Genomic DNA, 115,343 nt, shown 5'->3' on the forward strand with positions numbered 1-115,343 from the left:
TGCAGGCTTTGTGGTGTCTGTGAGGGTCTCATCGCTGGCAGGCGACGAGCATCTTCGGTTCACCTGAAATTCCATGCGCAAAAAAAGCCCCGCACTTCTTTCGAAGTCGGGGCTTATTAGGTCTTCATTGAAGGCAATCCTTCGTTGGGAAGCGTCCTTCGGGAGTTCGGGACCGTTCCTACATCTATCCCATAACCCCGTTGGTAGGGTGCTCGCCAATGCCGCGTGCACTAACCAGGACGGTTTTGACATCGCGCTTTCACATCCTCTGTGCTTAAGGATAAGCGTATGTTCAAGTCGGCCAATACGGCGCAATTTGCGCTGCACATCCCTGCTGTTCGTAACGATTTCAAGGTGCTCGCCTTTGAGGGTGTCGAGGCGATCAGCGCCTTGTACTCAATAAAGGTCGAGCTGGTCAGCGAAAACCCTGATTTCGATCTGGAGAGCCTGCTCAGCCAACCTGCGTATCTCCAGTTCGGCCTGAACGGCGAAGGTCTTCATGGCCATATCGAAGACGCTTTCGTGGGTGAGCCCGGCAAACGCCTGACCCGTTATCACCTGAAGCTCGTACCGAGGCTGCACTACCTGCAATTCAGCTACGATCAGCGAATTTTCCAGAACCTGACGGCGTCGCAAATCATCGCTCAGGTGCTCAAAGGTCACGGCATTCAGGCCGATGCCTTTGCCTTCCATGTCAGCACCAGCCCCGAGCGCGAATACTGCACTCAATACGGGGAAACCGATTTCGAGTTCGTCCAGCGCCTGTGCGCCGAGGATGGCATCGCGTGGCATCACCAGCATTCGCCGGAAGGGCATGTGCTGGTGTTCACCGACGATCAGACCTGGTTCCCCAAACTGGGCGAAACTCCCTATCTGCAAGAGTCCGGCATGGTGGCAGAGCATCCGGTCGTCAGCCAGTTCTCCATGGGTTTTCGCAACCGAACCAGCACGACCACGCGTCGGTATTACGACTTCGAACGCCCGAGTCTGTTGCTGGAAAGCCGCTTCACTGCCGAGTTCATTCCTGAGCTCGAAGATTATCGCTATCCCGTATTGATCGAGAACGAAAAACTCGGCAAGCAACTCGCTCGTCAGGCCCTGGAGCGTCACCGTGCCGATTACCAGCTGGTCGAGGGCAAAAGCGATCAGCCAACTTTGCGCAGTGGTCATTTTTTTGACCTGACTGAGCATCCGCGCAAAGGCTGCAATGATTTATGGCTGTTGCTCAACGTGACGCATGCTGGAAAACAGCCTCAGGCACTGGAAGAGGCCATCACCAGCAACGTCCAACCTGAGGGCGGCTTTACCCAAGGCTATCGCAACAGCTTCAGCGCCATCCCGTGGGACGTGTTTTACCGTCCGCCCATGCGGAAAAGAAAAACCCTGCTGGTCAGTCAGACCGCCCGCGTGACCGGCCCCGCCGGCGAAGAGATTTACTGCGATGAATACGGTCGCGTGAAAGTCGAATTTCATTGGGACCGGGCCGAACGCAACAGTGAAAAAAGCAGCTGCTGGCTGCGGGTGTCAAGCCACTGGGCGGGCCCGCATTTCGGCGCGGTGACCATTCCGCGTATTGGCATGGAAGTCGTCGTCACCTATCTGGATGGCAATCCCGACAATCCGCTTATAACCGGGTGTGTGCCGAACAAGGTCAATGCGGTGCCATACCTGCTCCCCGAGCACAAAACCAAAACCGTATTGCGCAGCCACAGCTCACCGCATACCGGCGGCTACAACGAGCTGTCGATAGAAGATCGTGCCGGGCAGGAACAAATCTACCTGCGCGCCGAGCGCGACCTCGACCAACTGATCCTCAACGACAGCGACACCAAAATCGGCAACGACCGCCGTGAACAGATCACCCGCGACAGCCACAGCCTGATCAACAACGACCGCTTTGAACAGGTGGACCACAACAGCGCCAGCCTTATCAAGGGCGACGAACTGCATACGACTGAAGGCACGCGACACACAGTGATCGGCGGCAACGAGGTGATCTCGATCACCGGCAACAGCAGCACAACAGCGGATGGCTCGCTGGTGATTCAGGCCGGGCCTCACGCCCATGTCACGGCCGCCAATGTGGTGATCAAGGGTGACCGGAGCTTGACGTGGGAATGTGGCGGTCACTTTATCGTCATCAACGCCAGCGGGATTTTCAGCAGCGTGGCCATTGTCGAGGGAGGTTCACCGCTAACTGGCCTGCCCGGGCAGGCGGCACTGTCAGCAGCTCCCCAAGTCGCCGAAGCTGTGGTTATCGATACCCCTCCCATGGAAGCCCTACTCAAACAGAACATCGTCTTTCGCGAGGCCGATTCCGGCATTTGCCCGGTCTGCGATGCCGCCCTGGAACACCAGACAGCAGAGGGGGATGAAGCATGAGCCCGGACGCCCCAAACAAAGGACTGCTCCTACTAGATGGCACCCAGTACGAAGATGCTATCGATTGGCTTAACGAGCACTACGCCGCAGATTTTCCTCAGTCGCTATTCAAGGGGACTGCCTACGAGCCGATCAGCGCAGCGGGGCCTTTTCTGTTGAATGCCTCGACTGGAAGCGCAGCTTACACCGCGTGGTGGGGCGGCACCGACTTGCAACACGGTGTTTGGCTGGCTTCTCCATTGAGCGCTCAACAATTGCTGCCGATCCTGCAACGTCGCTTGCGCATTTTTGATGAACACCAGCGAGAGCTATGGCTACGGCTGGCGGATGGCTCGGTGCTGCGTCGCACCTGGTTGGCCGGCGTGCAATGGCCAACAGGCTTTTGGTTTGGTGTGGAAGGCATCTGGTTACGCGGTGGCAACGCGCCGGTGTGCGCTTGGGAAAACAAGGCGCCGGAAATCGACGCAGCGCCCGCCAATACAAGCCTGATCGCGCAAATCACTTTGCCTGAGCCGCTTCTGCACGCACTAAGCCTTTCAGCCAACCCGGAGAAAAACGCATGAGTGCCCAGAATAAAGTCCGCGTTGGAACGTGCCCGCTGTTCGCTGCCGTTCTACCCCTGCGATACGCCATCGGTCCAACTGCTGCGGTCGATACCGATGCTCATGAATTGCCAGCACTGAGCGGTTCGTTTCCTGAGTTGGGACCTCGGCATCCGGACTTGACCGGGTATGCACTCAACTACACTTCGCGTTTGTTGCGCGACGGCTGGCTCTACGTTTGGGAGAGCAGTCCACCCAAGTTGGTGGAGTACCAGGTCGAAAAAGCTCAGCTCACCCAAACACCACGTGCTGGCAGGGTTATCGACATCCGGGTCAAACCCCACCTGGTGTTGAGGGCGGGCGACCCTGCCGGACTGGTCTGGTCGCCCGTTCGCTGGAGTGAAGCGCAATACCAGTTTGCCAAAAAAGACCCCGCCGTACGCCAGCGCATCATGCGCAGTTTTGTACCGGGGGTTGCGCCGTTCAGCGGCACGGTTGACGCGGTCGCCCAGCAGATTGGCGAATACAACGATGCGACCCGCTATGGCTGGAGCGCGGAGCCCGAAACGGAACACGTGCCTGATTGGTTGAAAGTGCGAAAGCAGATGAAGGCGTGCGAGCAGCAAACCTACGCGGTCATTGATGACGCCTGGGGCGTTCTGCTCGACCTCGCCGCGTTGATGCGAGTCCGCAAAGAAGCATTCGACAGCTATCAGGAACATCACGCTGAAGAGTGGGCGATGGCGGGTGTCATCAAGTCGCTAAGCGAAGGCGACCGCCAACTCAAAGCGCAGTTGCCGTCCATTACCCGCTACGACGAACTCCAGCGAGCGTGGAAAGATCAGGAGATCCAGAATGATCGGTATAGCGCCGACATGCGGCCTCTGGCCAAACTCTGGGTGGCGTGGTTCAACACCCAGCACGGCACCGGTCCTTCGAGCTTGGATACGGCTTGTGGCCATTTCGACATTACCCAGGCGATTGCCCGCGAGGCATTGGAATTACATTTTGCGGCGGCTTGCCTGGGGCCCGCGAGTACCAGTGTCGGGGCCGAGGCCATTACCCTGAGTCTGGAAGGCGACAAGGCCGGCAAGCCATGGCTGCTTTGGGCCTTGCTCGGGTTGCCGCTACGGTTGGGAGTTGGCGAGATCAAATACCTCGTTGACCTGGGCGATGTGGTCAACGACAACACTGCGCCCCTGCAAGAGGGCGCCAGCCAACTCACCCGTGCCTTTGGATATACAGAGGCGATCAACAAGACCGCCGACAAACTCAAACAACACAACCCTGCATCGAGCGTTGAGGCTTTGTTTCTGGCTATCGCTCCGGTCGCCGGGCTGCAACTGCATCAGGGCGAAAAGGCCACCGGCACCGCGGGGTATTTGTACATGGCGGCGGCGCTTGCCCGCAGCGATCAGCGCATCCAGATCTCGGGCGTCACACCGCGTCAGTTGGGCGAGTGGTACAGCGATTTGATGGGGACGCGCCAGACATTGCCCGCCCATTTAAACGTCGCACCGCTGGCCAGTGGCGTGGCTGACGGTATCCCTTTCATGCATTTGGTCCCGGCCAGCACCAAGCTGCCGCCGTTGCCGGTGAATCTGGCGGCGAGTGTCGAGTTGACCAGTGTGTTTGATTTGAAAGGTGCGCTGAGCAAGGCGCCGATTAAATCGATTGTGACGTTGGTGGCGGGGGTGAATTTCGTATCGTCCGGCAATTCGTTTGTTGATAACAAAACGATCAAAAACGGATTTATCGGAGTGGGCGCTGCGGTTGGCATAGGCGCCGCAGCTGCGGCGGTCGTTCAGCGAGTGGCCGAAGTCAATTGGGCGTCATCCGTCCGCCAAAGCGGCAGTTCTTCAATCTCCTCACGGCTGCTTTTGGTTAACGCGTTAGGGCGTGCCGCCACTACTGCTTTGGCGCAGGGCGTCTTTCTGGCGTTTGACGTCGTACTCTATGGGATAGATGCCTTAGAGGCCTACAAAATGGGAGATTTCGACACCATGACCGCGAACTTGACCGTGGCTGGTGCCTCGCTGGCCAGTATCAAAATCCAGGCCCAGGCCATTCGAGCACTACGAGTCGCACGGGCTGCTGTTATAGCAGGTGACGCTGCGACTATCGCCAGAGGACTCAACGTAGTGCCACACCTGGGGGCCAAACTATTGGGGCTCGCGGTTGTGATTGTGGGCGGGATCGTTGCCCGTCTATATACGGTCGACTCGCCGTTGGAAAAATGGGTGAAAAGCAGCCGCTATGGTATCCGTCCGGACGAGGTTTGGTCCCACAGCTATAGCCTCTCCATGGATAAGCTGTACCCCGTTCTGTTTCCTATCAGCTTTGATGCCAGCCGGCTGGCGGAAATGCACCCCTATCAAGGACAAGTCACCTCTACGTATCTGATCTTGAAACTACCGGGAGAAAATGTACCGCTGAACGATGGCATGATCCATTTCAAGGGCATCGAAGTTTGGGGCGATACACTCGGCTATCACGCCGACCAAATAAAAAAGGTCGAATGGACGGGTAGAGACTTTGTGCGACACAGCGGCACCCGTATTCCTGTTCCTGCTGGGGTCACCCCATACCGTCGTGTTTACCATGAGGATGGTCTACGGGACCTGCGGCGGATTGAGGGTGAGTTGATCTACTCCCCACAAGAAGGACTGACACTGCCAGCGGTAAAAATCATGGAACGAGCATGGATATAGATACGCCAGCAACACCACCTGACAGCGCTGCGCCCACTGTAATTCTCGAAGCGAGTAAGCCCACGGGCGAACAGCCGATGGAGCTGTTTATTACTGATGAACACACGGAAAATTACTTAACGTTGCAAGCAAGTGGCGACTCTGATCGAGGAATGCTAACGGGAGTATTGGGGGGTATGGGCGGGGTCGGGGGGATGGGGCTTGGGCTGCTCAGCTTTATACAAAGTGGAGAGCTTGAAGGGCTGTTTATCATGCTTGCAATATGTGCTCCCTTGTTCCTAGCGCCATTTTTATGGGAAACCCTCCGTCCTCTACCTCTGCCCATTCTCTTTAACCGCCGTACTCGCGAAGTGTACTTCGATCATGAGGGCGATCTATATCACTCTCCATGGGATGGCATAAAAGCCGTAGCCAATGAGTTTCAACTGGTAGGCACCCAAATTGGTGGCATGCAAAACGCTTCACTGGAAATTCGTATGTGGAAATTTGAAGAGCCAGAATCGGCTCTGATGATCAGCCTCGGCGCGCCCTTCGGCAAATCGTTGGCGATGCAAAAAGGCTTTTGGGAATACATCCGTTCCTACATGAACAATGGCCCTTATTTCGACGAAGACGGTAATCACAGTGAGTCGGATGCATTTGTAAAAAGCCAGCTGGCCGTGCGGCCAAAAATGAGCGACAGCTTCAAACAGACACTGGCGCAATTGAAGCAAGCGAAGAAGGACGCTGGCGGCAAAAACTACTTAACCGGTAACGATGTGGCAAAACTGATACTCGAGCCAATACTGTACCCGAACGATCGAATTCAGGAATTCACCTACAACATTGCCAAACGTCGCTCCCGCAATAGGTGGCCTGATATTGTCACTGAGCGCCTTAAGGCGAGCGGTCCCACCACACGACTTGTCGATCTAGAGCGCGGCTAGGGTTTGAACATACCGAAAGCAATTTATCTGCCCAGAGGCGAGAGCGCTGCTGGGGAAAAAAAATTCAAAAACAAGGCATTTCCGAGAAACGTGTAGGACATCTCCGATACGCAAAAACCGGGTTTCGCGTTGCTGGAGGCTCACCTATAGTTTGCTCGTCGCCGAATAATCGGCGATCGACTTTAGCCGGTCGTTACAGATGATGCACAAGCGCCCGTATAATCGTGGCGCTTTTTGCTGCCTGACATGTACATGTTTATGGTGGCTGTGCGTGGGACACCTTCGGGTGTGCCGGGTTCATCTGTCCGGTCGGCTAACCCGCGTACGGCTACCACCCTGATTCGTTTAGCCGCGAATAGGTGGGAGCTTCACCAATCAGATGAGATTCCTACCATGCCCAAATTCCACCCGCTCCAAGGCAACTTCAGCGTCGGCCCCACCCTGTACATCGACACCGAAGCCCGCGCTTCCGATCTCCTCGAAACCGCCGTCCACCGATTCAAAGCCGCGCGTAATCTGCTCAACAGCGTCACCTGCCTGTGCGTCAAAGAAGCCGAAGGACACGACCTGGAGCATTTTGCCAATGCTGCCCACATGTTGGTCCAGGACGGCTGTGATGCCTTGGATGTGTTGGGCTGGACGCTGGAAAAAGCTGCACGCTGAAAATGGAAAAGCCCCGCACTTCTCTCGAAGGCGGGGCTTTTGCATTGCGTTACCCGATCAGAACAAATCGATCGGCGCCGCTTCATCCGCTGGCAGTGGGCTTCCCGGCGCGTTGCCGTTACCCAGCTCATTCACCGAGGGCGGCGTATCTTCGGCCTTGAACAGCTCGAAGTAGGCGCCTGGCGTGCCTGGGGTGGCTGCGCGACCACTGACCGGATCAACCCGCAGGCTCAGAATGCCTTCCGGCTCTGGCTGCGTATGCGGCGGCTTGTCCTTGAGCGCGGCTGCCATGTAATTCATCCAGATCGGCAGCGCCACAGTGCCGCCGAACTCGCGCTTGCCCAGGCTTTCCGGCTGGTCGAAACCGGTCCAGACGGTGGTCACGTAATCAGCGTTGTAGCCCGAGAACCACGCGTCCTTGGATTCGTTGGTGGTACCGGTCTTGCCTGCGATATCGGGGCGACCCATGGCCAGTGCGCGGCGGCCAGTGCCGAGCTTAATCACGTCCTCGAGCATGCTGTTGAGGATGTAAGTGGTACGGCCATCGACAATGCGTTCAGCCACGGCGGGTGCCTGAGGCGCGGGTTGGCCCGGAGCCTCACCCGGCGTCGCGTTGACCGTAAAGGCCTCGGCCGCGGGGGCGGCAATGCCATCCGTTGCGACACCACCTTTCGGCACGCTCGGCGGGTTGGCGACGAACAGCGTGTCGCCATTACGGCTTTCGATCTTGTCGATGATGTACGGGCTGATCTTGTAGCCGCCGTTGGCAAACGTGCTCCAGCCGGTGGCGATTTCCATTGGCGTCAGGGTCGCGGTGCCCAGGGCCAGCGACAGATTGCGCGGCAGGTCCTGCTTGTTGAAGCCGAACTTGCTGATGTAGTCGATGGTGCGATCAATGCCCAGGGCCTGCAACAGACGGATCGACACCAGGTTGCGCGACTTGTAGAGCCCTTCGCGCAGGCGGATAGGGCCGAGGAAAGTGTTGGTGTCGTTCTTCGGGCGCCAGACCTTGTCCAGGTATTCGTCGACGAACACGATCGGTGCGTCGTTCACCAGGCTGGCGGCGGTGTAGCCGTTATCCAGTGCGGCGCTGTAGACGAACGGTTTGAAGCTCGAGCCCGGCTGACGCTTGGCCTGCAGGGCGCGGTTGTAATTGCTCTGCTCGAAGGCGAAGCCGCCGACCAGCGAGCGAATGGCGCCGTTCTGCGGATCAAGAGAAACCAGCGCGCCTTGTGCTTGCGGGATCTGGCTGAACTTCAGCGAATTGTCCGGCTGGCGTTGCACGCGAATCAAGTCGCCGACCTGGGCAACATCCGACGGCTGCTTCGGGTTGGCACCCATGCTGTTGGTGTTCAGGAACGGCCGCGCCCATTTCATGCTGTCCCAGCCAACATGCTCGTCGCCGGTACGGGTCATCACCTGCAGGCCGGTCTTGTCGACCTGAGTGACGATGGCGGGTTCAAGGCTGCTGATCGTGCGTTGCTTGGTCAGTTCGGCGGCCCAGGCTTCACGCGTCTTGCCCGGCAGGCGTGACTCGGGACCGCGATAACCATGGCGCTGATCGTAAGTCATCAAGCCTTCGTGAAGCGCGGTGTTGGCCATTTCCTGCAGGTTGCTCGGCACGGTGGTCGTGACGCGGAAACCTTCGGTGTAGGCATCGCTGCCATAGCGGCCGACCATTTCGGCACGAGCCATTTCAGCGATGTAGGGCGCGTTCACTTCCGGGGTCGGCACGTGATAACTGGCGTTCAGCGGCTCGTTGATCGCCGCGGTGTAATCGGCTTCGGTGATTTTTCCGAGCTTGTACATGCGCCCCAGGATCCAGTCGCGACGCTCCTTGCTGCGCGCCGGGTTGGCCAGCGGGTTGAAGCGCGACGGGGCTTTTGGCAAACCGGCGATCATCGCCATCTGCGCCAAGCTGACGTCACGAATCGACTTGCCGTAATACACTTGCGCCGCCGCCTCGATGCCGTAGGCGCGGTTGCCGAGGTAGATCTTGTTGACGTACAGCTCAAGGATCTCGTCCTTGGTCAGCTGCCGTTCGATCTGCAGCGCCAGGAGGATTTCAGTGGTCTTGCGCGAAAAGCTGCGTTCGCTGGTCAGGAAGAAGTTCTTCGCCACCTGCATGGTGATGGTGCTGCCGCCGGACTGAATGTGGCCGCTTTTGACCAATTGGGTGGCGGCGCGCATCAGGCTGCTGGGATCGACGCCATAATGGTTGGCGAAATTGTCGTCTTCAGCACTTAGTAACGCATTTATGAAATTGGGAGGAATATCGGCGAAACGGATCGGAGTGCGGCGCATTTCGCCAAATTCTGCGATCAACTTGTTATCGCTGCTGTATACCCTTAGAGGAATCTGCAACTGAATGCTTCTCAGCGCCTCCACAGACGGTAATCCGGGGCTAAGGTAAAGAAAAGCGCCGGTCAGACCAAGAAGCAGTCCGCAGAAAACGGCGACGATGGACCAACCGAAAAACTTCAGCAGACGAATCAAGGCTTTGGGATATCCAGGGCAAAGAATGAATGAGGCATCAGGGTTCAGGTAAAAAAGGAGAACGACCCGCGCTTGACGTAAAAAGCGGAAAAAATCGCTGGGCATTATAAGCATTTTTACGTCGAGAGCGTCATTTGCGCTGCTGTCAAGACGGGTGGATGGAACGCAATGGACATTACAGAGTCCGTAACTCACGGATAGTCATAGGGAATTGGTAGTGCTAGGACTCTTCAATAAAAAGGCCAATACGCTTTTGGGGATCGACATCAGCTCTACGTCGGTGAAGCTTCTGGAGTTAAGCCGCCAGGGCGACCGCTACCGGGTCGAAGCCTATGCGGTAGAGCCGTTGCCTGCCAGCGCGGTGGTCGAGAAAAATATCGCCGAGCTCGAAGGCGTGGGTCAGGCACTCACGCGCGTGCTGCTCAAGGCCAGAACCAGTCTCAGGAACGTCGCAGTGGCCGTTGCCGGCTCGGCGGTGATCACCAAGACCATCGAAATGGATGCCGGTCTTTCCGACGACGAGTTGGAAAACCAGCTGAAAATCGAGGCTGATCAATACATCCCTTATCCGCTGGACGAAGTGGCCATCGACTTCGAAGTCCAGGGTGCATCGGCGCGCAACCCCGAACGGGTCAATGTGTTGCTGGCTGCCTGTCGCAAGGAAAACGTCGAAGTCCGTGAGGCGGCGCTCGCACTGGCCGGCCTGACCGCTCGCGTGGTCGATGTCGAGGCCTATGCGCTGGAGCGATCCTTCGGTTTGCTGGCCGGACAGCTGGCAGCCGCTCAGGACCGTCTGACGGTTGCCGTGGTCGACATCGGTGCGACGATGACCACACTCAGCGTCCTGTACAACGGACGCATCATCTACACCCGCGAACAATTGTTCGGTGGTCGTCAACTGACGGAAGAAATCCAGCGACGTTATGGCCTGACCCTCGAGCAAGCAGGGTTGGCAAAGAAGCAGGGCGGTTTGCCGGACGACTACGTCAGCGAGGTGCTGCAGCCATTTCGTGATGCGCTGGTGCAGCAGGTGTCGCGATCGTTGCAGTTTTTCTTCGCCTCCGGGCAGTACAACGCTGTGGATCACATCCTGTTGGCCGGTGGTACCGCTTCGGTGCCGGGGCTGGACCGGTTGATCGAGCAGCGTTTGAGCACGCCGACGCAGGTGGCCAATCCCTTCTCGAACATGACCCTGAGCAGCAAGGTCAACGCTGGCGCCCTGGCCAGCGATGCGCCGGCGCTGATGATCGCTTGCGGGCTGGCCCTCAGGAGTTTCGACTGATGGCGCGGATCAACCTTTTACCCTGGCGCGAAGAACTGCGGGAACAGCGCCGCAAACGCTTCTTGCTGGCGCTGGTGGGTGTGCTGGTGGGCTCAGTGGCAGCGTTGCTGATTGCGGACCAGGCCATCAATGGCGCCATCGATCGACAAGTCGCCCGAAACGATTACATCGGTAAACAGATTACGGTGGTCGACGAGCGGATCAAGCAGATCAGTGATCTGAAGGCCCGTCGCCAGCAGCTCGTCGAGCGCATGCGCATCATCCAGGACCTGCAAGGCAATCGTCCGATCAGCGGGCGGATCTTCGATCAGTTGGCGCGTACGTTGCCGGACGGGGTGTATTTCACCGAGGTGAAAATGGAAGGCAAGACCCTGTCCATTACCGGCGCGGCAGATTCCAATAACCGTGTGTCAGACCTTATGCGCAACCTGGATGCATCGGACTGGTTCGACGCGCCGAACCTGACGGAAGTCAAGGCGACCACCGCCGGCCAGCTGGATCAGGCCAACGTCTTCCAGTTGACCGTGCGCCAGACCCAGCCAGCCGCTACGGAGGCTGTTCAATGAGGCTGGCCGAATGGATTGAAGGCTTGCGCAAGATTGACATCAACGATCTGGACACCAACAACCTGGGTTCCTGGCCGCCTGCCATCAAGACGCTGGCGGGTGCGCTGTTGATGGTTCTGGTGCTGGCGCTGGGCTACAGCTTTTCCATCAGCGACCTTGAGAGCCAGCTGGAACTCAAGCGTGAGGAAGAGTCGACGCTCAAAGAGCAGTTTGCCTCAAAGGCGCACATGGCGGCGAATCTGGAGTTATACATCCAGCAGATGAAGGAAATGGAGAATTCCTTTGGTGTGCTCTTGCGGCAATTGCCCAGCGACACCGAAGTGCCCGGTCTGCTGGAGGACATCACTCGAACCGGCCTGGGCAGTGGCCTGGAGTTCGAAGAAATCAAGCTGCTGCCGGAGGTCACCCAGCCGTTCTACATCGAGCTGCCGATCCAGATCACCGTCACCGGCGCGTATCACGACCTCGCCACGTTCGTCAGTGGCGTGGCGGGGTTGCCGCGCATCGTCACCCTGCATGACTTCGATCTCGCACCGGCCAACCCCGAGGGCGGGACGAAATTGCGCATGAGCATCCTTGCCAAGACTTACCGGTATAACGACAAGGGGCTGCAGAAATGACCCCGATGCGTTTTATCCCGATGATCGGAATACTGGTCGTTCTGGCCGGTTGTGGCGGCGACACTGACTTCCGCGACCTGGACGCGTACATGAACGAAATGCGCCTGCGTGCACCGGGCAGGATTGAACCAACGCCGACATTCCGGTCTTACCCAACGTTCACCTACAACGCCGCTAACCTGCGCAGCCCCTTTTCCCGGCAGGTCAAGGTCGACCTGGCTGGCCAGAAACACGGCTCACGCAACGTCAAGCCTGATCCCAACCGGGTCAAGCAGTACCTCGAAGGTTTCAACATCGAGCAGTTTGAAATGGTCGGCACGATCTCCAATGCGGCTGGCTCCTTTGCGCTGTTGCGCGGGGCAGGCGGTGTGCATCGGTTGAAGGTCGGCGATTACCTGGGACGTAACGATGGCCGGATCGTTGCCATCAGCGGCTCGCAAGTCGATGTGGTCGAAATCGTTCCTGACGGCGAAGGCGCCTGGCTGGAACGGCCGCGGACCATCCCTTTGAAAGAGCACTCATAGTGGAACTCGAATAATGAACAGGATTTTCGCAACCTTCGGAGTTTCGCTATGGATAGCGTTGCTTTCGCCGATGGTACAAGCGGCCAACCTCAAAGCGCTGGATGTCGCTGCGCTGCCGGGAGACCGCGTCGAGTTGAAGCTGTCATTCGATGGCGCGCCCCCAGCGCCCCACGGTTACACGACGGAGCAGCCTGCGCGGATCGCGCTGGACCTGCCTGGTGTGGTCAGCCAGCTAACGAGCAAGACTCGCGACCTGGGCGGTGGCAATGCCCGCAGTGCCACGGTGGTGGAAGCCAAGGACCGCACGCGGCTGATCATCAACCTGACTCAATTGACCCCGTACACCGCTCGTGTCGAAGGCAATAACCTGTTTGTGGTGGTCGGGCGCGGAACCAGTAACGCAGCCTCCGCACCTGCGACCGCACCCAAGCCGCCACGCGTCGCCACGGCAACTCCCGCGCCGGCCAAGGCCTATGCGCCGGTGAGCAAGGCGATCCGCGGCGTGGATTTCCAGCGCGGCACCCAGGGTGAAGGCAATGTGGTCATCGATCTCTCGGATCCGTCCATCGCCCCGGACATTCAGGAGCGCGATGGCAGGATTGTCGTCGGTTTCGCCAGGACCCAATTGCCGGAACCGTTGCGGGTCCGTCTGGACGTCAAGGATTTCGCCACACCCGTGCAATTCGTCAACGCCAGCGCCACGGGAGACCGGGCGACCATCAGCATTGAGCCCAGCGGCGCGTTCGATTACTCGACCTATCAGACCGACAACAAGCTGACCGTCAGCGTCCGCCCGATGACCGTAGACGACTTGCAGAAGCGCAACGCCGAGCGTTTTGCCTACACCGGTGAAAAGCTCTCGCTGAACTTCCAGGACATTGACGTGCGCTCGGTGCTGCAACTGATCGCCGATTTCACCAACCTCAATCTGGTGGCCAGCGACACGGTGCAGGGCGGCATTACCTTGCGCTTGCAGAACGTGCCGTGGGATCAGGCGCTGGACCTGGTGCTGAAAACCAAGGGCCTGGACAAACGAAAGATCGGTAACGTGCTGCTGGTGGCGCCGGCCGATGAGATTGCCGCCCGCGAACGCCAGGAACTGGAGTCGCAGAAGCAGATCGCCGAACTGGCGCCTTTGCGTCGCGAGCTGCTGCAAGTCAATTACGCCAAGGCGGCCGATATCGCCAAGCTGTTCCAGTCAGTGACCAGTGCCGAAGCGAAAGTCGACGAGCGGGGTTCGATCACCGTCGATGAACGAACCAATAACATCATCGCCTACCAGACCCAGGACCGTCTCGACGAGCTGCGCCGTATTGTCGCGCAACTGGATATCCCGGTGCGTCAGGTGATGATCGAGGCTCGGATCGTCGAAGCGAACGTCGACTACGACAAGAGCCTCGGTGTGCGTTGGGGTGGTTCGGTGCAGAACAAGGGCAACTGGAACACATCCGGTGTCAGCAACGGCGCCAATGCGTCGTCGACCATTGGTACGCCGGGCAGCACCAGCACCAACTCACCGTTCGTCGACATGGGCACCGCCGCCAACACTTCGGGGCTCGGCATCGCCTTCATCACCGATAATGTGCTGCTGGATCTTGAGCTGACCGCGATGGAAAAAACCGGTAACGGCGAAATCGTCTCGCAACCCAAGGTGGTTACCTCCGACAAGGAAACCGCAAAAATCCTCAAGGGCACCGAGATCCCGTACCAGGAAGCCAGCTCCAGCGGCGCTACGTCGGTATCGTTCAAGGAGGCCTCGCTGTCGCTGGAAGTGACGCCGCAGATCACCCCGGACAACCGGATCATCATGGAGGTCAAGGTCACCAAGGACGAACCGGACTACCTGAACAAGGTGCAGGATGTACCGCCCATCAAGAAAAACGAGGTCAATGCCAAGGTTCTCGTCAATGACGGCGAGACCATCGTGATCGGTGGGGTTTTCTCAAATACTCAGAGCAAGGTTGTAGATAAGGTGCCATTTCTCGGTGATGTGCCGTATCTTGGCCGCCTTTTCCGGCGTGACGTGGTTTCGGAGAAAAAATCCGAGCTGCTGGTATTTCTCACTCCGCGTATCATGAACAATCAGGCGATTGCTGTGAGTCATTGATTCTGTGCGAAATTTGATTCTTGTTGGACCGATGGGGGCTGGAAAAAGCACCATCGGCCGGTTGCTGGCCAAAGAGCTGCGCCTGCCATTCAAAGATTCCGATAAGGAAATTGAATTGCGCACGGGCGCCAATATCCCATGGATTTTCGATAAGGAAGGCGAACCGGGCTTTCGTGACCGCGAGCAGGCGATGATTGCCGAGCTGTGCGGCTGCGATGGCGTGGTGCTGGCGACCGGCGGCGGCGCGGTCATGCGCGAAGCCAACCGTCGAGCACTGCGCGCCGGTGGTCGGGTGGTTTATCTGCATGCTTCTGTCGAACAGCAGGTTGGCCGTACCGCCCGTGACCGCAATCGACCCCTGTTGCGGACTGCCGATCCGGCCAAGACCCTTCGGGACCTGCTGGAGTTGCGCGATCCGCTGTATCGGGAAATCGCCGACCTGGTGGTGGAAACCGATGAGCGACCGCCGCGAATGGTGGTGCTCGACATTCTTGACCGCCTGCAGCAGCTGCCTCCCCGTTAAAGCACAGCGCGAAATGCGCTATCCTCGGCGTCCTGCCACGACCGCTCAAGGTTGTGGCGCAAGGTTGCCGAACGGCGTCACACCAGCAAATGCCGCGGACATTCGATAACTCAAGGCAGGACGCCTGATTCCATCTTCACTGTGGGGACACATGCAGACACTCAAGGTCGATCTAGGCGAGCGCAGCTACCCGATTCATATTGGCGAAGGTTTGTTGGATCAGCCTGAGCTGCTGGCCCCGCATATTCGCGGGCGGCAAGTGGCGATCATCTCCAACGAAACCGTTGCGCCGCTCTATCTCGAACGTCTGACCCGCAGCCTTGCGCAGTTCTCGGTGATTTCCGTGGTGCTGCCCGACGGCGAAGCCTTCAAGACCTGGGAAACCCTGCAACTGATTTTCGACGGTCTGCTGACCGCACGCCATGATCGCCGCACCACCGTGATCGCCCTCGGCGGCGGTGTGATTGGTGACATGGCCGGTTTTGCTGCTGCCTGCTACCAGCGCGGTGTCGATTTCATCCAGGTTCCGACTACCCTGCTGTCGCAAGTCGACTCCTCGGTCGGCGGCAAGACCGGGATCAATCATCCCCTGGGCAAAAACATGGTCGGCGCCTTCTATCAGCCGAACGTGGTCCTGATCGATACCGCCTCCCTCAATACCCTGCCGGCTCGCGAGTTGTCCGCCGGGCTGGCTGAAGTCATCAAGTACGGGCTGATTTGCGACGAGCCGTTCCTCACCTGGCTCGAAGAAAACGTCGATCGCCTGCGCGCCTTGGACCAGGTTGCCCTGACGTATGCGATCGAACGTTCCTGCGCGGCCAAGGCGGCGGTGGTCGGTGCCGACGAGAAGGAAACCGGCGTTCGTGCCACCCTGAACCTGGGACACACCTTCGGCCATGCCATCGAAACCCACATGGGATATGGTGTGTGGCTACATGGCGAGGCAGTAGCTGCTGGCACCGTAATGGCCCTGGAGATGTCCGCGCGCCTGGGCTGGATCAGCGAGCAGGAGCGTGATCGCGGCATTCGCCTGTTCCAGCGTGCCGGCCTGCCGGTCATCCCGCCCGAAGAGATGACTGAAGCCGATTTTCTCGAACACATGGCAATTGACAAGAAAGTGATCGACGGTCGTTTGCGCCTGGTGCTGCTGCGCCACATGGGCGAAGCGGTGGTGACCGACGATTATCCGAAAGAGGTTCTACAGGCCACGCTGGGAGCGGACTACCGCGCCCTGGCTCAGCTTAAAGGTTAATAAGATCCCGATGACTAGTTTGCACGCCGACGAGGCTTTCCTCGGCCATTACCAGTTAAGCCATGACCCTTTTGCTCCACGGGTGCCTGGCTTCAAATTCTTCCCGGCCCAGCGCAAACCGGTGCTGGGGCAACTGCACCACCTGGCCCGCTACAGCCAGTTGCTGCTGGTGGTTACCGGCCCGCAAGGCAGTGGCAAGACCCTGTTGCGTCAGGCTCTGGTGGCCAGTACCAACAAACAATCCGTTCAGAGTGTGGTGGTTTCCGCTCGTGGCGCGGGCGATGCGGCTGGCGTGCTGCGTCAGGTGGCCCAGGCGTTGAACGTCGCTCAGGCAGAGATCGGCCCGATCCTGTCTCAGGTCGTGCAGCTCGCGCTGACGGGTCAGGAAGTCTATTTGCTGGTGGACGATGCCGAGCAGCTCGACGAGTCCGCACTGGAAGCCTTGATGGAGCTGGCCGCAGGTGCACCGGAAGGTCGTCCGCATGTGTTCCTGTTCGGCGAGTCCTCGCTGATCGCGCAACTCGAGGCGTTGAACCTTGAAGAAGAGCGCTTCCACGTCATCGAACTGCAGCCTTACACCGAAGAAGAAACCCGCGAGTATCTGGACCAGCGGCTAGAAGGTGCAGGTCGCGGTATCGAACTTTTTACCGCGGATCAGATCTCTGATATTCACGAAAGCTCCGACGGCTGGCCTGGCAACATCAATCAGGTTGCCCGCGATGCAATGATCGAAGCCATGATTGCCAGCCGCTCTGCGGTCAAGCGTCCAAGTATGGGGTTCAACATGCCGAAGAAACACGTATTGGCGATTTCCGCCGTTGTCGTGGTCGCGGTGGCCGCCGCCTGGTTGATGCCGGGTCGCAGCAAAGCACCGACCACCGGCGCACCTGCCAACGAACAGGCGCAACTGCCGCTTGGCCAGGGCACGCCACAACCTAACAGCGGCGGCGCACCTGCCGTGGAGTTCGCCGGTAACTCGCAACCGATGCCGTTGCCGCTGGTCGGTAATTCGCAACCGGTCATGCGCGGTCCCCTCGCGGAAGCGGCCGGTGGTATCACCGAAGGCGACGATGGCGTGCCGGTCGAAGGCTCCAGCGATACACCGCCGACCGTGACCACCACCGCGCCTCCTGCAGGCGTTCCGGCCGGTCCTGCACCGACGCCAGCCGCCAAGCCGACGCCTGCGCCGACTCAGGTCGCGACAGCCAAGCCTGTCCCGACTGCCCCTGCGGTGAAGCCGGCTCCAGCGCCAGCCAAGCCAGCCGCGGTCGCTACCGCCAAGCCTGCCGAGAAGCCAGCCGCTGCTGCTGCCAAAGGCGCTGGCGGCACCTGGTACGCCGGGCAGCCGACGAGCAACTACGTGGTGCAGATCCTCGGCACCAGCTCTGAAGCGGCCGCGCAATCCTTCGTGAAGGAGCAGGGCGGCGAGTACCGTTATTTCAAGAAAGTCCTCAACGGCAAGCCGCTTTACGTCATCACTTACGGTAGCTTCGCCAACCGGGATGCAGCCGTTACCGCCATCAAGGCCTTGCCAGCGAAGGTTCAGGCTGGTAAACCTTGGCCTCGCACTGTCGCCAGCGTCCAACAGGAACTGGCAACAACTCGCTGAAGATTCGGCGGCCTTACCCAGGCCGCCTCTCCAAGCACCTCAAAATTTCTGCAAGTGCGCGCCGTCTCTACAGACCGCGTGCCTTGTGGTGTCTGCGTTACAGTAGTCTTTGAGTCGTTGCGGTCAGAATTAAAAAAGTTTTGACTAGCACAGCAGATCGCTTTAAACCTTTCACAAATGCGACATAGATTTGCGACAGTTCGTCGTCAAATTTGTGAGCGTCTGTGTCGCTGTGTACAATGACCACCCTTTTGCCCCCGCTAAGCCGGCGTACGTTCGGCGTGGAATGCAAGTGGTTGAATTGAAAAGAAATTTGCCTTGATAAGAGGCAGCCTGGTGAGAAAGTGTCTATGAAAGCAGGTCTGTACCAACCAGATGAATTCAAGGATAACTGCGGTTTCGGCCTGATAGCCCACATGCAGGGCGAGCCCAGTCATACCCTTTTGCAAACGGCCATCGAGGCCCTGACCTGCATGACCCACCGCGGTGGGATCAACGCCGACGGCAAGACCGGTGACGGTTGCGGTCTGCTGATTCAAAAGCCGGATGTGTTCCTGCGAGCGATCGCCCAGGAAACCTTCGGCGTCGAATTGCCCAAGCAATACGCAGTGGGCATGGTTTTCTTCAACCAGGACCCGGTCAAGGCCGAAGCCGCTCGCGAGAACATGAACCGCGAGATCCTGGCTGAAGGCCTGACCCTGGTCGGCTGGCGCAAAGTGCCGATCGACACCAGTGTCCTCGGCCGCCTGGCCCTCGAGCGCTTGCCGCAGATCGAGCAGGTCTACATCGGTGGTGAAGGCCTGAGCGATCAGGACATGGCGATCAAGCTGTTCAGCGCCCGTCGTCGCTCGTCCGTGGCCAACGCCGCCGACGTCGATCACTACATCTGCAGCTTTTCCCACAAGACCATCATTTATAAAGGCCTGATGATGCCGGCGGATTTGACCGCCTTCTATCCAGACCTCAGCGACCAGCGCCTGCAAACCTCGATTTGCGTGTTCCACCAGCGCTTCTCCACCAACACCCTGCCGAAATGGCCGCTGGCGCAACCGTTCCGCTTCCTCGCCCACAACGGCGAGATCAACACCATTACCGGCAACCGCAACTGGGCCCAGGCCCGTCGCACCAAGTTCACCAACGATCTGATGGATCTGGAAGAACTCGGCCCGCTGGTCAACCGTGTCGGCTCCGACTCCTCCAGCATGGACAACATGCTCGAGCTGATGGTCACCGGTGGCATCGACCTGTTCCGTGGCGTGCGGATGATCATTCCGCCTGCGTGGCAGAACGTCGAAACCATGGACCCGGATCTGCGTGCGTTCTACGAATACAACTCGATGCACATGGAGCCGTGGGACGGCCCGGCCGGCGTGGTCATGACCGACGGTCGCTACGCGGTGTGCCTGCTCGACCGTAACGGTCTGCGCCCGGCGCGCTGGGTCACGACCAAAAACGGTTTCATCACCCTGGCGTCCGAAATCGGTGTCTGGAACTACCAGCCTGAAGACGTGATCGCCAAGGGTCGTGTGGGGCCGGGCCAGATCTTTGCCGTGGACACCGAAACCGGTCAGATCCTCGACACCGACGCCATCGACAACCGCCTGAAGTCCCGTCATCCGTACAAGCAATGGCTGCGCAAGAATGCCCTGCGCATCCAGGCGACCATGGAAGACAACGATCACGGTTCGGCTTTCTACGATGTCGACCAGCTCAAGCAGTACATGAAGATGTACCAGGTCACGTTCGAAGAGCGCGACCAAGTGCTGCGCCCGCTCGGCGAGCAAGGCTACGAGGCCGTTGGCTCGATGGGCGACGATACACCGATGGCCGTGCTGTCCCAGCGCGTGCGCACGCCGTACGACTATTTCCGCCAGCAGTTCGCGCAGGTCACCAACCCGCCGATCGACCCGCTGCGTGAAGCCATCGTCATGTCGCTGGAGATCTGCCTCGGTGCCGAGCGCAACATCTTCCAGGAGTCGCCGGAACATGCTTCGCGTGTGATCCTCAGCTCGCCGGTCATTTCCCCGGCCAAGTGGCGCTCGCTGATGAACCTCGATCGTCCGGGCTTCGAGCGCGCGATCATCGACCTCAACTATGACGAGAGCGTCGGCCTTGAAGTCGCTGTGCGTAATGTCGCCGATCAGGCTGAAGAAGCCGTTCGCGCCGGTCGCACCCAGATCGTCTTGAGTGACCGTCACATTGCCCCGGGCAAGTTGCCGATCCACGCCTCCCTGGCCACCGGCGCGGTGCACCACCGCCTGACCGAAAAAGGCCTGCGTTGCGACTCCAACATCCTCGTGGAAACTGCTACCGCACGCGATCCGCACCACTTTGCCGTGTTGATCGGTTTCGGCGCTTCGGCGGTCTATCCGTTCCTGGCCTACGAAGTGCTGGGTGACCTGATCCGCACCGGTGAAGTGCTGGGCGACCTTTATGAGGTGTTCAAGAACTACCGTAAGGGCATCACCAAAGGCCTGCTGAAGATCCTGTCGAAGATGGGTATTTCGACCATCGCTTCGTACCGCGGTGCGCAGCTGTTCGAAGCCATCGGCCTGTCCGAGGAAGTCTGCGACCTGAGCTTCCGCGGCGTTCCGAGCCGTATCAAGGGCGCACGTTTCGTCGACATCGAAGCCGAGCAGAAAGCCCTGGCCGCCGAAGCCTGGAGTCCGCGCAAGCCGATCCAGCAGGGCGGCCTGCTGAAGTTCGTCCACGGTGGCGAATATCACGCCTACAACCCGGACGTGGTCAACACCTTGCAAGCCGCTGTGCAGCAAGGCGACTACAGCAAGTTCAAGGAATACACGGCGCTGGTGGACAACCGCCCGGTGTCGATGATCCGCGACCTGTTCAAGGTCAAGACTCTGGACAAACCGCTGGACATCAGCGAGATCGAACCGCTGGAATCGGTGCTCAAGCGCTTTGACTCCGCGGGCATCTCGCTTGGCGCTTTGTCGCCGGAAGCTCACGAAGCCCTGGCCGAAGCCATGAACCGCCTCGGTGCGCGTTCCAACTCCGGTGAAGGCGGCGAAGACCCGGCGCGCTACGGCACGATCAAGAGCTCGAAAATCAAGCAAGTCGCGACCGGCCGTTTCGGTGTCACTCCGGAATACCTGGTCAACGCTGAAGTGCTGCAGATCAAGGTCGCCCAGGGCGCCAAGCCCGGCGAAGGCGGTCAGCTGCCAGGCGGCAAGGTCAACGGCCTGATCGCCAAGCTGCGTTACGCAGTGCCGGGCGTGACCCTGATTTCGCCACCGCCGCACCACGACATCTATTCGATCGAAGACTTGTCGCAGCTGATTTTCGACCTGAAACAAGTCAACCCGAAGGCCCTGGTTTCGGTGAAGCTGGTGGCAGAAGCCGGTGTTGGCACCATCGCTGCCGGTGTGGCCAAGGCCTACGCGGACTTGATCACCATCTCCGGTTACGACGGCGGCACTGGCGCATCGCCGCTGACCTCGATCAAATATGCGGGCGCTCCGTGGGAACTCGGCCTGGCCGAAACCCACCAGACCCTGCGCGGTAACGACTTGCGCGGCAAGGTCCGGGTGCAGACCGACGGCGGCCTGAAAACCGGCCTCGACGTGATCAAGGCCGCGATCCTCGGCGCTGAAAGCTTCGGCTTCGGCACCGCGCCAATGATCGCGCTGGGCTGCAAGTACCTGCGTATCTGCCACCTGAACAACTGCGCCACCGGCGTCGCGACTCAGAACGAGAAGCTGCGCAAGGATCACTACATCGGCACCGTCGACATGGTGGTGAACTTCTTCACCTACGTCGCCGAAGAAACCCGTGAGTGGCTGGCCAAACTGGGCGTGCGCTCCCTCGAAGAGCTGATCGGCCGTACCGATCTGCTGGAAATCCTCGAAGGCCAGACCGCCAAGCAGCAACACCTGGACCTGACGCCATTGCTGGGCAGTGATCACATCCCGGCAGACAAGCCTCAGTTCTGCCAGGTCGACCGCAACCCACCGTTCGACAAAGGCTTGCTGGCCGAGAAAATGGTCGACATGGCCACTTCGGCCATCAACGACATGAGCGGCGCCGATTTCGCCCTGGATATCTGCAACTGCGACCGCTCCATCGGCGCGCGGATCTCCGGCGAAATTGCGCGCAAGCACGGCAACCAGGGCATGGCGAACGCGCCGATCACCTTCCGCTTCAAAGGGACGGCCGGTCAGAGCTTCGGTGTGTGGAACGCCGGCGGCTTGAACATGTACCTGGAAGGCGACGCCAACGACTACGTCGGCAAAGGCATGACCGGCGGCAAGCTGGTCATCGTTCCGCCGAAGGGCAGCGCCTACAAGACTCAGGACAGTGCGATCATCGGCAACACCTGCCTGTACGGCGCGACCGGCGGCAAATTGTTCGCGGCCGGCACCGCAGGCGAGCGTTTCGCAGTGCGTAACTCCGGTGCTCACACCGTGGTGGAAGGCACCGGCGATCACTGCTGCGAGTACATGACCGGTGGTTTCGTCTGCGTTTTGGGCAAGACCGGTTACAACTTCGGCTCAGGCATGACCGGCGGTTTCGCCTACGTGCTCGACCAGGACAACACCTTCGTTGACCGGGTCAACCACGAACTGGTGGAAATCCAGCGGATCAGCGGCGAAGCGATGGAAGCCTACCGTAGCCACCTGCAACGCGTGCTGAACGAGTACGTCGAGGAAACCGACAGCGAGTGGGGTCGTGAACTCGCGGAAAACCTCGATGACTACCTGCGCCGTTTCTGGTTGGTCAAGCCGAAGGCTGCCAGCTTGAAAACGTTGCTTTCCAGCACCCGTGCCAACCCGCAGTGATATGCGCCTGAACAGTTTGATGAGGTTTTAACAATGGCTGAACGTCTGAATAACGACTTCCAGTTCATCGACGTCGGGCGCAAAGATCCGAAGAAGAAACTGTTGCGTCAACGCAAGAAAGAGTTCGTGGAGATCTACGAACCCTTCAAACCCCAGCATTCGGCCGATCAGGCCCACCGTTGCCTGGGTTGCGGTAACCCGTATTGCGAATGGAAGTGCCCGGTGCACAACTTCATTCCGAACTGGCTGAAACTGGTGGCCGAGGGCAACATCCTTCAGGCCGCCGAGCTGTCACACCAGACCAACACCCTGCCGGAAGTCTGCGGCCGGGTGTGCCCGCAGGATCGTCTGTGCGAGGGTGCCTGCACCCTTAACGACGGTTTCGGCGCGGTGACCATCGGTTCGGTCGAGAAGTACATCACCGACACCGCGTTCGCCATGGGCTGGCGCCCCGACATGTCCAAGGTCAAGCCGACCGGCAAACGTGTCGCGATCATCGGCGCAGGCCCGGCCGGCCTCGGCTGTGCCGACGTGCTGGTACGCGGCGGCGTGACCCCGGTGGTGTTCGACAGGAACCCGGAAATCGGCGGTCTGCTGACCTTCGGCATTCCCGAGTTCAAACTGGAAAAGACCGTGCTGAGCAATCGTCGCGAAGTCTTCACCGGCATGGGCATCGAGTTCCGCCTGAACATCGAAGTGGGCAAGGACGTGTCCGTCGAGCAACTGCTCGAAGAATACGATGCCGTGTTTATGGGCATGGGCACCTACACCTACATGAAGGGCGGCTTTGCCGGTGAGGATCTGCCGGGCGTGCATGACGCGCTCGACTTCCTGATTGCCAACGTCAACCGCAACCTGGGCTTCGAAAAGTCGCCGGAAGATTTCGTCGACATGAAAGGCAAGAAGGTTGTGGTGCTGGGCGGCGGCGACACGGCGATGGACTGCAACCGTACCTCGATCCGCCAGGGCGCCAAGTCGGTGACCTGTGCGTATCGCCGTGACGAAGCGAACATGCCGGGCTCGCGCAAAGAGGTGAAGAACGCCAAGGAAGAAGGCGTGAAATTCCTCTACAACCGCCAGCCGATCGCCATCGTTGGCGAAGACAAGGTCGAAGGTGTGAAGGTGGTCGAGACCCGTCTCGGCGAACCGGACGCCCGTGGCCGTCGCAGCCCCGAGCCGATCCCGGGTTCCGAAGAGATCATCCCGGCCGACGCTGTGGTTATCGCTTTCGGCTTCCGCCCGAGCCCGGCGCCGTGGTTCGAGCAGTTCAGTATCCAGACCGACAGCCAGGGCCGTGTTGTGGCGCCGGAACAAGGTCAGTACAAGCACCAGACCAGCAATCCGAAAATCTTCGCCGGTGGCGACATGGTTCGCGGCTCTGACCTGGTGGTGACGGCGATCTTCGAAGGCCGCAATGCGGCTGAAGGGATTCTGGATTACCTGGGCGTCTAACCCGACGGTCCAGACCTGACAGGCAGTAACCCTGTGGGAGCTGGCCGGCCAGCGATAGCATCACCTCGGTCTGACTGATCACCGAGGTGGCCGCATCGCTGGCCGGCCAGCTCCCACATTGGTTTGCGGGTGTTGCTGAAATCTGCGTATTTGTTGCGACAAATTGACCCGATAGACAAAAGGCTGACCTGCAACCGTGCCTTTTGCCTCGCGCTCTGAGAAAATGCCCGCACTTTTTTTCCGGATGCCGACATGACTGCCCTGAAGAACGACCGTTTCCTTCGCGCCCTGCTCAAGCAACCCGTAGACGTCACCCCTGTGTGGATGATGCGTCAGGCCGGTCGCTACCTGCCGGAATACCGCGCCAGCCGTGCCAAGGCCGGTGATTTCATGAGCCTGTGCATGAACCCGGAGTTCGCTTGCGAAGTCACCATGCAGCCACTCGACCGCTATCCGCAACTGGACGCGGCGATCCTCTTCTCGGACATCCTCACCATCCCGGACGCCATGGGCCAAGGCCTGTACTTCGAAACCGGCGAAGGCCCGCGCTTCAAGAAAGTTGTCAGCACGATGGCCGATATCGAAGCCCTGCCGATTCCTGACCCGCACAAAGACCTCGGCTACGTGATGGACGCGGTCAGCACCATTCGCCGCGAACTGAACGGCCGTGTGCCGCTGATCGGTTTCTCCGGCAGTCCATGGACATTGGCTACCTACATGGTCGAAGGCGGTTCGTCGAAAGACTTCCGCAAGACCAAAGCCATGCTCTACGACAACCCGCAAGCCATGCACCTGCTGCTGGACAAGCTCGCGCAGTCGGTCACGTCCTACCTCAACGGCCAGATCATGGCCGGCGCGCAAGCGGTACAGATTTTCGACACGTGGGGCGGCAACCTCTCAGCGGCGGCGTATCAGGAATTCTCCCTGGCCTACATGCGCAAAATCGTCAGCGGCCTGATCCGCGAACACGAAGGCCGCAAGGTTCCGGTCATCCTGTTCACCAAGAACGGCGGCCTGTGGCTGGAAAGCATCGCCGACGCGGGTGCTGATGCGCTGGGCCTGGACTGGACGTGCGACATCGGCAACGCCCGCGATCGCGTCGGCAACAAGGTCGCGTTGCAAGGCAACATGGACCCGACGGTCCTCTACGCCAAACCGGAAGCCATTCGCACCGAAGTCGGCCGGATCCTCGCCAGTTATGGCAAGGGCAGCGGTCACGTGTTCAACCTCGGACATGGCATCACCCCGGAGGTCGATCCCGAGCATGCGGGTGCGTTCCTGCGCGCGGTGCATGAGTTGTCGGCGCAGTATCACGAGTAGTCATACCCGCGTTTCATCAAGCCTGTCCGGTCAACGCCGGACAGGCTTTTTTTATGCCTGAAAAACGTATGCCAGCCTGATGCGTTTCCATCTGTAAGAAATTCCTCTCTCTTTGTCAGATGAGTGAAGAGAGAGATCAATCCTCATGTAAGCGAAGACTTGTCCTACATAGAAAACGCGTTCATCCCGGTAAGGTTCCAGCCCTTCGTTTGGTGCCGCACACCGAGCGGCACTACGAACAGTGGCGCCCGCAAGGCGCCTTAATTTTCGATAAGTAGTCTGGAACGCAGTGATGAAAAAAAATTTCCACAAGGGAGGTGCACTAACCGCATGCGCCTCTCCAATGATCCTGTTATCGGCAATGTTGGCGTCTCAAACTGTTGCTGCCCATGGCTATCTTGAAGTGCCACCTTCGCGGGCATTGCTTTGCCAGAAAGGCTTGAACACCCACTGTGGCCCCGCGCAATACGAACCTCAAAGTGTCGGCGAAACGTTCAAAGGCTTTCCGGCGGGTGCAGGTGGTGCTCCTCTGCAAGGGCCGATCGACGGCAAGATTCCGAGTGGCGGTCATCCATCGTTCTCCGCGATGGATGCCCAGTCCGCCACCCGTTGGCATCTGACGGAAATCAAGGACCGCAACATCGATTTCCAATGGCGCTACACCGCGGTTCACCCGGCAACCAAACACGAATACTTCATCACTCGCAACGGCTGGAATCCGAACGAGTCGCTGAAACGGGCCACCTTTGAAAGCACGCCGTTCTGCACCATTGAGGGTGGTAATCAGAAGCCTGGATCGGGTGACAAGCACAACTGCACCATCCCGACAGACAAGTCCGGCCAGCATGTGATTCTGGCGGTCTGGACGGTTGGAGACACCGACGCAGCGTTCTACAACCCGGCCGATGTGAACATTATTGCCGAAGCAGAGTTGCCGGGTGGCTGGTCTTCCGTTGGCGGTATCGCACCGTCGACCGAATTGCTGATCGGCGACAAGGTCAAGGCCCGTGCATTCTCCGCCAATGGCGTTAGCCCGGATTACGACGTGGAAATCGCCATCGCCACTGCCGAAGAAGGCTTGCCAAACAACTGGGCGTTCAAACTGGCAGAAAAGATCAACGCCACTCACACCCTCATCCGCGCCGGTATTCGTGGTGAGAGCGGCAACATCGAACCGGTCCGGGGTAACAACACCCTTTATGCCCAAAAAGAAAGCGGCGTGACCCGTTTCGAAGTTCAACTGGACATGAAGGAAGACGCTGCAGCACGCATGTCGGTAGCTTCTCAGCAAGCTGAATACGTTCTGGAAAAAGGCCTGGCCAAGGTCGGTTTCAGCATGATCTCCAATCGCAAGATGAACGTTGAAGCGACCTTGTTCGATGAGAACAACAAGCCGGTCGGCACCACCTCTGCACAGGTGGACAGCGGCTCGACGACGTTGACCCTGGATGTGCGCAGTAACCCTGGCCAACACACGCTGACACTGGTCGGCACCACCCTGGATGGCCGTACCACTCGCCAGGATACCCAGCCGACCAACATGACCGGTGAAGGCGCTGGCGTCGAGCATGACTTCGTGTTCCCTGAAGGCCTCGGCGAATACACCGCCGGTACCAAAGTGCTGCAACCGAAGACCAACGAAGTCTTCGAATGCAAGCCGTTCCCCGAGTCCGGCTATTGCAAGCAATACAGCCCGACCGCCAATGGTTTTGAACCTGGCGTAGGGGCGCACTGGCACATGGCGTGGGACAAGCTTTAAGCCCGCCGTAACCCTTCAGGCGATCCGCGAATGGATCGCCTGAGGGTTCATCCTCTTGTAGAAAATCGAGTTGAAAAATGACGGTTTTGGGTTATTCCACCCAACGCGTATGGCTGCACTGGTTATCGGTGGCACTCATCGCCTGGACCCTGATTTTCGGCTTTTATGTGGCCCGCGTTCGAAGTGAGCGACTCGAGTGAGCAGGCGCTTGAGCACACTCTGCCTGCTGGTTATGTCCGCAGGTTACGCAACGTTTCTGGCGTGGCAGGAGTGGGGTTTTCGCAAAACTCTCGCCCCGCCGTTGTCGTTCGCTGCGACCTTGCCGGCGCCAACGCCCCGTGCGCCCCTCGATACCACAGCGGTCGCAACGGTGCTCGGTCTGGCGACTGAAACCTCGTTGCTGCCCAGTGCCGAAGCGCTGACCTTGCAGGCCAGTTTTGTCCTCGACACAGGCTTGTCCAGAGCGTTGCTGGCGGACGCTCAAGGCTCACGGATTTACCAGGTGGGGGATCAGTTGCCGGGCGGCAGCGTCCTGCGTCGCGTCGAGGTAAATCAAGCGGTGTTGTGGAACAAGGGTCGAGAAGAGGTGCTGACGTTGCAGAGCTCTTCCGCGAGTTTCCTGCGCCAACTCGACTCGCCATCCCAACCACCGACACCGGTCAGTTCTACGCGTTTTCTACGCCCTCTTTCCGGGCAGTCAGAGTGATCACACCCATGAACAGCTTCATCGGCGCGTATCCCTTGCGCATCCTTCTTTTTCTGGTGGCTTTGGCGACGACGTTCTTTCATGACACGTTGCAAGCCGAGGAAGAAAAATGGCAACTGGCGATGAACAATGCCGAGTTGCGCGACATCGTCGAAGAAATCTCGAACATTCTCGGGACCACAGTGGTGCTCGACCCCAGAGTCTCCGGGCGCATCACCGTCATGTCCCGCCAGGCCCTCGATCGCGAGGGCGTTCGCCGGTTGTTTTATTCGGTACTCGATGCCCATAACTTTACGGTGATCGACGAAGGTGACCGCATTCTGATCACGCCGGTCACCGAAGCGAAAACCCGTGCAGGCCAGAGCACCGGGACAAACGTCACGGCATCGCAGTTTGTCACCCGGGTCATTGAATTGAACACCAGCAGCGCCTCCGATATTGCCGGGCTGGTCCGGCCGCTGGTGTCGGTCAATGGTTACGTCGGCCCGTCGGTGTCGGCGAATGCGCTGGTCGTCACCGATACGGCTGCCAATGTGGGTCGTATTGCCAAGGTTGTGGGTCAGCTGGATGCGGGGCAGAACAACCTGCATGCCGTGGTGCAGATGCATCACGCCCAGGCCGCCGACGTGATGACGATCATTGAGTCTTCACTGGGCAAGCGCACCGCCGATACGTCGATCCAGGTGCTTGCCGACACCAGAACCAATCGACTGATCCTCATTGGTCCACCGTCGGTGCGTCAGCGCCTGATCGACCTCGCACGCAGTCTCGATACGCCCGCCACTGCATCCCTCGACAATGCCCGGGTCATCCGTTTGCGCCACAGCGATGCCAAGCAATTGGCCGACGTTCTGGAAATGATGGGGCAGGGCCGAAAACAGGCATCGAACCTGGGCGCCGTGAAGGATGGCTCGTCCGGCGCGACGTTCATGATCAAGGCCGACGAAAGCCAGAATGCGCTGGTGCTGATCGCCGAGCCCGCGCAAATCCGCACCATCGAAAACATCGTGCGCCAGTTGGACCAGCCCCGGGCCCAAGTGTTGATCCATGCCGCTATCGTCGAAATCTCGGGAGACATCGCCGAAGCCGTAGGCGTGCAGTGGGGCATCAGCAGCGGCGACGCGAAAGGCTTTATCAACTTCCCCGGCACCGATATTCCGATCATTGGCGGGCTGACTTTCGACGAGAAAAAATCGGCGCCGGAAGGCGCGCTCCTGAAACTGGGCAATGACCGTTTTGGCGCGTTGATTTCGGCGTTGGCCAGCAATACCCATAGCAATCTGCTTTCCACGCCGAGCCTGTTGACCCTGGACAATCAGGAAGCGGAAATCATCGTCGGCCAGAACGTACCGTTCAAGACCGGGTCCTACGCCACCAACAGCAACGGGGCGGGCAACCCGTTTACCACCGTCGAGCGCAAGGACGTCGGCATCAGCCTGAAGATCAAGCCGTACATCAACGAAGGTTCGACGTTGCGCCTGGAAGTGGAGCAGGAGGTGTCGGACATTGCGCCGTCGGTGTCAGGAATCGATTCTTCCGACCTGATCACCAACAAGCGTGCACTCAAGAGCACCATTCTCGCCGACGATGGCGAGATCATCGTGATCGGCGGTTTGATCCGCGACAGCGTTCGTACCCAGCAAAGCGGCGTGCCGCTGCTGCGCAATATTCCTTACCTGGGCGCGCTGTTTCGCTGGACCCGGGATACGCAAACCAAAAGCAACCTGATGGTCTTTTTGCGGCCCACCATCGTGCGCAGCAAGGAAGATCTGGCGGATGTAAGCCAACAGCGATACGACGCGCTGCGCAAGCTGAGCCAGCCGGGGGCGCACGGGAACAACTCGTTATTGCTACCGGCAGAATCGCGCCAGTTGTTCGACCCGGCCCCTGATGCGCCGGTGTTTGATTTGCGCAAGCAGACCCCGGTTTCGCCATGAGCGGAAAAATCGAACAGTTGCCCTTCGGTTTCGCCCGGCGTTTCGGTGTTTTGCTGGCGAGCGAGGGGCCCGATTCGAGCCTGGTGCTGCGAGCCGATACGCCGCTGACAGCCCTGTCGGAAGCACGCCGGATGTGCGGGTGGAATCTGCCGATCCAGGTGCTGGATGCAGAGGTCTTCGCAGCACGTCTGGCCGCTGCTTACCGTGACGGTCAAAGCGCGGCGGAGCAGGTGGCCCAGGGCCTGGATGACGAACTGGATCTGCTCAGCCTTGTCGATCAGGTCCCGCAGACCGCCGACTTGCTGGAACAGCAGGGCGACGCGCCGATCATCCGGCTGATCAACGCCCTGCTCAGCGAAGCCGTGCGCGAGCAGGCCTCGGACGTGCACCTTGAAACCTTCGAGCACACTCTGTCGGTGCGCATGCGGGTCGACGGGCAGTTGCGCGAAATGCTCAGGCCGCGGCGTGAATTGGCGACGTTGCTGGTGTCGCGGATCAAGGTCATGGCGCGTCTGGACATCGCTGAAAAACGTATCCCGCAGGACGGTCGAATGGCCCTGCGACTGGCCGGGCACGAAGTCGATGTGCGGGTCTCGACATTGCCGTCGGCGCACGGTGAGCGGGTGGTGCTGCGGTTGCTCGACAAACAGGCCGGGCGCCTGGAGTTGCAGCGACTCGGCATGCCTCCCGACACCCTCGCGGCGTTGCGCCAGTTGCTCGGAAAACCCCACGGCATTCTGCTGGTGACCGGGCCCACCGGCTCCGGCAAGACCACCAGTCTGTATGCCGCGCTGAGCAGCCTGAATGACCAGACGCGCAACATCCTGACGGTCGAAGACCCCATCGAATATCACCTGCCGGGTGTTGGGCAGATGCCGGTCAATCCGAAAGTGGACATGACCTTTGCCCGAGGCTTGCGGGCGATTCTGCGTCAGGATCCGGATGTGGTGATGGTCGGCGAAATCCGTGATCGCGAAACGGCGGAAATCGCCGTCCAGGCCTCGCTGACCGGGCACCTGGTGCTCTCGACGCTGCACACCAACAGCGCGGTGGGCGCAGTGACACGGCTGGTGGACATGGGGGTTGATGCCTACCTGCTCGCGTCGTCGCTGGTGGGCATCCTGGCTCAACGTTTACTGCGTACGTTGTGCCCGCATTGCAAGGCGTCGTTTCGCGCCGATGCGGCCATGTGTCAGCGTCTCGGGCTCGATGTGGCGGCGCCACCGCAGCTCTTCAGCGCCGTGGGGTGTGAGCAGTGCCAGCACGGTTATCGCGGGCGTATCGGGATCTACGAACTGATCAGCGTCACGCCGGCCGTGTCGACGCTGATTCATCAGGGCGCCAGTGAGCAGGCGTTGATCGATGAGACGCGCAAGGTCTCCCGCAGTTTGTTTCAGGACGGTCGGCAACGGGTGCTCGACGGCGTGACCAGCCTTGACGAGTTACTGCGCGTGACTCAGGAGGACTAGCGAGTGCCGACGTTCGAATACCGCGCTGACGATGCCCAGGGCCGACGCTGCAAGGGCCGACTGGAAGCCGACAGCCCGCGTCATGCACGACAGCTGATGCGCGAGCGCGGTTTGTGGCCGCGTGAATTGAATGAGGTCAACACGGGCGGCGCTACCGGTGCGCAACCGCGCAGTGGGCGGCTGGGGGCGGCAGAACTGGCGCTGTTGACGCTGCAGTTGTCCACGCTCGTTCAGGCGGGTCTGCCCCTGGAAGAAGCACTGGAAGCAGTGACCAGACAGAGCGCCAGGCGCAAGGTCGCCGGCCTGTTGTCGGCGGTCCGCAGCCGGGTGATGGAAGGGCATGCCCTTTCAACCGCGCTGGGGCTGTTTCCCAAGGCGTTCCCCGAGTTGTTTCGCGCCACCGTCGCGGCCGGCGAGCGTTCCGGGCACTTGGGTCATGTGCTCGAACAGCTGGCGGCTTACACCCAGGCGCGCCAGGCATCGCGGCAGAAAATCCAGATGGCCTTGGTCTACCCGATGATCCTGATGCTGGCGAGCGTGGCGATCGTGGGTTTCCTGCTCGGTTATGTGGTGCCGGACGTGGTGAAAATCTTCGTCGACAGTGGCCAGCCGTTGCCTTGGCTGACGCAGGCGCTGATCGGGTTGAGCGACGGTCTGCGTAACCATTTCCTGGCATTGATGGGCGTGCTGGCGACGTTGATCGGCCTCTGGCGCTGGAGTTTGCGCCAGCCGCCCTGGCGCCTGCGCTGGCATCGCCTGGCCTTGAAGCTGCCGGTAGCCGGTGAGGTGCTGCGGGCGATGGAAGCCGCGCGGTTTGCCAGCACCCTGGCGATCCTCGGAAAAAGCGCCGTGCCGCTGGTGGACGCGCTGGAAATCGCTGCCGCTGTCATCGGCAATCTGACCATTCGTGCGCGCATGGTCGATGTTGCCCGCTCCGTACGTGAAGGCGGAACCCTGACCCGGGGCCTGGAACTCAGCGGCGATATCCCGCCGATGATGCTGCACATGATCGCCAGCGGCGAGCGCGCGGGCGAACTCGATCACATGCTGGTAAGGGCCGCCGAACAGCAGGAAAACAGCCTGGCGGCGCGCATCGCGCTGGTTGTGAGCCTCTTTGAACCGGCCATGCTGGTGCTGATGGGCGGCGTCGTGCTGCTGATCGTCATGGCCATTCTTCTACCGATACTCAGCCTCAACCAATTGGTGAATTGATCCATGCAACCTCTACGCAGCAACTCGCGCCGCGGGCAACGCGGTTTTACCCTGATCGAAATCATGGTGGTGGTCGTGATCATCGGCGTGCTGGGGGCCATCGTGGTGCCGCAGTTCATGAGCCGGCCCGACCAGGCCAAGGTCACCGCAGCAAAAATTGATATCCAGGCCATTGCCACCGCCCTGGAAATGTACCGCCTCGACAACTTCCACTACCCCTCGACGCAGCAAGGGCTGGAAGCCTTGAGCAAACGTCCTTCGGGCCTGCCGGCGGCGAGGAACTGGAACCCTCAGGGTTACCTGAAAAACCTGCCGGTCGACCCGTGGGGCACGCCCTATCAGTTTCTCAATCCTGGTGTGCAGTCGATCGACGGCAGCTACGACTTGTATTCCCTGGGCTCCGATGGCGTGGTGGGCGGCGAAGGGCATGCGACCGATATCGGCAACTGGGGCGACTGATTCATGCGCCAACGTTGCCGCGGGTTTACCTTGCTCGAGTTGATGATCGTGATCGTTGTGATCGGCGTGCTGCTGTGCATGGTGAGTCTGGTCGGCGGCCCGAATCCGGTGCGTCAGGCGCGGCACGAGGCGCACGGGATGGCAGGCCTGATTCAACAGCTGCGTGAGCGGGCGGTGCTGGATGGCGAGGAATACGGCCTGCGGATCAGTGACAGCGGTTACCGCGCGATGCGCCTCGATTCTCAAGGCTGGGAGCCGGTGGCTGCGTTTTACAAGTGGCCCGACACCTTGCGGTTACACCTTGAACAGGACGGGCATTCCCTGATGCTGGGTGCCGATGAAGGACTGCCGCAATTATTGATGCTCAGCAGCGATGAAACCAGCGCCTTTACGCTGACGTTCGCGACCCGGGACAGCACGCTCCTGAGCCTTTCGAGCGATGGACTGGGTGAGGCAGTGATTGATGGTTAAGGGCCTGTCTCGGGCACGCACGTGTGGATTCACACTGCTGGAAATCATGGTGGCCCTGGCGGTCTTCGCCACACTGGCGGCGGCCGTGCTGTCGGCGAGCCAGTACGTGTTGAAACAGACCGGGGCGGTCGAGGAACGCCTCTTCGCCACCTGGTTGGCCGATAACCATTTGAACGAACTGCGCCTGCAACCGGGGCTGCCCCTCGGTCAACAGCAGCGCGTGGTGCATATGGATCGCCGCGACTGGCTGCTGCGCCAGCACATCAGCGCATCGACTGACCCGCGTCTGCTCAAGGTCGACGTTGACGTCAGCCTTTCCGGTCGCGAACAAACACTGCACCGCGCCAGCGGCTGGATACCTGATCGTCATGAATAGGCAATCCGGTTTCACCTTGCTGGAACTGGTGATCGCCATGGCGATATTCGCTTTGCTCGGCCTGGCCAGTTGGGGCTTGTTCGATGGCGTCGTGCGTGCACAGCAGGGCACGACAGCCCACGAGCGTGAGTTTCGACGCCTGCAACGGGCGGTGGCGGTGATTGAGCGGGACGTGTTGCAGGTTACCGAACAGCCAGTCGTGCTCCAGCCAATGGGGCTGCAGTTGCAGCGCAGCCACTGGCGCAATCCTCTGGACCAGCCCCGCAGCGAGCGCCAGACACTGACGTACCGACTCGAAAACGGTGTGCTGTGGCGTGAAAGCCAAGGCGAGGGCACGCCCCTCATGCAACGGCAACGACTGCTCGACGATGTGCGGGACGTAAGCTGGCGTTTGTTTGATCGTCAAACCGGATGGCGCAGCGAGGGGCCGTCGGGGCGAGACGCGAAGGCACCGATGGCAGTGGAACTGCAAGTGTCGGCAGGCCGTTTCGAGGCGATCCGTCGGGTGTTGCTGTTGCCGGGCGTCTTGCCATGAACGGGCGTCAACGGGGCATCGCGCTGATCAGTGTGTTGCTGGTCATGAGTCTGGCGTTGTTGATCACCAGCGGCATGCTGCGCAGTCATCGACTGTCGTTGCAAGGCAGCGGGCAAGCGATGCATTACGTTCACTTGCGGCAACTGGCGGGTGCCGGTGAAACCTGGGCGCTTTTACAGCTACAGGACGCCGCGCGTGCTTCGCAAAAAAACGTTGACCTGACCCAGGACTGGGCGCGGACGGCGCCCGACTTCGACATCGAGGGCGTGCAGTTGCGCGTCGATATCGAGGACCTCGCCGGGCGATTCAATCTCAATTCATTGTTGACCCAGGGGCAGATAGATCAGGTCACCCTTGATCGTTGGGGACGCTTGCTCGAGCTACTCGATCTTGCGCCGCTGCAATTGAGTCAGGTCGGCGCATTACAAGAACTGAGCCAGCTGCGCCTGCTTCCAGGTGTCGACGGCCAGCTGTTGCGTCAACTGGAGCCCTGGGTCGCGGTGCTTCCCACAGAGGCCGCGCTGAACATCAACACCGCGCCTGCGCTGGTATTGAGGATGCTCGATGGCGTGGAAGCGACGACAGCCGACGCGCTGGTCCGTCAGCAATCGGCCACTGCATGGGCGAGCGTTCAGGCCTTTACTCAAGACCCGCTGCTCTCCGGCGCAGGCGTGAGCAGACATGGGCTGGGCACCGGCAGCCGCTGGTTCCGGATCACAGTGCAGGTCATTCAGGGCCAAAACCGTTTGCGCCTGGCCACTGATGTCGAGCGAGACCCCGACACGCACCAATTCAAGATCCTGCAACGACGTCTTCTTCCTTCGAGTACCCATGAGATGCCGCGATGAACACCTGGCTTTACCTGACCGCCGAGGGCCTGACCGAGCCGTCGACCGACTGGCCGTGCTGCCTGTGGCCTTCGACCGGCCAACGCCAGTTCATGCCATTGAATCAAGCCGCGCAGTCACTGAACGGGCAGACGGTCGATCTGTTGTTGCCCATGGAAATGTGCAGTTGGGTGCGCAGCGATCCGTGGCCTTCCAGGCGTCAGCCCGCTGCGCAAGCCATTGCGTTTGCCGTTGAAGATCAGCTGAGTGACGCGCTGGAGAAATTGCACCTGGGCATTGGCGCTCGCGACCGGGAAGGGCGCTATCCGGTGATGGTGATCGGTCGAGAGCGATTTGCCGCTGTGCTCGCGCTGCTGGCGGAGGCGGGGGTTGGCGTCCGTTCTGTCTTTGTCGATGCCGATGTGTTGCCCGGGGCTCAGGCGGTCGTCGTGCGCTGGTTCGGTCGATGGTTGCTTGGCGGCGCAATGCCGGCTCGCGTGGCGGTGTCGGATGACGGGTTGACCTCGCTGAGACCGGCATTGCCCCCGGATATCCGGTGGGTCGACGAGCGTCACGATGCGGTCGATGTCGACCAGTGCCTGACCCTTCGCCACCCCCAGGCCATCAACCTGCTGCAAGGAGCATTCGCCCCTCGCGGCAAACGTCTGCCCTGGCATTTCGGTGGATTGGCGTTACTGATGCTATTGCTGCTGACCTGGGGTGCCAGCGCCACGCGAATCCATTTTATCGAGGGTGAAACCCGGCGGCTCTACAGCCAGAACGAGCAGCGGTTCAAGGCCCTTTACCCTGACCAGAGCCGCATCGTAGACCTGGCGACGCAACTCAAGGTGCTGCAGAACCAGACCGCCGAACCGGAGAAGACACGTATCGCCGGTTTGGTGGGGCTGATCGAGCAGGTCATCGGCGCGAGTCATGTTGAAGTTCAGCGTATCGAATTTCGTACAGGCGACGGCTGGAAAGTCCGGCTGACTGCCAACAGTTTTGCCGAGCTTGAGCAACTGCGTGAGCGCGGACGGCAGCAAGGTGTGCCGGTCAGGCTCGACAGTGCGAGCAGAGAGCGCAATCGGGTACAGGCGACATTGGTTGTGGAGGACAACTCATGAAAACCGTCTGGCAACGCCTGTCCAATCGTGAGCAGCGACTGCTGTTGGCCGTGGGCGTATTTTTGCTGGTTGTCGCGGTGTTCAGCCTGATCTGGCAGCCGACCCGTCAGCGTCTGGAAGCCGTCGAACGCGGTCATCAACAGCAACGGGCCTTGGCGGCGCAGTTGCAACGGGCGCAACCCCGAAGCACCGTTGCGGTCGTTGCTGACCAGCCCTTGTCGCTGCGTATCAGCGAAAGTGCCACAGCGGCGGGCCTCGAACTGCATCAGATGGATGCCGATAACGACTTGCTGCGTTTGACCCTCAGCGGTGATGCGAAGACGCTGCTGCAATGGCTGGATCGTGCTGAGCGGGATGGGGCTGTGGTGCAATCGCTGGTGCTGGAAAAGCGTGATGCGGTGCTTGAGGCGCGGGTGGTGCTCAGGTAGTTGCGGTGGGTTGGGATTGCCCACTGCGCAGGTGCCTGGGGGTTTTCACGAGCAGGCTCGCTCCCACAAGGGCCAGGGTCTAAACCTGTGCAGCCCCCGGCAGCGGCGGTAATTTTGCCAGTTTCAACGCGATCAACAACGCCACCACCAGCAACGCACCGATAAACAACCCGATCCCGTTCCATCCGCCCAGGTGCCAGAACACCCCGCCCGCTGTGCCGGCGATGCTCGACCCGGCGTAGTAGCTGAACAGATACAGCGACGAAGCCTGCCCCTTGGCTTTGGTGGCGCGGCGACCGATCCAGCTGCTCGCCACCGAGTGGGCGCCGAAGAAGCCGAAAGTGAAAATCAGCATGCCGATGATCACCATGGGCAGTGGCGTGAACATCGTCAGGGCCAGGCCGGCGAGCATCAGCACGATGGTGGCCCAGAGCACCTGGCGTCGGCCCAGCTTGTCGGCCAATGCACCGATTTTCGCCGAGCTGTAGATGCCCGACAGGTACACCACCGAGAGCAGCCCGACGAAGGCCTGGTCCATGTGGTACGGCTCGGCCAGCAGGCGATAACCGATGTAGTTGAACAGCGTGACAAACGCGCCCATCAACACAAAGGCTTCGAGAAACAACAACGGCAGGCCGGCGTCGCGAAAGTGCATGGTGAAGCCGTCGAGCAGGCTGCGCGGGTGCAGTGAGCGGGCGCGGAAGTTGCGCGATTCGGGAAGGATTTTCCAGAACACCGCCGCCGCGATCAGCGCCAGGCCGCCGATCACCAGCATCGCCGTGTGCCAGCTGACGAAGTCGATCAACACCCCGGTGATCAAGCGTCCGCTCATCCCGCCGATGGCATTGCCGCCGATGTACAGGCCCATCGCCAGGCCGATGTGTTGCGGATGGATCTCCTCGCTCAGGTACGTCATGGCGACCGCCGCCAGGCCGCTCAACGACAACCCGATCAGCGCGCGCATTACCAGCACGCCGTGCCAGCTCGGCATCATCGAACTGGCGATGGTGCACAGCGCCGCGGCAAACAGCGCCGTCACCATCACCGGTTTGCGCCCGACACGGTCGGAGATCGGGCCGGTGATCAGCAAGCCGATGGCGAGCATGCCGGTGGCCACTGAAAGAATCAGACTGCTCTGCGCCGCGTTGATGGAGTATTCGTGGGACAGCAGCGGCATCATCGGCTGCACGCAGTACAGCAGCGCGAAAGTCGCGAAGCCGCCGGAGAACAGGGCCAGCACCGTGCGCATGAACATCGGCGTGCCTTTTTCGATGTAGATTTCCTTGAGCTCAGCCACGGCATCATCCAGCGCGGCGGGCGGAACTTCATGGGCGAGTGGGGCGACAGCAGTTTTCAAGTCAGACCTCGGGGCAGGCAGCCGGTCAGGCAATGAAAAAAGCATATAGCTGCCTAATGATTCAATCCAATATATTGTTCGACCTGTTTAAGAGGTTTTGCGACCTAATGGGGTTTTCATGGAATTGCGTCACCTGCGCTACTTCATTGCCGTCGCCGAAGAACTGCACTTCGGCCGCGCCGCCCAGGTGCTGGGCATCTCGCAACCGCCGTTGAGTCAGCAGATTCAGGCGCTGGAGCAGGAGGTCGGCGCACGATTGTTCGAGCGTACCAATCGTCGGGTCGAGCTCAGTGAAGCCGGGCGATTGTTTCTGGAAGAGGCGCGGTTGGTGCTGGCGCAGGTCGACAAAGCCGCGGATGTGGCGCGACGGGCGCAGCTCGGTGAGTTGGGCGAACTCAAAATCGGTTTCACCTCGTCGGCACCGTTCAACTCGACCATCCCTCAGGCGATTTTTTCATTTCGCCAGCGTTTTCCGGCGGTGCACCTGAACCTGCGGGAAATGAGCAGCACCCAGGTGGCCGATGCGCTGGTGGACGAGTCGATCGAAGTCGGGATCATGCGCCCGTTAGGTTTGCCGGATTCGCTCAGCGTGGTGGAGCTGATGCGCGAACCGCTGGTCGCCGTGCTCAGTTCCAAGCATCCGCTGGTGCAGGACAGTGAAGCGGGATTGTTCCTGTCGGCGTTGGCGCTCGAACCGTTCGTATTTTTCCCGCGCAGTTATGGCAGTGGTCTGTATGCGCAGTTGCTCAGCCTGGCGCGGGACGCCGGTTTCAGCCCGCACTTTGCCCAAGAGGCGGGTGAGGCCATGACGATCATCGGTCTGGTGGCGGCAGGGTTGGGGGTGTCGGTGTTGCCGGCGTCTTATCAGCGGATGCGGATTGATGGCGTGGTCTATCGGCCGTTGCTCGACCCGGAAGCGGTTTCAGCGGTGTGGCTGGTGCAGCGCAAGGATCAGAAGTCGCCGATGGCCAAGGCGTTTGTGGAGTTGTTGACGCGTAAGGTAGAACCCCTCCAATCGTGACCGAACACAAACCTGTAGGAGCCGGCTCCTACAGTTTTTGCGTCGTGTCAGCGGTGGTTGTGGGACGTTTCCTAAGACGTGTTCCGGGAGGCTACAGTAGCTTGCGGCAGCGCCTACAACTACGCCAGAATCCGCCGGCTTGTGCGCTTTGGGAAGCATCGGTAACTTGATTCGTGTCACTGATTCCCAGTGATCGGGTTTAGTAGCCCGGTTTTCCTTCCCAAAAAAATGCACAAGCGTCGATCAGTCAGGCATACGCCTGCACTTGATGGTAGCTGTGCGCATGGCGCCCTTGGGTGCGCCGGATTTGGGTCGGTGTCCGGTCTACTAACTTGCGTACAGCTGCCACCCTTCCGTTTAGTAGCGAGACAGGTTGCAGCACTACTAACAGGAAGACCTTCCCAATGTCCAAGCCAACTCCGAATCCGCCGGATTCCGATCCGGTCACTCCATCCGTATCAACAGATTCCGAAACACGCCAACCAAGCAAAATCTTCCTCATCGCCCCCGACATCGACAACCAGACCCTACTCGAATACGCCTGTGAATCCCTGGCATCTGCCAACGTCATGGCGAGTGATTTCGCGAGGTATCTGGAGGGATCGCAAAGCAACACACTGCTGGGCATTCAACAATCAATCATGCTCGGGGAACTGGCGGTGAACCGGGTGCTGGATAACCTTGACCCACCCTAGCTCAGCACTCGATTGATCGTTCCGAGAGGGGCTTGTGAGGCTCTAAAGATCCTGGGCAACCAGGCCATCGCCGAGAACTCAACGTTTCTCACTGAGTGCTTCACACTCGGGAATCGGCGATGGCTTGGGACTGCCAAGGCACAGCGAGTACACCTGCTCCCAGTCTGCTTCAATTTCATCGAAGGGTACCCACGGCTTGGCCACCGAAAGAGTAATGAGATAGCGTTCTTCGGTCGGATTTCTGGAATCACTAAACTGTCCTAGAAGCAGCATTGCTTGATACTTGTCTCCTGCCTGCCAAAAGGATCTCCCTGATCGCTCACTGTCCCGAAGCCACGCTCGCCATTCGGGTGTATCGGCGATGGTGGGGTTGCTCCGCAGGCCCCTCGCCACCCAGCCTTTTTCGCGCCATTGGTTCTGTAAGTCGAGAACGACCTTAAGGGCATCGTCGAGCAGCAACGGTTCTATTTGAGGGGACATGCGGATGTCGTCAATGACATTGTCGTCGAACCCAACCGTGAAAAAGCGAGCCAGAGGCGTGACGAACCCGAACTGCGGGTCGATGAATCGCATTCGTGCATCCACCATAGGAACTCCGAGCCACAGGTGCCCACGGATTAACGGGCTAAAAGAGGCTGAAGAGCGATTACGCATCTCTTCATACGTTCCGCCTATCTCCACGGCGACTTCCGGTTCATCCCACAAAGGCTGTCTCAGTTGGTGTATGGCGGCCAGCGCCAAAACAGCCAGAAGCAACCAGCCTGCTCCTCGGCGCCAGCCGCGCAAGTTCATGCCTCGCCACCGGAGGCGATTTCTCGAATCGACTGCTCTAATGCCCCTCGGTTGCTGTCGTTTAGCATCTCATCGAACCTCGCCGCCGCCCGGAGTACGAAAGGCATGCGCTGCTTGATGTTCGACAAGTCCGCCAGCGGGTTGGAACTAAAGCCGATGGTGCGTTCGTCCTTAACGCTTTGGCATTGGCTCGTGAGGGTCAACTCGATAGCCTGAGCCACGCCAGAGGGAAAACCGGTCACGTAGGCAGCATGATTGGTACGCAGCAAGGCCACCAATTGCTGGTCCTCGTAAATGGCTGGCTGGAGGATATTGCGCTGCTCATGCCACGCCAGAAACTCCACGCTTTGGGCAATATCCCCTTCATCAATCAACTCGAAAGCACGAATGATTTCCTGATGAAATTGTCCAAAGCGGAGCTTTTTCTGCCCCGCAGGCCAAAGCACTGACCACTTCGGATGTCCGTAAATCCCCGCTCGCGCTTCCAGACATTTCTTCAACTCCTTCAAGCCTCGCTTCGCATAGAACTCATGCAGCGGGAAAATATCCAGAAACAGCGTGGTGTTCCCCAGTGCCATCATGTCGTACACATGCCGGAACTGTTGCTGCACCAACGACAAGTCATTTCCCTTGAAACGGAGATCTACGGACGGAACCGGGTTACGCGCATCGGCTTCTTTGTAGTCACGCAGCGCTTCGGCCTGTTCGGCCATCCTGTCAGCTGTAAACAACCCGAATTCACTACGGCTATCTCGCACGCGCTGTCGGGATTGATGTTCCGCGCCAATATGTCCAATGGTGTCCGCCGCATGCAGCAGTCCGCAGCCAACCTGCTTGGAAGCAAATGCAGCAAGCCCGGCCCACTGAAACCGCGAATCATGCAACCACAGCCGGGCATAGGCTGCGTTGATCACTCGGTTGCGTTCCACCGGATCAGCAATCAGCACGCCGCCAGGGGCAACGATGTCTTCGGCTTGGCGTTGGTAGATGCGCCAAAGGCATGCGCACGTGAGGATGGGGACCTTGGTCACCATGGTCTTGACGCCGTAAAGCAGTTCTTCTTTGCATTCACAGTCAGCAACGGGCGTGCTGTTGTGGTTCAGGCGCTGATTATCGCTGGGGTGTTCTTTGAAGCATTGGGTCATGGCTGGAGGGGCGCTTGTCAGGAAATGCCTGAACCCTAACAGCCATAAATCCCGCCCAGATCACGCGGACCCAAAATCAGACGTCACTGGCAGACGAGATGCGCAAAGTGCGAGGAAATTACGATGAAGCGGGTAGGAAATATCCTCAAGTGCCTCGTTCATCGTAGGAAATCCATGTTTCTTGCTGTGGTGAATCAAACGATTGCTGCAGGCGGCGATCGTTTGATTTTGCTTAGGCCCACCGCCGAAAAATCAACGACGTATTAACCCCGCCAAACGCAAAATTATTGTTCATCACATACTGATTACTCATCTGCCGAAACTCACCGCGCAGGTAATCGAGCTTGCCGCAATTGGGATCGACTTCATCAAGGTTGAACGTGTGCGCGTACAGGTTGCTGTTCATCATTTCGATGCTGAACCAGGACTCCAAAGCACCGCAGGCGCCGAGTGTGTGGCCGAGGAAGCTCTTCTGCGAACTGATCGGCATGTGCTCACCGAACAGCGAACTGGTGGCCAGCGTTTCGGCGATGTCGCCCTGTTCAGTCGCGGTGCCGTGACCGTTGACGTAGCCGATGTCCGACGGCTGCAAACCGGCGTCTTCCAACGCCAGTTCCATGGCCCGGCGCATGGTGGACTGCTCTGGACGCGTGGTGTGCTGGCCGTCGGCGTTGCTGCCGAAACCGACGAGTTCGGCATGAATATGCGCGCCGCGCGCCAGTGCGTGCTCCAGTTCTTCAAGCACCAGCATGCCGCCGCCTTCCCCGATCACCAGGCCATCGCGACCGCTGTCGTAGGGGCGCGGGGACGTCTGTGGCGCATCGTTTTTCAGGCTGGTGGCGTAAAGCGCATCGAAGACCATGGCTTCGGTGGGGCATAGCTCCTCGGCCCCACCGGCAAGCATCAAGGGCAAACGCCCGAACTTGATCGATTCGTAGGCATAACCGATGCCCTGGCTGCCGCTGGTGCAGGCGCTGGAGGTCGGGATCAGCCGGCCGGTGAGGCCGAAGAAGATGCTGATGTTCGCCGCCGTGGTGTGCGGCATCATGCGCACATAGGAGTTGGCGTTCAGACCTTCGGCCACGGAGTTGAGCAGCATGTTGCCGAACGCCTTGATCTCGTCGGTGCTGCCCGTGGAGGAGCCGCAGGCGACGCCCATGCGGCCGTCCTTGATCGACTCGTCACCCAGCAAACCTGCATCGGCCAACGCCTGCTCCGCCGCGCCGACGGCCAGGCGCGAAACCCGGCCCATGCTGCGCAGTTGTTTGCGGGTCCAGTGGCTCGGTACCTTGAAGTCATCGATGGGCCCGGCCAGGCGTGTGTTGAGTTCGGTAAAGCGATCCCATTCGTCCATCCGGCGAATGCCGCTGCGGTTGGCCGCGAAGTTGGCGGCGATGGTTGCCCAATCGCTGCCCAATGAGGTGATGCCGGCCATGCCGGTGACGACGACGCGTTTCATCAGCACAGGCCTCCGTTGACGGCCAGCACCTGCCGGGTGATGTACGACGCTTCCGCCGACATCAGGAAATTCACCGCGCCGGCCACCTCTTCCGGGGTGCCCATGCGCTGTGCGGGGATCATTTTCATCAGTTCTTCCACTGGCACGTTTTCGTCGAGCATGGCGGTGTCGATCAAGCCCGGGGCGACACAGTTGACGGTAATTTTGCGCTTGCCCAGTTCGATCGCCAACGCTTTTGCCGCGCCGATCAAACCGGCCTTGGAGGCGCTGTAGTTGACCTGCCCGCGATTGCCGATCAACCCCGAAACCGACGTGATACAAACGATGCGTCCGGCGGCGCGACGACGGATCATCGGCATCATCACCGGGTGCAGCACGTTGTAGAAACCGTCGAGGTTGGTGCGCATCACCACATCCCAATCATCCTCGCTCAGCGCTGGAAAAGCACCGTCGCGTGTCAGGCCGGCGTTGAGCACCACGCCGTAGTAGGCGCCGTGGCTTTCTACGTCGGCTTCGAGAATGGCTTTGCAACTGGCGCGGTCGGACACATCGAATTGCAGGATGCGCGCGTTGCGGCCCAAGGCTTCGACTTCGATCTTCACGGCCTCGGCGTCCGCAAGACCGCTGCGGCAATGCAGCACGATGTCATGCCCGGCCCGGGCCAGACGCAAGGCGATGGCGCGGCCGATGCCACGGCTGGAGCCGGTGACCAGTACGGATTCAGTCATGACCGGACTCCTGGGGTTTCATTAAGGTATTGGGCGGCTTGCGGCGGACGAAACACGTTCAGACGAGCGGTGGCGTGAATGCCGGGGGCGTTGATGTGGCATTCGAACACGCCCATGCCGTTGTCGTCTTCCAGCGAACGCATCCCGTGGATGGTCAGCTCGGTGCCGGCGGGAAAATATTCGACGTTGCATTCAAATTTACGGGTGCCGAGCAGGAAGCCCAGCTCCACACCGTCGCCCCGCTGGCGCGCATGGCAACCGGCGAAGGCGGCCACGCTCTGGGCCATCAATTCGATGCCGACCCACGCCGGCAGGCTGCCGTCGGGACGACTGAACAGGCCATCGGGCTTGACGGTAAGGCGGGTGTGGATCTGCTCGTCATCGAACGCCAGGATCTGATCGATGAGGATCATGTCGCCAGCGTGCGGCAGCAGTTCGGCGAGCGGCCAGTCAATCATGGGGCGTCTCCGATAATCAGGCTGACGTTATTGCCCCCGAAGGCAAAGGAATTGCTCATCAGGTAGCGAGGTGCAATGGACGCCAGGCGATCGGCCGGGGTCACCCAATTCAGGGCCGGCAGATCGGGGTCGGGCTGGCCGTCCCAGACATGTGGCGGCAACGCATGGTGTTGATTGTCAGCGCTCAGGCTCAACCAGCAGAACGCCGCTTCCAATGCGCCGGCCGCACCGAGGGTGTGGCCGGTCATCGGTTTGGTCGACGAACAGGGTACGCCGGCCGGGAACAATGCCGACACCGCCAGGCTTTCCATGGCGTCGTTGTGCTGAGTGGCGGTGCCGTGCAGATTCAGGTAACCGATCTGTTCAGGTTGCAGGCTCGCCCGGCTCAAGGCTTTGCGCATCGCCTGCAGGGCGCCACGGCCGGTCGGTTCCGGTGCGGAAATGTGGTGCGCATCGGAACTCGCCCCACTGCCCAACAGGGCAATCGACGGTTCGTCGCCAGCCACTTTCGTCATCAGGAACAGCACGGCGGCTTCGCCGATGTTGATGCCATGACGATTCACCGAGAACGGGTTGCAGCGTTGTTCGGACACTGCCTCCAGCGCCGAGAAGCCGTTGAGGGTCAGCTTGCACAACGTGTCGACGCCGCCGCACAGCACCGCGTCGCACAGGCCCAGGTCCAGCAGGCGTTGGGCACTCATCAGCGCCCGGGCGCTGGAGGTGCACGCGGTGGAAATCACATAGGCCGGGCCGCTGAGTTGCAGCCAGTCGGCAAGAAAATTCGCCGGTGCGCCGAGTTCCTGTTGCTGGTAGTCGTAATCGACAGGGAACTGATCCTCGCGGATGTAATGAGCCAACCCATGACTGGCTTCATCGATGCCGGAGGTGCTGGTGCCGAGGATCACGCCGATGCGATCACGGCCATAAGTCTGGATCGCTTGATCGATGTCGTTGCGAATTTGCAGCGCCGCTTCCAGCAGCAATTGGTTGTTGCGGCTGCTTTGTTTCGCCAGTTCCACAGGGATCGGCGCCAGTTCGCCGCGCACCGCGGCCACCGGCAACGAGCGTTCCGGCACCCAGCCGGCCTCGCTGCGCATGCCGGAGCAATCGCCGGCGAACAGGTTGTGTGCAACTTCCTGCTTGCTGCGGCCCAGGGCGCAGATCACCCCGAGGGCGTTGAGGTAAGCGGTCATGGCGTTTCACCGGTCAGGGGCGTGACTTGATACGTCGGACCTTTGGGCACGTTCAATTCAAAGCTCATCGGTTGTGAGTAACGGACTTCCCAGTGCGACGGCAGGGAACGTTGTGCGCCATGCTGCCAGGCGCCGGGATAGTTGCCCTGTAATTCATCTTTGGGCGTGAGCGCAAACAGCAACGCGGCGAACAACTCACGGGCTTCCGGATTAGGTGGCAGCAAGCCGTCAGCCTGCCATTTGCCGTCGATCAGTTTCTGACGTGCCTGTGGAATGCCCAGCAAATCCATCATCGACCAGCGAATGCCCGGGCCTTCACGCGCAATTACCAACACCCAATCCTGACGCTGGCCGTCCAGCAGCCGCTGGATGTGCAGTTGCTGTGGCAACGGCAGGTCCGGGGTTTGCTCGGGCAAGGGCGCGTGGCTGGTGCAGGCGCTCAGCAACACGACCGCGCCGAGCAGCAAATATCTCAGCATGTATTTTGAGCGACTGGCAATGAACATCACACAACACCTTCAAGCGGTTTGCGCGCCACCACATTGACCAGGGTTTCTTCCCGTTGGCCAACAGGTTTTGGCTGGCGCAGGCCAAAGCGTTCAAGCAGGCCGAAATCCTTGGCGCGACTCCACCACAAGTATGGATAAGACACGTTCTGCGCGCTGAATTCGAACCCTTGGCGACGAATCATCTCAAGGTACTCGGCGGCGCTCTTTTGCACGTGCATCGGATGGCGGAACAGCCAGCGAATCACCCAGGTATCAATGTAAGCCTCGGTGGATTCGGCGAACAGCAGATAACCGCCGGGCTTGAGCACGCGGTAGAACTCGGCCAGTGCCTTGTCCTGCTCCACCAGATGGTGGAAGGTCTGGTGACAGAACAGCAGGTCGACGCTGGCATCCGGCACGGCAAGCGTGGCGCAGTCGCTGCCGACCAACTCCACGTCCATGCCCTGACGGGTGGCTTCTTCGCCGCTCAAGTCGAGGCTGTGCGGGTCGGCGTCCACGCCAATCAGGCGCTGTGGCGCAAAAGTCTGGCGCAGGTACTGGAACGACTTGCCCTGACCGCATCCGGCATCCAGCAACACCGGGTTGCCTGGCAACGGTTCGCTGAACAGGCCGCGCAGGTCATTGATTGCGACGCGCAACACATGGTGCTGCCAGGTGTGGCTGCGCAGGAACCAGAAACCGAACCGGGTCTCTTCGACGTAGTGTTCGCTCAAGTAGCTCACGTAGCGTCACTCGCGCAAATTTCCGAAAGCATGCGCAACCGGCGCTTGGCTTCGCTGACGAACGGATTGCGCTCGTCCCACGCATAACCGGCCAGGATCGAGCTGATCATGCGGCGAATATCCGCCGAGCCGCCCTCGTGATAAATCACGTCCTGGAACGTTCCGGCGTACCAGCCTTCGACATAGCAACGGAACGTATCGACGCCACGCTTGAGCGGTTCGGCGAACTCGGCCTGCCAGTCGACGCTTTCCCCCTGCAACTGACGGTGCAGAACTCCGGCGGCCATGCTCGCCGAACGCATGGCGATGGTCACGCCGGAGGAGAACACCGGATCGAGGAATTCCGCCGCGTTACCGAGCAGTGCAAAACCGGGGCCGTGCAGGGTTTTGACGTTGGCCGAATAGCCGCCGATGGTGCGCGCCGGCGTATCCCACACAGCGTTGCCCAGCACGCCGGAGAGGCTTGGGGTTTCAGCGATAAACCCCCGCAGGCACTCGTCCAGATTGTCCATGCGGCCTTCATAGTGTTCGGCTGCCGCGACAACCCCCACCGAGCAACGGCCGTTGCTGAACGGAATGGTCCAGAACCAGATATCGCGCTGGGTCGGATGGGTGGTGATGAGGATCTTTTCCCGTTCGAATGCCGGGCTGTCGATATGGTCTTCGATGTGCGTGAACACGGCTTGGCGCACTGGAAAATTCGACGGTGCCTCAAGGTCGAGCAAGCGCGGCAGGACACGGCCGTAACCGCTGGCGTCGAGCACGAAGTCCGCTTCGATCGCGTACTCGCTGCCGTCTTCACGACGCACGCCGAGCTGCGGTTTCGCCCGGTCGACATCGACGCTGACGATGGCTTCGCCGTAGCGGATTTCGACACCCTGCAGCGCGGCCTGATCGGCCAGCAGTTTGTCGAAGTCGGCGCGCTGGACCTGGAAGGTGGTCGGCTTGCCGTCACTGAACGTGTCGCCGAAATCGAAAGCGCTATAGCGCTCGCCCCAGGCAAATGCTGCACCGTTTTTCATCTGGAAACCGGCGGCGTTGACGGCATCGAGCATGCCGGCCTCCTCGACGAAATCCAGGCAGTGCGACAGCAGGCTTTCGCCGATGGAAAACCTTGGGAAATGCTGGCGCTCGATCACCAGGACATCATGCCCTTTGCGCTTGAGCAGCGCGGCGGCGATGGCGCCCGACGGGCCGGCGCCGATGATTACTACCTGACGACGTTCCATTTCAACGATTGGCATGGGGGCTCCTTGCCGGGACGGCAGCTTTCAAGGGGATTCGATGCATGCCGACCAATGCCGGCAGCAGTGTCGCGATCAGGCCCATCAACATCAGCGCAAAGTACAGCGGCGGGCTGATGAGCTGTTGTTGCAGCAGCAGGTTGAGAAAGACGATCTCGCTCAAGCCGCGAATATTCAGCAGCACACTTTCGCGCCAGCGGCTGGCGCCGGCAAACGAAGCGCCGGCCCAGCCGAGCCCCAGCCAGTTGCCCAGCAGTTTGCTGGCAATCGGCAACAGCAGCAGCGCGGCCAGTTGCGCCCAGCTCAGGCTGTCCATGGCGCTGTGGACATTGATCTGCACGATGCCGAACGTGAGGATCAGCGGGATAGCGACCCAGGTTTGCAATCGATTCATCCAGATCGCTTGCACCGGCAACACCAGCGGCACCTTCAGCGCGGCCATGCACAGCAGATAGCCGATGCCGACAATCAGCGCGTTGAGTTTGTAGTGTTCAGCCACCACCAGCAGTGCAAAGAAACACCCGCTGTAGAGTCGTGGCTGGCGCAGGCCGGCAACCCACAACAGTGCGGGCACACAGGCGCAGGCCAAGGGCAGCAGCAGACTGCTCAGGTGCAGGCTGCCCTGGGCAATGGCAAACAGCGTCCAGCAAGTGAGGTCGATCAGAATCGCCGTCTGCACCAGTCGCCGGGTGGCGGTGGTCGGGTAACCGATATGCCGCAAGTACAGATACAACACCGGTATTGCGGTGATGGCGAACAGCAAGCCCACCGCCAGCGAACTGATCCACGGCTGGGACGGCAGCCACCAGATCGCGGTGGCCAGGCCGCAGGCAAACGGCACGCAGAAACTCGGCAGGGCTATTTTCAGGCTCTGGCGATCAAGGCGCAGGTCGATCACGTCGCTGAGGATGTAACCCAGCAACAATGCGAAACTCAGGCTGTAGAGGTTTTTCAGCCAGATCGGTGCGACGAGCGTCGCGCCGCTCAACTGCCAGTCGGGTTCGATCCAGAAGTACATCAGCAACGGCAGGCCGACGGTGGCCAGCAACAATTGGCTGACGATCGGGATCAAGCCGAAGTGACGCCCGACACGGGTGGCCACGGCGAACAGCGCCAGGGCCATTGCCCAGAACAGCACGACCATCATGCTGCCGACTCCGCGACGCTGGTCGCCTGCATGTGTCGCCCGGCCCACGGCGCGAGCAGGAAGCTGAACGCCAGGCCCAGGCTCACCGACAGTCCGAAGTTGCTCACCGCCGGCGTGCTGGACACCGCCAGCAAACCGAACGACAGCCAGGTGGTCAACGCCGCCAGCAAGGTGCCCAGCAGGCTGACGGCGGCGCCGCCGACCTGTTCGCGCATGAGGATCGCGTAATCGACGCTGATCGCCGTCACCAGCAGCAGGCCGAACAGGCTGAACAACGTCAGTGGCTGTCCGAGCCAGCCAAGACTGGCGAGGCTGCACAGCGCCGCCAGAAGCGGCAGTGAGACGATGCGCAACGCGCCGCCGAGGCCGAAGGGCAGGATCAACACCAGCACGATCAGCACGCAGGAGGCGAGTTTCAGTTCGGCGGCGCTGATCTGCGTCTCGGCGAAAACCTGGTTCAATTCACCCAGGCGATCCACCAGCTCCACACCCGGCAAATCCAGCGCCTGAACCCGCAGCAGCGCGGGGTTGTTCAGGCCTTGCAGGCTGACCATCGCCGCCACGCCGTCCTCGGTCGGGCCCAGCCACAGTGTGCGATAGGGTTCGGCCAACGGACCGGTCAGCGCGCTGTCGATGTCTTCAACCGGCAATGCCTGCAACTTCGCCAGCTCTGCTTTCAGTGCTTCAAGCGGCACGCCGACGTCGAGCAGCGGTTGCCAGAATTGCGGCAACCTGTTCAGCGCTTCGCGTACCAGATCTTGCTCGCGGGGCTGACTCACCAGTTGGTTGAGCGACAGGTAGCCCTGGAGTTTGTCCAGGTTGACCAACTGATCCAGGCGCTCGCTCAACGCGGTTTGGCGTTCGAGCAGTTCTTGCTGATTGGTGGCCCGTACCAGGAAGAACTGGCTGGTGGGTTGGTAACCGGTGATGCGCGCAATGGTCTGGGCTTCGTCCGTCAATTGCTGCGGCGCGCCGACCCATTGGCGAATGTCGTTTTTGCTGTCGAGCTGCAACAGACCGCCGACGCAGAAGGCAATCAGCAGCGCCAGCAGCACTGGCGTACGGGCGAAGTTCAACAGCCTTTCGCGCAGTGCCAGCAAATATTCGGCGACGCGCAACGGCCACTGTGCCGGGCGCAAATCCGCACCCTTGAGCAGTGCCGGCAGCAGGCACACCGCTGACAGGTAGGCGCCGATCAGTCCGGCGGCGGAGAACACGGCGATCTGGGTCAGCGCCGGGAACGGCGTCCAGGCCAGCGCGAGGTAACCGATGCAACTGGTGATCAGGCTCAGCGTCAGGCCAGGCAGCGTCAGGCGCAATGCGGGCCAGCTGTGCCAGGGTTTCAGGCTCCAGCTCTTGGACAGATAGTGCAGCGGGTAATCGACCGCGACGCCGATCAGGCTGGAGCCGAGCACCAGCGTCATCACATGCATATGGCCGAACAGCGCCACACACGCCACCGCGCCGAACAGCATGCCGACCAGAACCGGAACGAACGCCAGCAACACGCGCCAGCGGCGGAAGGCCAGCAGTAACAGCAACAAAATACCGACGGTGGCGCCGCCGCCTACCCAGGTCATTTCCCGAGTCGCCTGTTGTTGACCGGCGGCGGCGTAGAGCAAACCGCTGGCGGCCAGCAGTTGCACGTCGCTATGAGCTGCTTCTTCGCGGCTGTGCTTGAGCAGTTCGGCCACTTGCAGCGGCAGGTTCATGTCGAAGGCATTGCCGGTGGTGCGCGCACGGAGCATCACCCAGCTCTTGCCGTCGGCATCGGCGACCAGTGCGCCGCTGCCGATGTCCAGTTGCACCGAACCGTGCTGCGGCTGGCTGTTCTGGATGCGCCCGGCCAGGCCCAGCCAGTCATCCTGGCTCGGCACCAGGCTGAAACCGGTGAACGGGTCGAACAGCGCCTGCACCCGTTGCTGGATAAAGGTGTCGGGGTGCTCGATCAGTTGCTGTCGATCCGTTGCCGAAAGCATCGCCAGCCGGCCTTGCAGCAATTGCGTGCGCAGCGCCGGCAAGTCGGCTTGCAGGGTCCATTGGACTTTTTCGAACAAACCACTGGCCTGCCATTGCTCGCCCAGTTTCTGCGCCATGGCGACGGCTTGCTGACGATCCTTGTGACCGACCAGCACCAGCATTTCGCGGTTCAGCGGTTCTTGCATGCGTTGCTCGGCGCGCAGCTCCAGCGCGTCCGGTGCCGTGCCCGGCACCAGTTCCATCAGGTTGGCCGACAGCGGTGCGCCGTCACGCCATTGCCAACCGGCAAGCGCGAGCACTGCCAGCAGCAGGATCAGAAACAGGCGTGGAAGCGTGCGTTCACTCGGCAAAGTCATGTTGCTCCGCATCGCTCAACGGTTGGGCGCTGGTGCTGTCCTGCATGCGTAACAGGGTACTGTCGCCCTGGGTTTCCAGCAGTTCGATGCTGTGCACCAGTTCACCACCGGTGATGTTGATCTGATTGAACACTTGCTTGAGCAACAGCGAGCGCGGAATCAGGGTCAGTTTCCAGTTCTGCGCCTCGCCGCTCAGGGACAGTTCGAAGTCCCGTTGCAAGCCGCTGCTGTCGCCTTGCAGCACGGCGAGGAACAAGCGGTTCTGCTCGGCACCGGCACTCTTGCCCGGCAGCATCTGCCAACCGCTGGCGTCACGTCGCGCGATGCCTTTGTCGGTGATGCGGTAATCCTGTTGCAGCGGGGTTTTCAGTAGCCAGAGGAGGCCGTGGTTTTTCGCCAGGACGAAGGTGCCCTTGCTGGTTAACGGCTGGGTCAGGGCGCGCAGGTGTTTTTCCTGGATGAAGTCGCCGTGGATCACATCGGGTCTGGCCAATTGATCGCTAAGCTGTTGCAGATCGAAGGCGTGAACCATCGATGACAACCCGAGCAGCGCCAAAGCAGCGAGGTATCGAAACACCTGTGGCGAGCGAGCTTGCTCGCGCTGGGCTGCGAAGCGGCCCCAAAAACCTGCCAGCCATTTCCCTGTTTGTGAGTGCTGCGCACTCAAGCGTGAGCAGGCTCGCTCGCCACAGGAAACGGGGTTGGCCTCAGAAGAGGTGTCGATATCGGTGTTCATGGCAGCATCCTTTCAACGGCGTCGGTGAACACTTTCGGTGAGGCCATCTGCATCTCGCGGCTGGCCATGTCGACAGCCACCTGCACGGAACTGGCCCGGGTCAAACGTTCACCGGTTTGCAGATCGCTGATCAGGTAATTGATCTTCAACCGGTTCTCCCACTCCACCAGATTCGCCCGTACATTCAGCTTCTGGCCGAACACCGCGCCGCGCACGTAGCGCAATTGCAGGTCGATCACCGGCCAGGCGTAGCCCGATGCAACCATGGCGTCGTAGTTGTGGCCGATCCTGTCCAGCAGCGCGCAGCGAGCGACTTCCAGGTATTTGACGTAATGGCCGTGCCAGACGACGTTCATGGTGTCGACGTCAAAGAACGGCACGAGGATTTCCGTATCGGTGTGAAGCACTCCCTTGCTACGCATGCAGCCTCCAGTGTTGTTCGGCAATCCGTTTCAGGCACAGGCGCAATTCGCCTTCCAGTGCGCGGTCTTCGATGACTGGCGGGAAGTCCTTGGCCAGCGCTTCGTGCATGGCGGCAAGGGCGGGTGGCAACGGGCGGGCATTTTCAGCTTTGCTGCGCAGCCACACACCCTGATTGGCGGCGAGCAGCGTGGCGGCGGCGACCTGTTCGGTCAGCTCCAGCACACGGATCGCATCACGGGCGGCGATGGTGCCCATGCTCACCTTGTCCTGGTTGTGGCATTCGGTGGAGCGGGAGAACACGCTGGCCGGCATGGTGTTTTTCAATGCTTCGGCGGTCCAGGCGCTGGTGCCGATCTGCACGGCTTTGAAGCCGTGGTTGAGCATCGCGCGATCCGCCGTGGCGCCGGACAGATTGCTCGGCAAGCCATGGTTGTAACGCTCGTCTACCAACAGTGCGAGTTGACGGTCGAGCAGGTCGGCAACGTTGGCCACCAGGTTTTTCAGGCTGTCCATGGCGAACGCGATGTGGCCGCCGTAGAAATGCCCGCCGTGCAGCACGCGCTCGGCTTCGGCGTCGATGATCGGGTTGTCGTTGGCGCTGTTGAGTTCGATCTCGATAAACGAGCGCAACCAGTTCAGGCTGTCGGCCAGGACGCCGAGCACGTGGGGCGCGCAGCGCAGGGAATAGCGGTCTTGCAAGCGATGCAGCGGCGCGGTCGGTGCGTCGATCGCCAGGTCCTTGCGCAGCCACGCGGCGACTTGCATCTGCCCCGGATGCGGTTTGGCGGCGAACAGGCGCTCGTCGAAGTGCTCCGGATTGCCTTGCAGCGCGACCACGTTCAGCGCGGTGATTCGGGTGGCCAGTTGCAGCAAATAATCGGCGCGGGCGTAGGCCAGGCAGGCGAGGCCGGTCATCACGGCGGTGCCGTTCATCAGTGCCAGGGCTTCTTTCGGGCGCAGAACCAGCGGTTCCCAACCCAGTTCGCGATGCACGTCCGCGGCCTGGCGGCGTTCGCCGCGGAACATCACTTCGCGCTCGCCGGACAAGGTCGCCGCGACATAGGACAGTGGCGTCAGATCACCGCTGGCGCCTACCGAGCCCTCTTCCGGGATCAGCGGCAGGATGTCGTGTTCGAGGAACGCTTGCAGGCGCTCCAGCAATTCCACGCGCACCCCGGACACGCCGTGGCACAGCGACTGCAAACGCGCTGCGAGCACCGCGCGGGTGGCCTGGGCGTCGAGCAGTTTGCCCAGCCCGCAACCGTGGAATGTGTACAGATGACGCGGCAACGCCTCGACGTGATGCAGCGGCACCGCGACCACGCAGGAATCGCCGTAACCGGTGGTCACGCCATAGATCACGCCTTCCTTGTCCAGCAGGGAATCGAGGAATCGCGCACCCTTGGCGATGCGCTCGCGGTACGCAGGATCGTCCTGCAACTGCGTCGGCACCTGACGGTTGGCCAGGGCCAGCACGTCTTCGATGCGCAAAGGGAGTTCGCCGAAGGTTACCGGCTCAAGCGTTGGCGTCGTCATCGGTCTTCCAGAAGGGGTAAAAGTTGAACCATTGTTGAGGTGCTTCGAGGCAATAGTGACCCAGGCGTTCGGCGTAGCGGGTCGCCCACTGATGAATGACCTGTTCGCGGTCGCTGCGCTTCCAGGTGATCGCGTCAGCGAACGGTTCCAGGGTCAGCCGGTAATCACCGTCGGGTTTTTTCAGGCACAGCAGCAGGTTGACCGGGCATTTCAACAGCCCCGCGAGCAGCCACGGCCCTTGCGGAAACTTTGCCGGCTGGCCAAGGAAATCCACGGTCACGCTGCGCCCACCGTGCAACGGCACGCGATCACCGGCAATCGCCAGCCACTCGCCGCGCTCCAGGCGCTCGTGCAGTTGCAGCATGATCACCGGGTCCAGTTCGCTGACCTGGATAAGCCGCAGATTGGTCGCCCCGGCTTCGCCCAGCAAACGGTTGAACTGCTCGGCGTGCTTGGTGTGCACCAGCACGTTCATCGTGACCTTTTCGCCGATCTCCGCCAGCGCGCGACACACCTCGAGGTTGCCCAGATGCGCGCCCACCAGCAGTTGCCCGCGGCTGCCGCGCAGCTGATTGCGCAGCAATGCCGGATCGATGATTTCGATCTGCTCGAGGCTCAGCTTGCCGTTCCACACGTCGAGTTTGTCGAGCATCGAATCGGCAAAGGCCATGAACTGACCGAATACGCGCCAGTGGCTGGGGCGTAATTCCTCGCGATGACTCCAGTCGGCGAGGCGCTGCTGGTATTGCCAGGCACTGTGCCGGGCACTGCGACCGAACAGGAAAAAGTACAGGACGATGCCGTACAACAGCGGGCTCAACAGTCGGCGGCCGAGTACCTTGGCGCCGAACGCGGTGAGCTTCATCAGCCAGAAACTGCCGCGCTCCTGGCGGTCGGCCCAGTGTTCCTTGTCTGCGTTGCTGCTCATGCTCGCCACCGTCGCCAAAGGATCACCGGGGCTCGCAGCAACATGCCGAAGAACAGCCGGGTGTGCATGCTCGAAATCAGCACGTTGTCGTGGAACATCCGGAAGTGTGAGACACCGTCCAGCGGGTAGTGCACCTTGGTCGGCAGCCACTGCATCGGCTGATTGCGCCAGGCCAGGCGCACCAGAATGTCCGAGTCGAAGTCCATGCGCTTGCCGATCTTCGCCGAGTCGATCAGCGCCAGGGTTGGCGGCAATGGATAGACGCGGAAGCCGCACATGGAGTCGCGAATCTGCAGCGACAGGGTGTTGATCCAGACCATTACGTGCGTCAGGTAGCGGGCGTACAGACGACCTTTCGGCACGCTGGCGTCGTATTGCGGATAGCCGCAGATCACCGCGCGCGGATGGGCGCGTGATTGTTCGATGAACGTCGCGATGTCTTGCAGGTCGTGCTGACCGTCGGCGTCTACCTGCAAGGCATGGCTGAAGCCCAGGCGCGAGGCTTCGCGCAGGCCGGTCATGACCGCGCCGCCCTTGCCCTGATTGGCGGCGAGGCGGATCAGGTAAACCATCTCGCGTTGGGCCAGTTGATCGAGCACCGCCGCGCAGGCCGGGTCGCTGGCGTCGTCGACCAGAATGCATGGCAAGTTGCTTGCGATCACTGCGTCGACCACGGTGGTGATCGCGGTTTCGTGGTTGTAGACCGGGATGATTGCGCAGGGTTTATGCATGATGTGGAACCTGCGCAAAACCCCTGTGGAAAGAGCGCTTGCTCCCGCTGGGCTGCGAAGCAGCTCCAAAACTGATTAGTGCTGACATCAAGGCGACTGCTGCGCAGTCGAGCGGGAGCGAGCTCCCTCGCCACAGGTTAAGCATTGCCTGCAGCCTCCAGCAAAATCCGCCCGCTGGAGCAGGTGGCGGTCTCGTTGCGATAGGCGAAATACAGCTTGCTGCGCACCGGATCGAAGCGCAGGTGTAACTGGATTTCATCGCCCGGACGCACCAGTTGCTGGAATTTCAGCACTTCCATGCCGGCGAACTTTTCCGGCAGTTTCATCAATTGCTGACCAAGGTTCAGTGCCCATTCCACCTGCACCACACCGGGCAGAACCGGCGCCTGGGGGAAGTGGCCACTGAAGTAGGCGAGGTCCGGTGGTATCGCCAATTGCAGGCTCCACTCACCATCGACTTCGACCTGCTCCAGCACTTGCGGCGCTTTCGGGCGCGGCGCCAGCAGCAAGGCTTCCACCTCGGCCTGAGGCAGTTTGCCTTGAGTGTTGAGCGGCAGTTGCCGCAGCAAACGCCAGCGTCGTGGCAGGGCGAGGGCTTCGCAATGCTGGCTGAGGTGTTGGCGCAGTTCCTGAGTGAGGGTGCGTCGGCCCTGATTGCGCAAGGCATGCAAACCCGATTCGCTGAGCACCAGCAATGCACCCAGCGAGGCACGATTCTCCTGAACCACGCCGAGGCGCGCTTCCGCGATCCATTCGTGGGCCATCAGCGCCTGCTCCAGCATCGGCAGCGAGATACGTTTTTCTTCCAGTTTGACGATCCGGTCCAGCCGCCCGAGCAGTTCGAAGCGGCCGTCGGCGGCGATTCGCGCCGCATCCGCAGTGTGTTCGATGTGACCGGGCGGCAAGTATGGCGACGCAATGAGCAGCGCGCCGTCGCTGTCCTGGCTCAACTCGATGCCGGCGAAGGCTTGCCAGAGAGTGTTGCCCTGACGCCAGGCGATGCCACCGGTTTCCGAACTGCCGAAGATTTCCGTCGGCCACTGTTGCAGCCGTTGTTGAAGGCTTTGCGCTGCCTCGGCGGGTAAAGCGCCGCCAGAGGAAAACACCCGGCGAACCGCGCTCAGCGCCGGCCAGTCAAGGTTGTCGCCCATGCGCTTGAGCAGCGCCGGGCTGGCAACCCACGCAAAGGTCGGGTGTTTGCGGCTGGCGCGCTGCAAATCTTCTGGAAAGGCCAGTTGCTTGCGCACGAATGAACGCCCGGCGCACAGCGGCCACAACACCCGAAACAGCAGACCGTAGATGTGCTGGGTGGCGACGCTGCCAATCAGGCACGCCTCGCCCAGATCGGCACCCCAGAGCTGCTCCAGCGCTTCGACTTCATTGGCCAGTTGGCGCAGGGTCTTGTCGATGCGCTTGGGTTCGCCGCTGGAGCCGGAGGTGCACAGGCTTAGCGTGCAGCGATCCAGGTCCAGGGCCGCGGCGGTCAGTGACGCGTGGCGATAATCGCTGAGGTGCGCATCATCGGCCTGATCCGTCAGCCACAGGTCGACTTCGCTCGACCAGCGTTGACGCGTTTGCGGTTGCAGGTCGGCAGGCAGCAGCACGCTGACGCCGGCGCGCCAGGCACCCAGCAGCGCAATTGCCAGGTCGGCGGCATCCTCAAGGTGCACGGCAATGCGCTGCACGCCCTGCGTTTGCAGGCCGGCGGCCAGACTCAGGGCCTGTTCGCACAGTTGTGCGTGATTCAGCACCGGATCAGCCGTCACAGCACGTTCCGGTTGAGCCTTGAGCAACAATTGCTCAAGTTTTATCCAATTCATGGGTGGCCTCGTACCCGTTGTCGTATAAGCCATTCAATGGCAAACATCAGGCCGATCAATCCATAGGAGATCAGGCCGGTGTACAACATCCACCAACTCAGCGGCGCCCAGAGGGTCAGGGCTGCAGCGCACAAACCGTTGCAGAGAAAAAACACACACCAGGCAATGGTGACCTGGCGGGTATAGCGAATTGCCTTGGCCGGCAAGCGTGGTTCACGCAGGCGGGCAAGGCGTTCGATCATCGGCGGGCCGTATTTCAAACTCAACCCGAACAGCATCAGCATGAAGCCGCTGATCAGCACGGGGTACCAGCGCAGCATGGCGGGGCTGTCGAACAGTGCGAGCAACAGGCAAAACACGATGGCGATGGTGGCCATCCACCGGTTTCCCGGTCGGCGCACGCCCGTCAGCGCCCGAGCCAGCCACAGGCTGCCCAGCAGCAGACCGAACTGCCACGGGGCAAAATGTTCCATGCCGAAATACACCGCAAAGGGGTACAGCAGGCCCGCCAGCAGCAGGCCAAGGCCGATCACTCGGCTCATGCGGCGGGTTGAACCAGACGGTAGACCGCCTCGACCACGTCGCTGACGGTACGCACCGTTTTGAATTCTTCAGCGGCGATTTTCTTGCCGGTCTGGCGCTTGATGTGGTCGATCAGGTCGACCGCGTCAATGCTGTCGATTTCCAGGTCCTGGTACAGGTTGGATTCGAGGCTCACACGCTCGGGGTCCAGCTCGAAGAGTTCTACCAAGGCATCGCGCAGGGTGTTGAAAATGTCATCACGAGTTTGCATGGTCCGGTCTCAAGCTGCCTGTTTTGCGGTGACGAACGCCGCAAGGCTCGCCACGTTACTGAAGTGATTACGGGTGTCCTTGGCGTCGGCGTCGATTTTGATGCCGTATTTTTTCTGGATCGCCAGGCCGAGCTCCAGGGCGTCGACGGAGTCCAGGCCCAGGCCTTCGCCAAACAAAGTCTGGTTATTGCCGATGTCGTCGACGCTGATGTCTTCGAGGCCCAGGGCTTCGATAATCAGTTCTTTGATTTCACGGTGCAGATCGCTCATCTTCGGCGAGCTCCTTAATAAAGTAGTGATGCAAGTAATCATTGAGCTTGCGCGAGGCTTGAGGCGCGGGCCCTTGCACGGCGAAGGCCTGTGGGTCTATATCGGCCCCGACCCGAAAACTGAAGTGCACGCGGCGTTTGGGGATCCGATACCAGGGTTCGGCCTTGGTCAACGTGGTCGGGCTGACCTTGATGACCACCGGGGTGAGAATTTTCGCACCGCGCAGTGCGATCGACGCCGCACCCCGATGAAAGGAGGGCGTTTCACCGGGCTGGGTGCGGGTGCCCTCCGGAAAAATGATCAGGGTCTGGCCGCTTTTCAGTGCGTCGGCCGCCGCATCGAGCATGTCCATGCTGCCGTCGTTGCTGATGTATTCGGTGCGGCGTAGCGGGCCGCGGGTAAAGGGGTTTTCCCAAAGGCTGCTTTTGACCACGCAGTTGGAATGGCGTACGAGGCCGATCAGGAACACCACGTCGATCAGCGACGGGTGATTGGCGATGATCATCTGCCCGGGGCGGCCGAGTTTTTCCGCGCCCTCAATGTCGTAGGTCAGCACGCCGGTACGGGCCATGAACCGGACGAAAAACCAGAAACAGCGACTGACGGTTTGCCGCGCGCGTAGCCGGTGCGTCTGTGCGCTGCCGGGCAGGCAGCCCAGCACCGGAAAAACCACCAGGCGCAGGCACAGCCCACCCAGTCCGAAGAGGGTGAAACTAGCGGCGGTGGCCAGCAAACGCCAGTAATAGGCGTCGCGGTTTTTTTCACTTACAGGTTGCGTTGCCAGGTCCATACACGATTTTTCCAGGCATGTTGGCAGGTGGTCTGCTGGCCTAGCAGGGTACGCAAGAGATTCAGGGCATGGGGCCAGTGGGCTTTGGACAACTCATCCGAAGTGCTGTTCAGGGACAACTGCCAATCGTTGCCGGGTGTCAGCAACAAACCCACCGCGTAGGGAAAGGGCACGTCGTCGATCCAGTCCGAATAGGCTTCGGGTGGCTGTTCTTCGGTGACCACCAGCAGAACCGCGGGCGCGCCTTCGGCAAGCAGTGCCGCCGCCTCTAGCATGCCGTGTTCAAGGCCATCGCCGGCGGCGGCCAGGGCGGTCATTTCACTGGTTTCGCCACGCATGATCGACCACAGGCCGATGACCGCGTTATGCACGGACAGGCTGAACTGGGTCGGCGACAGTGGCTGATCGGCGGCCAGATCACTGAGGATGTCGAAGGTGCGCGGGGTTTCGCCGTGGCGGGAAATAAAGACCAACGGTAGATCAGGGCGACCATCGGCCAACGGCCAGCCGACACTGAACGCCATCCGCGCAAGACGGCTGAGCCGCCGCCGCTGCATGGCCGGCAGAAACGAGACGTCGGGGGCAGCATCGCAGCTTGGCAGCGCGACCGGTTGTCGGCTCCAGGCCTGCCAATCGTCCACGCTTTCGAGCCCAGGGGCCCACGCGCGCCATTGGGCGATGTTGAAGTTGATCACAGGCATTCATCCCGCCCCTGCGGGCTTTCTTGACGCGACGAGGCGCGAAAACGCGACTCACCTTACGTGACGCTTAGCGTCGAGTGGCGCGCATTATCCCGGTGCGGCGGGCGTGTAGCAAATGCTGGTTACATTTTGCACAACGAAATGTACCGATTGGTCCGTGAGTGGATGTCGTTTGGCCATTATCCACATCGGGTCGTGGATGTCTGTCGGCGCCGGGAGCCTTTTTCTTGACGAGAAGGCGGCTTTTTCAGTGAGCGTTTGCACCTGACTGTGTAGTCCCTGTGCCGGCGAGGTAGCTAAGCGACGCCGTGGACTACTACACTCGGTCATTCTTTGATACACGGAGGTTTTGACATGCGGCGCGTGGTATTCAATCAGAAAGGCGGCGTAGGCAAATCCAGCATTGCCTGCAATCTGGCGGCGGTCAGTGCCAGCGAGGGCTATCGAACCCTCCTGGTGGATCTCGACGCTCAGGCCAATTCTACCCAGTACCTCACCGGGCTCACCGGTAATGACATTCCGATGGGTATTGCCGACTTCTTCAAGCAGACACTGTCTTCGGGGCCGTTCTCGAAGAAAAACCAGGTCGATATCTACGAAACCCCGTTCGACAACCTCCACGTCATCACCGCCACTGCCGAGCTGGCCGACTTGCAGCCCAAGCTTGAGGCGAAACACAAGATCAACAAGCTGCGAAAATTGCTCGAGGAACTGGACGGCGATTATGACCGGATCTACCTCGACACCCCGCCGGCGCTGAATTTCTATGCGGTTTCAGCGTTGATTGCCGCTGATCGGGTGCTGATTCCGTTCGACTGCGACAGCTTCTCGCGTCAGGCGCTGTACGGCCTGCTGGCGGAAATCGAAGAATTGAAGGAAGACCATAACGAAGGGCTGGAGGTCGAGGGTATCGTCGTCAACCAGTTCCAGGCCCGTGCCAGCCTGCCGCAGCAGATCCTCGATGAGCTGATTGCTGAAGGTCTGCCGGTGTTGCCGGTGTATTTGGCGAGTTCGGTGCGCATGCGCGAATCGCATCAGGCCAACACACCGCTGATCCATCTTGATCCACGGCACAAGCTGACCCAGCAATTCGTCGAGCTGCATAACCTGCTGGAAAACGCCTGATTCGCGTAAACGACGCCGGCCATTGTGGTGATATTAAATCCCCTGGCTACGTAGCCAGCTCATCAACTGCGGCAACGGAAAGGCCCCGCTCTGGCGCGCCACTTCCCGACCGTTCTTGAACAGAATCAGGCTCGGAATCGAGCGAATCCCCAACTGCGCCGACAACTGCTGGTTGGCCTCGCTGTCCAGTTTCGCCAACCGGCACTTGCCCGCCAGCTGACTGGCTGCCTGCTCGAACACGGGCGCAAACGACTTGCACGGCCCGCACCAGTCCGCCCACACGTCCACCAGCAAGGGCAAATCACCCTTGATCTGGCTGGCGTAATCGCCTTGTTTCAGCTCGAACGGTTTGCTCAGCAGGACTTCGCCCTTGCAGCGGCCACATTTCGGATGGTCGCCGAGGCGCTCGGCGGGTATGCGGTTGAGGCCGTTGCAGTGGGGGCAGGGGATGAGGAGTGGGGCGGTCATGAGGGTGGTCCTTTTAAGAAGCCGTCCCCCTGATTTGGAGACGTTTGCTCATATTTTCAACCGTTCGAACAATCGCAGCGAATCTACGCTAGGAGAACGCTGGCGCGCCGCCGGTCGGCTGAAGATTATCGCAACTTGCGATATTCACTCCCTGTGGTTAACTCATCCATAGCCAATGCGATAAGGAAATTGCATGCGTGTGTTTTCTGAAAAACGAATATGGGATTCAAAGGAAAAATGGCCAAATTCAGCAACTGCGCTTGACCATTGGTATCGACTGCTCAAGCGAAATAGTCCTTGTGATTTTGCCGCCATGAAGTCGTTGTTTTCTGCGACCGACAAGGTTGGGGAGTTACATGTATTCGATATCGGGGGAAATAAGCTGCGCTTGATTGCATATGTCAGGTACCGGAGCCAAAAGCTGTACATCAAGCACGTACTGGATCATCGCGAATATGACCGAGGAAAATGGAAGGAGGGAAAAGAATGAGTGCATTGATCAAACAGGCGGCTGAGCACTGGGAGTTTGTTTCACCCTTGTTGCGGAAGCCGAAAAACGAAGACGACTACGACAGGCTTGTTCTTGCGCTCGATGAGTTGCTCGAAATAACAGGTGATGACGAGTCGCATCCTCTAATGAGTCTTGTCGACATCATCGGAGACTGGATAGAGGAATGGGATCACAAACATCACCCTATGCCCGAAGCCAGCGGTGCTGATGTTCTTGGTTACATGATGCGCGAGCACGGTTTGACTCAGAGCGATCTGCCTGGTGTTGGCACTCAATCGGTGGTGTCCGAAATCCTCAGCGGCAAGCGTCAGCTCAACCTGCGACAGATCCGTTGGTTGGCCGAGCGCTTCGGTACGTCAGTGGAAACCTTTATCTAGCCAGGTTCAGGAAGAACAACTGATCTCCAAATGCTTCCCCCACTCCGGCGGCCGCTCGGCATAGCTTTCCATCCCCGGCTGCTCCTCGAATGGCTTGCTCAGTACCGCATGCAGCCGGCGAACTTCTGAGTAGTCGCCGCTTTCCGCCGCGTCGATGGCTTTCTGCGCCAGGTAGTTGCGCAGGATGTAGAGCGGATTGACCGCGTGCATCCGTTGGCGGCGCTGTTCCTGATCAGCTTCACCTTCGCGTGCAACACGGGCGACATAGCGCTCGGCCCAGGCATCGAAGCCCTTGATGTCGACGAAGTCGTCGCGCAACCGGGCCACGGCCGGTTCCGGTGATTCATCACCGAGGCGGCGGAAGAACAGACTGTAGTCGACGCCGCTGTTCTGCATCAGTTGCAGCAGCTGTTCCAGCAGTTTCTGGTCGTCGTCTTCGGCGGTGGTGAGCCCGAGGCGGCGGCGCATCAGGTCCAGATAGTGAGCCTGGAACAGCGGCAGGTACAGGCCCAGGGTTTCACGCAGGGCCTCGACGCTGATGAACGGCGTCAAGGCTTGAGCCAAAGCGCTGAGGTTCCACTGACCAATCGGCACCTGGTTGCTGAAGGAGTAGCGGCCCTGGTCATCGGAGTGGTTGCAGATGAAATTGGCGTCGAAATCGTCGAGGAAGGCGAACGGGCCGAAATCGAAGGTGATGCCGAGGATCGACATGTTGTCGGTGTTCATCACGCCGTGGCAGAAACCATAGGCCTGCCATTTGGCGATGAGCTCGGCATTGCGCTCGACGATTTCGCGGAACATCGCCAGATAAGGTTCGGGCTGTTCGAGGCATTCGGGGAAGTGCAGGGCCAGCACGTGCTCGCCGAGTTCTTTCTGTTTCTCTGGGCGTTTGGTGTAGTAGAAATATTCGAAATGCCCGAAGCGCACATGGCTCGGCGCCAGGCGCAGGACCATGGCGGCGCGCTCCTGTTTTTCGCGCCACACCGGCGTGTCGGAGCCGATCACGCACAACGCGCGAGTGGTCGGGATGTTCAGTGCATGCAAGGCTTCTGAGGCGAGAAACTCGCGGATAGACGAACGCAGTACCGCGCGTCCATCGCCCATGCGCGAAAAAGGCGTCTGGCCGGCACCTTTGAGGTGCAGGTCCCAATGTTCGCCGGCCTCGTTGTAGACCTCGCCCAGCAACAGGCCGCGACCATCGCCCAGCTGCGGGTTGTAGGAACCGAACTGATGCCCGGAATAGACCATCGCCCGAGGCACCGCATCGGCCCAGAGCTTGTGGCCGCTGAACAGCTCGGCAAACTCCCCGGTTTCGGCCACGGCCGGATCAAGGTCGAGCAGCGCCATGGCGGCAGGGCTCGCGACTACGAGGCGCGGGTTGTCGATGGGCTCGGGCAGCACGTGGGCGGAAAACGTATCGCCCAGGCGATCGAAGCGGTTATCGAAGGTCAGTTCGTCGAGGGCTTTCACCGGCCATCTCCAGCAGAATGTCCGAGCATTCTGCTAGGGACGGGGCGGTTAGTCGAGCTTGGCGGCTGGTGGCTCTTGCGGTGGTTTGCCATCCACCAGCGGCACGATGGTTTTGGTTTCCGACTCGACCGGCACCATTTTGTATTCCTGGCCGTGCAGGTTCTTCAGGTAAACCTCCATCTGCCGGAACGAGATGTTGATGTGCTGTTTCTTGAACTCGCGGTTGATGAAGCGGTTGACCTCATCGAGCACCGGGTTACGGTCACCGAGGTCGCGCACATGCATGCGTAGCTCGTGGTCGAGGGTACTTTCGCCGAAGTTCAGGAAGTACACGTGGGGTTCGGGGTCTTTCAAGACACGCGGATTGTCCCGGGCAGCCTTCAGCAGCAGTTCTTTCACCAGGTCCAGGTCCGAGCCGTAATCGACGCCGAGCTTCAAGGTCACCCGGGTGATGGTGTCGGTCAGGGACCAGTTGATCAGTTGCCCGGTAATGAACGTCTTGTTCGGGACGATGATGTCCTTGCGGTCGAAGTCGGTGATGGTCGTGGCGCGGATGCGAATCTTGCTCACCGTGCCCGACAGGTTGCCGATGGTGATGGTGTCGCCGATCCGCACCGGGCGTTCGAACAGGATCATGATGCCGGAAATGAAGTTCGCAAAGATCTCCTGCATCCCGAAACCAAGACCGACCGAGAGCGCCGCCACCAGCCATTGCAACTTGTCCCAGCTCACGCCGAGGGTCGACAGGGTCGAGACAAAACCGACGCCGGCGATCACGTAGGACAGCAACGTGGTCGTGGCATAGGCGCTGCCCTGGGCCAGGTTCAGCTTCGACAACACCAGGACTTCCAGCAGCCCCGGCAAGTTGCGCGCGAGGGCGAAGGTGATGCCGATGATGATCAGCGCACCGAGCATGTCGCCGATGCTGATCGGCACCATGCTCATGTTGGCGCCGGTGCCGCTGGTGTATTCGTAGAGGGTGATGTTGTCCAGGTACGAGAACACCGAGATAAGGTCAGACCAGACCCAGTACAGCGCGGCCATGAACCCGCCGAGTAGCGCCAGACGAATCAGGCGCAGGGACTGTTCATTGACCTTTTCGATGTCCAGGGTCGGCTCTTCGATCACTGCTTCGCCGTCGCCAGCCTCTTTGGCGGCCTGACGTTTGGCCAGCGCCCGCTGATAGGCCAGGCGCCGTGCGGCAACACTGAGCCCTCGGACAAAGGTGGCTTCGATCACCAGCCAGAACATCAGCAGGTAAAGGGTGTTGATCAAGCGGTCGCTGAGTTTCAGCGCGGTGTAGTAGTAGCCAAAGCAGACGGCGACGAACAACGCGATGGGCAACGCGGTAAACAGGATGCCCACCGCCTTGCGGAACAGTGAGGCGTTCTGGTGCGTCGGGCTGCTGATCAGCAGGCGACTGAGCAACCAGGCCATCAGTGCGTAGCAGGTCAGCACCACCGGCATGCCGAGCACGTCATCGGCCAGTGCTGCCGGTTGCAGCTCGGCAACCGCCACCACGGCGACCAGGGCCATCACCACCAGACCCAGTCGGCGGACCCAGCCCTGGAGGAATTCGACCTGGGGTTTTTCCCAGCGGAAATGCAGTTCAGCGACGCCGCCCGGCGCGAGGATGCGGTAGGCGGTGTAGAACACCAGCCAGGCCTGGGCCATCTGCAACAAGGCCGAGCCCATGTTGGCGTTCTGCCCGCGAGCGTCGATCTGCAAGGCCAGGCCGCACAAGGCCAGGCCCAGTGCGACCGGCATGGCCAGCAGAATATTGATCAGAATCGCCTGCGGCGTGTGCAGCTGGCTGTCACGCTTGAAGTGGCCGATGTCCTGGTGAACCTTGTTCAGTCGGGCGTACAGGCTTTTGCGACGCCACAACAGGGCGCCGATCAGCAGAACCAACGGCAGGAACAGCAGCGGTCGCTGTGTCAGGCCGTCGATCAGTTCGCTCACGCTCGACGCCAGCGGCAGGGTCGCGATCTGGCGTTGCAGACGCTCCGGCACGCCGCGCATCCATTCCGGATCGAGCGGCTTGTTGCTCGGAATCCAGAACATCTGCTCATCGAGGGTCGCCCGCAGGCTTTGCGCGGTACTGAGCAGCTGTTTCTGATTGAGTTGCAGCGTGATCGATTCGTTGAGCACCGCGCTGAGTTCGCGGTTCAGCCGCTCCAGCAGGTCGGCGCGGGTCGTGGCCAGTTCCAGCAGGCTCTTGCGCAGTTGCGGGGTGACTTGCTCGGGAGGTTGGGTCGAGAGCAGGTTGTCGACGTAGGCCGCCGGGTTGCTGAGCAGTTCCCGTTGCTGGCTGACTTCGAACTGATACAAGCGGATATCGGCGATCTGGTCGGCCAGGTCACGGTCAAGCTTGAGGCGCGGCAGGCCCTGTTTCTGTTTGTAGAGAATCTTCGACAGCAGCAGGCTGCCCTTGAGCACGTTGATCTGTTCGTCCAGGGCCGAATCGCTCTGGGTCACGTTGTCCAGCTGCTGCTTGGTTTGCAGGTTCTGCTGGGTGACGACGTTCAAGCGGTCAGTGCTTTTGAGCAGATAGTCGGAAAGCTTCAGATTGGCCGCGCTTTCGGTGGCTAGCAGAGCGCTGCTGCCGGATTTCTGAGCTTCGATGGACTGCTGCGTCACGGTTTCCTGAGACTGGGCCAAGCGTTTCTGGTTGATCAGGGTTTGCAGCTCCTGGATCTCCCGGTCCAGGCGATCGGTTTTTTCCGTCAGCAAGTCATGCTGGCTGTTGCCCAGATCCTGCAACTGGCTGTTGCCGGCCAGTTCCTGGCGGCGCAGCGGGATCAGCGCGTTCAGTGCGGCCAGCTCGGCATTGAGCAGGTCACGCTGTTCGCCGCTCAAGGTCTTGCCGTTGTCCTTGCCAGCCTTGAGGATGTTGTTGATCTGCTGGATGCGCGTCTGGCTGGTGGAAATTTCAGCCTGGGCGCGCTCGGGCCGGGTCTGGGCGGTAATGACCAGGCTGTTCGCTTCGGCGAGGGCTTTTTGCATGTCGCTTTGCTGGGTCGAACGCTCGGTGAGCATCTGCTCCAGCTGCTGAATGGACTCTTTGCTATAGCGTTGCGCCACCGGCGTCACGTTGGTGGCCTTGAGGCGAGTCAGTTCGCGCTGGTTCTCGATGTTCTGCTTCGGCGCCGTGGCGAGTTGCTGCTTGAGATCGGTCAGCTTCCGCTCGTAATCACGCTTATTCTCGAGCTGGGTCAGCGTGTTCTGCAGGAGGGTCTGCAGGGCCTTTTGGTCGGCTTCCGGCAGTTTGCGCTCGGCAATCTTGTCCAGGTTTGCCTGCACGGCTTCGCTGGACGGCGGTTCGGCCGCTTGCAACGTACCGACAGAAAGACTCAAGCCCAGCAGGGCCATGATGAAAAAGGTGCGCAGGGTTGACATAGAGACCGATCGAAAACGAGACGAAGTGTGGAGTTTAGAGGAAGAGTCCCGGACCCGGGCGACTTCCTTCGGGGAATCTGACGCCCACTTTGCCGATCTTGTTCCCCTCCATGACCGCGACGGTCCAGATGGTGTTGTTCCATTCCACCTGGTCACCCACCACTGGCGCACCGCCCACTTTGTGGGCAATGAAACGGGCCAGAGTCATATCCGGATCGATGCCCTCGACTTTCAATCCGTACAGGGCAGCAACCGCGGCCAGCTGGGCATCTCCTTCCAGTACGAAGTCGCCGAAGAAGCGCAAATCCAGACCTCGTTGCGGTGCCTGGCTGAACAATTTTCCGAGGGCCGGAAGGTTGTGTTCGTGACCGATTACGCACAGCAAATCATCGACTTCGAGCACCGTACTACCCGACGGATGGAGCAGTTGCTGGCCACGAAACAGGGCCGCGATGCGCGTGCCTTCGGGCATTTTCAGTTCGCGAAGGGGCGAGCCGATGCACCATTTTTCAGCGCCGAGGCGATAAACGAACAGCTCCCACTCGCTGGTGACATGCACTTCCAGCGCGGCGCGGGAGATCGGCGCCGGCTCGGGCGGAACGGTCACCTTCAACAGCTTCGCCACCCATGGCAGGCTCGTACCCTGCACCAGCAGCGAGACCAGCACGATAAAGAACGCGAGGTTGAAGTACAGCTGAGCGTTGGGCAGGCCGGCCATCAGCGGGAACACCGCCAGGATGATCGGGACCGCACCACGCAGGCCAACCCAGGAAATAAAGGCTTTTTCCCGGCCGTGGAAGGCCTTGAACGGCAACAGGCCGACCATCACCGACAGTGGCCGTGCAAACAGAATCATCCACAGCGCCAGGCCCAGGGCGGGCAGGGCGATGGGCAATAAATCATGCGGCGTCACCAACAGCCCCAGCACCAGGAACATGCCGATCTGCGCCAGCCACGCCATGCCGTCGAGCATGTGCAAGATGCCGTGGCGGCTGCGCACCGGACGGTTGCCGATCACCAGGCCGCACAGGTAGACCGCAAGGAAGCCGCTGCCGTGCAGGGCGTTGGTCAGGGCGAACACCACCAGGCCGCCGGCAATCACCAGAATCGGATAAAGGCCGGTGGCCAGATTGATCCGGTTGACCAGCTGCAGCATCAACCAGCCGCCACCCAGGCCGATCACGCCGCCGATGCCGAACTCGCGCACCAGATGCACCAGCAGGTTCCAGTGCAGGCCGGTTTCGCCGCTGGCGAGCATGTCGATCAGGGTGACCGTGAGGAACACCGCCATCGGGTCGTTGCTGCCGGATTCGATCTCGAGGCTGGCGGTGACCCGTTCGTTAAGGCCCTTGCCGCCGAGCAGCGAAAACACCGCCGCGGCATCCGTGGAGCCGACGATGGCACCGATCAGCAGGCCTTGAATCAGGTTCAGATTGAACAGCCACGCCGCGGCCATGCCGGTCAGCCCGGTGGTAATCAGCACGCCGACCGTGGCCAGCGACAGTGCCGGCCATAACGCCACGCGGAAACTCGACACCCTGGTTCGCAAGCCACCGTCGAGCAGGATCACCGCCAGCGCGAGGTTGCCGACCAGATAGGCCGTCGGGTAGTTATCGAAAATGATGCCGCCGCCATCGACGCCGGCCGCCATGCCCACGGCCAGGATAATCACCAGAATCGGGATGCCGAGGCGGGACGAAAGTGAACTCACCAGAATGCTTGCACCTACCAGCAACGCGCCGATCAAGAACAGGCTGTTGATGGTCGTCGCATTCAAAGGCAGTACTCCAGAAAGCTGAAAGGCGGGCACAAACTGACCATGCAGTCTGCGTGCCAGCGATTCTAACCTGTTGAAATGTGATGCTGTCAAAAAGGTTTTTGACGGAGCGAACTACATCGCCAGATCGAGCGCATTTACTGTGGCGAGGGAGCTTGCTCCCGCTCGGCTGCGAAGCAGTCGCAAAAATCGGATCTCGTGTGGAACCTGATTCACCGCGTTGCCTGCTTGGGGTCGCTACGCGACCCAGCGGGAGCAAGCTCCCTCGCCACAGGGGCAGTGTTAGCCGTTAGAGACTAAACCGCCCAACCATGTTGTTCAGGTCCAGCGCCAACCGCGACAGCTCATTGCTCGCTGCGCTGGTCTGATTGGCCCCGGTTGCCGATTGCACCGACAGATCACGGATGTTCACCAGGTTGCGATCCACTTCCCGCGCCACCTGCGCCTGCTCTTCGGCCGCGCTGGCGATGACCAGGTTGCGTTCGTTGATTTCGACGATGGCGCTGTTGATCGTGTCCAGCGACAGGCCGGCACCCCGGGCGATGTTCAGGGTCGACTCGGCACGCTCGGTGCTGTTGCGCATCGAATCCACAGCGTGTTCGGTGCCGCTTTGAATGCTGCCGATCATCCGTTCGATTTCACTGGTCGACTGCTGGGTGCGATGCGCCAGGGCGCGGACCTCATCCGCCACTACCGCAAAACCACGACCGGCTTCACCCGCGCGAGCGGCTTCGATCGCCGCGTTCAACGCCAGCAGGTTGGTCTGGTCGGCCAAGCCACGGATCACATCCAGCACCTTGCCGATGTCACGGGATTCATTCGCCAGGTCGCCAATCAGCGTGGCGGTGCTCTGCACATCGGCGCTCATGCGTTCGATGGCGCTGACGGTTTCCTGAACCAGATCGCGGCCATCGCCAGCCGATGTGGTGGCGTTCTTCGACGCTTCGGACGTGCTCACCGCGTTGCGCGCCACTTCTTCCACGGCGCTGGTCATTTCGTTGACCGCGGTGGCAGCCTGTTCGATCTCGTTGTTCTGTTGGGTCAGGCCGCGTGCGCTTTCGTCGGTGACGCTGTTGAGCTCTTCGGCGGCGGAGGCCAGTTGCGTGGCCGAGCCGGAAATCCGCTGCAGGGTGTCGCGCAGCTTGTCCTGCATCTTCGACATGGCCAGCAGCAAACGACCGGCTTCGTCTTCGCCATCAACGGTGATTGGGCGAGTCAGGTTACCTTCGGCGATTTCTTCGGCAGCGCTCAAGGCATTGGCGATCGGTTTGGTAATGCTGTTGGTCAGCAACCAGGCAAACAGCACGGTCAGGCCGGTGGCGATGACCAGCAAAGTGATCACCAGATTGAAGGACATCGAATACTGGTCACCTGCATTGCGGTCGGTTTTGTCGATCTGCAGGGTATTGATTTCAAGCAACTTCGCGAGGGCTGCGTTGACTTCTTCGGAGTTGGCGAGCAACTCGGTGTTCAACATCTTGCGCAGGTCGTCGACCTGATTGTTGCGCGAGAACGTCTTCATCCGCTCTTCGAGTTGGCGATACTGCGCCAGCAACTGCACGTACTTATCATAGGCGGCGCGTTCTTCCGGGCCATCGATCAGTTGCTCGTAGACTTTCTGGGCATCGCGGATCTGCTGGTTGCGCAGGTCGAACAGTTCCATGGTTTTCTGCTGAACATCAGGTTCGCGGTTTACCAGCAAACGATAGGACAGGACCCGAAGTCGCAAGGTCAGCTGGGTGAACTCATCCAGGCTTTTGATGCTCGGTACGCTCATGGAGGCGATGTCTTCACCGGCACCACGGATCTTGCTCATCTGGTTCAAGGCAAACACACCCAGAACCAGCATCAAACCGCCAATCAGAGCGAAGCCGAGGAACGCCCGCGGCGCGATATTCATATTACGAAGGGACATGGTGTTTACCGAAAAGAGCGCAGCCGTGCGGCGCTGGGACTGACGTATGGATGACTTATCGGTCATACGACTAAAGTCTTGAATGCCTGTGCGTATTTGTCGCAGCGAGGGCCCGGCGACGAAGTGCAGGAACCAGATTCGCCAATCACAGTCTTTAAAGTTCGCGAGGAAGGTCACCCGCCAGCAAAATCAAGGCCTTGCGCCCCAATAACCCTGGCATCCGTGGTGACTTTTCTTTATCGTACGCGCCCTTTGAAAATGCCTGGAAAATCAAAATGTTGGAAGCATCCCTAAGCCAATTGGAACAGCTGGTCAGCGACCTTGTTCAACAGAACCAGAACCTGCTCGGCACCAACCAGACCCTGAGCGCAGAATTGGCCCAGGCCAAGGATGAAAACGAAAGCCTGCAACTGAGTCTGATGGAACAGGAAGAAAAACAAGGCGCCACCGCCGCCCGCATTCAGGCCCTGGTTGAACGCGTCAGCGCCGGCCCGGTCAGCGCATGAGTCAGGGCGCCGCAGGGGTAAAAGTCGTCTCGATCCTGGGGGAGGACTATTCGATCAAGGCGCCGGCCGGGGAAGAGCAAACCCTGCTGGACGCCGCCATGATGTTGAAAGCCGCTTTGGCCGACACCAAAAGAAAGTACCCGACGCTGATCGGTGACCGCCTGCTGGTGCTGGCAGCCATGAATCTGTGCTCGCAGCAGATCGAAATGCAAAAGCAACACAAGCTCGAACTCGACCGTTACCAAGAGCAAGTCAGCGCCACGGTTGAAGTGATCTCCAAGACGATCAATCAGGCCTGATCGGCTTTGCGCACAACCAAAGAATAAATTGTCGTTTGTGTTGTATACAATCGGCACGGCTGTTGCAGTGTTTCAGCCTCTTATTCTTTGGGGGTGCTCCATGCAGTTCTGGCGACGCAGTATTCAATGGCAGTTGATCCTGAGCATGGGCACCGCCCTGCTGGTCAGTATTCTGATCGTGGTTGGCATTTATACCCTCGTGGTCAACCGTCTTGCCCAGAGCTACCTTGTCGAACAAGCGCTGCCGTCGAGCATCGAAGCGATGCGCAACGACATCGAACGCATCCTGGTGCAACCCCTTACCGCCGCCAAGGACATCGCCAGCAACAGCATGGTGCGTGACTGGCTGGCCGGGGGTGAAGACAGTGCCCGGACCGCCGCGTTCGTGGAGTATCTGGAAGGCATTCGCGCGGAACACAAAGCGTTTACCGCGCTGATCGTCGGCACGGCTTCAAACCACTATTTCACTGAAAAAGGCCTGGACCGGACCCTCAGCCGTTCCAACCCCAAGGACGCCTGGTTCTACTCGTTCCTCGACAGCAACCAGCCGCGCACCCTCAATATCGACAATGACACCGCGACCGGAGAGTTGGCGCTGTTCATCGACCTCAAGGTCGAACAGGCCGGCAAAGTCGTGGGCGTTGCGGGCCTCGGGTTGAGCATGAAAGAGCTATCGGAGCTGATCCACAACTTCAACTTTGGTGAGCGCGGCAAGGTCTATCTCGTACGTTCCGACGGTTTGATCCAGGTTCATCCCGAGGCGCAGTTCAGCGGAAAACGGACCCTGGCCGAGCAAATTGGCGGCTCAGCGGCGCAAACAGTCATGGGTCAAAAAGCCGCCACCAGCAGCGGATTCACCCGCGACGGCGAAGATTTCCTGGCATTGAGCCTGCCTTTGCGGGATCTGGGCTGGACCCTGGTGGCCGAAGTGCCACAGTCGCAGATCTACGCCGAAGCCCGCCGTGCCATGTGGATGAGCAGCGGCATCGGTCTGGCGGTGGCGCTGGTGTGCCTGTTGCTGGTGGTGTTGCTGGCCCGTGGCCTGGTGCGCCCGATTCGTCAGGTAACAGCGGCATTGGTAGCCATCGGTAGCGGTGGTGGAGATTTGACCCACAGGTTAGATTCCAGTCGCGCCGATGAGCTGGGCGACCTGGCGCGCGGTTTCAATCGATTCCTCGACAGTCAGCGCGAGATGATCGGTGAAGTGCTGACCACCAGTGAGCGCTTGCGCACCGCAGTCAGTCAGGTGGCGAAGGTTGTTCACAACACCGCCGAACGCTCCGGGCGTCAGCAGGAAATGACCGACATGGTCGCCACCGCCGTCCACGAAATGGGCCTGACTGTGCAGGAAATCGCGCAGAACGCCGGCAACGCCGCAGTTGCTTCGCAGAATGCTCGCGATGAGGCGATGCAGGCGCGGGAAGTGGTCGGCGGTTCGATCCGGCATATTGAAAGCATGTCCGATGAAATCGGCCACGCCGCTAGCGCGGTAGGCGAGCTGGCCAATCAGGTGGCGTCCATCGATCAGGTGCTGGCGGTGATTCGCGGGATTTCCGAGCAGACTAACCTTTTGGCGTTGAACGCAGCCATCGAAGCGGCGCGGGCCGGGGACATGGGGCGTGGATTTGCGGTGGTGGCGGATGAAGTGCGCACGTTGGCTCGACGTACGCAGGCCTCCACCGATGAGATCCAGCAGATGATCGGCAGCCTCAAGCAGGGCGCGGAGAACGCGGTGTCGTCGATGCACACCGGGCAAGCGGCGACGGGCACCGGGGTTGAGTCCAGCCAGCGCACCGGGGCGTCGTTGACGGCGATTACCGGGCAGGTCGAGCGCATCAGCGACATGAACCATCAGGTGGCGACCGCGACGGAAGAGCAGTCGGCGGTGACGGAAGAGATCAACCGCAATGTGCAGGGGATTTCCGATCTGGCCCGGGCGACGGCGGGGGAGGTCAGGGCTTGCCGTGAGGACTGTCAGACGTTGCAGCGGTTGGCGGATGATCTGGCGCGGCAGATGGGCAGTTTCAAGCTGAAGTGATGTGTTGGTTGTGCTGATGCCATCGCGAACAGGCTCGCTCCCACAGGATTCGGGTGTTGATCACATTATCTGTGACGACAGAGATCCCTGTGGGGGCGAGCCTGCTCGCGATTGGATTTCAGCAGCATTGCAAAGCTTTAGTTAAAACCACTCATCCTGCATCCCAAGACACACATCATCCCGAGCCTCAAGAATCGCCAGTTCATGGTGGCAACCCGGCACTTCCCACGTCAGGAAATACCGCGCCGCCTGCAGCTTGCCCTTATAGAAGCCCACATCCGCCGCATTCCCTTTGGCCAACCCTTCCTCGGCGCGAATCGCCTGTTCCAGCCAGCGCCAGCCAATCACTGTGTGCCCGAACACTTTCAGGTACAGCGCCGAGTTCGCCAGACTGCTGTTGACCTTGCCTTGGCCCAGATCGGTCAGCAGGCCAATGGTCACGGTCTGCAGGCGTGCCACCAGTTTCTCCAGCGGTTCACGCAACGGGGTCAACGAATCGTATGCGTGAGCGCGCTCGGCAGTATTGGCGATCAGGCGGATCAATTGCTTGAGTCCCGCGCCACCGTTCTGCGCCAGTTTGCGCCCCAACAGGTCGAGCGACTGAATGCCGTGGGTGCCTTCATGAATCGGGTTCAGACGGTTGTCGCGGTAATACTGCTCGACCGGGTACTCACGGGTGTAGCCGTGGCCGCCGAGAATCTGGATCGCCAGTTCGTTGGCCTTCAGGCAAAACTCCGACGGCCAGGATTTGACGATCGGCGTCAGCAAATCCAGCAGCTCATGCGCCTGTTTGCGCTCGCCTTCGGTTTCCAGTGTCGTGGTGTCATCGAACAATCGCGCCGCATACAACCCAAGGTCGAACGAACCTTCGACGTAGGCTTTTTGCGTCAGCAACATGCGTTTCACGTCAGCATGTTGAATGATCGCCACCGGCGCGGTGTTCGGGTCTTTGCTGTCCGGCACGCGGCCCTGTGGGCGCTCGCGGGCGTACTCCAGCGAATACAGGTAACCGGCGTAGCCGAGCATCACCGCGCCCATGCCGACGCCGATCCGCGCCTCGTTCATCATCTGGAACATGTAGCTCAAACCGTGGTGCGGCTTGCCCACCAGATAGCCGACGCATTCGCCGTTGTCGCCGAAGTTCAGCGCCGTAGACGTGGTGCCGCGCCAGCCCATCTTGTGGAACAGGCCGGCCAGCAACACGTCATTGCGCTTACCCAGGCTGCCGTCATCGTTGACCAGGAACTTGGGCACGATAAACAGCGAAATCCCCTTCACCCCGGCCGGCGCGTCCGGCAGTTTGGCCAGCACCATGTGCACGATGTTTTCCGACAGCGGGTGATCGCCGCCGGAGATGAAAATCTTGTTGCCCTTCAGGCGATAAGTACCGTCCGACGCCGGCTCCGCGCGGGTACGAATATCCGACAGGGATGAGCCAGCATGGGGCTCGGTCAGCGCCATGGTGCCGAAAAAGCGGCCGTCGATCATCGGCTGCAGGAAGCGTTGTTTCTGCTCTTCAGTGCCGAAGCTTTCGATCAGGTTCGCCGCGCCCATGGTCAGGAAGGGATAAGAAGTTGACGCCGCGTTGGCCGATTGAAAGTGCGCGAAGCAGGCCTGGGACAACAGTGTAGGCAGTTGCATGCCGCCGGCGTCGAAACTGCGCGCAGCGTTGAGGAAACCGGCTTCGAGGAAAGCATCCACGGCCGGTTTCACTTCCGGAATCAGAATCGCCTGGCCGTTCTCATAGCGCGGTTCGTTCTCGTCACCCTTGCGGTTATGCGGGGCGAAGAACTTCTCGGCGATGTTGCGGGCAGTGCCGATGGCAGCATCGAAGGTCTCGCGATTGTGCTCGGCGAAACGCTCACGCTGTGTCAGGCCTTCGGCATCGAGGACTTCATACAGCTCGAAAGCCAGATTGCGGGAACTGAGCAACGTCTCGGACATGGCGGCCTACCTTTTTTTGGAATGGACCGAGTCTAGGCGTGGGAATAGAGGCTGAACAGGATGATTGATGAGCGTGATGGTGGGATGCGGGCAGCGCGAATCAAATGTGGGAGCGAGCCTGCTCGCGATGAGGCCATAACATTCAACATATTAGTTGAATGCTATACCGCTATCGCTAGCAGGCTAGCTCCCACAGGGATGTTGCTGACCGGGCGACCATTGCGGACGCCCGGTCTTGTTGCGATTTAGCCGATCGTCATCAAGCTTGCATTACCACCCGCCGCAGCGGTGTTAACACTCAATGCCCGCTCGATCACCAGACGCTCCAGCGCGATGTTGGTCTCGCCCTGGGACAACCCGTGAACCCCGACGATCGCCCCGGCACGCTTGGCCACTTGCTGGCAAACCGCGCGCAGCTGATCGGAATGGCCGTGATGCAGGACCGCATCAAACACCACTTCGTCCTTGTTCCAGTCGGCAACCAGCTTGATCTTCGCCTGAATTTCCTTTGGCATGCGTGCGAACAATGCCTTGGTCAAGTCAGCTTCCGGCCAAACCGCCGAACCACCGACAGCCAATACCGCCGCCAGTTGAGTCAACAGATCGCCTTCGACTTCCGCCAGGCACAGCACGTGTTCACGCGGCAGAATGGCGTAGCTGTTGCGCTCGCCAGTCGGCCCCGCCAGCACACGGGTGATCCCGCTTTGCGATTGCGCCGCGAACTGCACGCACAGGGTGCTCAGGTCGCTGAGCTTGTTGCTGTCGGCCCAGGCTTGCAGCGCAGTCAGCGGTTTGCTCATGGCGTCACGCAGACGAACATCCGGTGCAGTGACGGCATCGCCGCGAGCGAAGGACTGTTCGATCGCATCGGTAGGACGGGTCGACAGCAGGCGGTACAGGTACAACGGACCACCGGCTTTCGGGCCAGTGCCCGACAGGCCTTCGCCACCAAACGGTTGCACGCCAACCACAGCGCCAACGATGTTGCGGTTCACGTAGACGTTACCGGCGTTGACGTTGTCGATCACCTTGGCGATGGTCTCGTCGATACGCGTGTGCACGCCCAGCGTCAGGCCGTAGCCGGAAGCGTTGATCTGGCCGATCAACTGGTCGATGTCCTTGCGCTTGTAGCGAACCACGTGCAGCACCGGGCCGAAGATCTCGCGTTGCAGTTCGTCGAAGCTCTCCAGCTCGATCAGCGTCGGCATCACGAAGGTGCCGCGTTTGACTTCTTCGCTGTTGGCGATCGCCACCTGATACACATTGCGACCTTTGTCGCGCATGGCCTGGATGTGCTTCTCGATGCCCGCCTTGGCTTCGGCGTCGATCACCGGGCCGATGTCCACGGACAGGCGCTCAGGGTTGCCGAGACGGCATTCAGCCATGGCGCCCTTGAGCATTTCGATGACGCGATCAGCGGAATCTTCCTGCAAGCACAGTACACGCAGCGCCGAGCAACGTTGACCGGCGCTGTCGAAGGCCGACGACACCACGTCGATCACAACCTGTTCGGTCAGTGCCGAGGAGTCGACGATCATCGCGTTCTGGCCGCCGGTTTCGGCGATCAGCGGAATCGGACGACCCTGTGCATCCAGACGACCGGCGACGTTGCGTTGCAGCAAGCGAGCGACTTCGGTGGAGCCGGTGAACATCACGCCTTTGACCCGATCGTCACCGACCAGACGGGCGCCAACGGTTTCGCCACGACCCGGCAACAGTTGCAGCACGCCTTCCGGAATCCCGGCTTCGAGCAACAGGCGCACGGCTTGAGCGGCGACCAGCGGGGTTTGTTCCGCTGGCTTGGCCAGAACCGGGTTACCGGCGGCCAAGGCAGCAGCCACCTGACCACTGAAGATCGCCAGCGGGAAGTTCCACGGGCTGATGCAGACCACCGGACCCAATGGGCGGTGGGCGTCATTGGTGAAATCGTTGCGAGCCTGCACGGCGTAATAACGCAGGAAGTCCACGGCTTCGCGCACTTCGGCGATGGCGTTGGCGAAGGTCTTGCCGGCTTCGCGAGCCAGCAGGCCCATCAGCGGCTGAATCTCGCCTTCCATCAAATCGGCGGCACGTTCCAGGATCGCAGCACGTTCGGCGGGCGGAGTGGCCTGCCAGATCGGCGCAGCGTTCAGGGCGCACTGGATCGCGTTGTCGACGTCTTCGACGGTTGCTTCCTGCACATGGCCGACCACGTCACGCAGATCGGACGGGTTGAGCACTGGCGCAGGTGTTTCAGTGCTGGAGGCGCAACCGAGCATCGGTGCGGCCTTCCAGTGGTTGTGAGCGGTGGCCAGCAAAGCGCAGGACAGCGAAGCCAGACGATGTTCGTTGGCCATGTCGATGCCGCTGGAGTTGGCGCGCTCGGCACCATAAAGGTCACGCGGCAGCGGGATACGCGGGTGCGGCAGGCCGAAGCCGCCTTCCAGCGTCGCCATCTGCTCGATGCTGGCCACTGGATCGGCCACCAGCTCCTGGATCGAAATGGACTGGTCTGCGATACGGTTGACGAACGAGGTGTTCGCGCCGTTTTCCAGCAGACGACGAACCAGGTACGCCAGCAGTGTTTCGTGAGTACCAACCGGAGCGTACACGCGGCACGGACGGTTCAGCTTGCCTTCGGAAACTTTGCCTACAACCTGTTCGTACAGCGGTTCACCCATGCCGTGCAAGCACTGGAACTCGTACTGGCCGGGGTAATAGTTCTGCCCCGCGATGTGGTAAATGGCCGACAGGGTGTGGGCGTTGTGCGTGGCGAACTGCGGATAGATGACTTCCGGCACCGACAGCAGTTTGCGCGCGCAGGCGATGTAGGAAACGTCGGTGTACACCTTGCGGGTGTAGACCGGATAGCCTTCCAGGCCTTCGACCTGGGCGCGCTTGATTTCGCTGTCCCAGTACGCGCCTTTTACCAGGCGGATCATCAGGCGATGACGACTGCGACGCGCCAGGTCGATCACGTAATCGATCACGTACGGGCAACGCTTCTGGTAAGCCTGGATCACGAAGCCGATGCCGTTCCAGCCGGTCAGTTGCGGCTCGAAGCACAGGCGCTCCAGCAGATCCAGCGACAGCTCGAGGCGGTCGGCTTCTTCGGCGTCGATGTTCAGGCCGATGTCGTACTGCTTGGCCAACAGGGTCAGCGACAACAGGCGCGGGTACAACTCGTCCATCACACGCTCGTACTGCGCACGGCTGTAACGCGGGTGCAGTGCCGACAGTTTGATGGAAATGCCCGGGCCTTCATAAATCCCACGACCGTGGGACGCTTTGCCGATCGAGTGGATGGCTTGTTCGTACGAGGCGAGGTATTTCTGCGCGTCGTGCTCGGTGAGTGCGGCTTCACCCAGCATGTCGTAGGAATAGCGGAAGCCTTTGGCTTCGAACTTGCTGGCGTTGGCCAGGGCTTCGGCGATGGTTTCGCCGGTAACGAACTGCTCGCCCATCAGGCGCATGGCCATGTCGACGCCCTTGCGGATCATCGGCTCGCCGCTTTTGCCGATAATGCGGCTCAAGGACGAAGTCAGGCCGGCTTCATTGTGGGTGGCGACCAGTTTGCCGGTCAGCAGCAGACCCCAGGTGGCGGCGTTGACGAACAGCGACGGACTGTTGCCCAAGTGCGGGTGCCAGTTGCCGGTGCTGATCTTGTCGCGAATCAGTGCGTCGCGAGTGCCTTTGTCCGGGATGCGCAGCAGCGCTTCGGCCAGGCACATCAGCGCCACGCCTTCCTGGGACGACAGGGAAAATTCCTGCAGCAGGCCCTGAACAATCCCGGCACGGCCGCCGGCGCTCTTCTGATTGCGCAGTTTCTCGGCAATCGAGGCCGCCAGCTTGTTGGTGGCTTCGGCCATGGCGACCGGCAAGCGAGCCTGTTCGATCAACATCGGCACCACTTCCGGCTCAGGGCGACGGTAAGCGGCGGTGATCGAAGCACGCAGCACCGATTGCGGCAGGATGCTTTCGGCGAACTCGAGGAAGCACTGGTGTGCATGGTCGACATGGACTTCGCCACTGTCGTCAGCCTCTTTGGAGGTCAAACCGTTCAGCTCGGTCAGGGTTGCACCACCCTCGAGTTTTTCCAGGTAATTGAAAATTGCCTGCTTGATCAGCCAGTGCGGCGTGCGATCAATCGAGGTCGCGGCCGCCTTTAGGCGCTCGCGGGTCGGGTCATCAAGTTTGACCCCAAGGGTGGTGGTAGCCATATTTTTATCCTCATGTTTGCCACGACCGCGTGGCATCAGCTGGCCGCAAGATTAGCTGGGCAACCTTTGAGGTGCAACCGGGTGCAACCCTTTTTTTGTCGGAATTATAAGCAGCTCGTCAGGAAATAAATTCCGATACGAACGTACCGCACTTGCTTGGTGCTTTTAATTCTAGGAACGGTCGTTGACTGCGCTAAAAGGAAGCAAAAACCGGCTTTTTTCGGATAAATCCGACTAGGTGCAACTTATTCTCGCGAAATGGGTTGCACCTTATTTGCATTGTTGAATAGCATTCGCGGCTAAGGTGCAACCAGTCAAAAAGACAGGTGTATCTGGCTGATGGCTTTCCTGGGGAAACATCAGTCATAAATGCGCGGGATCTGAAATCGTCTGTCAAACGTCGTCGTTTGCGCGCGGTTCACCAGCCGCCGCTACATAAAAACAAAGCCAGGGCGTAACTTAATGAGCGTAAGCAATCCAACCCTGATCACCTTCGTGATCTACATCGCAGCAATGGTGCTGATCGGCTTGATGGCCTATCGCTCCACCAACAATCTTTCTGACTACATTCTGGGCGGTCGCAGCCTGGGCAGCGTCGTGACTGCATTGTCCGCCGGCGCCTCCGACATGAGCGGCTGGTTGTTGATGGGCCTGCCGGGCGCCATCTACATGTCCGGCCTGTCCGAGAGCTGGATCGCCATCGGCCTGATCATCGGTGCTTACCTGAACTGGCTGTTCGTCGCCGGCCGTCTGCGCGTGCAGACCGAGCACAACGGTGATGCACTGACCCTGCCGGACTACTTCTCCAGCCGCTTCGAAGACAAAAGCGGTCTGCTGCGGATCATCTCCGCGGTCGTGATCCTGGTGTTCTTCACCATCTACTGCGCTTCCGGCATCGTGGCCGGCGCCCGCCTGTTCGAAAGCACCTTCGGCATGTCCTACGAGACAGCGCTGTGGGCCGGTGCTGCGGCGACGATTGCCTACACCTTCGTCGGCGGTTTCCTGGCAGTAAGCTGGACTGACACCGTACAAGCCACGCTGATGATCTTCGCTCTGTTGCTGACGCCGATCATCGTGCTGTTGGCCACCGGCGGCGTCGACACCACGTTCCTGGCCATCGAAGCGAAAGACGCCAGCAACTTCGACATGCTGAAAAACACTACCTTCGTCGGCATCATCTCGCTGATGGGCTGGGGCCTGGGCTACTTCGGCCAGCCGCACATCCTCGCGCGTTTCATGGCGGCGGATTCGGTCAAGTCGATCGCCAAGGCTCGCCGCATCTCCATGGCCTGGATGATCCTGTGCCTGGGCGGCACCGTGGCTGTAGGCTTTTTCGGTATCGCTTACTTCTCCGCGCACCCTGAAGTCGCTGGTCCTGTGACCGAAAACCCGGAGCGCGTGTTCATCGAGCTGGCCAAAATCCTCTTCAATCCTTGGGTTGCCGGTGTCCTGCTGTCGGCTATTTTGGCCGCGGTAATGAGCACCCTGAGCTGCCAGTTGCTGGTGTGCTCGAGCGCCCTGACCGAAGACTTCTACAAAACCTTCCTGCGCAAAACCGCTTCCCAGGTTGAGCTGGTTTGGGTCGGTCGCGCCATGGTGCTGCTGGTTGCCCTGATCGCTATCGCGCTGGCGGCTAACCCGAACAACCGTGTACTGGGTCTGGTCAGCTACGCCTGGGCCGGTTTCGGTGCTGCGTTCGGTCCGGTTGTGCTGATCTCTGTGATCTGGAAAGACATGACCCGCAACGGCGCACTGGCCGGTATTCTGGTTGGCGCGATCACCGTCATCGTGTGGAAACACTTCGAGCTGCTGGGTCTGTACGAAATCATCCCTGGTTTCATCTTCGCCAGCCTGGCGATCTACATCGTCAGCAAACTGGGCAACCCGACGGCGGGCATGCTTCAGCGCTTTGCCGCTGCCGAGGCAGATTTCCGCCTGAACAAGTGATCGGGACGAGCTGAGGCTCCGACCTTTCGCCGAACATGAAAACGGCCCGCTTCCTTTGGAGGCGGGCCGTTTTTTTTGCTTGCGGGGGACAAAGACCCGCTCCCCCATTGGCCGGTGGTGGTTTTGAGGGGGATGTCTGTAGTCGGATGTCCCGATTTTTGAAGGAAGAATCTATAAAAAAGTAGGGCGAATCTGAGTTTCCTGTCCCTTCATCAACACCCCTTGTCGCTCATGCAGAATCGCCCGCCTACATTCTGCAGAGACACATCGGATGTTCGCTCTCGCCAATCAACCGCGCTTCACGCTGACCGTCGACGGCAACCAGAATGAGCTCAAGGTGCTTGAGTTCACGGGAAAGGAAGCCATCAGCCAGCCCTATCGTTTTGACCTGGAACTGGTCAGCGAACGGCCGGACCTCGATCTCGAAAGCCTTCTGCATTGTCAGGCGTTTCTGAGTTTTGATGCGCAAGGTTGCGGCATCCACGGTCAGATTTATCGCGTGGGCCAAGGCGATTCCGGTCAACGTCTGACGCGTTATCAGATCAGCCTGGTGCCGCGTCTGAGCTACCTCGGGCAGCGCGTCAATCAGCGGATCTTCCAGCACAAAAGCGTGCCGACGATCATTGCGCAGGTTCTCAAGGATCATGGCATCCAGCGTGATGCCTTCGCGTTTCGTCTTGGCAGTGACTACCCCGAGCGCGAGTACTGCGTGCAATACGCGGAAAGCGATCTGGCGTTCATCCAGCGGTTATGTGCCGAAATTGGCATTCACTACCACTTCCAGCACAGCATCGACGGGCATTTGCTGGTGTTTGGTGATGATCAGACGGTTTTTCCTCTGATCGCCAAACCGACGCTTTACTTGCCTGACACCGGTATGGCGGCAGATGCGCCAGCGATCAATCGCTTCAACGTACGACTGGAAACCCGCACCACGGCGGTAGCTCGTCGCGACTACGACTTCCACAAACCGCGACTGCAACTTGAAAGCCGAATCGACAACGGGCAGTTGCCGGCCCTTGAGGACTACCACTTTCCAGGCCAGTTCACGGATCGCGAATACGGTAAGGAGCTGGCTCAGCGAGCGCTTGAACGCCACAACGCGGACTACCGTCAGGCTGAAGGGTGGGGCGATGAAACTGCTTTGGTCAGCGGGCATTTCCTACGCTTGGCCGAGCACCCGCGTCAGACATGGAATGACCTGTGGCTGATCACCCAAATTGAACACCATGGCCGTCAGCCGCAGGTGCTGGAAGAGATGGCCGGCAGCAACCCGGAAGATTTCCAAGGCTATAGAAATACCTTTCTGGCAACGCCGTGGGATGTTTCGTTTCGCCCGGTTCATATCGGGAAACCCTCTTTCACCGGTTATCAAACGGCTGTAGTCACGGGCCCAAGTGACAGCGAGATCCACTGCGACGAGTACGGCCGGGTCAAGGTACAGCTTGCTTGGGATCGTGACGGGAAGCGCAACGAACATTCCAGTTGCTGGCTGCGCGTTGCCACGGGCTGGGCGCATGACGGCTACGGCATCGCACTGATTCCTCGGGTCGGCATGGAAGTACTGGTGGGGTTCGTCGATGCCGACGTGGATAAACCGGTGGTCATGGGCTGCGTTCCCAATGGCGCCAACTCGGCACCACTGAATCTGCCCGCCGACAAAACCCGCAGCATTTTCCGCAGCCAAAGCAGTCCCGGTGGTGGCGGTTACAGCGAATTACGCATTGAGGATCGCAAAGGCGCCGAGGAAATCTACCTGCGGGCCCAGCGAAACTGGACTCAAGAGGTATTGAATGACTTGCACGTCGAGGTCGGCAACCGGCGCAGTGCGGTCGTTGGTGTAAGCGATAACCTGCACGTGCGCGGCGATCGACATATCAGCGTCGGCAACCAGAGCCTTAAAGCGAGCGGACAAGTCGTCATCGAAGGCGGTACCAATGTCACGCTTCAGGCGGGCGGGCACTGGATCAACATCGGCCCCGCCGGGATCTTCAGCAGCGTTCCGATAGAACTCGGTGGTGCGCCGATGCCGGCAATGAGTGCGCCGAGCAGCCAAAGACAGCTCGCCGCACTCAGCGTCGCCCAGATTCTGAGCCTCAAAAGCGACGCGCCGTTCTGCGAAGAATGTGCGCGTTGCAAGGAGGGTGTCTGTGCAGCCTGATCGCTTGTCACCTCGCGAATGGCTGGAGCGCCAACCGCTGAAACCTTCGGAGCAACTGTTCGCGATCTTCAGCAATACAAGCTCCGCAGAACCCTTAAAGGCCTGGCAGCGATCGATCGCCGCTCAAGCACCCAGTCCGATCTGGGCCGACACCGACTATGCCGAGTGGGAGCCGGTCATGCCTTATGTCGGAATCGTCGCTGCCGGCAGTGAGTTTCTGGAATGGGCGGCCACGACCGAGTCTTGCGACTGGGGTTGGCTCGCGGTGTCTTCTTCGACTCTGGAAGTGTTGGTCGAGCATTTATGCAGCCTTACGCAAGTGCTTTTGCCTAATGGCAGCGCGGTATTTTTCCGTTTCTGGGATGGGCGTTATTTATTGCCGATTCTTCAGTCTGCCGAGGTAAACGCGGCACAACTGATGCCGGTGATCGGGCGTTGCCTGATCAATGGCCAGTCACTTGAAATTGGCGGTGACGCGCTGAAAACCTCCAGGGTTTTTCCATGGTGGGAAGTCTCCGCAACGCTGCTGGAACATCTCGCTGACCAGTCAAGCACCACTCGGGTGAACAACTTGCTCAAGTGGCTGAGCGAAGACCGTCCTGACCTTTTCGAGGCGTTCTCCGAGAACGTCTTGCGGCACAAGGTGGTGGTCTTTTTAGAGGCGCCAGACCTGCCGTCAGCACCGAAATCAGCCTTGGTGGATTACCTGATATCGGAGCTGGACTGATGGATCAGATCGTACAGATCGAGCAGGAGCTCGACGGCTTCAAAGACACCTTGACGCTCTATCGCGAACAACTTGGCAACTGGTTCAACCGTACTGCCGACAAAGTCAGCCGGGCGACGGACATGCCTTCGCTGATGGGCGTGGAACGGCAAATCAAGCTCGGCAGTACCACCCAGTCGGTCAGCAGTAGCGATGACGATTTTATCTCCAGTGTTGCTCAGTGTCCTGAGAGCAGGATTCTGGAGATCGAAAGCAAGTTCGAGTCGGTTTACGACATTCCACTGGGGAACATTCAGGTTGATGTGATTGCCGTTGATGGCGGCGAAAAGACAACAGTCACGCTTGATGAAAACGGCAAGGGACGGTTCGAAGGTACACCCGGCAAGTTCTACCGTGTTCATGTCCACAGCGCGGTGACTTCGGATCAAGTTGATGAGCTTTTCAAGTCTTACGACGACCTGAGCGAACAACTCGAAACCTGGCTGCGCAACGAGTGGCAAGGTTTCAAGCCGCAATGGTCGCAGTCGGTTTTTGCCGCAGCGGGTAACGGCATGCTCGCTGGAAGTTGGGCCGCAATTATGGGTGTGTGGGACAGCCTCAACGTGCTCTCGGACATTCTCAAGGATCCCGGCGAGTTCGTTGAGCGACTGGGTAGCGGTGCTGATGAGCTGGCCAGGCTCGCAAAAACGGCTCCGGACGTGATGGCAAAAGTCCAACTGTTGGCCAGCGATGAAGCGGCACTGTGTTTGTTGCTGCGCACCGCCAGCCTCTGGTTGGAGATGCTGCCGCCCAGCGAGGTCGCCGGAAAAACCGCCGAGGCTGTATCAACAGTCGTCGTGCAGTTGCTCATCGACATTCTGATCGGGATTGTCCTGACCTTCGCTGGCGCGGGGGCTGGCATTGCTTATCTGAGTATGCGTTTTGCCAGTTACGGCGCCCGCCTCGTCAGCGCCGTGCAGGGATTCGTCAAAGCGATCTTCAACCTCATCGATAACTTCATGAGCTACGTCGACCGCTACAAAAAGGTCGCAGCAAGGGGCGTGGCGGCGGGCCTCAGAAGTGGCGGGGTGCAGCTGCGTTGGGACGCCAAGCGCAACACGACCCTCAAGCAAACCGAACACCACGACGACGTCCCGGTTCAGGCGAAAAACCCCAACGGCGACCCCGCCGATTCCGCCGATAAAACCGCCACCAACAAATGTCCGGTGTCGATGGTCACCGGCGAAGAGCTGCTGACCCTCACTGACGGCTCGCTGGACGGCATCCTGCCGTTCGACTTCACCCGCCTCTACCGCACCAGCGCCGTCGAGATCGATGGCGGGCTCGGTTTCGGCTGGAGTCACAGCCTCGCGCATCGACTGGAAATCGAGGGCGACAACGTCATCTGGATCGATCACGAAAATCGCCGCACCTCTTTTCCACTGCCGAGCATCGAACGCCCGGCCATCCACAACAGCCTCTCGCGCGCGGCAATTTTCCTGGGCGACGAACCAGAAGAATTGATCCTCGCCCAGGCCGGCGATGACACGCGTTTCTATCACTTCATCAACGGCCGACTGACAACGATCAGCGACGGTTACGACAACCGACTGCGCGTCACACGCGACCGCCAGGAGCGCATCAAGCGCCTCGATAACGGCGCCGGCCGAGCCTTGCTGTTGCGTTATGAGCGCAGCCATCTGGTCGCCGTCGATTATCAGGTTTTCGTCCCGGCCCAAAATCTCGACGAGGCTTGGCACACCGAACAGACGCTGATCAGTTACCGCTACAACGACCGCCGGCAACTGATCGAAGCCACCAACGCAGTCGGCGAAAGCGAACGTTACGACTACGACGATCAGCGCGTCATCCTGCAGCGGCAACTGGCCGGTGGGGCGAGTTTCTTCTGGGAGTGGGAACGGTCCGGCAAGGCGGCGCGATGCATCCGACATTGGGCATCGTTTGCCCAGATGGAGGCGCGGTATGTCTGGGATGACGCGGGCAGCGTCACGGTCCGCAACAGTGATGGCAGCGAAGAGGTTTACCAGCACGATGATCGCGCGCGGTTGGTGCGCAGGATCGGGCTGGATGGCGGCGAACACCTCAAGGCCTACGACGACAAAGGCCGGTTGATTGCCGAGCAGGATCCGCTCGGCGCCGTCACCGAATACCACTACGACGAAGTCGGGCGGCTGGTCGCGCTGATTCCACCGGAAGAGGAACCAACTTCCTACGAGTATCGCAACGGTTTCCTGCATGCGCAGTCCCGCGGCAAAGCCGTGTGGACGTATCGGCGCAATGCCCAGGGCGATGTCATCGAGGCGACCGATCCTGACGGTCATGTCACCCACTATCACTACGATGAAAAAGGGCAGTTGCTGTCGATCCGGTATCCGGACAACAGCCGTCATCTCTTCGTCTGGAATGCCTTGGGCCAACGGGTTGAAGAGACCTTGCCGGACGGTGGTCAGCGGCGGTTTTCCTACGATGCGTTGGGTCGGCAGATTACCCGCCAGGACGAACACGGCGCCGTCACCCGCTACCAGTGGGATGCCGTCGGACGACTGCTTCAGACGACGCTTCCCACAGGTGCCACTCGGGCATTCAGCTACAACGCCTACGGAAAAATCACCGCTGAACGTGACGAACTGGGTCGTGCCACGCGCTACGAATACCTTGACGATTTGCACTTGGTCAGCCGCCGCGTCAATGCCGACGGTTCGCAGCTGAAGTATCGCTACGATAACGCACAGCTATTACTGACGGAAATCGAAAACGAGTCGGGTGAGAAATATCGCCTGGATTACACGCCCGGCGGATTGATCCGACAGGAAACCGGATTCGATGGTCGTCGCACCGCGTATGCCTACGACCTCAACGGCCATCTGCTGGAGAAAACCGAGTTCGGCGATGAGGGGGCGCGGTGGGTTACCGCTTATGAACGAGACTCGGCAGGGCGGTTGCTGGTCAAGACGCTGCCCGACGGCATCAAGGTCGAGTATGGCTACGACAGCCTTGGCCGCCTGATCAACGTCAATGACGGCCACGATCATCCGCTGGAATTCGAGTACGACCAACAGGACCGCCTGATCACCGAACATCAAGGCTGGGGCACCTTGCGCTATGGCTACGATGCCAGCGGCCAGCTCAACCGCATGCGCCTGCCGGACGGCAGCAAACTCGACTACCACCACGAAAAAGGCGGCGCGCTGAGCGCCATCGATCTCAACGGCGCGCGGCTCACCACTCACCAATTCGCCTTCGGCCGCGAGCAGCAACGCCAACAAGGTCAACTCACCAGCCACTATCACTATGACGAACAGGGCCGGCTGCAAGCCCACGCGATCAACCAGCCAACCCGATCGCTGTACTTGCGCCACTACAGCTACGCGGTCAACGGCAACCTGGCGACTATCGCCGACAGCCGCCACGGCCAGCGCAGCTATTACTACGACCCGCTCAACCGCCTGACCCGCGTACGCCATACCCGCGACGACCTACCGGAAACCTTCGCTCACGACCCTGCTGGCAACCTGCTGTTGCAGGATCGCCCCGGCGTGGCGACCGTTAAAGGTAATCGCCTGCTGATGCAGGGTGACCGCCATTACGACTACGACGCCTTTGGCAACCTCATCCGCGAGCGGCGCGGTACTGGGCAAAAACTCGTCACCGACTACCGTTACGACTGCCAGCACCGGTTGATCGGCGTCACCACACCCGACGGACGTTGCGCGAGTTACCGCTACGACGCCTTCGGCCGCCGCATCGCCAAAACCGTCGACGGTCACACCACCGAATTCTTCTGGCAGGGCGACAACCTCGTCGCCGAAAGCAGCCGCGAGCATTACCGCAGCTACGTCTACGAACCCGGCACTTTTCGCCCATTGGCCATGCTCGACGGCAAAGGCCCGCGCAAGGCTTGCCCGTTTTACTATCAGCTCGATCACCTTGGTACGCCGCAGGAGCTGACGGACTTTGGTGGCGAAATTGTCTGGTCGGCGAAGTACAACGCCTACGGAAAAGTCACGCATTTAGCAGTTGGCGGGGGAGAGCGGCTCGAACAACCGCTGCGGTTTCAGGGGCAGTACTTTGATGTCGAGAGCGGTCTGCATTACAACCGGCATCGGTACTATGATCCGGAGGTAGGGCGATATCTGACGCCGGATCCTGTGAAGCTGGCGGGCGGGCTGAATCAGTACGGGTACGCGCTGAATCCCACGGGGTGGGTTGATCCGTTGGGGTTGGCTTGCAGTCCATGCCCTGGTGATGTGGATGTTGATGGGCCGTATAGCGAAATTGTACCTGGAGGTGGATTGGCTGCGCATGAAGGTCGGGGCGGGCATCTTATCGAGAAGCATATCGGTCGAACCAAAGCCCAGCTGGCAAAGAGGCTTAGCGACGAGCCATGGCTAGGTCGGACCTCCACATTCTACGACCGTGCTACAGCAGAGAAAGCCATATCTAGCGTGTTAGTAGCCAACAAAGCGCAAATAGAAACTTTCATGAGGAGTAAGGATGGTCAGCTCGTTGTTAAGGATTCGGTTTCTCATCCGGTCGGTGTGTATTTAAAGCGTAATGCATCAACCGTAACGCCGACTTCCAAGCTGCTACTAGTTTTACGAAGAGACAAGAGACTACCCACCGGTTATCGCATACATACGGGGTATGTAGAAAAATGAATAGTAAATTTCCAGAGCTGTTTCAGTTTTTTGCTGGTTACTTTCATCAGGACTGGCACTTTGATTACGAGACTGAAGATGACGTCGTTAAATCATTCGTTGCTGAATCTTCTTCTGAAACGATTTCGCGGGTGAAGGATGAATTGCTGATTGTTTTGCGCGATTTCCAGAATGAAGAGCAGTTGCAGATATTTTTGTTTGAGGAGGTCGGATGCTCCTACTATTACCCTTATGCGTGGCCCTCAGGTAAGGCTTGGTTGGAACATGTTTTTGGCATGCTTTAGGTATGGAACGTATCCGCTTACCTGTGCGTATGGATTAATGGTCGTTGTTAATCCTAGAGAAGAGAGTTGTGCTGGGTAACTGTTTGTATAAGTTTGGTGGTGTTTAAGTTGTCAGCGTTATTGGAGTTTTGTTCGGTGAGGCAGGCGTTGGTTGTGGAGATGAAGCGCTTGAAAAAAATAGTGATTATGTTGATCGGCAAGTTTTTGAGAATTAGTATTTTTAGTAAATTGAAAGAAGGGATGGCCGTGGTGCGAGGTCTTGATAATGGTGGAGCGGAAAATTTGGTCTCTGCTGCTGAGCAGCAAACCATTGCTGACGAGCTTCATGGTGAAAGCAAGAAATGGAGAGCCGTTCCAAGCTCTAAATTTTTAAGCTATAGAGGACAGTTAAATTCATACAATGAAGCGATGACAAGGGAATCCAGAAATATGTCACGTTTTACCGGAGAGGATAGTAAAGGAAATCTGGTAGTGCGAATGGAAGCCGAAAATATAGGTTGTGGATATGAGCCTAATCCTTTAGATCCTGCCAATCCGCGTTACATTTCTAAGATGAATGCGTTCGAGATGAAATTCGACTTTGAGACGTTGCAGCCTATAACGCTTTACCCAATAGAGAAAGTTTAATGTTGATGCATCCTTTTCTTAATGTTCCATATAGCCCTAGTTTGGAGAACTTTCTCGGTGGGTTCGATATATATGATCGCGAAGAGAGTCTTGGTGTTGAATTGTCAGCGTACGATCCTTGCTGTCCTTTAGATAGAGAATTTTTAATATTTCAGTTTATTATCAAGCGCTTCGCTGAGTTGAGTTATCGACATAAGTTTATCTTGTTTTCCGTGTTGGGAGATGCTCTTGATGGCGATTCGAGTGTTTTTTCTGAAGTTTTGGAACATGATCCGATGTCTCATTCCTTGCTTCCTCTTGGTTGGAATGAGATGAAAGAGCCGAGGGCGTTTTTTGAAGATGTTTACGTTAAGTTGTCCGAGGCGTGGGTTCATGACCTGTATAAAGCAAGTCAGGAGGATTTTTCAACTTGGTGAGGCTCTTGCTTAAGTGAGAGGTAAGAACAACGCTTGGCTACAATATTTTCATAAAAGTGGCAGCAAAGGGGCGGGTTATTTTTGCTGCTAACTTCAAAGCTGCTGTTGGTGCTGGTTAATAATGCTCGGCGATCTGAGGGATATTTTTTGCTAACAGGATTTCCAGAGATATGAATAGAGATCTTCCTGAGTTGCACGATTTTTTGGTGCTTACTTTCACCAGGACTGGATGGTCGAGCATGATTCGGCTGAACAAGTGATCGATGCTTTTTTAGTTGATACTGACTCCGGAGATTTAATGTCAGTCAGTCAAGAAATCAGTTTTCTGCTTGAACAACGGAAAGATGAAGTGGAATTGAGGGAGTATTTATTAAAGGAGATGAGCTGTTATTACTGCTATTGGAATGTTTGGGAGTCAGGCGAATCATGGTTGCGTCATATTGCTAGAAAGCTGAATTGCCGAAATTGATAGAGAGAACTCGTGCCCTCGATTTACCATTGGCGATTTTTTGGGCAGATAGATTTTATGACCGCTTCGCGCTCAATTCGCGGGCAAGCCACGCTCCCACAGGATTGAAGTCGTTCCCGTTTTTTGTGGCTTGACTCGGTCCTGTGGGAGCGTGGCTTGCCCGCGAAGGCGGTCTTACAGGCAGCGAAATTTCTGGGCAAGGTCGTCGGAAGTTTCCTTCAATTTCTATCGGTTTCCATGAACTGGTGCGCATCGAGCCGCATCGATAGTCTTGGGTGGTCACTGCAAATTCAGTGACAGGGTGTGGAAGCCCTTCTATCGTTAGGCGCGTCAAGCGCCACCAGTTCGGCGTTTTTTATCGTCTGTGTTTTATGGTGGCTGTGCGCGGGGCGCTTTCGAGTGCGCCGAGTGCCTAACGTCTCGGTCTTCCACACCTGCGTACAGCCGCCACCCATTGCGTGGAAGTGATTGTTGGCGGTCCAATTCATACGTTAGGAATCAGACTGATGACAAATCTTCACCCCGATCCACCCTACGAAAAACCAGCCCCTCCACCCAAAAGCCGTTTCATGGCACTGACCAGCAACTGCGACGACATGCCCACCTTGTTCGTCGATACCCTCGCACCACTCGACGTTTTATACGACGCGGCCAGCTTTCGTATCCGCGCCGTCACCCAAGTCATGGAAAACCTGTCGATGCGTGGCTCGGTCGAGTGTCAGTCCTTCATCCTCAGTGACTTTGCCTTGCTCTGCGCCATTCCGTTGCGGGATGGGTGTGATGTGCTGGATGTGTTGGGGCGGCGGTTGAAAGCGCTGTCGTAACATCGGTAAAGGGGGATCCTTCCGGTGTAATTGCAGGAAGGATCGTCCGGATGATTTTTGATGACCTACTTTGGTAGGTACTGATCCTGAGATTTGACGAATGCTTCGAATTCCGCGGAGTTGTAAACCTCTAGGCAACCATAAAAAACCATTTTTTTATCGGAGTGCTTGCTGACGGATGAGGTCCTTGCGTAGGCATTACGCATGTATTTCTCGGTTTCTGCGTAGGGATCGTGCGTGACTTCAAGGGTGTCCTCGTTTTGAACGATCAGATGCTGACCTTTTCCCATCGACGAGTAGGCGCCAATCGCGAGTCCTATATCAGATTTGATTTCTGACTCGCCCTTGAATTGGCCGGAAATACAGTTGGCCAACCCATAATTTTTAAGCGTTTCTCGAGCCTTGTCGATACTGATTTCAGCAGATATGGCTCGCCCTGAAACCAATAGCAGTGCCAGCACAATTAACTGCGAGCGCGTCATCCTTTCAACTCCCAAAAGTTTATTTTTTCCAGCTTTACCCTCGGATTGTCATAGGTGTGGCTGTCTTGCCTATGGTAGTCACTTTCGTCACCGGTCACGCTCCCGTTCCAAAGGGTCGCGTGGCCTGATGCGTCGCTCCACCCGGTGATCTCCATGACAATGACGCCTTTTTTGCCATTTATAAAATTTGAATTACTTTGCGTCAAAATATGGTCGGGTTCGCCCCAGTTATGTCTAAGAAATGCGAGGAAATCTACCACCTTCATGATGTAGGGGAGTTGGTCCGCTCCACTCAATCGATAGATGGGCTGGTTTTTTATGATCGTGCCTTTGGGGATTTTGTATCCGCCATAGTTAAAGGCTCTGCTTATCCTCAAGGCGCAGGCATTCGCATAAGCATCAGGCTTTTCAACTCTTGCCGCTTCGACTCCGTCGCCGACATGAGCGAATGCCCGCTCAGCCGCGAAGCCCTGACGTTCGCCTCGGTACAAGGTAAACTTCCCGGCCTTCGCAGGAGCAATCATGAATTATCGTCACGCCTTCCATGCCGGCAATCACGCCGATGTGTTCAAACACCTGACTTTGACCCGCCTCATCGCCCTGATGTCGCGCAAGGAGCAGCCGTTTGCCTATCTCGACACTCACGCCGGCATTGGTCTGTATGACCTGCAGGGTGATCAGGCGAGCCGCACCGGGGAGTACCTGGAAGGCATCGCGCGGTTGTGGGATCAGCCGGACCTGCCGGCGTTGACCGCCGATTACATGAAGGTGCTGCATGACATGAACCCGGATGGCCAGTTGCGCTATTACCCGGGGTCGCCGGAGCTGGCGCGGCGTCTGACGCGGCCGCAGGATCGGGTGATGCTCAACGAGAAGCATCCGGAAGACGGTGTGTTGCTCAAGGACAATATGGCCGGCGACCGTCGGGTGAAGGTTCACCTGGGCGAAGGCTGGCATGTGCCCCGGGCGATGCTGCCGGTGCAGGAGAAGCGGGCGGTAATGTTGATCGATCCGCCGTTTGAGCAGCTGGATGAAATGCAGCGCTGTGCGGCGGCGCTGAAAGAGGCGGTTGGCCGGATGCGCCAGACCGTGGCGGCGATCTGGTACCCGGTGAAGGACCAGCGCATGTTGCGGCGTTTCTATCAGGATCTCGCAGGGTCGGGCGCGCCGAAGTTGTTGCGGGTGGAATTGCTGGTGCATCCACTGGACACGCCGAACAGTTTGAACGGTTCCGGGTTGGCGATTGCGAATCCGCCGTGGGGGCTGGAAGAGGAATTGCGTGAGTTGCTGCCGTGGTTGTCCAAGAAGCTTGGGCAGACCCAGGGTGGGTGGCAGATGGATTGGTTGATTGCTGAGTAAGCAGAGAATTTGTGGCGAGGGAGCTTGCTCCCGCTGGGGCGCGGAGCGGCCCTGATTTCGGTAGCGATGTTCATTCAGCAAGAACCCGCATACCGATTTTACGACTGCTTCGCAGCCGAGCGGGAGCAAGCTCCCTCGCCACAGGTATTGCGCTAAGTCAGATCGGGCACGTCACGCCCGTACCGCCAATCCCGCAATACCCTTCGGGATTCTTGGCCAGATACTGCTGGTGATAGGCCTCGGCGAAGTAGAACGTCGGCGCTTCTTCGATTTCAGTCGTGATCGTGCCTTTACCCGCCTTGGTCAACTCGGCCTGGAATACTTCCTTGCTGTGATTGGCGGCTGCCAATTGAGTCGGGTTGGTCGCGTAGATGACCGAGCGATATTGGGTACCGATGTCGTTGCCCTGACGCATGCCCTGAGTCGGGTTGTGCAGTTCCCAGAACATCTTCAGCAGCTCTTCATAGCTGACTTTCGCCGGCTCGTAGACCACCAATACCACTTCGCTGTGGCCGGTCAGGCCCGAGCAGACTTCTTCATAGGTCGGGTTCGGCGTAAAGCCGCCGGCGTAACCCGCCGCCGTACTCACCACACCTTCACGCTGCCAGAACTTGCGTTCCGCACCCCAGAAGCACCCGAGACCGAAGATCGCGAAATCCACGTCCATGGCAAACGGGCCCAGCAGCGGGGCGTCGTGGACGAAGTGTTTTTCCGGCACGGTCATCGGGGTTTCGCGGCCAGGCAGCGCTTGTTCTTTAGTAGGGAGCACGTTTTTGTTCACCAGAATTTCCGAGCGCAGAACCATTATCAGTCCTCTCAGTCAGGTTGAAATTGTCAGACGCGCAGTTTGCCCGAATGCAGCCCCGCTGTCAGGCGAGCGGGCCACGCGGGTAGCGCTTGAGCTTTTCGATCAGCTCGGAGCCCGGGATCGGTCGGTCGAACAGGTAGCCCTGGCCGACGTCACAGCGGTGGCGGCGCAGGAAAGCCAACTGCTCGGCCGTCTCGATGCCTTCCGCCACGACCTTGATTTTCAGGTTGTGGGCCATGGCGATCACCGCGGAGGTGATTTCCATGTCGTCCTGGTTGTCCGGGATTTCGTGAATGAAGCTTCGATCAATCTTAATGATGTCGATCGGGAATTTTTTCAAGTAACTCAGCGACGAGTAACCGGTGCCGAAGTCGTCCATGGCCAGGGTCAGGCCCAGGCGTTTGAGCTGGTCGAGCTGCAAGTGGGTGTCTTCGGTGGCTTCCAGCAACAGGCCTTCGGTCAGTTCCAGCTCCAGCAGGTTCGCCGGCAGCGCTTCTTCCTTGAGGATGTTGGCGATCGACGACACCAGGTCCGGGTCGGAAAACTGCTTGGGTGACAGGTTGATCGCCACTTGCAGGTTGCCTAGGCCCGCCGCCGTCAGGTCTTTGCTCATGCGGCAGGCCTGGCGCGCGATCCATTTGCCGATTGGAATGATCAGGCCGGTTTCTTCAGCGACGCTGATGAACTGATCCGGGCGGATCATGCCCTTTTCCGGATGGTTCCAGCGCAGCAGCGCTTCCATGCCGAGCAGGCGGCCGCTGCGCAGGCAGAGCTTGGGCTGGTAGAACACGTCCAGCTCGTTTTGGGTCAGGGCGCGGCGCAGGTTGTTCTCGACGAACAGTTTGTAACTGGCTTCGGCGTTCAGCGCTTCGGTGAACACCTGGACCTGGTGCTTGCCGTTGGCCTTGGCCTTGTGCAGCGCGAGTCCGGCGTTACGCATCAGGGTTTGTGGATCGCGGCCATGCAGTGGCGCGCAGGCCAGGCCAACAGAGCCGGTGACGCTGATCAGCTGGTTGTCGACGAACATCGGTTTGTCGAGGGTCGCCAGCAGTTGGTTGGCGACTTGCTGGCCCATCGCGAGGTCGGTGTCGTCCAGCAGTACGGCGAATTCGTTACTGGCGAAACGCGCCAGGCTGCCGCTCGGGATCAGGCTGTTGCGCAGGCGCCGCGCCAGGCTGATCAGCAGCTTGTCGCCGGTCTGGTGACCGAGGCTGTCGTTGATCCGCTTGAAGTTGTCGATGTCCACCAGCAACAGGCTGATCGGGGTGTCGCTGTCTCGGGCGAAGCGTTCATCGAGGTTGCGGATGAACGCTGGTCGGTTGCCGAGGTTGGTCAGGTTGTCGGTGTAGGCCAGGCGCTCGATGCGCTGCTGGGCGAGTTTGGTCTGGGTGATGTCTTCGTAGATGCCGATGTAATGCGTTAGCTCGCGGTTGTCGCCGTACACCTTGGAGATCGACAACTGGCCCCAGTAGGGTTCGAGGTTTTTGCGCCGGCTTTTGAATTCGCCCTGCCAGCTGTTGCTCTTGGCCAGCGCCGAGGGCGCGTCGAACAGCAGTTCGCTGAGGTTTTCCAGGGCCGGCAGTTCCGACAGCCGCTGGCCGTGGACTTCTTCGGTGCTGTACTGGGTGATCGCGGTGAAGCTCGGGTTGACGTATTCCACCACACCGTCGCAATTGACCAGCAAAAAGGCGTTGGCACTCTGCTCGACCGCCCGCTGGAACAGGTGCAGGGCGCTGGTGACGGTGCGGCGGTTGTGGTTGTTGATGACCTGGGCGAACTGATCGGCCAGCTCGCCAGCGAAGGCGATTTCGTCGGACTGCCAGGCGCGGGTCGCACCCGTTTGTTCCAGGCAGAGCACGCCGACCACCTGGCCATCCACGCGAATGCTGGCGTCGAGCATCGCGTTGACGTTGCGCGGGCGCAGGCTCTCGGCCATTTCCCGGGTGCGCGGATCACGAATCGCATTGTGCGCATCGATCGCTCGGCTGCCGTGCAGCGCATCCATGTAATCGGGGAAACCGCTGATGTCGATTGGTTCCGGCATCGCGTATTCCCGAGTGGCACGGTGATACGCCGAGATCGGCACCAACATCGAGCCGTCGAGGTTCCACAGGCTGGCGCAGTCGATTTCGTAGATGTCACAGGCACTGCGGGTGATCAGTTCAGCGGCTTCTTGCAGGGAATTGCCGGAGCTGTAGCGCTGGCGGGTCAGCAGCAGGATCAGGTCTTGCTGGGCGCGCACGCGATCCAGGTGCAGGAGTTGCTCCTGTTGGGCGCGCTGATTGAGTTCAAGGGCGATCTGCAGGCGCGAGTTCTGGGTTTCCAGGTCCAGCGCCGGCAGCAGCGGTTCGCCCTCGAACAGACCGTCGACCACCAGCAGGTAGCCGCGCAGCAGGTGTCTGTTGTGTTGTTTGTAGGCTTCGCCCATTTCCAGCAGGCTCAACGTGCCGGCGGCGGTGTGCAGGGCGTAGCGGATCAGGTAATGCGGGCACTCGGTGAGTTGCTGCTGGATGGCGTCATGCAGCTGATAGCGCGCTTCGGGCTCCATCAGGCTGGCGTAGGGTGAGCCGACCAGGGCGCAGAGCTCCACTGCCGGCAGACCGAACTGTCGCTCGCAATTGGGATCGAGAAACAGCAGCGCCCAGCTTGGTTCATTCAGCCGTTCGAAACGCAGCATGCCGAGCCGCGAGGGCACAGGCAACTGCGTCACTACCTCGGCCACCATACGGCTGGCGGCATCGGGTTGGCTCTTCATATGGAGGGAAACTCGCTTCGAATGTGCTGATCGCGCCGGGCTCTCGCCCTCTTTACTGTTGCCTGCGGCAAGGTTGCATCATTGCGACACTGACTGACAAGAGACATGAAGGCCAAGTGCTATAAGAATATGTCGGCAGAGGCGAAGATTTCTTCAGCGTGGGCCGAAAAGTAATGTTTTTACCCAAAAGATCGCAGCCTTCGGCAGCTCCTGCAGAGGAATGCAATCTCATGTAGGAACTGCCGCAGGCTGCGATCTTTTTGCGATTAACGCAATTTGATGTTTGTCGAATGCAGCGGTTTGCCTTCCCGGTCGTGATAACTGACGCGAATCCGCTCTGACTCTACGATCAGATGGGCAAAGTTGTCCTGGCTGATCACCTCGCTGGTCAGTTCATGCCGATAAACTCCCGCGGCAGCCTGCGCCAGTGGTTGATCGAGGATGAAGGTGGAGGCCTTGGCGTAGGGCAGCAGTTTGCTGTTGCACAGCGGCGAGGAGACGATGGTGTGAACCTCGAAATCCGGGTCTTCGCTGTGTGTCAGCCGGCTGGTGAGGGAGCCGTGCACATCGCCGGACACGAAGAAGACGTTCTTGATGCGCTGTGTGCGAATAATCTCCAGCAATCGCAGGCGTTGTTCCGGAAAGGCTTGCCAGGCGTCATTGCCCAGGCGCTTGCGATCGGGATAGAACATCACACTGGTGACGACGAATTTTACCCGGGCCGGACTGTGCATCAGCCAATTGCACAAGGCTGTTTCCTGCTCGTTGTCGAGGATCCGCCGGTCGCTGGCCGATAGATTGCGTCGGGTTCGGCTGTCGGTGACAAACCATTCGATATCACCATGGGTGAATTGATACCAATAGCGCTCCAGGTGTCGTTCGATGTTTCCATCTTCCAGCAACTCTCGGGCGGGGCTGTGGCTGGCTTGATATAACTCATAGGCGGCGATGGCATTGTTATAGAGATCGTCGTCGTTTTTGTTTTTATTGGCGGGCCAGTTGTCTTCAATTTCATGGTCGTCGAGGATCATGTAAGTCGGTGTGCCGGACATCAACTTTGCTATATGTGGCTGGGAAAAAGCGATGCGGTACTTACTGAGTATTTCCTTGTATTCCCGATCCGGGGCGATGATGTTCAAGTCATCGATATAGACTTGGTCGCCCGTCATCAACAGTGCGCTGATGGGCGTTTCGGTGCGCTGTGCCAGATGGGTGATGGAAGCGAAGATCCGGTCGCCCAGATGCGGGAGCGAAGGCGCACCGACCGTCATCCGCAGGTAACGGCATGACCCGACGATGTAAGCCCGTGGCACGGCGGGATTGCTGGACGGGGTGCTGAAACGGTAGACAGTCCGGGGCCATTGCAACGGCAGTTCCTGAATCGTCTCGACGGTGTGCACCGGGCTCATGGGGCTGAACCAGCCCGCCTGGTATTCGTACTCGGTATCGGCGGCTAGGCCGTTGAGCGCGAAGACGTCGCACATGTCTCGCGCGGCAGTCAGTTGAATGAACATTCCTTTGGACCAGGGCGTGTCGCCGCTGCGTCGATAACGAACTCCACCAAATACCAGCGTGTCTTTTTGAAGTCCTCCACGTAAAAAGATACGTGCGTGATGAGCTGTAGTGTGGCCAATGATGGGGCCGACTGTAGGTTTGAACATATTCGAATCCATTCGAAGGAGTGCTAACTAATCAATTAAGTTTGTTTAACTTTTCGTCAGTTGTTTGTGTAACTAAGCCTAGAGGCTGGCCGGAAAAAAATATCGTGCCGAAGTGGATTCGAGTTGTGGGTGAACTCAGCCGCGGGCGTAGGAAAGAGTCTTTTTCAAGGCAAAAAAAGCCCCGCCAAATTGGCGGGGTTGAGGTACGAGCGTGGCGCTCGGAAAACGTGGAACGCGACAGGCCCTCCGGTGAAGGAGGGCCGGCCGGTGTTACAGCAAGATGGTGCGGATGTCCGCCAGCAGGTCGCTCAGACGCTTGGTGAAGCGTGCAGCAGCGGCGCCGTTGATCACACGGTGATCGTAGGACAGCGACAGTGGCAGCATCAGTTTCGGCTGGAAGGCTTTGCCGTCCCAGACTGGCTGGATGGTTGCCTTGGAAACACCGAGGATCGCCACTTCCGGCGCGTTGACGATCGGCGTGAAGCCGGTGCCGCCAATGTGGCCGAGGCTGGAAATGGTGAAGCAGGCGCCTTGCATATCGTCAGCGGTGAGCTTCTTGTCGCGGGCTTTGGCGGCCAGCGCAGCGGCTTCGGCTGCCAGTTGCAACAGGCTCTTCTGGTCGACGTTCTTGATGACCGGTACCAGCAGGCCTTCAGGGGTGTCGACCGCGAAGCCGATGTTCACGTACTTCTTGCGGATGATCGCCTTGCCGCTAGGTGCCAGCGAACTGTTGAAGTCCGGCAGTTCCTTGAGCAGGTGCGCGCAGGATTTGAGCAGCAGCGGCAGGATGGTCAGCTTGACGCCGGCCTTCTCTGCAACGGCTTTCTGAGCGATACGGAACGCTTCCAGCTCGGTGATATCAGCCGAATCGAACTGAGTCACGTGCGGAATGTTCAGCCAGCTGCGGTGCAGGCTCGACGCGCCGATCTGCATCAGGCGAGTCATCGGCACTTCTTCGGTTTCACCGAAGCGGCTGAAGTCCACGACCGGAATCGGCGGGATGCCCGCGCCACCGGTTGCGCCTGCAGCAGCGGCCGGTGCTTCCTTGGCCTTCTGCATCATCGCCTTGACGTAAACCTGCACGTCTTCTTTCAGCACGCGACCGTGCGGGCCGCTTGGGCTGACCGCGCTCAGCTCGACGCCGAATTCGCGGGCCAGTTGGCGTACGGCCGGGCCAGCATGAACCTTGGCGCCTGGCTTGGCCGGTGCCGCTGCAGGTGCGGCCGGTGCCGGAACAGCAGGTGCCGCGGCGGCTGGAGCAGGCGCAGCAGCGCTCGGTGCCGCAGCGGCCGGAGCCGGGGCAGCAGCAGGCGCAGCGCCTTTGACTTTCAGCTTCAGGATCAGGTCGCCAGTACCGACTTCGTCATCCAGCTTGATGGAAACGCTTTCCACCACGCCAGCGGCAGGCGATGGAATTTCCATGCTGGCCTTGTCGGATTCCAGGGTGATCAGCGACTGGTCGGCGGTGACGGTATCGCCGGCCTTGACCAGCACTTCGATGATCTTGGCCTTGCCCGACGAACCGATGTCCGGGACGTGAATGTCCTGAACACTGTCGGCAACCGGTGCAGCCGGGGCAGCAGCGGCAGACGCCGGAGCAGCGGCCGCAGGAGCAGCAGCCTGTGCTGGCGCGGCAGCAGCAGGGGCCGCAGCACCCGCCACTTCCAGATCCAGGATCAGGTCGCCAGTGCCGACTTCGTCGTTGAGCTTGACGCTGATGCTCTTGACCACGCCAGCGGCAGGCGATGGGATTTCCATGCTGGCCTTGTCGGATTCCAGGGTGATCAGCGACTGATCAGCGGCGACGGTGTCGCCGACCTTGACCTGGATCTCGATGATCTGGGCCTTGCCTGCCGAACCGATGTCCGGCACGTGCACTTGCTGAACCGAAGCGGCAGCAGGCGCGGCGGCTGGCGCTGGAGCAGCGGCGGCAGGAGCAGCAGCCGGTTTCTCTTCAGCTTTTGCAGCTGGCGCAGCGGCAGCCGCAGGGGGCGGTGCAGAGGCCGGGGCAGCGGCACCTTCGACTTCCAGCTCCAGCAGTTCGTCGCCTTCTTTCAGGCGATCGCCCAGCTTCACTTTCAGGCTCTTGATGATACCGGCCTTCGGCGCAGGCACTTCCATGCTCGCCTTGTCCGATTCCAGCGTCAGGATGCTCTGGTCGGCTTCGATGCGGTCGCCGACCTTCACAAACAGTTCAATTACTTCACCTTCACCGCTGCCGATGTCAGGTACGCGAATGAGTTCGCTCACAGAGTGTCTCCTCAGCAGTCCAGTGGGTTGCGTTTTTCCGGGTCGATACCGAACTTGGCGATGGCTTCAGCCACCACTTTAGGTTCGATGTCGCCGCGGTCAGCCAATGCTTCCAGGGCTGCCAACACCACGAAATGACGATCGACTTCGAAGAAGTGACGCAGCTTCTTGCGGCTGTCACTGCGGCCGAAACCGTCGGTGCCCAGGACTTTGAATTCCTTGGACGGTACCCACTGACGAATTTGCTCTGCGAACAGTTTCATGTAGTCGGTAGAGGCGATGACCGGACCTTTACGGCCGCTCAGGCACTCTTCGACGTAGCTCAGTTTAGGCTTCTGGCCAGGGTGCAGACGGTTGGTGCGCTCAACGGCCAGGCCATCGCGACGCAGTTCGTTGAAGCTGGTAACGCTCCACACGTCGGCGCCGACGTTGAACTGTTCACGCAGGATCTTCGCCGCTTCACGGACTTCACGCAGGATGGTGCCGGAGCCCATCAGCTGAACGTGGTGCGCCGCTTCGCGGGTGTCTTCTTCGAGCAGGTACATGCCCTTGATGATGCCTTCCTCTACACCGGCCGGCATGGCTGGCTGCTGGTAGGACTCGTTCATCACGGTGATGTAGTAGAAAACGTCCTGCTGCTCTTCGGTCATCTTCTTCATGCCGTCCTGAATGATCACCGCCAGCTCGTAGCCGTAGGTTGGATCAAAGGTGCGGCAGTTCGGGATGGTGGCAGCCAGGATGTGGCTGTGACCGTCTTCGTGTTGCAGGCCTTCGCCGTTCAGCGTGGTCCGGCCGGCGGTGCCGCCGATCAGGAAGCCACGGGTACGGCTGTCGCCGGCAGCCCAGGCCAGGTCGCCGATACGCTGGAAGCCGAACATCGAGTAGAAGATGTAGAACGGCAGCATTGGCTGGTTGTGGCTGGAGTACGAAGTACCGGCCGCGATGAAGGAGCTCATGGCGCCCGCTTCGTTGATACCTTCCTCGAGGATCTGGCCCTTCTTGTCTTCCTTGTAGAACATCACCTGGTCTTTATCGACTGGCTCGTAGAGCTGGCCGACGGACGAGTAGATGCCCAACTGACGGAACATGCCTTCCATACCGAAGGTACGGGCTTCGTCCGGGATGATCGGAACGATGCGCGGGCCGATTTCCTTGTCCTTGACCAGCTGCGCGAGGATCCGCACGAACGCCATGGTGGTGGAAATTTCACGGTCGCCCGAGCCGTCTAGGATAGCCTTGAGGGTATCCAGCGATGGGGTCGGTACGCTGAAGCTCTGCGCGCGGCGCTGTGGCACGAAACCGCCCAGTGCAGTGCGGCGCTCGCTCAGGTAGCGGGCTTCGGCGCTGTTCGGTTCAGGTTTGAAGAACGGCAGGTTTTCCAGCTCTTCGTCCTTGACCGGGATGTCGAAGCGGTCACGGAACAACTTAAGGCTGTCGACATCGACTTTCTTGGTGTTGTGCGCAGTGTTTTTCGCTTCGCCGGCACCGGTGCCATAACCCTTGATGGTCTTGGCCAGGATGACGGTCGGTTGTTCTTTGTGGTTGACCGCTTCGTGGTACGCCGCGTAGACCTTGTACGGGTCGTGACCGCCACGGTTGAGTTTCCAGATCTCGTCGTCGGACAGATCAGCAACCATCGCCTTGAGTTCTGGCGAGTTGAAGAAGTGTTCACGCACGAACGCGCCGTCTTTGGCTTTGTAGTTCTGGTACTCGCCGTCGATGACTTCGTCCATGCGACGTTGCAGGATGCCGTCGACGTCTTTGGCCAGCAGTGGGTCCCAGAAACGGCCCCAGATGACTTTGGTCACGTTCCACTGAGCGCCACGGAACACGCCTTCGAGTTCCTGGATGATCTTGCCGTTGCCGCGAACCGGGCCGTCGAGGCGCTGCAGGTTGCAGTTGATGACAAAGATCAGGTTGTCGAGCTTCTCGCGGCCAGCCAGCGAGATCGCGCCCAGGGATTCCGGCTCGTCGCACTCGCCGTCGCCCAGGAAGCACCAGACTTTCTGCTTGCCTTCCGGGATGAAGCCACGGGCTTCCAGGTACTTCATGAAGCGAGCCTGGTAGATCGCCTGGATCGGGCCCAGACCCATGGATACGGTCGGGAACTGCCAGAAATCAGGCATCAGCCAAGGGTGCGGATAGGACGAGAGGCCCTGGCCGTCCACTTCCTGGCGGAAGTTGTTCATCTGGTCTTCGGTGATGCGGCCTTCCATGAACGCGCGGGCATAAACGCCTGGCGAGGTGTGGCCCTGGAAGTAGATCAGGTCGCCGCCGTGTTCGTCGGTCGGGGCCTGGAAGAAATAGTTGAAACCGATGTCGTACAGGGTGGCGCTGGAGGCGAAGCTGGAGATGTGACCGCCCAGGTCAGAATCTTTCAGGTTCGTACGCATCACCATGGCCATCGCGTTCCAGCGTACCAACGAGCGAATGCGGCGTTCCATGAACAGGTCGCCAGGCATGCGTGCTTCGTGGGTAACGGGAATGGTGTTGCGGTATGGCGTGGTGATGGCGTAAGGCAATTGCGAACCGCTGCGGGTTGCGAGTTCGCCCATACGGGTCATCAGATAATGAGCACGGTCTTCGCCTTCTTTGTCGAGAACCGATTCCAGGGCGTCCAGCCATTCCTGGGTTTCGACGGGATCGAGGTCTTGCATGGCTTGCTCCAGGGCGGAAAGGCTTCCAGAATCGGTTGCCTGAGTTTGCGACTGGCCTTGTGGGCAGACGATATAAATTCTTGGATTGCCGAGAGGTTGTTCCGGCGGCGTGTAGTTTTACTACAAATCATCGGGCATTTCAGCCTTTCGAATGTATATACGAGTAGTAAAACTACAGATGAGCGGCTTGTGGCCTCCAGCTGCGTTGTGAGAATAATCGTTAAGGTTGGTCTTTTGCCAACCAAAAAAGGTGAAAGCTTGATGCTGTCTACCAAAAATGAAGAAATTTCAGCTATTTCTAACCTTTGTTCGACAGTCGATCACGTAGTGCAATTTGAAAATTCACTACATGCAGCCCTCTACACGCCGATCAAGGATAGACCATGAGCCTCCCTTCGCTTGCCGAACTGCCTGGCATTCTCCTGCCGTTTGTCACCCGTGCCGAGCAGTCGTTCCGTGCAGCGGTCGAGGCGCTCGATGATGATCATGGCCTGTCTTCGTGGACACCTGAACGCTGGGCGCAGTTCGCCCGTGTCACTGCCGCCAGCGACTTCGTGATTGAACAAAGCATTCGTGACCCTTTGATGTTGCTGGCACTGGTGCAGTCCGGCGAACTGGATCGCGGCTTTGCCCCCGGCGAGTTGTGCGCGCAGATTGCGGCGGCGGTGAATGCCGCGCAGACCGAAGACGAACTCGGCCGCGTCTTGCGTCGCCAGCGCACCCGTCATCAAGTGCGGATCATCTGGCGTGACCTGACCCGTCAGGCCGACCTCATCCAGACCTGCCGCGACCTCTCGGACATGGCCGACGCCAGCATCGATCAGGCTTATCAATGGTTGTACTCGCGCCATTGCCAGCAGTTCGGCGTGCCGACCGGTCGACGCAGCGGCGAGCCGCAGCAGATGGTCATCCTCGGCATGGGCAAGCTCGGCGCGGTCGAGCTCAACCTGTCTTCGGACATCGACCTGATCTTCGCCTACCCCGAGGGCGGCGAAACCGTCGGCGTGAAACGTTCGCTGGATAATCAGGAATTCTTCATCCGCCTCGGTCAGCGCCTGATCAAGGCACTGGACCCGATGACCGTCGACGGTTTTGTGTTTCGCGTGGACATGCGCCTGCGACCCTACGGTTCGGCCGGTGCGTTGGTGCTGAGCTTCAACGCGCTGGAGCAGTATTACCAGGATCAGGGGCGCGACTGGGAGCGCTACGCGATGATCAAGTCGCGGGTGGTGGCCGGCGATCAAGTGGCGGGCGCGCAGCTGCAAGAGATGCTGCGGCCGTTCGTTTACCGGCGTTACCTGGACTTCTCCGCCATCGAAGCGCTGCGCACGATGAAGCAGTTGATCCAACAGGAAGTCCGGCGCAAGGGCATGGCCGACAACATCAAGCTCGGCTCCGGCGGCATCCGCGAAGTCGAGTTTATCGCCCAGGCATTTCAGCTGATCCACGGCGGCCGCGACCTGAGCCTGCAACAACGTCCTCTATTAAAAGTATTGAGCACCCTGGAAGGTCAGGGTTACCTGCCGCCGGCGGTGGTCAGCGAACTGCGCGAAGGCTACGAATTCCTGCGTTACACCGAGCACGCCATTCAGGCGATTGCAGACCGCCAGACCCAGATGTTGCCGGACGGTGCGCAGGATCAGGCGCGTATTGCATTTATGTTGGGCTTTGCCGATTGGGACGCCTTTCATGAGCAACTGATGTATTGGCGCGGTCGTGTTGCGTGGCACTTCGGCCAGGTGATCGCCGATCCCGACGAAGAGGAAGGGGCTGAAAGCGAAGTGGTGGTCGGCGGTGAATGGCTGCCACTGTGGGAAGAGGCGCAGGACGAAGAGGCCGCTTGCCGCCAGTTGGAGGAGGGCGGTTTCGTCGATGCCACCAAAGCCCTGAAAGCCCTGGCCAGCCTGCGCAGCAGCCCGCAATTGCGCGCGATGCAGCGTTTGGGGCGCGAACGCCTTGATGCCTTTATTCCACGGTTGTTGGCGCAGGCGGTCGAACACGCCAATCCGGATCTGGTGCTGGAACGCGTGCTGCCGCTGGTTGAAGCGGTGGCCCGGCGTTCCGCGTACTTGGTGCTGCTGACCGAAAACCCCGGCGCGCTGCGACGCTTGCTGACCTTGTGCGCTGCGAGCCCGTGGATTGCCGAACAGATCACCCGCTTCCCGCTGCTGCTCGACGAATTGCTCAACGAAGGCCGGCTGTTCAAACCGCCCCTGGCGCCGGAGCTGGCCGCTGAGTTGCGCGAGCGCCTGACACGAATTCCCGAGGACGACCTCGAGCAGCAAATGGAAGCCCTGCGCCATTTCAAGCTGGCGCACCGCTTGCGCGTCGCCGCGTCGGAGATCGCCGGCAGCCTGCCGTTGATGAAAGTCAGCGATTACCTGACCTGGCTCGCCGAAGCGATCCTCGAACAGGTGCTGGCCCTGGCCTGGCGCCAGACGGTAGCCAAATACGGCACGCCGCTGCGCAGTGACGGTACGCTGTGCGATCCGGGCTTCATCATTGTCGGTTATGGGAAAGTCGGCGGGCTGGAATTGGGGCATGGTTCGGACCTGGACCTGGTGTTCATACATGACGGCGACCCGCAGGCTGAAACCGACGGCCCGAAACCGATTGATGGCGCGCAATTCTTCACCCGGCTCGGGCAGCGGATCATTCACTTGCTCACGGCCCAGACCAACTCCGGCCAGCTCTATGAAGTGGACATGCGCCTGCGACCGTCCGGTGCTTCCGGTCTGTTGGTGAGTTCGCTTGGCGCGTTTGCGCGTTATCAGGAAAACGAAGCCTGGACCTGGGAACATCAGGCGTTGGTGCGGGCGCGGGTATTGGTGGGCAGTCAGGACGTCGGCCAGGCGTTCGAGAAGGTTCGCGCGGCGATTTTGGGCAAAGTCCGGGATTTACCGACCTTGCGCCAGGAGGTCAGCGAGATGCGCGCCAAGATGCGCGACAACCTCGGCAGCAAGAGCACCGCGGCCGGCACCGGGGCGAATGCCTTCGAGGCCACGGCGCCGTTCGATCTCAAGCAGGACGCCGGAGGTATCGTCGATATTGAATTTATGGTGCAATACGCGGCCTTGGCGTGGTCCGAAACACACCCGCCATTGCTGCGCTGGACCGACAATATCCGCATTCTGGAAGAGCTGGAACACGAAGGGCTGATGCCCGCCGAAGACGCCAGCCTGTTGCGCGAGGCCTATAAAGCCTACCGCTCCGCCGCGCACCGGCAGGCCTTGCAGAAGGACGCCGGGGTGATACCGGGCGACCAGTTCGTGGACGAACGACGGCAGGTGTTGCGGATCTGGCGCGAGTTGGGTCTAAGCTGAAACGTGGCCGTTGGAACGACGAGATTCAAATGTGGGAGCGAGACCGGCTTGCCGGCGATGAGGCCGTCACATCCGGCATGTATGCTGACTGTCACGCCGCTTTCGCGAGCAGGCTCGCCCCCACAGTAGATCTGCAGTGTTTTGTAGAATTCTCGAGGCGGGGAGGCGTATGCCTCCCCGGTTCGTTTTTGGAAACCACATGAAAATTCTGATCGTTGGGCCCAGTTGGGTCGGTGACATGGTGATGGCGCAGACACTGTTTCAGTGTCTCAAGCAACGCCACCCGCAGTGCGAAATCGACGTCCTGGCCCCCGAATGGAGCCGGCCGATTCTTGAACGCATGCCCGAAGTTCGCCAGGCCTTGAGCTTTCCGCTCGGTCACGGTGCTTTGGAGCTGGCGACGCGTAGGCGCATCGGCAAATCCCTGGCCGGCCAGTACGACCAGGCGATCCTGTTGCCCAATTCCCTGAAGTCGGCATTGGTGCCGTTTTTTGCCGGCATCCCGAAGCGCACCGGCTGGCGCGGCGAATTCCGCTACGGCCTGCTCAATGACGTGCGTACGCTGGACAAAGAACGTTACCCGCTGATGATCGAGCGCTTCATGGCGCTGGCTTACGAGCCGGGCCTTGAGCTGCCGAAACCGTACCCGCGCCCGAGCTTGCAGATCGATCCGGTCACCCGCGAAGCGGCGCTGGCCAAATTCGGTCTGGCCCTCGACCGCCCGGTGTTGGCGCTGTGCCCCGGTGCCGAGTTCGGCGAGTCCAAGCGCTGGCCGTCCGAGCATTACGCCAAGGTCGCCGAAGCGAAAATTCGCGAAGGCTGGCAAGTCTGGCTGTTCGGTTCGAAAAACGATCACGCCGTAGGCGAAGACATCCGCGCGCGCTTGATTCCCGGCCTGCGTGAAGAATCGGTGAACCTCAGCGGCGGCACGTCGCTGGCCGAAGCCATCGATTTGCTGTCCTGCGCACATTCGGTGGTGTCCAACGACTCCGGCCTGATGCACGTTGCCGCGGCACTGAATCGCCCGCTGGTGGCGGTGTACGGCTCGACGTCACCGGGCTTCACGCCGCCGCTGGCCGAGCACGTCGAGATCGTGCGCCTGGGCATCGAATGCAGCCCGTGCTTCGATCGCACGTGCCGCTTCGGTCATTACAACTGCCTGCGCCAGCTGATGCCGCAAGCGGTGAACGAAGCCTTGCAGCGTTTGCAGGGCACTGTGGTCGAGGTCAAATAGTTTGCGGGTTCTGCTGATCAAGACTTCTTCGCTGGGCGACGTGATTCATGCGTTGCCGGCGTTGACCGACGCGGCCCGGGCGATTCCCGGCATCACGTTCGACTGGGTGGTGGAAGAAGGTTTCGCCGAGATCCCGACCTGGCACCCGGCTGTAGGCAAAGTGATTCCGGTGGCGATCCGTCGCTGGCGCAAGAACATCTGGCAGACCATCAAGAGTGGCGAGTGGAAGCGCTTCAAGCAAAGCCTTCGCGCCACGAAATATGATCTGGTGATTGACGCGCAGGGCCTGCTGAAAAGCGCCTTGCTGACCCGCTATGTCAAGGCGCCGGTGGCAGGCCTCGACAAAGGCTCGGCACGGGAACCGATCGCCGCGCGTTTCTACGATCGGCGTCTGGCGGTTGCCCGTGGCCAGCACGCGGTTGAGCGAGTGCGTCAGTTGTTCGCCATCGCCCTGGGCTACGACCTGCCCAATGGGTTGGGCGACTACGGCCTGAACGTCGAGCGCCTGGTGGAATTGCCGCGCAAGAACCCTTACGTGCTGTTCCTGCACGGCACCACCTGGGACACCAAGCACTGGCCTGAAGCCTACTGGCGCGAGCTGGCCGAGCGCGTCGGCTACCTGGGCGTCGGCGTGAAGCTGGCGTGGGGCAATCCGGCGGAAAAAGCCCGGGCCGAGCGCATTGCCAAGGACATGCGGCACGTCGAAGTGCTGCCCAAACTGAATCTGGCGGGCATCGGCAAAGTGCTGGCCGGTGCGCAGGCGTGCGTGGCGGTGGACACCGGCCTCGGTCACCTGGCCGCTGCACTGGACGTGCCGACGCTGTCGCTGTTCGGCCCGACTAATCCGGGCCTGACCGGCGCTTACGGCAAGGCCCAGATCCACATGGCCAGCGATTTCCCCTGCGCTCCATGCCTGCAAAAGAAATGCACCTATCAACCGACGGCCGAAGATGCCCGCCGGTTCGACCTGAAACGCGAGTGGCCGCTGTGCTTCACGCGTCTGAATCCCGAGCGTGTCGCGACCCGACTGAGCACGTTGTTACTGGCTGAGGAGCTGCGCTGATGCAATTGGCATTCGTCTTGTACAAGTACTTTCCATTCGGGGGGTTGCAGCGTGATTTCATGCGCATCGCCCTGGAATGCCAGGAGCGCGGCCACCAGATTCGCGTCTACACGCTGATCTGGGAGGGCGATATTCCGCCGGGTTTCGAAGTGCTGGTGGCGCCGGTCAAGGCGTTTTTCAATCATCGGCGTAACGAGAAGCTCAGCGAGTGGATGGAGGCCGATCTGGCCAAGCGTCCGGTGGATCGTCTGATCGGCTTCAACAAAATGCCGGGCCTGGACGTTTACTACGCAGCCGACGGTTGCTTCGAAGACAAGGCGCAAAACCTGCGCAACTCGCTGTACCGTCGCTGGGGCCGCTACCGGCACTTCGCCGAGTACGAGCGCGCGGTGTTTGCCAGGGACGCCAAGACTGAAGTGTTGATGATCTCCGAGGTCCAGCAGCCGCTGTTCATCAAGCATTACGACACGCCGCTGGAACGCTTCCATTTGCTGCCGCCGGGCATTTCTCAGGATCGGCGCGCGCCACCGAATGCGGCTGAGATTCGTACCGGGTTCCGTCGTGAATTCAACCTGAAGGACGACGAGTTGCTGCTGGTGCAGATCGGCTCCGGGTTCAAGACCAAAGGCGTGGATCGCAGCCTCAAGGCGCTGGCCGCGTTGCCCGCTGATCTGAGGAAACGCACCCGGCTGTTTGTAATTGGCCAGGATGACCCCAAATTGTTCCAGATGCAGAGCGCTGCGTTGGGGCTCGGCGACAACGTGACGTTCCTCAAGGGCCGCAGCGATATTCCGCGTTTCCTGCTCGGGGCCGATCTGTTGATCCATCCGGCGTACAACGAAAACACCGGGACTGTGCTGCTCGAAGCCCTGGTGGCCGGTTTGCCGGTGCTGGTGAGTGCGGTGTGCGGTTACGCCCATTACATTGCCGAGGCCGACGCCGGTCTGGTGCTGGATGAACCCTTCGATCAGGCGCAACTGACGCAATACCTGACCGGTATGTTGAACGACGCTCAAGCGCGGGCGGCCTGGAGCCGCAACGGTCTGGCCTTCGCCGAGACGGCAGACCTCTACAGCATGCCGCAACACGCGGCCGATGTGATTCTGGCGGAGCACGCTTAATGAAGTTGATGCTGGCTGAACCGTTCAAGAGCCTTTGGGCCGGACGCGATCCATTCGTCGAGGTCGAAGGGCTTCAGGGCGAGGTGTACCGCGAGCTGGAAGCTCGTCGCACGTTACGCACCGAGGTGAACGGCAACGGGTTTTTCGTGAAGATCCACCGTGGCATTGGTTGGGGCGAAATCTTCAAAAACCTGCTGACGGCCAAGCTGCCGGTGCTCGGCGCGGGTCAGGAATGGAAAGCCATTCAGCGCCTGCAGGAAGTCGGCGTGCCGACCATGACGGCGGTTGCCTACGGCGAGAAGGGCAGCAACCCGGCGGATCAGCATTCGTTCATCGTCACCGAAGAACTGGCGCCGACCGTCAGCCTCGAAGACTTCAGCATCGACTGGGTCAAGAACCCGCCGGAGCCGAGACTCAAGCGCGCGCTGATCGCCGAAGTGGCACGCATGACCGGCATGATGCACCGCGCCGGGGTCAACCACCGCGACTGCTACATCTGTCACTTCCTGCTGCACACCGACAAACCGGTGACGGCTGACGACTTCAAGCTCTCGGTGATCGACCTGCACCGCGCCCAGACCCGCCCGACGATTACCCAACGCTGGCGCAACAAGGATTTGGCGGCGCTGTACTTTTCGGCCCTGGACATCGGCCTGACCCGACGCGACAAGCTGCGTTTCCTCAAGGGTTATTTCCAGCAACCCCTGCGCCAGATCCTCGGCGAAGAAGCCGGGTTGCTCACCTGGCTCGAAGGCAAGGCCAGCAAACTCTACGACCGTAAACAGCGATACGGGGATGCGCTCTGATGTCGGGCTGGAGACTGGAACCTGCTTACAGTGACCTGGCCGATGATTTTGGCAGCCTTGAGGCGGTGTTTGCCCTTCAGGGCGAGCAGTTGACCCGCGACCCGTTGTCCGAGGTTGTCCGCGTCCAGCTCAAGGGCGTCAACTATTACGTCAAGCGTTACGTGGGCGCGGGCAAGGGCCTGCGCCGCTACCTCGGCAAGCCGCGGGTGAAGATGGAATGGCAAAACCTCAAGCGCTTTTCCAAGTGGGGCATTCCCACCGCAGAGGTGGTGGCCTGGGGGCTGGAACGGCGCGGTGCAGCCTACGCTCGCGGTGCGATGATCACCCGTGAACTGCCCAATACCGAAGACCTGAATGCCCTGGCTGAACGACGTGACCCGAAACTGACGGATCGCGCCTGGGTCGATCACATCAGTCGGCAACTGGCCGGTTACACCCGGATCATGCATGACAATCGCTTCACCCATAACGATTTGAAGTGGCGCAACCTGCTGGTCGACGATCAGGCACAACTGTTCCTGATCGACTGCCCCAACGGTGATTTCTGGAGCGGCTTCTGGCTCAAATACCGCATCACCAAGGATCTGGCGTGTCTCGACAAGGTCGCCAAGTATCACCTGTCGGCCACCCAGCGACTGCGCTTTTACCTGCAATACCGCCAACGGACGCGGCTCAATGCGGCCGATAAAAAACGGATCCGGCACGTGGTGAGATTTTTCGAGGGGCGCGAATGACTGATTTTCTGGCCGCTGAAGACCGGGCGCTTTTGGAGCGTCACGGCCTCGGCACCTTCGATGCACTGTGGGCCCGGCAGCTTGAGGCTGTGGATGAGCCCAACACCGCGCGCGGTGGCTGGAGCAGCGTGTTTCGGCTGGATCTTGAAGGTCACGGCTTCTACCTCAAGCGCCAAAGCAACTACCAGATGCGCACCTTGCACGCGCCCTTTGGCGAGCCGAGTTTTGCCAGGGAATTTCGCAACATCAGCCGTTATGAAAAGCTTGGCATTCCGGCGCTGAAAGCGGTTTTTTTCGGTGAGCGCAAGGTCGACGGCGAGGTCCGCGCGGTTTTGCTGACCCGTGCGCTGGACGGCTGGGATGACCTGGATTCGCTGTTGCAGCGCTGGTCGGATCTGAGTCCGGCGCAGCACTCGGCCATTTTGCAGGCCTGCGGGCTGTTGGCTCGGCGCCTGCACGGTGCGCGTCAGGTCCACGGCTGTTTCTACCCCAAGCACATTTTTCTCCAGGCCACCGGCGACGGTTACATGGCCCAGCTCATCGACCTGGAAAAGACCCGGCCGCTGCTGTTCGGTCAGCGGGACCGGATCAAGGATCTGGAACCGTTGACCCGGCGCTCGCCCCAGTGGAGCGATGCACAGCTGCGCGAGCTGTTGGCCACCTACCTGGATCAACCGCCGGACAGTTCGCTGATCGACCGCTGGCTGGCGAAATTGACCGCGCGGCGCAGTTACAAGAGGTTCAACTGATGCGTTTGTCCGAACTGAAAGAGGCGGGACGCGACCCGGTGCTGCCGCTGAGCATCTCGCTGGCCGATGCCGCCGGGCCTGCCGAGTTGCAGTTGTTGAGCCTGTTGCGGGTGTTACCAGGCCAGCGCTATGTCGGCGCCGGTGTCTGGCGTGGCCGGCCGGTATTGGCCAAGTTGCTGGTCGGCAGCAAAGCGGCGCGGCATTTCCAGCGTGAGCTGAGCGGCGTGCGCTTGCTCGCGGACCAAGGGCTGACTACGCCGCAGCTGTTGGCCGATGGCCTGAAGGACGGCGAAGGTGGCTGGCTGCTGTTCGATTACCTCGAAGGTGCGCAAAGCCTGGGGGATACCTGGAAACGGGTCGAGCATTTGCCGGTGCTCTCGGATGGGCAAGGGGCCGTGTTGGCCGAGGCGCTGGGCGCGATCGGCCAGATGCACCGCAAAGGGCTGTGGCAGGAAGACCTGCACCTGGACAACCTGCTGCGCCAGCGCGGCCGCCTGTATTTGATCGATGGCGCCGGGATTTGCAGTGAAACCCCCGGCCAGCCGCTGTCGCGACAGAAAGTCCTGGAAAACCTCGGGGTGTTTTTTGCTCAGTTGCCCAGGTCGCTGGAGCCGTTCACTGAAGAATTGCTGGTGTATTACCTCCTGAGCAATGGCGAACATGCCTTGCCGATGGAGGCGTTGCAGAAGCAGATCGACAAGGTGCGCAGTTGGCGCCTCAAGGACTTTCTGATCAAGGTCGGCCGCGAATGCACGCTGTTCAGCGTGCAGCGTGGCGCCTTCGGTTTACGGGCGATTCGCCGCGAAGAAGAAGCGGCGATGTTGCCGGTGCTGGAGCAGGCCGATGCGTTGCTCGATCAAGGGCATTTGTACAAGACCGGCGGTGCGGCGAGCGTCGGCAAGGTCGAAGTGGCCGGTCGTACCCTGGTGATCAAACGCTACAACATCAAGGGGTTCGCCCACTGGCTCAAACGCTTCTGGCGCCCGAGCCGTGCCTGGCATTCCTGGCGCGAAGGCAATCGATTGGCGTTCCTCGGGATCGCCACGCCGAAACCGTTGGCGGTGCTGGAAAAGCGTTTTCTCTGGTTGCGCAGTCGGGCTTATCTGGTGACCGAGCACCTTCCGGGGCCGGACATCATCGAACGGTTCGCGCCGTACGTTGACAGCGGTGATGCGCCCGAAGCCGAGCTGGTGGCGCTGGATCACCTGTTTGCGGAGCTGATTCGCGAGCGGATCAGCCACGGCGACTTCAAGGGCCATAACCTGTTCTGGCAAGAGGATCGCTGGGCGCTGATCGATCTCGATGCGATGTGCCAGCATGGCTCGCTCCACAGTTTCGCCCCGGCCTATGCACGGGATCGGGCGCGGTTCATGCGTAACTGGCCTGAAAGCAGTGCATTGCATCAGGTGATTGATCAGCGTTTGCCCAAAGACATCTCAGGCGCTGGCTGAATCGGACCTGCGGTCCTATCGCGAGCAAGCCCCCTCCCACACTGCTCCGGGCCTTACGCAGATTATGCGCAAAGCCAGGAAACTGTGGGGGCGGGCGTGGTCTGGGCGGCCTTGCGACGATTGCGTCAGGCCAGTCACCCG

Annotated in this window: 93 protein-coding genes and 2 pseudogenes; 56 read left to right on the plus strand and 39 right to left on the minus strand. The window is 59.9% G+C overall.

Annotated elements, in window-relative coordinates:
* Positions 1–288 precede the first annotated feature (288 nt).
* The 5 genes from tssI (at position 289) to ACM6I5_RS26290 (ending at position 7,224) form a co-directional block, all read left to right on the plus strand.
* Positions 289–2,382, plus strand: a complete 2,094-nt coding sequence (gene tssI / locus ACM6I5_RS26270; RefSeq protein ID WP_414884965.1) for a type VI secretion system tip protein TssI/VgrG — start codon at positions 289–291, stop codon at positions 2,380–2,382.
* Positions 2,379–2,945 carry a DUF4123 domain-containing protein gene (locus ACM6I5_RS26275; RefSeq protein ID WP_414884966.1) on the plus strand — a complete coding sequence of 189 codons (567 nt, stop codon included), beginning with the start codon at positions 2,379–2,381 and terminating at the stop codon, positions 2,943–2,945. The genes tssI and ACM6I5_RS26275 overlap by 4 nt, the downstream gene beginning before the upstream one ends.
* Entirely contained in the window at positions 2,942–5,635 is a 2,694-nt protein-coding gene (locus ACM6I5_RS26280; protein ID WP_414884967.1) for a toxin VasX, read from the plus strand. Before ACM6I5_RS26275 ends, ACM6I5_RS26280 begins: the two co-directional genes overlap by 4 nt.
* Positions 5,626–6,561 (plus strand): hypothetical protein, encoded by a 936-nt coding sequence (locus ACM6I5_RS26285; RefSeq protein ID WP_414884968.1) that lies wholly within the window; start codon positions 5,626–5,628, stop codon positions 6,559–6,561. Before ACM6I5_RS26280 ends, ACM6I5_RS26285 begins: the two co-directional genes overlap by 10 nt.
* Positions 6,562–6,954: 393 nt before the next feature.
* Entirely contained in the window at positions 6,955–7,224 is a 270-nt protein-coding gene (locus ACM6I5_RS26290; RefSeq protein WP_414884969.1) for a hypothetical protein, read from the plus strand.
* A 57-nt stretch (positions 7,225–7,281) separates the two neighbouring features.
* On the opposite strand, the gene ACM6I5_RS26295 is transcribed toward ACM6I5_RS26290, so the two are convergent.
* The gene (locus tag ACM6I5_RS26295; protein ID WP_414884970.1) at positions 7,282–9,720 is read right to left on the minus strand and encodes a penicillin-binding protein 1A; all 2,439 of its coding nucleotides are present in this window, start codon (positions 9,718–9,720) and stop codon (positions 7,282–7,284) included.
* Between the two features lie 217 nt (positions 9,721–9,937).
* On the opposite strand from ACM6I5_RS26295, the gene ACM6I5_RS26300 reads away from it, so the two are divergent.
* The 23 genes from ACM6I5_RS26300 to gspM all read left to right on the plus strand — a co-directional run bounded on the left by ACM6I5_RS26300 (position 9,938) and on the right by gspM (position 37,074).
* The gene (locus ACM6I5_RS26300) at positions 9,938–11,002 is read left to right on the plus strand and encodes a pilus assembly protein PilM (protein ID WP_017336120.1); all 1,065 of its coding nucleotides are present in this window, start codon (positions 9,938–9,940) and stop codon (positions 11,000–11,002) included.
* On the plus strand, positions 11,002–11,568 hold the full coding sequence (locus ACM6I5_RS26305; protein WP_017336121.1) for a PilN domain-containing protein: 567 nt from the start codon (positions 11,002–11,004) through the stop codon (positions 11,566–11,568). The genes ACM6I5_RS26300 and ACM6I5_RS26305 overlap by 1 nt, the downstream gene beginning before the upstream one ends.
* Positions 11,565–12,188, plus strand: a complete 624-nt coding sequence (pilO, locus tag ACM6I5_RS26310; protein WP_017336122.1) for a type 4a pilus biogenesis protein PilO — start codon at positions 11,565–11,567, stop codon at positions 12,186–12,188. The genes ACM6I5_RS26305 and pilO overlap by 4 nt, the downstream gene beginning before the upstream one ends.
* Positions 12,185–12,712, plus strand: a complete 528-nt coding sequence (locus ACM6I5_RS26315; protein ID WP_017336123.1) for a pilus assembly protein PilP — start codon at positions 12,185–12,187, stop codon at positions 12,710–12,712. The genes pilO and ACM6I5_RS26315 overlap by 4 nt, the downstream gene beginning before the upstream one ends.
* 13 nt (positions 12,713–12,725) lie before the next feature.
* Positions 12,726–14,819, plus strand: a complete 2,094-nt coding sequence (gene pilQ / locus ACM6I5_RS26320) for a type IV pilus secretin PilQ (protein WP_414884971.1) — start codon at positions 12,726–12,728, stop codon at positions 14,817–14,819.
* A 4-nt stretch (positions 14,820–14,823) separates the two neighbouring features.
* Entirely contained in the window at positions 14,824–15,342 is a 519-nt protein-coding gene (aroK, locus tag ACM6I5_RS26325; RefSeq protein WP_017336125.1) for a shikimate kinase AroK, read from the plus strand.
* Positions 15,343–15,493: 151 nt separating this feature from the next.
* Positions 15,494–16,594, plus strand: coding sequence for a 3-dehydroquinate synthase (gene aroB / locus ACM6I5_RS26330; RefSeq protein ID WP_017336126.1), 1,101 nt, complete (start codon positions 15,494–15,496; stop codon positions 16,592–16,594).
* 10 nt (positions 16,595–16,604) lie between these two features.
* Positions 16,605–18,203, plus strand: coding sequence for an AAA family ATPase (locus ACM6I5_RS26335; protein ID WP_017336127.1), 1,599 nt, complete (start codon positions 16,605–16,607; stop codon positions 18,201–18,203).
* 350 nt (positions 18,204–18,553) lie between these two features.
* Positions 18,554–22,999 (plus strand): glutamate synthase large subunit, encoded by a 4,446-nt coding sequence (gene gltB, locus ACM6I5_RS26340; protein ID WP_414884972.1) that lies wholly within the window; start codon positions 18,554–18,556, stop codon positions 22,997–22,999.
* Positions 23,000–23,032: 33 nt separating this feature from the next.
* Positions 23,033–24,451, plus strand: a complete 1,419-nt coding sequence (locus ACM6I5_RS26345) for an FAD-dependent oxidoreductase (protein WP_414879943.1) — start codon at positions 23,033–23,035, stop codon at positions 24,449–24,451.
* A 252-nt stretch (positions 24,452–24,703) separates the two neighbouring features.
* Positions 24,704–25,771 carry a uroporphyrinogen decarboxylase gene (hemE, locus tag ACM6I5_RS26350; RefSeq protein WP_017336130.1) on the plus strand — a complete coding sequence of 356 codons (1,068 nt, stop codon included), beginning with the start codon at positions 24,704–24,706 and terminating at the stop codon, positions 25,769–25,771.
* A 292-nt stretch (positions 25,772–26,063) separates the two neighbouring features.
* A complete protein-coding gene (gene gbpA, locus ACM6I5_RS26355; RefSeq protein ID WP_414884973.1) occupies positions 26,064–27,530 on the plus strand; it encodes an N-acetylglucosamine-binding protein GbpA in 1,467 nt (488 codons plus the stop codon).
* Positions 27,531–27,762: 232 nt separating this feature from the next.
* The gene (locus ACM6I5_RS26360; RefSeq protein ID WP_017336133.1) at positions 27,763–28,236 is read left to right on the plus strand and encodes a hypothetical protein; all 474 of its coding nucleotides are present in this window, start codon (positions 27,763–27,765) and stop codon (positions 28,234–28,236) included.
* Between the two features lie 8 nt (positions 28,237–28,244).
* Positions 28,245–30,173: a type II secretion system secretin GspD gene (gspD, locus tag ACM6I5_RS26365; protein WP_414884974.1), complete on the plus strand. Its 1,929-nt coding sequence runs from the start codon at positions 28,245–28,247 to the stop codon at positions 30,171–30,173.
* Positions 30,170–31,642 carry a type II secretion system ATPase GspE gene (gene gspE, locus ACM6I5_RS26370; RefSeq protein ID WP_017336136.1) on the plus strand — a complete coding sequence of 491 codons (1,473 nt, stop codon included), beginning with the start codon at positions 30,170–30,172 and terminating at the stop codon, positions 31,640–31,642. Before gspD ends, gspE begins: the two co-directional genes overlap by 4 nt.
* Positions 31,643–31,645: 3 nt before the next feature.
* Entirely contained in the window at positions 31,646–32,854 is a 1,209-nt protein-coding gene (gspF, locus tag ACM6I5_RS26375) for a type II secretion system inner membrane protein GspF (protein ID WP_017336137.1), read from the plus strand.
* Between the two features lie 3 nt (positions 32,855–32,857).
* Entirely contained in the window at positions 32,858–33,313 is a 456-nt protein-coding gene (gene gspG, locus ACM6I5_RS26380) for a type II secretion system major pseudopilin GspG (RefSeq protein WP_017336138.1), read from the plus strand.
* 3 nt (positions 33,314–33,316) lie between these two features.
* Positions 33,317–33,784: a type II secretion system minor pseudopilin GspH gene (gene gspH / locus ACM6I5_RS26385; RefSeq protein WP_414884975.1), complete on the plus strand. Its 468-nt coding sequence runs from the start codon at positions 33,317–33,319 to the stop codon at positions 33,782–33,784.
* Complete coding sequence (gspI, locus tag ACM6I5_RS26390; protein ID WP_031318301.1) at positions 33,777–34,160, plus strand: type II secretion system minor pseudopilin GspI; 384 nt, start codon at positions 33,777–33,779, stop codon at positions 34,158–34,160. Before gspH ends, gspI begins: the two co-directional genes overlap by 8 nt.
* Positions 34,153–34,695 carry a type II secretion system protein GspJ gene (locus tag ACM6I5_RS26395; RefSeq protein WP_017336141.1) on the plus strand — a complete coding sequence of 181 codons (543 nt, stop codon included), beginning with the start codon at positions 34,153–34,155 and terminating at the stop codon, positions 34,693–34,695. Before gspI ends, ACM6I5_RS26395 begins: the two co-directional genes overlap by 8 nt.
* Positions 34,692–35,543 carry a type II secretion system protein GspK gene (locus ACM6I5_RS26400; protein WP_414884976.1) on the plus strand — a complete coding sequence of 284 codons (852 nt, stop codon included), beginning with the start codon at positions 34,692–34,694 and terminating at the stop codon, positions 35,541–35,543. Before ACM6I5_RS26395 ends, ACM6I5_RS26400 begins: the two co-directional genes overlap by 4 nt.
* A complete protein-coding gene (gspL, locus tag ACM6I5_RS26405) occupies positions 35,540–36,646 on the plus strand; it encodes a type II secretion system protein GspL (RefSeq protein ID WP_017336143.1) in 1,107 nt (368 codons plus the stop codon). Before ACM6I5_RS26400 ends, gspL begins: the two co-directional genes overlap by 4 nt.
* Positions 36,643–37,074, plus strand: coding sequence for a type II secretion system protein GspM (gene gspM / locus ACM6I5_RS26410; protein WP_414884977.1), 432 nt, complete (start codon positions 36,643–36,645; stop codon positions 37,072–37,074). The genes gspL and gspM overlap by 4 nt, the downstream gene beginning before the upstream one ends.
* A 79-nt stretch (positions 37,075–37,153) precedes the next feature.
* Here gspM and ACM6I5_RS26415 read toward each other — a convergent pair whose 3' ends face one another.
* Positions 37,154–38,383 (minus strand): MFS transporter, encoded by a 1,230-nt coding sequence (locus tag ACM6I5_RS26415; protein WP_414879995.1) that lies wholly within the window; start codon positions 38,381–38,383, stop codon positions 37,154–37,156.
* 166 nt (positions 38,384–38,549) lie between these two features.
* Here ACM6I5_RS26415 and ACM6I5_RS26420 point away from each other — a divergent pair, with 166 nt between their 5' ends.
* Positions 38,550–39,452: a LysR substrate-binding domain-containing protein gene (locus tag ACM6I5_RS26420; RefSeq protein WP_414879951.1), complete on the plus strand. Its 903-nt coding sequence runs from the start codon at positions 38,550–38,552 to the stop codon at positions 39,450–39,452.
* A 404-nt stretch (positions 39,453–39,856) separates the two neighbouring features.
* Positions 39,857–40,147, plus strand: coding sequence for a DUF6124 family protein (locus ACM6I5_RS26425; protein WP_017336147.1), 291 nt, complete (start codon positions 39,857–39,859; stop codon positions 40,145–40,147).
* Positions 40,148–40,225: 78 nt separating this feature from the next.
* On the opposite strand, the gene ACM6I5_RS26430 is transcribed toward ACM6I5_RS26425, so the two are convergent.
* From ACM6I5_RS26430 to ACM6I5_RS26535, 22 genes are all read right to left on the minus strand, one after another.
* Positions 40,226–40,939 carry a hypothetical protein gene (locus tag ACM6I5_RS26430; RefSeq protein WP_414884978.1) on the minus strand — a complete coding sequence of 238 codons (714 nt, stop codon included), beginning with the start codon at positions 40,937–40,939 and terminating at the stop codon, positions 40,226–40,228.
* Positions 40,936–42,084 carry a DUF2515 family protein gene (locus ACM6I5_RS26435; RefSeq protein ID WP_414879954.1) on the minus strand — a complete coding sequence of 383 codons (1,149 nt, stop codon included), beginning with the start codon at positions 42,082–42,084 and terminating at the stop codon, positions 40,936–40,938. Before ACM6I5_RS26435 ends, ACM6I5_RS26430 begins: the two co-directional genes overlap by 4 nt.
* A gap of 232 nt (positions 42,085–42,316) precedes the next feature.
* Positions 42,317–43,543: a beta-ketoacyl-ACP synthase gene (locus ACM6I5_RS26440; RefSeq protein WP_017336150.1), complete on the minus strand. Its 1,227-nt coding sequence runs from the start codon at positions 43,541–43,543 to the stop codon at positions 42,317–42,319.
* Complete coding sequence (fabG, locus tag ACM6I5_RS26445; RefSeq protein ID WP_017336151.1) at positions 43,543–44,271, minus strand: 3-oxoacyl-ACP reductase FabG; 729 nt, start codon at positions 44,269–44,271, stop codon at positions 43,543–43,545. The genes ACM6I5_RS26440 and fabG overlap by 1 nt, the downstream gene beginning before the upstream one ends.
* A complete protein-coding gene (locus tag ACM6I5_RS26450) occupies positions 44,268–44,729 on the minus strand; it encodes a hotdog family protein (RefSeq protein ID WP_017336152.1) in 462 nt (153 codons plus the stop codon). Before ACM6I5_RS26450 ends, fabG begins: the two co-directional genes overlap by 4 nt.
* On the minus strand, positions 44,726–45,922 hold the full coding sequence (locus ACM6I5_RS26455) for a beta-ketoacyl-[acyl-carrier-protein] synthase family protein (RefSeq protein ID WP_414884979.1): 1,197 nt from the start codon (positions 45,920–45,922) through the stop codon (positions 44,726–44,728). Before ACM6I5_RS26455 ends, ACM6I5_RS26450 begins: the two co-directional genes overlap by 4 nt.
* On the minus strand, positions 45,919–46,401 hold the full coding sequence (locus ACM6I5_RS26460) for a hypothetical protein (protein WP_414885082.1): 483 nt from the start codon (positions 46,399–46,401) through the stop codon (positions 45,919–45,921). Before ACM6I5_RS26460 ends, ACM6I5_RS26455 begins: the two co-directional genes overlap by 4 nt.
* A gap of 26 nt (positions 46,402–46,427) precedes the next feature.
* On the minus strand, positions 46,428–47,153 hold the full coding sequence (locus ACM6I5_RS26465) for a class I SAM-dependent methyltransferase (RefSeq protein WP_414884980.1): 726 nt from the start codon (positions 47,151–47,153) through the stop codon (positions 46,428–46,430).
* Positions 47,150–48,397 (minus strand): NAD(P)/FAD-dependent oxidoreductase, encoded by a 1,248-nt coding sequence (locus tag ACM6I5_RS26470; RefSeq protein WP_414884981.1) that lies wholly within the window; start codon positions 48,395–48,397, stop codon positions 47,150–47,152. The genes ACM6I5_RS26465 and ACM6I5_RS26470 overlap by 4 nt, the downstream gene beginning before the upstream one ends.
* Positions 48,384–49,544 carry a sodium:proton antiporter gene (locus ACM6I5_RS26475; protein ID WP_414884982.1) on the minus strand — a complete coding sequence of 387 codons (1,161 nt, stop codon included), beginning with the start codon at positions 49,542–49,544 and terminating at the stop codon, positions 48,384–48,386. Before ACM6I5_RS26475 ends, ACM6I5_RS26470 begins: the two co-directional genes overlap by 14 nt.
* On the minus strand, positions 49,541–51,880 hold the full coding sequence (locus tag ACM6I5_RS26480; RefSeq protein WP_414884983.1) for an MMPL family transporter: 2,340 nt from the start codon (positions 51,878–51,880) through the stop codon (positions 49,541–49,543). Before ACM6I5_RS26480 ends, ACM6I5_RS26475 begins: the two co-directional genes overlap by 4 nt.
* Entirely contained in the window at positions 51,864–52,412 is a 549-nt protein-coding gene (locus ACM6I5_RS26485) for an outer membrane lipoprotein carrier protein LolA (RefSeq protein ID WP_414879997.1), read from the minus strand. The genes ACM6I5_RS26480 and ACM6I5_RS26485 overlap by 17 nt, the downstream gene beginning before the upstream one ends.
* Before the next feature lie 200 nt (positions 52,413–52,612).
* Positions 52,613–53,038 carry an acyl-CoA thioesterase gene (locus ACM6I5_RS26490; RefSeq protein WP_017336160.1) on the minus strand — a complete coding sequence of 142 codons (426 nt, stop codon included), beginning with the start codon at positions 53,036–53,038 and terminating at the stop codon, positions 52,613–52,615.
* Positions 53,031–54,575, minus strand: a complete 1,545-nt coding sequence (locus ACM6I5_RS26495; RefSeq protein ID WP_414884984.1) for an HAL/PAL/TAL family ammonia-lyase — start codon at positions 54,573–54,575, stop codon at positions 53,031–53,033. Before ACM6I5_RS26495 ends, ACM6I5_RS26490 begins: the two co-directional genes overlap by 8 nt.
* Positions 54,556–55,503: a glycosyl transferase gene (locus ACM6I5_RS26500; protein WP_017336162.1), complete on the minus strand. Its 948-nt coding sequence runs from the start codon at positions 55,501–55,503 to the stop codon at positions 54,556–54,558. Before ACM6I5_RS26500 ends, ACM6I5_RS26495 begins: the two co-directional genes overlap by 20 nt.
* The gene (locus ACM6I5_RS26505) at positions 55,500–56,234 is read right to left on the minus strand and encodes a glycosyltransferase family 2 protein (protein ID WP_414884985.1); all 735 of its coding nucleotides are present in this window, start codon (positions 56,232–56,234) and stop codon (positions 55,500–55,502) included. Before ACM6I5_RS26505 ends, ACM6I5_RS26500 begins: the two co-directional genes overlap by 4 nt.
* 137 nt (positions 56,235–56,371) lie before the next feature.
* Positions 56,372–58,054, minus strand: a complete 1,683-nt coding sequence (locus ACM6I5_RS26510; RefSeq protein ID WP_414879962.1) for an AMP-binding protein — start codon at positions 58,052–58,054, stop codon at positions 56,372–56,374.
* On the minus strand, positions 58,051–58,596 hold the full coding sequence (locus ACM6I5_RS26515; protein WP_017336165.1) for a membrane protein: 546 nt from the start codon (positions 58,594–58,596) through the stop codon (positions 58,051–58,053). The genes ACM6I5_RS26510 and ACM6I5_RS26515 overlap by 4 nt, the downstream gene beginning before the upstream one ends.
* Positions 58,593–58,847: an acyl carrier protein gene (locus ACM6I5_RS26520; protein ID WP_017336166.1), complete on the minus strand. Its 255-nt coding sequence runs from the start codon at positions 58,845–58,847 to the stop codon at positions 58,593–58,595. Before ACM6I5_RS26520 ends, ACM6I5_RS26515 begins: the two co-directional genes overlap by 4 nt.
* 9 nt (positions 58,848–58,856) lie before the next feature.
* A complete protein-coding gene (locus tag ACM6I5_RS26525) occupies positions 58,857–59,117 on the minus strand; it encodes a phosphopantetheine-binding protein (protein ID WP_017336167.1) in 261 nt (86 codons plus the stop codon).
* Positions 59,098–59,907, minus strand: a complete 810-nt coding sequence (locus tag ACM6I5_RS26530) for a lysophospholipid acyltransferase family protein (RefSeq protein ID WP_017336168.1) — start codon at positions 59,905–59,907, stop codon at positions 59,098–59,100. The genes ACM6I5_RS26525 and ACM6I5_RS26530 overlap by 20 nt, the downstream gene beginning before the upstream one ends.
* A complete protein-coding gene (locus ACM6I5_RS26535; protein ID WP_017336169.1) occupies positions 59,883–60,608 on the minus strand; it encodes a beta-ketoacyl synthase chain length factor in 726 nt (241 codons plus the stop codon). The genes ACM6I5_RS26530 and ACM6I5_RS26535 overlap by 25 nt, the downstream gene beginning before the upstream one ends.
* Before the next feature lie 354 nt (positions 60,609–60,962).
* On the opposite strand from ACM6I5_RS26535, the gene ACM6I5_RS26540 reads away from it, so the two are divergent.
* Positions 60,963–61,733: a ParA family protein gene (locus ACM6I5_RS26540; RefSeq protein WP_017336170.1), complete on the plus strand. Its 771-nt coding sequence runs from the start codon at positions 60,963–60,965 to the stop codon at positions 61,731–61,733.
* 33 nt (positions 61,734–61,766) lie between these two features.
* Here the strand turns inward: ACM6I5_RS26540 and trxC are convergent, their stop codons facing one another.
* Positions 61,767–62,201, minus strand: coding sequence for a thioredoxin TrxC (gene trxC, locus ACM6I5_RS26545; RefSeq protein ID WP_414879963.1), 435 nt, complete (start codon positions 62,199–62,201; stop codon positions 61,767–61,769).
* Between the two features lie 193 nt (positions 62,202–62,394).
* On the opposite strand from trxC, the gene ACM6I5_RS26550 reads away from it, so the two are divergent.
* Both ACM6I5_RS26550 and ACM6I5_RS26555 read left to right on the plus strand, forming a co-directional pair.
* The gene (locus ACM6I5_RS26550) at positions 62,395–62,691 is read left to right on the plus strand and encodes a type II toxin-antitoxin system HigB family toxin (protein ID WP_017336172.1); all 297 of its coding nucleotides are present in this window, start codon (positions 62,395–62,397) and stop codon (positions 62,689–62,691) included.
* Positions 62,688–63,089 (plus strand): helix-turn-helix domain-containing protein, encoded by a 402-nt coding sequence (locus tag ACM6I5_RS26555; protein WP_017336173.1) that lies wholly within the window; start codon positions 62,688–62,690, stop codon positions 63,087–63,089. Before ACM6I5_RS26550 ends, ACM6I5_RS26555 begins: the two co-directional genes overlap by 4 nt.
* A 6-nt stretch (positions 63,090–63,095) precedes the next feature.
* Here the strand turns inward: ACM6I5_RS26555 and selO are convergent, their stop codons facing one another.
* The 5 genes and pseudogenes from selO to ACM6I5_RS26580 form a co-directional block, all read right to left on the minus strand.
* On the minus strand, positions 63,096–64,559 hold the full coding sequence (gene selO / locus ACM6I5_RS26560) for a protein adenylyltransferase SelO (protein ID WP_414884986.1): 1,464 nt from the start codon (positions 64,557–64,559) through the stop codon (positions 63,096–63,098).
* Between the two features lie 48 nt (positions 64,560–64,607).
* Positions 64,608–67,958 carry a mechanosensitive channel MscK gene (gene mscK / locus ACM6I5_RS26565; protein WP_414884987.1) on the minus strand — a complete coding sequence of 1,117 codons (3,351 nt, stop codon included), beginning with the start codon at positions 67,956–67,958 and terminating at the stop codon, positions 64,608–64,610.
* Between the two features lie 34 nt (positions 67,959–67,992).
* A complete protein-coding gene (locus ACM6I5_RS26570; protein ID WP_017336176.1) occupies positions 67,993–69,735 on the minus strand; it encodes a potassium/proton antiporter in 1,743 nt (580 codons plus the stop codon).
* Positions 69,736–70,024: 289 nt separating this feature from the next.
* Complete coding sequence (locus tag ACM6I5_RS26575) at positions 70,025–70,897, minus strand: methyl-accepting chemotaxis protein (RefSeq protein ID WP_404942955.1); 873 nt, start codon at positions 70,895–70,897, stop codon at positions 70,025–70,027.
* Positions 70,880–71,716, minus strand: a pseudogene (locus tag ACM6I5_RS26580) (MCP four helix bundle domain-containing protein); the annotation flags it as partial. The pseudogene ACM6I5_RS26580 and the gene ACM6I5_RS26575, both read right to left, overlap by 18 nt.
* A gap of 209 nt (positions 71,717–71,925) precedes the next feature.
* Between ACM6I5_RS26580 and ACM6I5_RS26585 the strand changes: the two are divergent.
* The 4 genes and pseudogenes from ACM6I5_RS26585 (at position 71,926) to ACM6I5_RS26600 (ending at position 74,493) form a co-directional block, all read left to right on the plus strand.
* Complete coding sequence (locus ACM6I5_RS26585) at positions 71,926–72,156, plus strand: hypothetical protein (protein WP_017336178.1); 231 nt, start codon at positions 71,926–71,928, stop codon at positions 72,154–72,156.
* Complete coding sequence (locus tag ACM6I5_RS26590) at positions 72,153–72,455, plus strand: cell division protein ZapA (protein WP_017336179.1); 303 nt, start codon at positions 72,153–72,155, stop codon at positions 72,453–72,455. The genes ACM6I5_RS26585 and ACM6I5_RS26590 overlap by 4 nt, the downstream gene beginning before the upstream one ends.
* Before the next feature lie 145 nt (positions 72,456–72,600).
* Positions 72,601–73,629: pseudogene (locus ACM6I5_RS26595) on the plus strand (cache domain-containing protein); the annotation flags it as partial.
* Between the two features lie 132 nt (positions 73,630–73,761).
* The gene (locus ACM6I5_RS26600) at positions 73,762–74,493 is read left to right on the plus strand and encodes a methyl-accepting chemotaxis protein (protein WP_414879998.1); all 732 of its coding nucleotides are present in this window, start codon (positions 73,762–73,764) and stop codon (positions 74,491–74,493) included.
* Positions 74,494–74,634: 141 nt separating this feature from the next.
* On the opposite strand, the gene ACM6I5_RS26605 is transcribed toward ACM6I5_RS26600, so the two are convergent.
* Together ACM6I5_RS26605 and putA are read right to left on the minus strand one after the other, a co-directional pair.
* Positions 74,635–76,437 (minus strand): acyl-CoA dehydrogenase, encoded by a 1,803-nt coding sequence (locus tag ACM6I5_RS26605; protein WP_414884988.1) that lies wholly within the window; start codon positions 76,435–76,437, stop codon positions 74,635–74,637.
* Between the two features lie 245 nt (positions 76,438–76,682).
* A complete protein-coding gene (gene putA / locus ACM6I5_RS26610) occupies positions 76,683–80,636 on the minus strand; it encodes a trifunctional transcriptional regulator/proline dehydrogenase/L-glutamate gamma-semialdehyde dehydrogenase (protein ID WP_414884989.1) in 3,954 nt (1,317 codons plus the stop codon).
* Positions 80,637–81,098: 462 nt separating this feature from the next.
* On the opposite strand from putA, the gene putP reads away from it, so the two are divergent.
* The 9 genes from putP to ACM6I5_RS26655 all read left to right on the plus strand — a co-directional run bounded on the left by putP (position 81,099) and on the right by ACM6I5_RS26655 (position 92,749).
* Complete coding sequence (putP, locus tag ACM6I5_RS26615; protein ID WP_414884990.1) at positions 81,099–82,583, plus strand: sodium/proline symporter PutP; 1,485 nt, start codon at positions 81,099–81,101, stop codon at positions 82,581–82,583.
* A 271-nt stretch (positions 82,584–82,854) separates the two neighbouring features.
* The gene (locus ACM6I5_RS26620; protein ID WP_414884991.1) at positions 82,855–84,744 is read left to right on the plus strand and encodes a type VI secretion system tip protein VgrG; all 1,890 of its coding nucleotides are present in this window, start codon (positions 82,855–82,857) and stop codon (positions 84,742–84,744) included.
* The gene (locus ACM6I5_RS26625) at positions 84,734–85,471 is read left to right on the plus strand and encodes a DUF4123 domain-containing protein (protein ID WP_414884992.1); all 738 of its coding nucleotides are present in this window, start codon (positions 84,734–84,736) and stop codon (positions 85,469–85,471) included. Before ACM6I5_RS26620 ends, ACM6I5_RS26625 begins: the two co-directional genes overlap by 11 nt.
* Positions 85,471–90,129 carry an RHS repeat-associated core domain-containing protein gene (locus ACM6I5_RS26630; protein ID WP_414884993.1) on the plus strand — a complete coding sequence of 1,553 codons (4,659 nt, stop codon included), beginning with the start codon at positions 85,471–85,473 and terminating at the stop codon, positions 90,127–90,129. Before ACM6I5_RS26625 ends, ACM6I5_RS26630 begins: the two co-directional genes overlap by 1 nt.
* Positions 90,126–90,413, plus strand: a complete 288-nt coding sequence (locus ACM6I5_RS26635; protein ID WP_414884994.1) for a contact-dependent growth inhibition system immunity protein — start codon at positions 90,126–90,128, stop codon at positions 90,411–90,413. Before ACM6I5_RS26630 ends, ACM6I5_RS26635 begins: the two co-directional genes overlap by 4 nt.
* Positions 90,414–90,572: 159 nt before the next feature.
* A complete protein-coding gene (locus tag ACM6I5_RS26640; RefSeq protein WP_414884995.1) occupies positions 90,573–91,040 on the plus strand; it encodes a hypothetical protein in 468 nt (155 codons plus the stop codon).
* Complete coding sequence (locus tag ACM6I5_RS26645; RefSeq protein WP_414884996.1) at positions 91,040–91,456, plus strand: hypothetical protein; 417 nt, start codon at positions 91,040–91,042, stop codon at positions 91,454–91,456. The genes ACM6I5_RS26640 and ACM6I5_RS26645 overlap by 1 nt, the downstream gene beginning before the upstream one ends.
* 229 nt (positions 91,457–91,685) lie before the next feature.
* The gene (locus tag ACM6I5_RS26650) at positions 91,686–91,925 is read left to right on the plus strand and encodes a contact-dependent growth inhibition system immunity protein (protein WP_414884997.1); all 240 of its coding nucleotides are present in this window, start codon (positions 91,686–91,688) and stop codon (positions 91,923–91,925) included.
* A gap of 506 nt (positions 91,926–92,431) precedes the next feature.
* Positions 92,432–92,749 carry a hypothetical protein gene (locus ACM6I5_RS26655; protein WP_017336188.1) on the plus strand — a complete coding sequence of 106 codons (318 nt, stop codon included), beginning with the start codon at positions 92,432–92,434 and terminating at the stop codon, positions 92,747–92,749.
* A 65-nt stretch (positions 92,750–92,814) separates the two neighbouring features.
* On the opposite strand, the gene ACM6I5_RS26660 is transcribed toward ACM6I5_RS26655, so the two are convergent.
* Both ACM6I5_RS26660 and ACM6I5_RS26665 read right to left on the minus strand, forming a co-directional pair.
* Complete coding sequence (locus ACM6I5_RS26660; protein WP_414884998.1) at positions 92,815–93,231, minus strand: hypothetical protein; 417 nt, start codon at positions 93,229–93,231, stop codon at positions 92,815–92,817.
* The gene (locus tag ACM6I5_RS26665) at positions 93,228–93,755 is read right to left on the minus strand and encodes a type VI secretion system amidase effector protein Tae4 (protein WP_017336190.1); all 528 of its coding nucleotides are present in this window, start codon (positions 93,753–93,755) and stop codon (positions 93,228–93,230) included. The genes ACM6I5_RS26660 and ACM6I5_RS26665 overlap by 4 nt, the downstream gene beginning before the upstream one ends.
* On the opposite strand from ACM6I5_RS26665, the gene ACM6I5_RS26670 reads away from it, so the two are divergent.
* Positions 93,754–94,590, plus strand: a complete 837-nt coding sequence (locus ACM6I5_RS26670; protein ID WP_414884999.1) for a 23S rRNA (adenine(2030)-N(6))-methyltransferase RlmJ — start codon at positions 93,754–93,756, stop codon at positions 94,588–94,590. The genes ACM6I5_RS26665 and ACM6I5_RS26670 overlap by 2 nt on opposite strands.
* A 157-nt stretch (positions 94,591–94,747) precedes the next feature.
* Here ACM6I5_RS26670 and msrA read toward each other — a convergent pair whose 3' ends face one another.
* From msrA to aceE, 5 genes are all read right to left on the minus strand, one after another.
* Positions 94,748–95,395, minus strand: a complete 648-nt coding sequence (gene msrA, locus ACM6I5_RS26675; protein WP_017336192.1) for a peptide-methionine (S)-S-oxide reductase MsrA — start codon at positions 95,393–95,395, stop codon at positions 94,748–94,750.
* 64 nt (positions 95,396–95,459) lie between these two features.
* On the minus strand, positions 95,460–98,153 hold the full coding sequence (locus ACM6I5_RS26680; protein ID WP_414885000.1) for a putative bifunctional diguanylate cyclase/phosphodiesterase: 2,694 nt from the start codon (positions 98,151–98,153) through the stop codon (positions 95,460–95,462).
* 266 nt (positions 98,154–98,419) lie between these two features.
* A complete protein-coding gene (locus tag ACM6I5_RS26685) occupies positions 98,420–99,814 on the minus strand; it encodes an alkaline phosphatase D family protein (RefSeq protein ID WP_414885001.1) in 1,395 nt (464 codons plus the stop codon).
* 270 nt (positions 99,815–100,084) lie between these two features.
* Positions 100,085–102,064, minus strand: a complete 1,980-nt coding sequence (gene aceF, locus ACM6I5_RS26690; RefSeq protein ID WP_414885002.1) for a dihydrolipoyllysine-residue acetyltransferase — start codon at positions 102,062–102,064, stop codon at positions 100,085–100,087.
* 11 nt (positions 102,065–102,075) lie between these two features.
* On the minus strand, positions 102,076–104,721 hold the full coding sequence (gene aceE, locus ACM6I5_RS26695; protein WP_017336197.1) for a pyruvate dehydrogenase (acetyl-transferring), homodimeric type: 2,646 nt from the start codon (positions 104,719–104,721) through the stop codon (positions 102,076–102,078).
* On the opposite strand from aceE, the gene ACM6I5_RS26700 reads away from it, so the two are divergent.
* The 9 genes from ACM6I5_RS26700 (at position 104,716) to ACM6I5_RS26740 (ending at position 115,202) form a co-directional block, all read left to right on the plus strand.
* Positions 104,716–105,108, plus strand: coding sequence for a hypothetical protein (locus ACM6I5_RS26700; protein ID WP_080995105.1), 393 nt, complete (start codon positions 104,716–104,718; stop codon positions 105,106–105,108). The two genes, aceE and ACM6I5_RS26700, sit on opposite strands and share 6 nt — an antisense overlap.
* The gene (gene glnE, locus ACM6I5_RS26705; protein WP_414885003.1) at positions 105,105–108,044 is read left to right on the plus strand and encodes a bifunctional [glutamate--ammonia ligase]-adenylyl-L-tyrosine phosphorylase/[glutamate--ammonia-ligase] adenylyltransferase; all 2,940 of its coding nucleotides are present in this window, start codon (positions 105,105–105,107) and stop codon (positions 108,042–108,044) included. Before ACM6I5_RS26700 ends, glnE begins: the two co-directional genes overlap by 4 nt.
* A gap of 199 nt (positions 108,045–108,243) precedes the next feature.
* The gene (waaF, locus tag ACM6I5_RS26710) at positions 108,244–109,278 is read left to right on the plus strand and encodes a lipopolysaccharide heptosyltransferase II (RefSeq protein ID WP_017336199.1); all 1,035 of its coding nucleotides are present in this window, start codon (positions 108,244–108,246) and stop codon (positions 109,276–109,278) included.
* Position 109,279: 1 nt separating this feature from the next.
* Positions 109,280–110,341, plus strand: coding sequence for a lipopolysaccharide heptosyltransferase I (gene waaC / locus ACM6I5_RS26715; protein WP_414879977.1), 1,062 nt, complete (start codon positions 109,280–109,282; stop codon positions 110,339–110,341).
* Positions 110,341–111,462 (plus strand): glycosyltransferase family 4 protein, encoded by a 1,122-nt coding sequence (locus ACM6I5_RS26720; protein ID WP_414879978.1) that lies wholly within the window; start codon positions 110,341–110,343, stop codon positions 111,460–111,462. Before waaC ends, ACM6I5_RS26720 begins: the two co-directional genes overlap by 1 nt.
* Positions 111,462–112,268, plus strand: coding sequence for a lipopolysaccharide core heptose(I) kinase RfaP (rfaP, locus tag ACM6I5_RS26725; RefSeq protein ID WP_414885004.1), 807 nt, complete (start codon positions 111,462–111,464; stop codon positions 112,266–112,268). Before ACM6I5_RS26720 ends, rfaP begins: the two co-directional genes overlap by 1 nt.
* The gene (locus ACM6I5_RS26730) at positions 112,268–113,002 is read left to right on the plus strand and encodes a lipopolysaccharide kinase InaA family protein (RefSeq protein WP_414885005.1); all 735 of its coding nucleotides are present in this window, start codon (positions 112,268–112,270) and stop codon (positions 113,000–113,002) included. Before rfaP ends, ACM6I5_RS26730 begins: the two co-directional genes overlap by 1 nt.
* The gene (locus ACM6I5_RS26735) at positions 112,999–113,751 is read left to right on the plus strand and encodes a lipopolysaccharide kinase InaA family protein (RefSeq protein ID WP_414885006.1); all 753 of its coding nucleotides are present in this window, start codon (positions 112,999–113,001) and stop codon (positions 113,749–113,751) included. The genes ACM6I5_RS26730 and ACM6I5_RS26735 overlap by 4 nt, the downstream gene beginning before the upstream one ends.
* The gene (locus ACM6I5_RS26740; protein ID WP_414885007.1) at positions 113,751–115,202 is read left to right on the plus strand and encodes a lipopolysaccharide kinase InaA family protein; all 1,452 of its coding nucleotides are present in this window, start codon (positions 113,751–113,753) and stop codon (positions 115,200–115,202) included. The genes ACM6I5_RS26735 and ACM6I5_RS26740 overlap by 1 nt, the downstream gene beginning before the upstream one ends.
* The last annotated feature ends 141 nt before the right edge of the window (positions 115,203–115,343 follow it).

This window comes from Pseudomonas sp. IT-P171, from assembly GCF_949767765.1.
Taxonomy (GTDB): Bacteria; Pseudomonadota; Gammaproteobacteria; order Pseudomonadales; family Pseudomonadaceae; genus Aquipseudomonas; species Aquipseudomonas fluorescens_B.

Excerpts from the sequence above, each read along its gene's own strand:
- ACM6I5_RS26315 (WP_017336123.1), top strand. The coding sequence starts at position 12,185 with ATGACCCCGATGCGTTTTATCCCGATGATCGGAATACTGGTCGTTCTG.
- gspI (WP_031318301.1), top strand. The coding sequence starts at position 33,777 with ATGGTTAAGGGCCTGTCTCGGGCACGCACGTGTGGATTCACACTGCTG.
- pilQ (WP_414884971.1), top strand. The coding sequence starts at position 12,726 with ATGAACAGGATTTTCGCAACCTTCGGAGTTTCGCTATGGATAGCGTTG.
- ACM6I5_RS26400 (WP_414884976.1), top strand. The coding sequence starts at position 34,692 with ATGAACGGGCGTCAACGGGGCATCGCGCTGATCAGTGTGTTGCTGGTC.
- ACM6I5_RS26440 (WP_017336150.1), bottom strand. The coding sequence starts at position 43,543 with ATGAAACGCGTCGTCGTCACCGGCATGGCCGGCATCACCTCATTGGGC.
- waaF (WP_017336199.1), top strand. The coding sequence starts at position 108,244 with ATGAAAATTCTGATCGTTGGGCCCAGTTGGGTCGGTGACATGGTGATG.
- putP (WP_414884990.1), top strand. The coding sequence starts at position 81,099 with ATGAGCGTAAGCAATCCAACCCTGATCACCTTCGTGATCTACATCGCA.
- ACM6I5_RS26635 (WP_414884994.1), top strand. The coding sequence starts at position 90,126 with ATGAATAGTAAATTTCCAGAGCTGTTTCAGTTTTTTGCTGGTTACTTT.
- glnE (WP_414885003.1), top strand. The coding sequence starts at position 105,105 with ATGAGCCTCCCTTCGCTTGCCGAACTGCCTGGCATTCTCCTGCCGTTT.
- trxC (WP_414879963.1), bottom strand. The coding sequence starts at position 62,201 with ATGACCGCCCCACTCCTCATCCCCTGCCCCCACTGCAACGGCCTCAAC.
- ACM6I5_RS26280 (WP_414884967.1), top strand. The coding sequence starts at position 2,942 with ATGAGTGCCCAGAATAAAGTCCGCGTTGGAACGTGCCCGCTGTTCGCT.
- ACM6I5_RS26360 (WP_017336133.1), top strand. The coding sequence starts at position 27,763 with ATGTCCGCAGGTTACGCAACGTTTCTGGCGTGGCAGGAGTGGGGTTTT.
- ACM6I5_RS26620 (WP_414884991.1), top strand. The coding sequence starts at position 82,855 with ATGTTCGCTCTCGCCAATCAACCGCGCTTCACGCTGACCGTCGACGGC.
- ACM6I5_RS26495 (WP_414884984.1), bottom strand. The coding sequence starts at position 54,575 with ATGACGACGCCAACGCTTGAGCCGGTAACCTTCGGCGAACTCCCTTTG.
- ACM6I5_RS26525 (WP_017336167.1), bottom strand. The coding sequence starts at position 59,117 with ATGAGCGATCTGCACCGTGAAATCAAAGAACTGATTATCGAAGCCCTG.
- gspD (WP_414884974.1), top strand. The coding sequence starts at position 28,245 with ATGAACAGCTTCATCGGCGCGTATCCCTTGCGCATCCTTCTTTTTCTG.
- ACM6I5_RS26480 (WP_414884983.1), bottom strand. The coding sequence starts at position 51,880 with ATGACTTTGCCGAGTGAACGCACGCTTCCACGCCTGTTTCTGATCCTG.
- ACM6I5_RS26420 (WP_414879951.1), top strand. The coding sequence starts at position 38,550 with ATGGAATTGCGTCACCTGCGCTACTTCATTGCCGTCGCCGAAGAACTG.
- gspH (WP_414884975.1), top strand. The coding sequence starts at position 33,317 with ATGCGCCAACGTTGCCGCGGGTTTACCTTGCTCGAGTTGATGATCGTG.
- gspM (WP_414884977.1), top strand. The coding sequence starts at position 36,643 with ATGAAAACCGTCTGGCAACGCCTGTCCAATCGTGAGCAGCGACTGCTG.
- ACM6I5_RS26600 (WP_414879998.1), top strand. The coding sequence starts at position 73,762 with ATGGTCGCCACCGCCGTCCACGAAATGGGCCTGACTGTGCAGGAAATC.
- gspE (WP_017336136.1), top strand. The coding sequence starts at position 30,170 with ATGAGCGGAAAAATCGAACAGTTGCCCTTCGGTTTCGCCCGGCGTTTC.
- ACM6I5_RS26275 (WP_414884966.1), top strand. The coding sequence starts at position 2,379 with ATGAGCCCGGACGCCCCAAACAAAGGACTGCTCCTACTAGATGGCACC.
- ACM6I5_RS26435 (WP_414879954.1), bottom strand. The coding sequence starts at position 42,084 with ATGACCCAATGCTTCAAAGAACACCCCAGCGATAATCAGCGCCTGAAC.
- ACM6I5_RS26335 (WP_017336127.1), top strand. The coding sequence starts at position 16,605 with ATGACTAGTTTGCACGCCGACGAGGCTTTCCTCGGCCATTACCAGTTA.
- ACM6I5_RS26535 (WP_017336169.1), bottom strand. The coding sequence starts at position 60,608 with ATGCCTGTGATCAACTTCAACATCGCCCAATGGCGCGCGTGGGCCCCT.
- ACM6I5_RS26540 (WP_017336170.1), top strand. The coding sequence starts at position 60,963 with ATGCGGCGCGTGGTATTCAATCAGAAAGGCGGCGTAGGCAAATCCAGC.
- hemE (WP_017336130.1), top strand. The coding sequence starts at position 24,704 with ATGACTGCCCTGAAGAACGACCGTTTCCTTCGCGCCCTGCTCAAGCAA.
- ACM6I5_RS26285 (WP_414884968.1), top strand. The coding sequence starts at position 5,626 with ATGGATATAGATACGCCAGCAACACCACCTGACAGCGCTGCGCCCACT.
- ACM6I5_RS26645 (WP_414884996.1), top strand. The coding sequence starts at position 91,040 with ATGTTGATGCATCCTTTTCTTAATGTTCCATATAGCCCTAGTTTGGAG.
- aceE (WP_017336197.1), bottom strand. The coding sequence starts at position 104,721 with ATGCAAGACCTCGATCCCGTCGAAACCCAGGAATGGCTGGACGCCCTG.
- putA (WP_414884989.1), bottom strand. The coding sequence starts at position 80,636 with ATGGCTACCACCACCCTTGGGGTCAAACTTGATGACCCGACCCGCGAG.
- ACM6I5_RS26475 (WP_414884982.1), bottom strand. The coding sequence starts at position 49,544 with ATGATGGTCGTGCTGTTCTGGGCAATGGCCCTGGCGCTGTTCGCCGTG.
- ACM6I5_RS26430 (WP_414884978.1), bottom strand. The coding sequence starts at position 40,939 with ATGAACTTGCGCGGCTGGCGCCGAGGAGCAGGCTGGTTGCTTCTGGCT.
- ACM6I5_RS26720 (WP_414879978.1), top strand. The coding sequence starts at position 110,341 with ATGCAATTGGCATTCGTCTTGTACAAGTACTTTCCATTCGGGGGGTTG.
- gbpA (WP_414884973.1), top strand. The coding sequence starts at position 26,064 with ATGAAAAAAAATTTCCACAAGGGAGGTGCACTAACCGCATGCGCCTCT.
- ACM6I5_RS26630 (WP_414884993.1), top strand. The coding sequence starts at position 85,471 with ATGGATCAGATCGTACAGATCGAGCAGGAGCTCGACGGCTTCAAAGAC.
- ACM6I5_RS26290 (WP_414884969.1), top strand. The coding sequence starts at position 6,955 with ATGCCCAAATTCCACCCGCTCCAAGGCAACTTCAGCGTCGGCCCCACC.
- ACM6I5_RS26575 (WP_404942955.1), bottom strand. The coding sequence starts at position 70,897 with ATGTCGAAGATGCAGGACAAGCTGCGCGACACCCTGCAGCGGATTTCC.
- ACM6I5_RS26740 (WP_414885007.1), top strand. The coding sequence starts at position 113,751 with ATGCGTTTGTCCGAACTGAAAGAGGCGGGACGCGACCCGGTGCTGCCG.
- ACM6I5_RS26395 (WP_017336141.1), top strand. The coding sequence starts at position 34,153 with ATGAATAGGCAATCCGGTTTCACCTTGCTGGAACTGGTGATCGCCATG.
- pilO (WP_017336122.1), top strand. The coding sequence starts at position 11,565 with ATGAGGCTGGCCGAATGGATTGAAGGCTTGCGCAAGATTGACATCAAC.
- ACM6I5_RS26425 (WP_017336147.1), top strand. The coding sequence starts at position 39,857 with ATGTCCAAGCCAACTCCGAATCCGCCGGATTCCGATCCGGTCACTCCA.
- ACM6I5_RS26550 (WP_017336172.1), top strand. The coding sequence starts at position 62,395 with ATGCGTGTGTTTTCTGAAAAACGAATATGGGATTCAAAGGAAAAATGG.
- ACM6I5_RS26670 (WP_414884999.1), top strand. The coding sequence starts at position 93,754 with ATGAATTATCGTCACGCCTTCCATGCCGGCAATCACGCCGATGTGTTC.
- ACM6I5_RS26555 (WP_017336173.1), top strand. The coding sequence starts at position 62,688 with ATGAGTGCATTGATCAAACAGGCGGCTGAGCACTGGGAGTTTGTTTCA.
- ACM6I5_RS26650 (WP_414884997.1), top strand. The coding sequence starts at position 91,686 with ATGGTCGAGCATGATTCGGCTGAACAAGTGATCGATGCTTTTTTAGTT.
- ACM6I5_RS26520 (WP_017336166.1), bottom strand. The coding sequence starts at position 58,847 with ATGCAAACTCGTGATGACATTTTCAACACCCTGCGCGATGCCTTGGTA.
- rfaP (WP_414885004.1), top strand. The coding sequence starts at position 111,462 with ATGAAGTTGATGCTGGCTGAACCGTTCAAGAGCCTTTGGGCCGGACGC.
- ACM6I5_RS26345 (WP_414879943.1), top strand. The coding sequence starts at position 23,033 with ATGGCTGAACGTCTGAATAACGACTTCCAGTTCATCGACGTCGGGCGC.
- ACM6I5_RS26485 (WP_414879997.1), bottom strand. The coding sequence starts at position 52,412 with ATGGTTCACGCCTTCGATCTGCAACAGCTTAGCGATCAATTGGCCAGA.
- ACM6I5_RS26665 (WP_017336190.1), bottom strand. The coding sequence starts at position 93,755 with ATGATTGCTCCTGCGAAGGCCGGGAAGTTTACCTTGTACCGAGGCGAA.
- ACM6I5_RS26450 (WP_017336152.1), bottom strand. The coding sequence starts at position 44,729 with ATGATTGACTGGCCGCTCGCCGAACTGCTGCCGCACGCTGGCGACATG.
- ACM6I5_RS26680 (WP_414885000.1), bottom strand. The coding sequence starts at position 98,153 with ATGAAGAGCCAACCCGATGCCGCCAGCCGTATGGTGGCCGAGGTAGTG.
- gltB (WP_414884972.1), top strand. The coding sequence starts at position 18,554 with ATGAAAGCAGGTCTGTACCAACCAGATGAATTCAAGGATAACTGCGGT.
- ACM6I5_RS26455 (WP_414884979.1), bottom strand. The coding sequence starts at position 45,922 with ATGACCGCTTACCTCAACGCCCTCGGGGTGATCTGCGCCCTGGGCCGC.
- ACM6I5_RS26470 (WP_414884981.1), bottom strand. The coding sequence starts at position 48,397 with ATGCCAATCGTTGAAATGGAACGTCGTCAGGTAGTAATCATCGGCGCC.
- ACM6I5_RS26640 (WP_414884995.1), top strand. The coding sequence starts at position 90,573 with ATGAAGCGCTTGAAAAAAATAGTGATTATGTTGATCGGCAAGTTTTTG.
- mscK (WP_414884987.1), bottom strand. The coding sequence starts at position 67,958 with ATGTCAACCCTGCGCACCTTTTTCATCATGGCCCTGCTGGGCTTGAGT.
- ACM6I5_RS26605 (WP_414884988.1), bottom strand. The coding sequence starts at position 76,437 with ATGTCCGAGACGTTGCTCAGTTCCCGCAATCTGGCTTTCGAGCTGTAT.
- ACM6I5_RS26500 (WP_017336162.1), bottom strand. The coding sequence starts at position 55,503 with ATGAGCAGCAACGCAGACAAGGAACACTGGGCCGACCGCCAGGAGCGC.
- ACM6I5_RS26735 (WP_414885006.1), top strand. The coding sequence starts at position 112,999 with ATGACTGATTTTCTGGCCGCTGAAGACCGGGCGCTTTTGGAGCGTCAC.
- aroB (WP_017336126.1), top strand. The coding sequence starts at position 15,494 with ATGCAGACACTCAAGGTCGATCTAGGCGAGCGCAGCTACCCGATTCAT.
- ACM6I5_RS26590 (WP_017336179.1), top strand. The coding sequence starts at position 72,153 with ATGAGTCAGGGCGCCGCAGGGGTAAAAGTCGTCTCGATCCTGGGGGAG.
- ACM6I5_RS26490 (WP_017336160.1), bottom strand. The coding sequence starts at position 53,038 with ATGCGTAGCAAGGGAGTGCTTCACACCGATACGGAAATCCTCGTGCCG.
- ACM6I5_RS26585 (WP_017336178.1), top strand. The coding sequence starts at position 71,926 with ATGTTGGAAGCATCCCTAAGCCAATTGGAACAGCTGGTCAGCGACCTT.
- ACM6I5_RS26510 (WP_414879962.1), bottom strand. The coding sequence starts at position 58,054 with ATGAATTGGATAAAACTTGAGCAATTGTTGCTCAAGGCTCAACCGGAA.
- msrA (WP_017336192.1), bottom strand. The coding sequence starts at position 95,395 with ATGGTTCTGCGCTCGGAAATTCTGGTGAACAAAAACGTGCTCCCTACT.
- ACM6I5_RS26505 (WP_414884985.1), bottom strand. The coding sequence starts at position 56,234 with ATGCATAAACCCTGCGCAATCATCCCGGTCTACAACCACGAAACCGCG.
- gspL (WP_017336143.1), top strand. The coding sequence starts at position 35,540 with ATGAACACCTGGCTTTACCTGACCGCCGAGGGCCTGACCGAGCCGTCG.
- ACM6I5_RS26460 (WP_414885082.1), bottom strand. The coding sequence starts at position 46,401 with ATGCTGAGATATTTGCTGCTCGGCGCGGTCGTGTTGCTGAGCGCCTGC.
- ACM6I5_RS26305 (WP_017336121.1), top strand. The coding sequence starts at position 11,002 with ATGGCGCGGATCAACCTTTTACCCTGGCGCGAAGAACTGCGGGAACAG.
- ACM6I5_RS26530 (WP_017336168.1), bottom strand. The coding sequence starts at position 59,907 with ATGGACCTGGCAACGCAACCTGTAAGTGAAAAAAACCGCGACGCCTAT.
- ACM6I5_RS26515 (WP_017336165.1), bottom strand. The coding sequence starts at position 58,596 with ATGAGCCGAGTGATCGGCCTTGGCCTGCTGCTGGCGGGCCTGCTGTAC.
- ACM6I5_RS26730 (WP_414885005.1), top strand. The coding sequence starts at position 112,268 with ATGTCGGGCTGGAGACTGGAACCTGCTTACAGTGACCTGGCCGATGAT.
- gspG (WP_017336138.1), top strand. The coding sequence starts at position 32,858 with ATGCAACCTCTACGCAGCAACTCGCGCCGCGGGCAACGCGGTTTTACC.
- ACM6I5_RS26685 (WP_414885001.1), bottom strand. The coding sequence starts at position 99,814 with ATGTTCAAACCTACAGTCGGCCCCATCATTGGCCACACTACAGCTCAT.
- ACM6I5_RS26655 (WP_017336188.1), top strand. The coding sequence starts at position 92,432 with ATGACAAATCTTCACCCCGATCCACCCTACGAAAAACCAGCCCCTCCA.
- ACM6I5_RS26660 (WP_414884998.1), bottom strand. The coding sequence starts at position 93,231 with ATGACGCGCTCGCAGTTAATTGTGCTGGCACTGCTATTGGTTTCAGGG.
- tssI (WP_414884965.1), top strand. The coding sequence starts at position 289 with ATGTTCAAGTCGGCCAATACGGCGCAATTTGCGCTGCACATCCCTGCT.
- fabG (WP_017336151.1), bottom strand. The coding sequence starts at position 44,271 with ATGACTGAATCCGTACTGGTCACCGGCTCCAGCCGTGGCATCGGCCGC.